This is a genomic window from Paraburkholderia sartisoli, from assembly GCF_900107685.1.
GTDB lineage: Bacteria > Pseudomonadota > Gammaproteobacteria > Burkholderiales > Burkholderiaceae > Paraburkholderia > Paraburkholderia sartisoli.
Map to the genome: position 1 here is coordinate 229,519 of NZ_FNRQ01000002.1, position 111,206 is coordinate 340,724.

A 111,206-nucleotide genomic window follows, 5' to 3' on the forward strand; every position below is an offset into this window, starting at 1 on the left:
CTTGCGGTAAAATTGCGCTCGACACCGGCTGGCGCCCTGCGCGACGGCCGCATTCTTCTCTCACGGACGTCGAACCATGTATCAATCGGATATCACGCAATTCCTGAATCAGATGAAGCAGCAAAAGCCGGGGCTGGAAGCGGAACAGCGCCGCGGCCGGTCGCTGCTGTGGGACAAGCAGCCGATCGATCTGGACGAGCGCGCGAAGCAGCAATCGTCGCGCGTTGAACAGACGCCTTACGTCTATTACCAGAACTTCTGAGCGTGACGACTGCCGACGAGGCCCGCGCCGCATCGAAACGTCCCGACGCAGCGCTCGCCGCGCCCGCGACCGATTCGACGCCTGATACCGTCGACGGCATCGCTTTCGCGCGCCTGTACGGCGAGCCGCTCTTCAAGATGCCGACGGACCTGTACATTCCGCCGGACGCGCTCGAAGTCTTTCTCGAAACGTTCGAAGGCCCGCTGGATCTGCTGCTCTACCTGATCCGCAAGCAGAACTTCAACGTGCTCGACATTCCGATGGCCGACGTCACCACCCAGTATCTGGGCTACGTCGACCAGTTGCGCAAGACGAATCTCGAACTCGCCGCCGAGTACCTGCTGATGGCTGCGATGCTTATCGAGATCAAGTCGCGCATGCTGCTGCCGGTGAAGAAGGCCGACACCGGCGACGAAGTCGAGGATCCCCGCGCCGAACTCGTGCGGCGTCTGCTGGAATACGAGCAGATGAAGCTCGCCGCGCAGCGTCTCGACCAGTTGCCGCAGCTCGGGCGCGACTTTCTGCGCGCCGAGGTGTACATCGAGCAGAGCATCACGCCGCGCTTTCCCGACGTCAATTCCGACGACCTGCGCGCCGCGTGGGCCGACGTGATCAAGCGCGCGCGGCTCGTGCAGCATCACCGCATTTCGCGCGAGGAACTCTCGGTGCGCGAGCACATGAGCGTGATCCTGCGGCGCCTGCAGAACGCCCGGTTCATGGAGTTTTCCGACCTGTTCGACACCACGCGCGGCGTGCCGGTCGTCGTGGTGAACTTCATCGCGATGCTCGAACTCTCGCGCGAATCTCTGATCGAGATCACGCAGGCCGAGCCGTTCGCGCCGATCTACGTGCGCCTCGCCTACCTGCCGGCATGAGGCTCGCCTCGTGAACCTCCGGCGCTTCGCCGGCGGCGCCCCCTCTTCCGCTTGAAAATCCGCAAGGAACCCGCGACCGATCATGAAAGTCATCAGCTCGATCCACGAATTGCGCGACCAGTTGCGCGGCCAGAACCGCACTGCCTTCGTGCCGACGATGGGCAATCTGCACGAAGGCCATCTCTCGCTGATGCGCCTCGCGCGCCAGCACGGCGATCCGGTGGTCGCGAGCATCTTCGTGAACCGCCTGCAGTTCGGCCCGAACGAGGATTTCGACAAATACCCGCGCACGCTCGAAGCCGACATCGAGAAATTGCAGAAGGAAAACGTCTACGTGCTGTTCGCGCCGACGGAACGGGACCTGTATCCGCAGCCGCAGGAATATCGCGTGCATCCGCCGCACGATCTCGGCGACATCCTCGAGGGCGAATTCCGGCCGGGCTTCTTCCAGGGCGTGTGTACCGTCGTGATGAAGCTGATGTCGTGCGTGCAGCCGCGCGTCGCGGTGTTCGGCAAGAAGGACTACCAGCAGTTGATGATCGTGCGGCAGATGTGCAACCAGTTCGCGCTGCCGACCGACATCATCGCCGCGGAAACCGTGCGCGACACGGACGGCCTCGCGCTCAGCTCGCGCAACCGCTTCCTGCAGGCCGCCGAGCGCGCCGAGGCGCCGCGCCTTGCCGCCGAACTGAACCGCGTGCGTGACGCCGTGCTGGCGGGCAACCGCGATTACGCGGCCATCGAGCGCGATGCGATGGCCGCGCTCGCCGCGCGCGGCTGGCAACCGGACTACGTCGCGGTGCGCAAGCGCGTGAACCTGCTGCCGCCGGCCGCGCAGGATGGCGACGCACCGCTCGTCGTGCTCGCGGCCGCGAAACTCGGCACGACGCGCCTGATCGACAACCTCGAAATCTGACGCCGACGACGGTGACCGGACGCATCGCGTCACCCGTTCAGCGCACATTCCACGCACATCCAGGGCACTTAAGGAAGAAACGGTCATGCAACGCCACATGCTGAAGTCGAAGATCCACCGCGCGGCGGTCACGCACTGCGAACTGCATTACGAGGGTTCGTGCGCGATCGACGAAAACCTGCTCGAAGCGGCGAACATCGTCGAGAACGAGCGGATCGACATCTGGAACGTCAACAATGGCGAGCGTTTCTCGACCTACGCGATCAAGGGCGAGCGCGGCAGCGGCATGATCTCGCTGAACGGGTCGGCGGCGCGGCGCGCGCAGCTGGGCGACCTCGTCATCATCGCGGCGTTCGCGACAGTCGACGAAGCCGAGCTGAAGGCAGGCTGGAAGCCGGATCTGGTCTTCGTTGACGAAAACAACCGGATCAAGGGCAGCCGCGATCACGTGCCGACGCAGAACTGGACCTGAACCGCGCGCAATCCGCCGCGCCGCTCATCCGGCCCGGCCCCGAAGGCAAAAAAGCGCAACGTACACCGGGCACGTTACGCTTTTCTGTTTCCGGCCGGAGAAAGAACCGGCTCAAGGCCGCGTCAGTACGTCAGTACAACACCATCTGCGTGCAGCGGAACAGCGCCATCACCTTTCCACTGGGCGCGAAGACCTTCGCGTCCCAGATCTGCGTGCTGCGGCCCAGATGCACGCCGGTTGCCTCGGCTCTAACGACCCCTTCCACTGCGGTGCCCAGAAAGTTGCTCTTCAGCTCGATCGTCGTGAAATTCACCGCCGTGTCGGGCAGATGGGCGAGACACGCATAACCGCACGCCGTGTCGGCCAGCGCGATCACCGAAGCCGCGTGCAGGAAGCCGTTCGGCGCGAGCAGGTCGCTGCGCACCGGGAGTTCGGCCACGAGCGACCCCTGCTCGAACGAGATGACGCGAAACCCGAGCAGGTCGGGCAGCGTCCCTTTCTGGCGTTCGCGCAGGCGTTCAATCGTGTATTCCGGGCGCAGTGTACTCATAAGGTTCGAACCTCAGCTGAAAAGACAAAAAGACGGAACGGCCGGTCAAAGACTTCGACGCGGCCGGATTTGCCGATATTATCAACGCCTGAATCCGATCGGCTGCAAAACGAAAGGCAGGCATTCAGGTACGGCAAACCGGCTGGCGCGCCCAGCCTTCTTCCCGGGAGCATTCATGACGGTCATCGTAGTGGCGAACCCGAAGGGCGGCGTCGGCAAAAGCACGCTCTCGACCAATCTGGCAGGTTTTTTTGCGGCATCCGGCGAGTGGGTCGCGCTCGCGGACCTGGACAAACAGCATTCCTCGCACGCGTGGCTCGACTTGCGGCCCGGCACGCTGCCCGCCATCGAGCGGTGGGAAATCGATCACGACGCCCCGGTGAAACCGCCGAAAGGCCTCGAACACGCGATCATCGACACCCCGGCCGGCCTGCACGGCACTCGCATGACCGCCGCGCTGGAACTGGCGGACAAGATCATCGTGCCGCTCCAGCCGTCCATCTTCGATATTCTCGCGACGCAGGAATTTCTGGAGCGGCTCGCCAAAGAGAAGGCCGTCCGCAAAGGCAGCGTCGAAGTGGGCGTCGTCGGCATGCGGGTCGACGCGCGCACGCGCTCGGCCGACCAGCTGCATCGCTTCGTCGAGGGCCTGAAGCTGCCGGTGCTGGGCTATCTGCGCGATACGCAGAACTACGTCCAGCTGGCCGCGCACGGGCTGACGCTGTGGGATGTCGCCAAAAGCCGCGTCGAGAAAGACCTCGAGCAGTGGCAACCCATCATCGAATGGACCAACGGCAAGGGTTGAACACCATGGGCCCGACGCGCAGCCGGCCCGTCGTCACGCCCGAAAAAACCGCCGCCCCGCGAGACGGGGCGGCACGACCGGGCCGATCATCCGGCGCAACAGCGGCAACGGCCTGTCGCACTGGACATCGCGGCCAGACACCTCACACGCTGGCAGCCCGCCGCTCCACACGCGCCGCGCCAACGGCGTAGAGCCCGCCGCCCAGCAAGCCCTGCACGACCAGCACGACCGCCCAGAACGCCGGATATTCCCAGCCGCCGTTCGGCGACGTAAAGCTCCATCCGTTGTGCAGATGAACTGACATCGCGCCCAGCATGAACGGCAGCAGCACGAGCGCGACCCAGCGGACCTGGAAGCCCAGCAACAGCGCGATGCCGCCGGCGAGTTCGACGAACGCCGTCACGTACGCGAGCCATCCCGGCAGGCCGACGGACACGAAAAACCCGGCTGCGCCAGGCAACGTGAAGACGAAAATCTTTTGCAAACTATGGGCGAGATACAGCACGCCCAGGGCCAGCCGCAGGATCGTGGCGGCTGCATCGGCGTTACGGGTCGAATTCATGTCCGGCTCCTCAAGGGTTGAACAGACGGCGCGAGGCGCGCCATCGATGGAGCAGACTGTATTCGAACCCATGAGGATGAAAAACCACCAGAAAGGCTTAGATTATTTCCTCTCAGGTGTTAATCCGTTTTTTCAGCGGATCGCGCCGAACAGCTTCGGCAGATCGAGATGCGCCGCCAGGGTGTCGGCAAGGCGGTCGAGCGACGCCTCGCGCAGCGCGGGATAGGCCAGATGCCGCGCGTCGGCGAGACCGGCCCACGCGAGCATCGCGCTGCACGCCTCCGGCGTATCGAAGAGCCCGTGCAGGTAGGTGGCGAAAATCTGTCCATCGGCGGAAATCGCGCCGTCGGGGCGCGTCGCCGTCGTTTCAGTTCTATCGACGTTTAGCTGCAACGCCGGCCGCGCGAGCGCCGGTCCTTCCGTCTCGCCCATGTGGATCTCGTATCCCTTCACCGGAACCGGATCGCCCAGCGCGAGGCGGCCCGTCACGTTCTTCAGCGTCTTGGCCTGTGTGAGTGTCGTCGAATAATCGAGCCAGCCGAGGCCGGCGACGCTCCCCGGCGCGCCTTCGACGCCCTGCGGGTCCGCCACTTCGTGCCCGAGCATCTGCATGCCGCCGCAGATGCCAATCACGTGCCCCCCGTAACGCAGATGGCGACGCAACGCGTCCTCCCAGCCCTGGCTGCGCAGCCAGGCGAGATCGGCCTGCACGTTCTTCGAGCCAGGCAGAATCACGAGGTCCGCCGGTGGCGGCGCCGTGCCGGTGCGCACGTAGCTGAATTCCACTTGCGGATGGGCGCGCAGCGCGTCGAAATCGGTGTGGTTGCTGATATGCGGCAACGCCGGCACGACCACCCGCAACACAGCCGCGCCATCGGCCGCATGGGCGGCGTGCGGGTCACGCGGCAGCATGTCCTCGGCGTCGAGCGTGAGGCCGTGCAGATACGGCACGACGCCGAGCACCGGCTTGCCAGTCCTGGCTTCGAGCCAGTCGAGCCCGGGCTTCAGCAGGCCGATGTCGCCGCGAAACCGGTTGATGATGAAACCGCGCACCCGCGCCTGCTCGCCTGGCGAGAGGCAAGCGAGCGTGCCCGTCAGATGCGCGAACACGCCGCCGCGATCGATATCCGCGACCAGCACGACCGGGCAGTCCACGGCCTCGGCGAAGCCCATGTTCGCGATGTCGCGATCGCGCAGGTTCACTTCGGCCGGACTGCCCGCGCCTTCGACGAAGATCGTGTCGTACGCCGCCTGCAGGCGCGCATACGATGCCAGCACGGCTTCGAACGCGACCGGCTTGTAGTCGTGATACGCTCGCGCGTCGAGATTCATGCGCGCCTTGCCGTGGATGATCACCTGCGCGCCGCGGTCGCTCGTCGGCTTGAGCAGCACGGGGTTCAGGTCGGTGTGCGCGTCGATGCCGGCGGCCACCGCCTGCAGCGCCTGCGCGCGTCCGATCTCGCCGCCATCGACCGTCACCGCGCTGTTGAGCGCCATGTTCTGCGGCTTGAACGGCGCGACCTTCACGCCCGCGCGACGCGCCAGCCGGCACAGCCCCGCGACGAGCGTACTCTTGCCCGCGTCGGATGTCGTGCCCTGGATCATCAGCGTGCCGCGCGGCACGCGGACGTTTTCATGCGCGTTTTCATGCGCGTGCCGATCGGGCAAAGATGCGGAAAGGTTCGAGGAAGACGGGGGCAATGAAGAAGTCGTCACGAAAGAGTCGCAGGGCGGCGGCAGGAGGAACCCGCATTATCGCCCGCGAGGGAACACGCCGGTACAATCACGCGATGATTCCACGCGACCTCACCTTCGTCCTCGGCGGCGCCCGTTCGGGCAAGAGCCTCCATGCCGAACGGCTCGCCAGCGAAAGCGGCTTTCCGGTCACCTATATCGCCACCGCGCGCATCGCGGACGACGAATTCGCTGAACGCGTCGCGCATCATCGCGAACAGCGTCCGTCGCACTGGAAGCTGCACGAGGCGCCGGTCGATCTCGCGGGCGCAGTCGCCGCAATCGATGCGCCCGGCCACTGCATCCTGATCGACTGCCTGACGCTGTGGCTCGCCAATCTCCTCTGCCCGCCCGACGACACACCGCCTGCCGGCGAACTGCACACGCTGCTGCCCGCGTTCGAGGCGGCGCTGGTTTCGGCGCGCGGCAAGATCATCGTCGTCAGCAATGAAATCGGGCTGGGCGTCGTGCCGCTGGGCGCGGCGACGCGCCTTTACGTCGACGAACTCGGCCGCCTGAACCAGCGCGTCGCCGCGTTGTGTCCGCAGGTCACGATGATGGTCGCGGGCCTGCCGCTCGTGCTCAAGACACCGGCCACCGCATGACGCTCACGATGCCGCTCATCGCCACGCTCGCGACGGCCTCGGTGATCGTCGACCGCTGGATTGGCGAGCCGCGGACCGCGCATCCGCTCGTCGCGTTCGGCAAGCTCGCCGCCGCGATCGAAACGCGCCTGAACACGGGCGTGCGCGCGCGGCTGATGGGCATCGTCGCGTGGCTCCTCGTGGTGGCGCCGCCGGTTGTGATTGCAGCGTGGCTCGTCGCCATACTGCCGTTCCTGTATGCGTGTGCGCTGCACGTCGCGCTGCTGTGGTTCGCGCTCGGCGCGCGCAGCCTGCACGATCACATCGCACCGATCGCGCGCGCGCTCGTCAGGCGCGACCTGGCGCAGGCGCGCGTGCTGACCTCGCGCATCGTGTCGCGCGAAACTGCCCATGCCGACGAAGCCGCGCTCTCGCGGGCCGCCGTCGAATCGGCGCTCGAAAACGGCAACGATGCGATCTTCGGCGCGCTCTTCTGGTTCGCGCTATTGGGCGGCCCGGGCGCACTGACGTTTCGTCTTGCCAACACGCTCGATGCGATGTGGGGTTACCGCACGCCGCGCTATCTGCGTTTCGGCTGGGCCGCCGCCCGCTTCGACGACGTGCTCAACTGGATTCCCGCGCGTCTCACCGCCGCGAGTTATGCGCTGCTCGGCGATACGCGCAACGCGCTGCGCTGCTGGCGCGAACAGGCGCCGCGCTGGGACAGTCCGAACGCCGGGCCGGTCATGGCGTCGGGTGCGGGCAGCCTGAACGTGCAGCTTGGCGGACCAGCGGTGTATCACGGCGCGATCGAGCAACGTCCGACGCTCGGCATGGGCCACACCGCGACCGCGCAGCATGTGATGGCGGCGCTGACGCTCGTCGAGCGCAGCGTGTTCCTGTGGCTCGCCGTGCTGATCGTGCTGGCGCTTCTGGGTCTGCCGTTCGATGTCTGACGCCATCGTTCACGGCGGCAACCTGCACGAAGCGGCGCGCCGCCACGGTATCCCGTACGAAGACTGGCTCGATCTGTCGACCGGCATCAATCCGCATGGTTATCCGGTGCCGCCGGTACCCGCCGATGCATGGCGACGTCTGCCCGACGAAGGCGACGGCTACGCCGCGTGCGCCGCGCGCTACTACGGCGCGCCGGATGCCGCGCACGTGCTGCCGGTCGCGGGCAGTCAGGCCGCGATCCGCGCGCTGCCGGCGCTGTTGCCGCAGGGCGCGGTCGGCATCGCGCCGCTGACGTATGGCGAATACGCGCCGGCGTTCGAACGCGCCGGCCATCGCGTGATGCCGCTCGACGTGGCCGCTGCCACGCTGCCCGACGCAATGACGCATGCCGTGGTCGTCAATCCGAACAATCCGACTGCGCAACACGTGAGCGCCGCGACGCTGTATCGATGGCACGCGCAACTGTCGGCGCGCGGCGGCACGTTGATCGTCGACGAGGCGTTTGCCGACACGATGCCGTCCGGCTCGCTTGCCGGGGCGACGGATCGCGCGGGTCTTGTCGTGTTCCGTTCGCCCGGCAAGTTCTTTGGACTGGCCGGCGTGCGCGCGGGCTTCGTGCTGGCCGTGCCCGCAGTGCTCGCGCCACTGCGCGAAGTGCTTGGCGCGTGGACCGTGAGCGGCCCCGCGCGCCACGCCGTCACGGCGGCATTCAACGACACCGGATGGCAACACGCGATGCGCGCGCGACTCGATGAGGATAGCGCGCGCCTCGCCGCGCTCCTCGACGCGTACCAGCTGCCGCTTAGCCGCACGCCGCTCTTCGCGTGGACACCGGACGCGCGCGCCGCGGCGCTGCATCGCGCGCTCGCGCAGCGCGGAATCTGGACGCGCTTTTTTCCCGCACCGGCGAGCGTGCGCTTCGGTCTGCCCGCAACGGATGCGCAATGGTCGCGTCTCGAACAGGGCTTGAAGGACAGCATGCACGCGATCGATACCACGCCCCTCTCCACCTCCCACGATCGATGAAGCAGCGCCTCGTTCTGGTTATCCTTGCCGCCCTGGCGGCCTGCGCGTTTTCAGCAAGCGCGTTCGCGATCACCGTCACCGACGATTCCGGCGCCCCCGTCACGCTCGCCGCGCCCGCGCAACGCGTGATCAGCCTCGCGCCTCACGTCACCGAGTTGCTGTATGCGGCGGGTGGCGGCGCGAAAGTCGTCGGCGCGGTGACGTACAGCGACTATCCGCCCGAGGCGAAACTGCTGCCGCGCGTCGGCGACAACAAGGCGCTCGATCTCGAACGTATCGTCGCGCTGAAGCCGGATCTGATCGTCGTGTGGCGCCATGGCAATGCGCAGCGTCAGCTGGACCGTCTGCGCGACCTGCACATTCCGCTCTACTTCAGCGAGCCGCATCATCTCGACGACATCGCCGTCACGCTGACGAAGCTCGGCGCGCTGCTCGGCACGTCGCCGGTCGCGGATGCCGCCGCGAGCGCGTATCGCGACAGCATCGCGCGACTGCGCGCGCGTTACGCGGCGAGGCCGCCCGTGAGCGTGTTCTATCAGGTCTGGGATCAGCCGTTGATGACGCTCAACGGCACGCATCTGATCAGCGAAATGATCGCGCTATGCGGCGGGCGCAATGTGTTCGCGAAACTCGAACCGCTCGTGCCGACCGTGTCGACCGAAGCCGTGCTCGCCGCCAATCCGGAAGCGATCGTGACCGCATCGCCCGGCGCGACGGCGCCCGACCGGCCGTTGCCCCAGCTCGACACATGGCGCGCGTGGCCGGCGCTCGATGCCGTCGCGCACGACAACCTCTTTGCCATCGATGGCGACCTGATCAACCGTCCCGCGCCGCGCATCGCGCAAGGCGCGGCGCTGCTCTGCCAGGATCTGGAGACGGCGCGTTTGCATCGGGCGGGAAAGGGGCGTTAATGCGCGCCTTCTGCCAGCTTTTTGCCAGCAGCGTGGATGCGCTCACGCGTTCCAGCGCACGAGCGTCCACGCGACACCTGGCTCGCGCCGCCGCAGCCACACCACGCCGGCAAAATCGATCGACCACAAGAGCGTCTGTTCAAGCGGCACGCGAAGTGCGAGCGAAGCCAGCACACGTATCACGCCCGCGTGCGTGACGACGTGCGCGCACCCATCGCCGGCTTCGGTCTGCCGCTCATCGAACCATGTCGCCACGCGCGCGCCGAACTGCGCGACGCTTTCGCCGCCGTGTGCGCGTGCGTGATGCAGATCGGCGGCCCAGTCGTCGAGTAACGCGCGATCGATGTCGTCCCACCGCTGCTGCTCCCAGGCGCCGAAGTCCATCTCCTGCAAGCGGGGATCGACGGAAACCTGGCGGGCCCATTGCGCGGCCCACGGTTCTGCAATCGAGCGACATCGCGTCAGCGGGCTCGACCACACGACATCCGGCGCGGGTAGTTTCAGCTTCCCTTCAAGCGCGGCCACGCTTGCGAGGGGCGCGTCGGCAAGCGCCACATCGCTGCGCCCATAACAGACGCCCGCATCGATCGCGACCGCCGGATGACGGATCAGTACGAGATCCACGCAAGCCCCGTCAGATAGATCGCGATTTCGAAGACCTGCTGCGCGAACCCGAGACAATCGCCGGTATATCCGCCGATGCGTCGCACGAAGTAACGGCCGAGCGCGAAGCGCAGCACGAGCAGCACGACGACCGCGACACACCCGGCGCGCCAGTCCGGCCAGAAGAGCCAGGGCACGCCGAACACACCCGCCAGCATCAGCGCGAACGCGCCGATGCGCTGCGCGACCGGCTTCGCCTTGCCTTCGGCGCGCACGTAATCGAGCGTCGCGAGGTAGCTGATCGCGCACGCGCGGCTTGCCGCGTGCGCCGCGATCATCAGCCACGCGGCGCGCAGCGGCGGCAACGCGGCGAGCGTCTGCCATTTGAGCGCGAGCGCGACCACCAGCGCGATCGCGCCGAATGCACCGATGCGCGAGTCGTGCATGATCCGCAGCACGTCGTCGCGCGTATAGCCGCCACCGAACGCGTCGATGCAATCCGCGAGACCGTCTTCATGGAACGCGCCGGTGACGAGGAGCGTCGCCGCCATCGAAAGCAGCACGGCCACGCCCACGGGAAACACGCGCAGCGCCGCCAGATACACCACCGCGCCGAGCGCGCCGACGAGCGCGCCCACCAGCGGAAAATAGCGGGCCGCCGCGTTCAGATAGTGCGGCTCGTAGCCGACCCAGCGCGGCACCGGCACGCGCGTGAAATAGCCAAGCGCGGTGAAGAAGTAACGCAGTTCGGCAAGCGGATTCATGTTGGCGCGGTTCTGTGCGTCGGGTTCAGGCGTCGCGGTTCGCGACGCCTGCTGATTCGAAGCTCGCCATCTCGTTGACGAACGCGACCGCGGCGCGCAACAGCGGCAACGCGAGCGCGGCGCCCGTGCCTTCGCCGAGCCGCAGGTCGAGCGCGAGCAGTGGCTGCGCATCGAACAGATCGAGCATGCGCCGATGACCGATTTCGTTCGACGCATGCGCGAACACGCAGTAATCGACGACAGCCGGCGCCAGTGCCCGCGCCACCAGCAACGCCGACGTCGCGATGAAGCCGTCGACGAGGATCGTCATGCGCACCTGCGCCGCGGCCATGAACGCACCGGCCATCATCGCGATTTCGAAACCGCCGAAGGTTGCAAGCACATCGATCGCGGTTTCGGTATCCGGATGCGCGGCGAGCGCGGCAGTCAGGATGTCGCGCTTTTTCGCGAGGCCGGCGTCGTCGAGTCCCGTGCCACGCCCGACGCAATCCGCGACCGGCACGCCGCCCAGACGGCTCATGATGCACGCCGCCGCGGAAGTATTCGCGATCCCCATCTCGCCAAAGCCGATCACGTTGGTGCCGAGCGCCGCATGCGCGTACACGCGTTCGGCGCCCGCGTGCAGCGCGGCGAACGCCTGGTCATGGGTCATCGCGGGTTCATGCGCGAAGTTGCGTGTGCCACGCGCCACCGGAATATCGACGAGCAGGTCAGAGGACGGCAACGGCGTCGCCACCCCCGCGTTGACGATTTCGAGCGTGAGACCCGCGACGCGGCTCAGCGCATTGATCGCCGCGCCGCCCGCGAGGAAATTCGCCACCATCTGCGCCGTCACCGCCTGCGGGTACGGGCTCACGCCTTCGTGCGCGATACCGTGATCGCCCGCGAAGACAATCATCACGGGGCGCTCGATCACAGGACGCGTCGTGCGCTGGATCATGCCCATCTGACGCGCGAGGCTTTCGAGGCGACCGAGGCTGCCGGGCGGCTTCGTCTTCGTATCGATGATGCGCTGCAGTTCCGCGCGCAACGTCTGTTCGAGCGGTTCGACAACGGGAAGCGCGGGTGTGGATGAAATCATGGTTGTCTGTTTGAAGAATGAGAGAGGTCGCGTTGCGTCGACGGGATCAGCGCTTCGTGTTCACCGTCGCGGATCAGGACAAGCGGATAACCAAACGCGCGGCTCGCGAGCGTCGGCGTGAGCACGTCGCGGACCGGGCCCGCGTGGGCCGTGCCGTTTCCGTCGAGCAGCAACGCATGCGTGGCAAAGCGGCGCGCCAGGTTGAGGTCGTGACACGAGAAAATCACGCTGCGTGGCGAATGCGCCGATGGCTGCACCCACTTCGTCAGCGCTTCGAGACAGTCGATCTGATGATGCAGGTCGAGATGTGAAAGCGGTTCGTCGAGCAGCAACAGCGGCGCGTCCTGACACAGCACCGCCGCGAGCGCCACGCGCTGGCGCTCGCCGCCCGACAGCGACAGCACGTCGCGCGCCTTGAGCGACGCGAGGCCGAGCGTGTCGAGCGCGGCATGCGCCGCCGCGCGATCTTCAGCACGCTCCCAGCCCCAGCCATCGAGATGCGGGAAACGGTTGAGCATCACGATCTCGAGGACACTCGCGCTGAACGCGTCGCGCTCGCCTTGCGGCATCAGCGCACGACGCCGCGCGAGCTTCGCGGGCGACCATGTCGTGACATGCAGGCCATCGAGTTCGACGTGACCGCTCGCGGGTTCGAGCAAACCGGCGAGCGCGGAAATCAGCGTGGTCTTTCCGGCGCCGTTCGGACCCGCGATGCACCACACCTCGCCCGGATGAAACGTGTGCGTGAAATCGTCGAGTAACGTGCGTGTACCGGCGCGCAGCGTGACGCGTTGCGCGGCCAGTGTCGAAGCGGCGAAAGCGTGTGCGTTCATCCTCGCCGCCTGTGTAACAGCATCCAGAGGAACACCGGCACGCCCGCGAGCGCGGTGATCACGCCGACCGGCAACTGCGCGGGCGCGATGACCGTCCGCGCGACGAGATCGGCGGCCATCACGGCGAGACCGCCCGCAAGCGCGGCGGCGGGCAGCAGCATGCGCTGGTCGTTGCCGAATGCGAGCCGCAGCATATGCGGCACGACGAGGCCGACAAAGCCAATCGTGCCGCCCGTCGTCACTGCGGCAGCCGCCGCGAGCGACGCGACGAGATACACGCGCAGCCGCAGGCGCATGACCGGCACGCCGAGTGCCTGGGCGGCTGCATCGCCGCGCAGCAGCACGTTCAGCTGCGCGGCGGCCGGCACGATCGCCGTCAGCGCGACGACGAGCGCGCAGAGCGCGACCCACGGCATGCCGCCGCCGTTGAGGTCACCGGTCAGCCAGAACAGCATGCCGCGCAGACGGCTCTCGGGCGCGACGCTCAGCAGCAACGTGATGACCGCGCCCCAGCCCGCCGCGATCACCGCGCCCGTCAGCAGGAGACGCGGCGACGCATCCTGCGGCTCGCCACGCCACAACTCGCGTCGCGCGAGACCGAGCACCAGCAGGATCGACGCGAACGCGCCGGCAAACGCGCTGGCGTCTACGATCCACCACGCGTATCCGATGATCATCGCGACGAGCGCGAAGCTCGCGGCGCCACCCGAGACGCCGAGCACATACGGCTCGGCGAGCGGATTGCGCAGCAACACCTGAAGCAGCGCGCCCGCGACCGCGAGCAGCGCGCCGCACGCGAAGCCGGCCAGCGCGCGGGGCAGACGCAGCGTGCGCACGATCTCGATGGCCAGGTCCGGCGACGACGAACCCAGCGAAGCAGCCGTGCCCGGATGCCAGGGCATCAACGCGCCAACGACGCGCAACGGCCCAAGCGCGACGCTGCCCAACGCGAGCGACGCCACGAACACGAGCAACGCGAGCACGGCGAGCCCGCACCAGATCGCGAGGGCGCGTCGCGCGCTCATGCTGGTGGCGGGACGCATCGCCGCGCGGTTCATCGCGACGCGCTCAGACGGCATGCCGGCTCACCCCGCGAACCGCTCGTGCAAGACGTCTCACTGCTGCTGCCAGCCGAGCGTGAGATACGCGCCGCGTCGCGGCGTGTTGTACGTGTAGGCCAGTTCATAGTCCTTGTCGAAGAGATTCTGGATCTGCGCGGCCACGTACCACGACTTCGTGATCGCGTAGCGCGCCGAGAGGTTCACGACGCCATAGCCGCCGAGCGTCGCACCGCTGTCGTCACGCTCGCCGCTCACGAGCCACTCGCCGCCCACGCGCCAGCCGCCGATGTCGCGATTCGCGGAAAACGAAGCGAAGTGTCGCGCGCGACGGTTCAGGTCGGTGTTCGTGTCTTCGTCGACGGGATTCTGGAACGTGAGCGCCGCGCGCACGTCCGTCCTGCCGACATGACCGCTCCATGATCCCTCGACGCCCTGCACTTTCGCGCGCCCCACGTTCTGCGCGACGAACACACCCGGGCTCATCTGCTGATATTCGATCAGGTTCGTGTAGCGCGTCTCGAACGCCGTGAGCTTCAGCACGCCCAGCGCGCTCGACGCGTACTGCAACGCCGCCTCGACCGAGTGGCTGTGTTCCGGCTTGATCGACGGATTGCCGCTAAACGGGTAGTACAGGTCGTTGAAAGTCGGCGCACGGAACGCGTCCGACCAGCTTGCAGTCACCTTCCAGTGCTCCGTGACATCGTATCCGTAGCCGAGATAGTAACTGTTCGCGCCGCCGAAATCGGAGTACTGGTCGCGCCGCACGTGTACCTGGAACTGGCTGCCGCCAAAGCGTCCCGTATAACCCGCAAAGCCCGAATTCACATGACGGTCGGGCGCGCCGTAGTCGTTCGAATCGAGGCGCTGGTCGAGATGTTCGTAGCCCAGCTGGAGCTTTTGCCGCGGCGCGAACGTGAAATCGTTCTGCCACGTGTACTGGCGGTTGTCGGTGTCGAAGTGATCCGTGTAGACGCCGTTCAGCGCAGTGTTGCTGCGGTCGTTGCCGGCGGCGACGATCACGTGCGTCGTCCACCAGTCGGTCACGCGTCCGTTGGCGAACGCCGAAGCGAGCTGGACCTTGCTGTACATGTTGTTGAGATCGGTCGGCGCGCCGTACGGATTGTCGAAGCTGTCGTTGCCGTTCGACTGGAGGTAACGCACGCCCACGTCCCATTTATCGTTGAAGCGATGGCGCAAGGACGCCGAGACACTTTCGTTCAGATAGCCGTTCGCGTTCGGATTGACCGGCGCAAGCGCGGGGTTGATCGACGAAAAGCCGTCGTCCTTCGCGCGCGCGATCGAAACGCTGAAGGTCGTCTTGCCCTCGCTGTCGAGCGCGCCGTCGACGCCCGCCTGCTGCCGTTGCGTGTGATAGCTGCCGTATTCGACGGAAAAATTGAAGCGCGGCGGATGGTTGCCGCCACTCTTCGTAAACACCTGCACGACGCCGCCGACCGCGCCCGATCCGTACAGCGCCGACACGTTGCCGTTCACCACCTCGACGTGATCGATCTGGTCGAGCGGAAGCTGCTCGATCTGCGCGTTGCCGAGGCTCACGGAATCGACGCGCACGCCGTCGATCAGCACGAGCGACTGCTGCGCCGAGGCGCCCCGCAAAAAGAGGCTCGCCGGCGAGCCCGGACCGCCGTTGCGCACGACCTGCGCGCCCGGCGCGAGCTGCAGCAGGCCTGGCAGATCGCGTGCGGTCGTATCGGCGATGTCCTGCTGGTCAAATTGGGTCGTCTGCGGAATGGCGTCCGCGAGCGATTGCGGTCCGCGCGCGGCGGTGACCACGATGGGCGCGAGCGTCGCCTTCGCCGGTTCCGGCGCGGATGGGGCTGCGGGCGTGGACGCCGTGGCGTCCTGTGCCGACGTCTGCGCGACCGGGTGCGTGGATGCGGGTGTGTCGTCCGTCTGGGCGGACTGGGCCAGTGCGGCAAGCGGCAGGCCGGTCAGGGCGAGCAGCGCCGCGCGGGCGATGTGCGTGGACATCCGGTGAATTCCTGTAGCTGGGGTACGCGGCCTGCTTCCCCGCAGGTCATTGCGTGACAGGACGACCGCGCGTCGCGAGACAGACAGCTGCCGCGCGCGAACGACGCCCTTCCCTCTGGCCGGTATCCGGGCTGGCGACGCGTCGATCCGCCTTCCCACGCATGAATGCGCAGTGGCACAGCGCGCTTTTGACGGCGCGTATCGGATCGACTTGCGGGAAATAACGCGGTCGCTTACCGTTGCGGGGGCAGCACAGGTTGGCGCGATCGCAATGCCGCGCGCCCTGTTTCCCGTTTAACCGCGCGACATGAAAATGCGCGCGGGCACCAAAGTGCCGCAAGTGTAGGAGCGGCCCGCTTTAGCGTCAAGAAAGCGGCGCTCACTGCAATTCGCGTGCGCGCCGATTTGTGCGATTCCCGCGTTTTGCAGGCATAAAACTCGCATAAAGCGAGGTTGTTACGTCTGGAAACGAGACAATTGTCGGAACCTGCGACATTCCGCGCTAGAATGCCGTGTCTTTAGAGGACGCAGCACATGCTCAACGAACTCGAAACACTTTCACAGAATATTGGCCGGCTGATCGAAATCAGCCAGCGTCATCACGAGGCGCGCCGCGCGCTCGAAGAGCAACTCGCCCAGGCGCGCGCGGAATGCGAGGCCACGCGCGTTGAACTCGAGCAGATCCGCGAAGCGCGCAACGCGCTGCAGGCGGAACGCGACACGCTCTCGTCGAAGATCGACGACGCACAGGTCCGCCTGAACGCCATCCTCGAAAAACTCCCGCGCGCGCGATCGCATGCCGAGCCGGACAACCAGCTCGACCTGCTCGCTCCCCCTCAGAACGATCGCGAGGATCACGAGGAGGAAGCCGGGGAAGCCGGCCGCGAAGTCACCCGCCACGGAGAAAATGCATGACCACGAAGCAGATCGAAGTCTCGATTCTCGGCCAGCCGTATCGTCTCGCCTGTTCGCCGGAAACCGAAGGCGCGCTGCTCGAAGCCGTGGCACGCGTCGATGCCGAAATGTCGAAGATCCGTTCGGGCAGCAACGTGCGCGGCCAGGACCGTATTGCAGTGATGGCCGCGCTGTCGCTGGCATCGGAACTGCTTAAGCTGCAGGCTAGCGTGCGGCACGGAGAATCTTTTCCCGCTGAGGAAATCCGGCGTACAATGCATTCAATGAACGAGCAGCTGGGCGCAGTCATCCAGCAGTACGGCGTGCATTGAAATTGCAGTGCCGGCGCGGTACACATTTTGTAGTCAATGTTTTTAAAGTCCGGTCATGTGACCGCTCTTCGAGTTCGGCGCAATGTACTCATGAGGTCGTGGCGCGTCTGGATTCACCTCGTTTTACCTTCCCTGCCTGGTTTGCCAAGGTCATATATTCCTTGAACCAATGCCATGTGCACGGTTGTGGAAATTTGCAGCACGGGCGTGCGCGTCACTCTGTCTGATGTACCCGAAGTGCGGCTAACTGCGACCAATTCTGAACCCCCGGTTCAGGATGCCGGCCTAGCGGCTATGGCGGGGACCTATTCAACGGCATCGGACACTCGTCCGGTGCCGTTTTCATTTGTGCCCCTGCTTTCCTCTCTCTACTTCAACGTTCATATCGACTCATGCGCTACTGGCTGATGAAGTCCGAACCGGACGAAGCAAGCATCGATCACCTCGCAGAGGCGCCGCATCACACGTTACCGTGGACAGGCGTGCGCAACTATCAGGCGCGCAACTTCATGCGCGACACGATGCAGGTCGGCGACGGGGTGCTCTTCTACCATTCGAGCTGCCCGGAGCCTGGCATTGCGGGCATCGCGGCGGTCGCATCGACGCCCTACCCCGATCCCACGCAGTTCGACAGGAAAAGCCCGTACTACGATCCGAAATCGGATCACGAAACGCCGCGCTGGACGCTCGTCGATGTCGTCTTCAAGCAGAAGATCGCGTTGATTCCGCTCGCGACGCTGCGCGAGCATCCCGAACTCGCGGACATGCGCGTGCTGGCGAAAGGCAACCGGCTGTCGATCACACCCGTCACCGAAGCCGAATGGCGCTTCATCACGAAGCATCTGGCGTGAGCGTGCCCGCACGATTTGTGTAATCGGATATTGCCCGCGGGAACCGTATCGCCTGACAGACGCCTAACAGTTCCGCAAGCGTCGTGCCCGTTCGCGGCATGACGCGGCCGTGAAGGCACTGGATGGCGCACCGGCGCCGAACCCTTCGCGTGCAACCCGCTCAAGAAGGAACTCATCAAAATGACCCGAAAAACCGCACTCGCTGTCGCCTTCGCGCTGGCGTCCGCCACGCCGCTCGCACTCTCGCTCGCGCCCGCCACCGCCCTGGCCCAGACGGTCGTGCAGAATCCGCCGTCGGGCGTGCTGTCGCTGTCCGCACAGGCCAGCGCCGACGTGCCGCAGGATGTCGTCAACATCACGCTCTTCTACGAGCAGGAAGCGGCCGATCCCGGCTCGCTCACCAGCACGCTGAACCAGCGCGCCGATTCGGCGCTGCAAAAGGCGAAAGGCGTCGCGGGCGTGACGGCGCGCACCGGTTCGTTCTCGATCTATCCTTCCACCGATCGTGACGGGCGCATTTCCGCGTGGCGTGGCCGCACGGAGGTGCAGCTCGAATCGCACGACTTCGCCGCTGCATCGAAGCTCGCGGGGCAACTGTCTTCGGTGATGCAGGTCGGCAACGTGTCGTTCTCGCTGTCGCCGGAAGCGCAGCGCGCCGCCGAACAGAAGCTGACCGGCCAGGCGATCGCATCGTTCCGGCAGCAGGCGAAATCGTCGGCTGAAGCGTTCGGCTACAGCAGCTATACGATTCGCGAAGTCAACGTCGGGCGCACCGGCGTGATGCCGCGTCCGATGATGATGATGAGCGCCCGCGCCGATGCGAAGGCCGCCGCGCCGATGCCGCTCGAAGGCGGGACGTCGACCGTGACCGTCAACGTGTCGGGCTCCGTGCAGATGAAGTAACGCGGCGCGCACACCCACCATGTGAAACGCCCCGGCATGCCGGGGCGTTTCCATTTCAAGCTTCAGGGTCAGGCAGAAGCGTGCCGGTCAGTTCGCGCCCACCGCCGGCTGGCGGCGACCGCGGCGGTACGCCCACAGCAGCATGAGCACGCCCGCGATCACCATCGGCAGCGACAGCCACTGCCCCATCGAAAGCCCGAGCGCCAGCAATCCGAGGAAATCGTCCGGCTCGCGCGCGAACTCGACGGTGAAGCGCGCGAGGCCATAACCGATCAGGAACACCGCGGACGCCGCACCCACCGGCCGCGGCTTGCGCGTGAAGAACCACAGCACGAGGAAGAGCGCGACGCCTTCCAGCGCGATCTCGTACAGCTGCGACGGATGACGCGGCAGCATGTGATAGTGCGCGTACACATCGGCGAGATGCCAGCGCGACGTGAGATCCGGATGCGCCGCCATCCAGCCCGCATCTTCGTTGGCCGCGCTGGGAAACAACATGGCCCACGGCGACGTCGGGTCCGTCACGCGCCCCCACAGTTCGCCGTTGATGAAGTTGCCAAGACGCCCGGCGGCGAGCCCCGTCGGCACCATCGGCGCGACGAAGTCGGTCACCTGCAGCCACGTGCGCTTGCGCTGCCACGCGAAGAGCGCCATCGCGAGCGTCACGCCGAGAAAGCCGCCGTGAAACGACATGCCGCCTTCCCAGACCTTGAAGACGTCGAGCGGATGCGCGAAATACCAGCTTGCCTTGTAGAACAGCACGTAGCCGATCCGGCCGCCGAGAATCGTACCGAGCACGCCGTAGAACAGCATGTCGTCGATGTCCTTCGCGGTCCAGCCCTGCGCCGCCACGTGCGGCAGCCGCAACCGCAGGCGGCCGACGACGATGGCCGCAATGAACGCCACGAGGTACATCAGGCCGTACCAGCGCACCGCGAGCGGTCCCAGATGGATGGCAACGGGATCGAGATTGGGGTGAATGAGCATGTGTTTTTATGGGTGGTTCAACTGCGGGTTCTGGATCAGCGCCTGCGCGCACGGGTTGACACCGGCTTCGCCGATGACGTTGACGCGGGCTGCGCCTGTGGTTTCGGTTTCGGCTTCGATTGTGGTTTCGATTTCGGTCCCGTCCGCTCAGACGCCCCGGACGCCGCAAGGTTCGCCACATAGGCGCGCACGATGTCGATAAAGCCCGCGAGCACCGGGCTCACCTCGCCCGTGCGCCAGACGAGGCCGGTCTCGATGGCGGGCACCGATTCGCGCAACGGACGGTAGACGACGCCGGTGCGCCGCAGGTTACGCAGCGATTGCGGCACCAGTGCGACGCCCATGCCAGCCGACACGAGGCTTACGATCGTCTGCATCTGGATGGCTTCCTGGCCGATGCGCGGCGTGAGGCCCGCGACGCCGTAGCAATCCATAATGATGTCATAAAAGCCTGGCGCGAAACGCCTTGGGAAGATCACGAGCGGCACATCGGCGACGTCGCGCAGGCTGACAGGCGTGTCGCGCCAGTCTTCGCCGGAATGTGTGTCGACCCGCGCCGCGACCTCCGACGACATCGCGATCACCAGCGACTCGCGCGCGATCGGCAGCCACGACAGCTGCGCGAGGTGGCGCGGCGGCAGCGGCGCGATCACGAGCCCCGCATCCACGCGGCCCGCGACGAGTTCGTCGATCTGCACGTCGCTCGTCGCTTCGGCGAGTTGCAGGCGCACGCGCGGGTGCCGTGCGCCGAAATCGCGCAGCAGGTGCGGCAACAGGCCGTAATCCGCCGTCGAAACAAACGCGAGCGACAGCACGCCCGCCTCGCCGCGCGCGAGGCCCTGCGCGAGCGGGCGCAGCCCCTCGGCGCTCGCCAGCAGGCGGCGCACCTCCGGCAGCAGGTCGGCGCCCACCTGCGTGAGCTCGACGGACCGTTTGGTGCGCGCGAACAGCTCGACGCCGAGGGTGTCTTCCAGCGCGCGGATGGCCTGCGAGAGCGGCGGCTGCGTCATCGACAGGCGCGCGGCCGCGCGCCCAAAGTGCTTCTCTTCGGCGACGGCGATAAAGTAGCGCAACTGGCGCAGATCCGGGGTGACGGCTTGCATCGACTGATACTTTTTCCGACCTGATCAAGCCCGAATAGTATATTGGACACGTGCCTCGATACACTGCATTCTTGCACGACGTGCTGAAAACCCCCGCCCTGCACCTCCCGGACAGCGGCGTTCCCCAACAACACACAGCACTCCGGGCGCGATTCACGGACAGGACAACACGGAGCTCCCCATGGCGTACAACCGTCGTTCGAAGAACATCACAGAGGGCGTCGCACGCGCGCCAAACCGGTCGATGTATTACGCGCTCGGCTACGAGAAAGCCGATTTCGACAAGCCGATGATCGGCATCGCAAACGGCCACTCGACCATCACGCCGTGCAATTCCGGCCTGCAGCGTCTCGCCGACGCTGCGGTGAAGGCCGTCAGGCTGTCCGACGCGAACCCTCAGATTTTCGGCACGCCGACCATTTCGGACGGCATGTCGATGGGCACCGAGGGCATGAAGTACTCGCTCGTGTCGCGCGAAGTGATCTCGGACTGCATCGAAACCTGCGTGCAGGGCCAGTGGATGGACGGCGTGGTCGTGATCGGCGGCTGCGACAAGAACATGCCGGGCGGCATGATCGCGCTGGCGCGCGTCAACGTGCCGGGCATCTACGTCTACGGCGGCACGATCCGCCCGGGCAACTGGAAGGGCAAGGATCTGACGATCGTGTCGTCGTTCGAGGCCGTCGGCGAATTCACGGCCGGGCGCATGTCGCAGGACGATTTCGAGGGCATCGAAAAGAACGCGTGCCCGTCGTCGGGTTCGTGCGGCGGCATGTACACCGCCAACACGATGAGCTCGTCGTTCGAGGCGCTCGGCATGTCGCTGCTGTATTCGTCGACGATGGCTAACCCCGACGACGAAAAGGTCGGTTCGGCCGCCGAATCCGCACGCGTGCTGGTCGAAGCGGTAAAGAAGGACCTGAAGCCGCGCGACATCATCACGAAGAAATCGATCGAAAACGCCGTGGCCGTGATCATGGCGACCGGCGGTTCGACGAACGCCGTGCTGCACTTCCTCGCGATCGCGCACGCCGCCGAAGTGGAATGGACCATCGACGACTTCGAGCGCATGCGCAAGAAAGTGCCGGTGATCTGCGACCTGAAGCCGTCGGGCCAGTACGTGGCGACGGACCTGCACAAGGCGGGCGGCATTCCGCAGGTCATGAAGATCCTGCTGGACGCGGGTCTGCTGCACGGCGACTGCATGACGATCACGGGCAAGACGATGGCGGAAGAACTGAAGGACGTGCCGTCGAAGCCGCGCGCCGACCAGAAGGTGATCTTTCCGATCGACAAGGCGCTGTACAGGGAAGGCCATCTCGCGATCCTGAAGGGCAACCTCGCACCGGAAGGCGCGGTCGCGAAGATCACCGGGCTGAAGAACCCGGTGATCACGGGCCCGGCGCGCGTGTTCGACGACGAGCAGAGCGCGATGGAAGCCATCCTCGCCGACAGGATCAAGCCGGGCGACGTGCTGGTGCTGCGTTATCTCGGGCCGAAGGGCGGCCCTGGCATGCCGGAAATGCTCGCGCCCACTTCCGCGCTGATCGGCAAGGGCCTCGGCGAATCCGTCGGCCTGATCACGGACGGCCGCTTCTCGGGCGGCACGTGGGGCATGGTGGTCGGCCACGTCGCACCGGAAGCGTTCGCGGGCGGCACGATCGGTCTCGTGCAGGAAGGCGATTCGATCACGATCGATGCGCACCGGCTGCTGCTCGAGCTGAACGTCGGGGCGGCCGAACTGGAGCGCCGCCGCGCGGCATGGCGGCAACCGAAGCCGCGTTACACGCGCGGCGTGCTGGCGAAGTATGCCGCGCTCGCGCTGCCGGCCAACAAGGGCGCGATTACGGGCTGATGCGGGAACGCGAAGGCTGATGCCGCGAGGCCCAGCCGGGAAAGGCTTCACGCAGCACAAAGGGGCACACGACGAGTCGTGTGCCCCTTTGCTTTTATAATGCGTCGACAAGAAGTCAATCTAAAGTCCGGCACACGCACCGGCGGAGACCAGAATGAATCGGAAGTCGTATGCAGCAATGGCGTTTGCGGGCGCACTGGCAGTCGGCGCGACGGCACATGCACAGGAACCGCCTGGCGGCGGCCTCGCCCTCGCGAGGGCGCAGAACTGCATGAGCTGCCACTCGGTGAACCGGCCGCTCATGGGGCCGGCGCTGCACGACGTGGCGACCCGCTACGCGACGCGCAGCAATGCGGTGACCTATCTGTCGCACAAGATCATCGACGGGAGCACGGGCGTCTGGGGGCCGGTGTCGATGCCCGCCAATACGCAGCTTTCACCCGATCAGGCCGTGGCGCTCGCCACCTGGATCCTTTCGCTGAAGTAAGCCAGTTGCGCCTCGCGTCCAGCGGCGTTTTCAATGGCCGCGCAGCAGGTCACGTTCAGGACTGACGTCTGCGCTCTTCTTCCACCGCTTCGCGCACCCAGTTGCTCATCTGCGCTTCGAGCACCGCGCCCACCTCCTTCGCGATCTGGCCGACGAGCCACGTCGCGTGGACCTGCATCGCCGCGCGACAGCGTTCCTCGATCACTTCCTGTCCCGGTCCGCGAAGGTAAGCCGTGAACTTCCCGCGCAGGTGCTCCGCGAGCGCATCGGCGTTGGGGGCGGCTGCGCGGGGTGCTTCGGGCGCTTCGGGCGTATGGAGCGAGGCAGCCGGTTGCGCTGGCACCGCCGAGGCGGCAGCGGCCATCGTGGGCGGGGCGGCAACGGCTTCGGGCGGCGTAACGGGCTCCGCGGCCGGAACAACCGGTGCAGCCGGCGCGGCAGTCACTGCTTCAGGTGCGTGCGCGGGCGCCGGGGCCTTCGGCGTGGGGGCCTCGAATACGTCTTCCAGCACCGGCACGTCCTCGGCCGTATCGACCGGCGCGGCCGGTGCCGGCACGTGATGGCTCCGCGTGGGACTGCCGGTGACGAGCACGTCGGTCAGAAGCGGAATCGCCTCGTCGGGGCTGTCTTTGCTGTCGCTGGAATGGGACACGAATACACTCCGTCGATGGATCGGGCGAGCCGATATGGGTCGAAGCCGGGGCGCCGCGTACCTGCGTCGAACGCAGAACTCAGCCGCCCTGCTTGTAGTTGTTCAGAGGATAGCCGCGATCGCGGTAAAAGCGATAGCGTTCCCGACCGGCCGCCAGTTCATCGGGCGCGTTGCCGACCACTTCGAGCAGCCGTTCGAACCGCGCGAACTGTGCCGGCACGCCGGCACCCAGGTTCAGCAGCACCTGATGGTGCGGCGCATCGTCGAGATCCGTCGTGAGCACGATCGGCGTGGTGGCGGCGAGCGCGCTGCCGGCCATGCAGTGCGGCACGAAATCGAGCGGCGAGAACGTCCACAGCTGTTCGTCGAGGACGCGCAGCCGCGCGGCGTCGGCCAGTACGACCGTCGGCTGGCCCGCCTGATACGCCTTGCGCAGCAGGCGGCACGCGTACTGCAGCGCGTCGCCGACGTTCGAGTGGAAGTCGATCCGCGTCATGCCCCGCTCCGCACTGCCACACGTGTACCCACGCTCGTGCCGCGAAGCGTCATTGCGCCGCGCGGTCGATCAGGAACTGCGCGAGGAGCGGCACTGGACGGCCTGTCGCGCCCTTCGCCGCGCCGCTCTTCCATGCCGTGCCGGCGATGTCGAGGTGGGCCCACGGATAGCCCTCGGTGAAGCGCGACAGGAAGCACGCTGCCGTCACGCTGCCCGCCGGACGGCCGCCGATGTTCGCGATGTCCGCGAAATTCGATTTCAGCTGATCCTGGTACTCGTCGTCGAGCGGCAGACGCCACGCCGGGTCGGATGCTTCCTTCGATGCGTCCAGCAGCTCGCCCGCGAGCGCGTCGTCCTTCGAGAAGAGACCGCTGTTGTGATGGCCGAGCGCGATGATGCAGGCGCCCGTCAGCGTGGCGATATCGATCACGGCTGCCGGCTTGAAGCGCTTCGCGTACGTGAGCGCGTCGCACAGGATGAGGCGGCCCTCGGCGTCCGTGTTCAGCACTTCGATCGTGAGACCCGACATGCTGGTGACGATGTCGCCCGGCTTCGTCGCCGTCGCCGACGGCATGTTTTCAACGGCCGGAATGATGCCGACGACGTTGATCTTCAGGCCCATTTCCGCGACCGCGCGCAACGTGCCGAGCACCGAACCCGCGCCGCACATGTCGTACTTCATTTCGTCCATGCTTTCGCCGGGCTTGAGCGAAATGCCGCCCGTGTCGAACGTCACGCCCTTGCCGACCAGCACGACCGGCGCGGCTTTCGCGGCACCGCCCTGGTACTGCAGCACGATGAACTGGGCCGGCTCGACCGAGCCGCGCGTGACCGACAGGAACGAGCCCATCTTGAGCGCCTCGGCCTGTTTCTCGCCCAGCACCTCGACCTTCAGCTTCCAGTCTTTCGCGAGCTTTTTCGCGGTGTTCGCGAGGTAGCCCGGCGTGCAGACGTTGCCCGGCAGATTGCCGAGGTCGCGCGTGAGGTCCATGCCGTTGGCGAGCGCGGCGCCCTGCTTCGCGGCGAGCTTCGCGGCTTTTTCGTCGACGGTGTCGACGCTGAAGACGATGCGCCTGAGCGCCCGCACGCTGTTATCGGGTTTGCTCTTCATCTGCGTGAAACGGTAGGTCTGTTCGCGCAGCGCGAGGATGGCGGCGCGCACGTTCCAGTCGCTCGTGCGTTCCTGCACCGGCAGTTGCGCGAGCGTGAACGTGACCTGCACGACCTTCGTGGTGAGGAGCGCGCGCCATGCGGCGCGCACGGCGTCGCCGTAGGCTTTCTGCGTGAACACATCCTGTTTGCCGAGACCGACGAGCAGCACGCGGGAAGCGCCGATGCCTGAAACTTCGTGCAGGAACAGCGTGGCGCCGCTCTTGCCGTCCATGTCGCCCGCCTTGATGATGCGGGTGAGGAGACCTTTGGTTGCCACGTCGATTTCGAGAGCGGCACCTGAAAGCGTCTGCGACTCGAACACGCCGATCACGATGCAATCGGATTTTCCGGTCAGGAACCCGTTTGACGAGCCTTTGCTCCAATCACAGGCTTTTATGCTAAAGTCCATCGCGCTTGTCCTCGGATAAAATCTGGGCTTAGGATGAAAGCCGCAATTATCCGCTATTTTTCCTGCGGCGGCTGCAAGGAAGGCGTTACGGCAATCAACCCGGGCGACTTCCCGGGCACGCCCTCTCTTCATCAACAATGATCTTCGAACGCTCCCTCCAGCGCGAACTCGCGTATACGGCTGGTGCCGTGTTCATGGTTCTGCTGACGCTAGTGCTGACGACGATGATGATCCGCATCGTCGGCTTTGCCGCGTCGGGCGAGATCGATCCGCGCGACGTCCTGGTCCTGATCGGTCTCACCGTGATCGGCTACCTGGCGATCATGCTCGTCGCGACGCTTTTCGTGTCGATCCTGTTCGTCCTCACGCGCTGGTACAAAGATTCCGAAATGGTGGTGTGGCACGCGTCGGGCGTGAGCCTCACGCGCCTCATCAAGCCGATCGCCGTGTTTTCGACGCCGATCGTCATTCTCATCATGTTCTTCGTGTTCGTCGGCTGGCCGTGGTCGAACCAGCAGAGCAAGCTGATCCGCGCGCGTTTCCAGCAGCGCGATGAAGTGTCGATGCTGGCGCCGGGCCAGTTCCGCGAATCGCCGGCGAGCCACCGCGTGTTCTTCATCGAGAAGATGTCACCCGACCAGGGCCACGTCGAGAACGTCTTTGTGACGAGCACCGAAAACGGCAAGGTCAGCGTGATCGTGTCGAAGAACGGCCATACCGAAACGCAGAAGAACGGCGACCGCTTTGTCGTGCTGGAAAACGGCCGGCGTTACGACGGCGAGCCGGGTCATCCGGATTTCCGCATCATGGAATTCGAGCGTTACGGCGTGAAGATCCAGAGCCAGCCCGTGGTGAGCACACCCACGACAACCGGCACGCCGACGCTCGACCTGTTGCGCAATCCGACGAACGATAACCTGGCGGAATTCGCGTGGCGCGCCGGGCTGCCGCTGATCGCGATCAACCTGATGTTGCTGGCGATTCCGCTTGCGCACCAGAATCCGCGACGCAGCCGCACGATCAATCTGGTGATGGCGGTGCTGATTTATCTGACGTATTCGAATCTGCTGAACGTGGTGCAATCCTGGATCGAGCAGGGCAAGCTTTCGTTTGGTGTCGGGATCATCGGGCTGCACGTCGTCGTGGCGGCGATTGTCGTCTTCCTGTTCTGGCTGCGCGTGCGCAACCGTCCGCTGTTCACGCGGGCGATGTTCCAACGTCCGTCGCAGGGGGCCTGACCGATGCGTATTTATGAGCGGTATTTCGCACGGCAGATCTACCTCACGTTCATTTTCATTCTGTTCGCGTTTTCGGGTCTGTTCTTCTTTTTCGACCTGATCAACGAACTGAATTCCGTCGGCCACGGCAACTACAAGTTCAGCTATGCCGTGCTGCGCGTCGCGCTGCAGACGCCCTCGCGCTTCTACGAAATCATTCCGGTTGCCGCGTTGATCAGCGCGATCTACGTGTTTGCGCAGATGGCGGCGAATTCCGAGTACACGATTTTCCGGGTATCCGGCCTCGCGACGAATCAGGCGTTGCGCTCGCTGATGAAGATCGGCATTCCGCTGGTGTTTTTGACCTACCTGATCGGCGAAGTCGTCGGCCCGTACACGGATCAGCTGTCGGAGCGCGTGCGCCTGGAGGCGTTGGGCTCCGCGGTGTCGACCAATTTCGAATCGGGCGTATGGGTGAAGGACACGTTGACGGCGCGCGCGGATGGCGAGCAGGTGACGCGTTTTGTGAACGTTGGCGAACTGCGGCCGGACGCGACGATCAGCAACGTGCGCATTTACGAGTTCGATTCGCAGTTTCGTCTGGCCAATGTGCGGATTGCGAAGACGGGCAGATACACGCCGCCGGGGCACTGGGAGCTGACCGACGTCACCGACACGCAGCTGATCGACGTCGTGCCGTCGGGCGCGAAACCCACCGATGCGTTGAACCCTGTGTATCGCGCGAAGCAGGTGACGCTACCTGAGTATTCGTTGCGTTCCGAGCTGACGCCGCAGATTCTTTCGGTGCTGCTGGTTTCGCCCGAGCGGATGTCGATGTTCAATCTTTTCCGCTACATCCAGCATTTGACGGAGAATCACCAGGACACGCAGCGTTACCAGATCGCGTTGTGGCGCAAGCTGCTGTATCCGTTTGCGGTGTTCGTGATGCTGGTGCTGTCGTTGCCGTTTGCGTATCTGCATACGCGTGCGGGCGTGGTGGGGGTGAAGGTATTTGGCGGGATCATGCTTGGGATGAGTTTCCAGCTCGTCAACACGCTTTTTTCGCACATTGGCACGTTGAATACGTGGCCGGCGCCGTTGACGGCGGCGACACCCGGGTTGATTTATCTGGTGCTTGGGTTGGTCGGACTGAAATGGGTTGATCGACACTAGCGCGGTGGTTTTTTGCTGGAATCCGCATGATGGCACTGCACGGTATTGTTCTCTTCGGGCATGGTGCGCGCGACGCGCGGTGGGCTGAGCCTTTTGAACGCCTCATGGCGAAGTTGTCCGCTGCGCGCGGAGATTCTGGGCCTGTTTCGCTGGCTTTTCTTGAGTTGATGTCGCCGGATTTGTCTTCTGCTATTGCTTCGCAGGTTGCTGCAGGGTGTTCGGTAATTACTGTCGTGCCGGTGTTTTTTGGGCAAGGTGGGCATGTCAGGCGGGATTTGCCTCTTCTTGTGGACCGCTGTCGCGGTGAGTTTCCTGATGTTGTTGTTCGCTGTTCCACAGCCGTTGGCGAGGACGATGCTGTCCTCGATGCTGTTGTTGGGTTTTGCCTTCGGCAGGTTTTTTAGGTTTTCTTCGTTTTTCTGTTTTTCTGTTTTTCTTTTGGCCTTTTCCTGGTCGATGCTTTTTTCTTTGGCCTTTCCTTGAATTCATGTCGGTCTATTAGCGTTGCCCCTGTGCGGGGCGGCACCTACTTTTCTTTGTCTTCCAAAGAAAAGTAGGCAAAAGAAAGGCGCTTCGAAAACTCATTTCTTCAAGGCGCATCTTCAGCGGGGAATGGCAACCCGTGAGGTGTCGCCCTCGCGCTTCACGCCACACTGGTCCGCGCACGATCTGATCCCCCGCACAGCACCGCCCGTGACACAGGGCTCATTCATCCCACTCCGCACTGCGTGCGTCGCGGATCGGTCAGGCTCGGCCGCGCGCTGGCGGTAGCTCAACCTGTTAGCAACAATGCTCTCCGGTCTACTCGGTTAAAGCGCTACGCGATTTACCGCGGCAAGGCTTAGGCTGACGCAATGAAAACCGCCTGGCGGCGGTTATACCAAAGGGGAAAGCCCGGTGATGTGGGACAGCGCAATGAAACCGCCTGGTGAGGTTATGCCAGAAGGCGAAGCCTGGGGGTGCGGGAACGGCACGACGAGAACCGCGCTGCGGAGGTTATGCCGGACGGCGACGCACGCAGTGCGGAGTGGGGTGGATGACGGCTTTGTCACGGGCGGTGCTGTGCGGGAGATCAGATCGTGCGCGGACCCGTGTGGCCTGGAGCGCGGGGGCGACATCTCACGGGGTGCCATTCCCCAAAGATGACGCACCTGGAAAAGGTGAGTTTTCGAAGCGCCTTTCTTTTGCCTACTTTTCTTTGGAAGACAAAGAAAAGTAGGTGCCGCCCCGCACAGGGGCGACGCTAATAGACCGACATGAATTCAAGGAACGGTCAAAACAAAAAAACAAAAACCTAAGCCGCATGCAATGCAGAAGAAGAAACAGAAGAAGAATCCAGAACCTCATCGCGCGGCAACAAGCGCCGATCCCCAAAAGCTTCACCGATCATCAAAAGACTAGGCTGCGCCTCATCAAGCCATAGCTGTGCATCCCCGGCAGCCAGCCCTTCAAGCGTCAAAGTCAACGACCGTTCCCGAGCCGTGCTGCAAGCTTCAACAATCGCAACAGGCGTAGATCCGACGCGCCCAGCGTCAATCAACCGTTGGGCAATTTCAGGCGCGCTATCCCGCCCCATGTAGAACACCAGCGAATCCGCCTTCACCTGCTCGCGGATCTCGTCGGTATCCGCAGCCCGGCTATACGTAGCCAGCGCGACACTGCGCGACACCCCACGCAACGTCAACGAACGCTTCAACGTGGATGCCCCGGCAAGCGCCGCCGTAATCCCCGGCACCACCTCGTATTCAATACCCGCCGCCTCGAGCGCCCGCATTTCCTCATCGGCACGCCCAAACAGCATCGGATCCCCACCCTTCAGACGCACCACCACATCGTGCTCCAGCGCCGCATCCACAATCTGCTTGTTGATGAAGTGCTGCGCCGTCGAACGCTGCCCACAACGCTTGCCCACGGCAATCCGGCGCGCCTGCGAAGGCGCGTAATCGAGCATCGACGGCTCAACCAGCGCGTCGTGCAGCACGACATCCGCCATGCCCAGCAAACGGGCACCGCGCACCGTGATAAGGTCCGCTGCGCCCGGCCCCGCACCAATTAGATACACCTTGCCCATTCGCTTCAATCCCAATCGTTCAGTTCGTGCCAGTATGACCGCGCTCAAGCGCGTTCACTCAGGCACTAAACGCACGAATCATGCCGGCCGCGACCGTGTGATGCGTCGCCTCGTCGATCAGCACGAACGCGCCCGTTCCAGGGTGCGAATCGTATGCGTCCGCAACGATCGGCTTTTGCAGCGTCAGCGACACGCGACCAATATCGTTCATGGTCAGGTCATGCCGGTCGGTAGCCTGCGACAACGTATGCACGTCCAGCACTTCCCTGATCGCGCCAATGCGCGCGAACACCGTATTGGTGGTCTGCTTCAGCAGATACTTGCGCTGCGTCGACAGCGGCGTCTCGTCAAACCAGCACAGGTCGGCTTCCACTTTCTTTGCCGGCGCAGGCGCGGCTTCGCGAAGCACGAACGTGTCGCCACGCGATACGTCGACGTCTTCCGCGAGGCGGATCGTTACCGTCTGACCCGCGAACGCGCGGTCAACCTGCGCGGTGCCACCCGGCACCGGCGCGATGATCTCCGCGACCGTCGCCTCACGGTTCGCCGGCAGCACGACAATCGTGTCGCCCAGCTTCACTTCGCCCGCTTCGACGCGACCCATATAGCCGCGGAAATCGTCGGCCTGGCTGCCGTCCTGGCGCGCCACCCATTGCACCGGAAAACGCAGCGCCTGACCTGTCGGAATCTCGACCGGCAACGCCTCCAGCACGTCCAGCAGCGGTTCGCCCGCATACCACGGCATGCGCTCGCTCGCGGTCACGATGTTATCGCCTTTCAGCGCCGAGACCGGCACGAAGCGCACGTCGCTCAAACCCAGTTGGCGTGCCAGTTCGACGTACGCATCGCGAATCTCGTTGAAGCGCGTTTCGCTATAGTCGACGAGATCCATCTTGTTGATCGCGACGATCACGTGCTGCAAGCCCAGCAGCTTCACGATCGCGCTGTGACGCTTGGTCTGCGGCAGCAGTTGCGCCGCGCCATCCACGAACGTGACACGCGTCGCGTCGACGAGAATGATCGCGGCATGCGCGGTCGATGCACCCGTCACCATGTTGCGCGTGTACTGCTCGTGACCCGGCGTATCGGCGATGATGAACTTGCGCTTCGCGGTCGCGAAGTAACGGTACGCGACGTCGATCGTGATGCCCTGCTCGCGCTCGGCTTCAAGGCCGTCGGTCAGGAGCGACAGGTCGATTTCGTCGCCCACGGTGCGCTTGTTCTTCGCGCGCGACAGCGCGGAAAGCTGGTCCGACAGCACAGCCTTGCTGTCGTACAGCAGGCGTCCGATCAGCGTGCTCTTGCCGTCGTCGACACTGCCTGCAGTAATGAAACGCAGCACGCCGAGGTCTTCTGGTTGATGAATACTCATGATTGCATTGCCCTCGTGTGCCTTAGAAATAACCCTGCTTCTTGCGTGTTTCCATCGCGGCTTCGGATGCCTGATCGTCCATCCGCGTGGCACCGCGCTCCGTGATTTCGGTCACGGCCGTCTCGGCGATGATCTTCTCCAGATCGTCGGCGTCGCTTTCCACCGGGCACGTGCAGCTGATGTCGCCCACGGTACGGAAACGCACGAGCGCCGTTTCGCTGGTCTCGCCTTCGCGCATCGGCGTAAGCGGCGTCACCGGCACGAGCAGCCCGTTACGGCGCACGATTTCGCGGTGATGCGCGTAATAGATCGACGGCAGTTCGAGCTTCTCGCGCGCGATGTATTGCCATATGTCGAGCTCGGTCCAGTTCGAGATCGGGAACACGCGCAGATGTTCGCCCTTATGGAGACGCGCGTTGAAGAGGCTCCACAGTTCCGGACGCTGCGCCTTCGGATCCCACTGGCCGAATTCGTCACGGAACGAGAAGATGCGCTCTTTCGCACGGGCCTTTTCCTCGTCGCGACGCGCGCCACCAATCATCGCGGTGTAGCCGTATTGCTCGATCGTTTCGAGCAGCGTCACCGCCTGCGCCGCGTTGCGCGAATCGAGCTCGCGACGCAGGCGCACCGTGCCGCGCCTGATCGAATCCTCGACGTGACCCACCACGAGTTGCGCGCCAATCTCTTTGGCGCGGCGGTCGCGGAAGTCGATCACTTCGTCGTAGTTGTGGCCGGTGTCGATATGCACGAGCGGGAACGGCAGCACCGTCTGGCGGCTGGCGCCGAGGCCGAATGCCTTCAGTGCCAGATGCAGCACGACGACCGAATCCTTGCCGCCCGAAAACAGCAGCGCGGGGTTGCTGCATTCGGCAACCAGTTCGCGCAGGATGTGAATCGACTCGGCTTCGAGCCAGTCGAGGTGATCCATCCGGTTCGCGGTGTTGGCGAGCGGAGCGTTCAGTGCGGGATCGAGCGTCGTGCTCATGGTGTGTCCTTCCTTGGTTCACGTCACAAGTGGTGACTTGCGCGCGGTATTCAATCGTTCAATCGTTCTGTTTTCGGCTTGCCGGGTGCGCTCAGATTGCGGAGCTGGGCGCGCTGATCACGGAAACCGGAATCGTCGTGATGTGCAGGCCGCATTCCTTCGTATCGCGCGACTCCCACCACCAGCGCCCTGCCCGACTGTCTTCACCAGGACGGATCGCGCGCGTGCAGGGTTCGCAGCCGATGCTCGGATAACCGCGCGCATGCAGCGGGTTGACCGGTACGTCGAACGCCTTGAGGTACGCCCACACATCGGCTTCGGTCCAGTCCGCGAGCGGATTGAACTTGGCGATGTCGCGCGCGCCGTCGTGTTCTTCCTCGTGCAGTTCCGCACGCGTCACCGACTGCTCGCGACGCTGGCCCGTCACCCATGCGCTCACGTCCGACAGCGCACGATTGAGCGGCTCGACCTTGCGGATTTCGCAGCAGCGCTTGCGCAGATCGATGCTTTCGTAAAACGCGTTCAGGCCATGCTGCGCGACGTATTCATCGACGGCATCCGTCTGCGGATGAAACTGTTCGATGTCGTAGCCATAGCGCTCTTTCACGCGATCGAGCATGCCCAGCGTTTCGGCATGCAGGCGTCCGGTGTTGAGCGAGAAGATACCGATCTTCACGTTGCGCGAAAGGATCGCGTGCGTGAGCAGCATGTCTTCCGCGGCGAGACTGCTGGCGAGCTTGACGTTCGCATGACGCGCGGCGATCGAATCGAGCAGCGTGTCCAGCCGCTCAATCTTCGCTGCGAGCCCGGGCGTCACTGAAGGCGTGGCGTCGCTCATGCCGATGCCTTCGCCGCAGCAGCCGCGGCTTCGCGGCGACGGAACAGCGGCACCGGATCGTCGAACGCACCCTGATACTGCACGGTGAAATCATCGAACGCCTTGAGCGCGTCGTGGATGTCCTTGTCTTCACGCACCGCGAACGCATCGAATCCGCAGCGGTACATGAGGCGCACCTGGTCGCGCAGCACGTCGCCGATCGCGCGAATCTCACCCTTGTAGCCATGGCGTTCGCGCAGAAGGCGGGCAATGCTGTAGCCGCGGCCGTCGCGGAACACCGGGAAGTCGATCGCGATCAGCGCGAGCCGGTCGAAGTCGGCGGCCACGTCGGCCGGTTCGCTGTCCGGCTCGAGCCATACGGCGATTTCACCCGCGTCACGCGATGCGATCAGTGCATCGCGCGCGGCGGTCCACAATGCGAACGGCACGATCACCTTGCCGGCCGGCAGTGCTTCCACTGCGGGCAAGGTGCCGTCTTCCGCCGCACGCACGACCGTCCAGTCATCGCCAACGATCGCGCGGTTCTTGATAATCGAAGCCATCTGCAGAATCCTTTAAGCCTTTAAGCCTGTGCCGCGGGTTAAGCGTGAGCCGGCTGGCGCGATGCGTACACGCGTTCCTTGAACGGCGTGATGCCGATGCGGCCGTACGTGTCGATGAAACGTTCGCCGTCGATGCGGTTTTCCACGAACGTGTCGATCACCTTCGACACCACGTCCGGCATTTCCTCCGCCGAGAACGACGGGCCGATCACGCGGCCGAGATGCGCGCCGGTGGCGCCCGTGCTCTGCTCGCCGCCGAGCGTCACCTGGTACCACTCCGCGCCGTCCTTGTCGACGCCAAGCACGCCGATGTTGCCGACGTGATGGTGACCGCACGCGTTGATACAACCCGAGATGTTCAGCGACACGTCGCCGAGATCGTAGACAAAATCGAGGTCGTTGAAGCGCTCCTGGATCGCCATCGCGATCGGAATCGACTTCGCGTTCGCGAGCGAGCAGAAATCGCCGCCCGGGCACGCGATGATGTCGGTCAGCAAGCCGATGTTCGGCGTGGCGAACCCCTGTGCCTTAGCCAGTTCCCACAATTCGAACAGGTCGTGCTTCTTCACGTTCGCCAGAATCAGGTTCTGCTCGTGCGACACGCGAATCTCGCCGAACGAGTACTGGTCGGCCCAGTCGGCGACGGCTTCCATCTGCGCATCCGTGGCGTCGCCCGGTGCGATCGTGGCCGGCTTCAGCGAAAGCGTGACCGACGCATAACCCGCCACCTTGTGCGGACGCACGTTGCGCTCGACCCAGCGCGCGAACGCGCGGTTTTCGAGCAGATGGTTTTCGAACGCGGTGTCGGTGTCCGCCAGCTTTTCATAAACCGGCGGCACGAAGTATTGCGACACGCGATCGAGTTCGGCTTGCGTGAGCGTCGAAGGACCGTCCTTCAGGTGTTGCCATTCTTCCTCGACCTGCTTCGAGAACTTCTCCGGGCTCAGGGCCTTCACGAGAATCTTGATGCGCGCCTTGTACATGTTGTCGCGACGGCCGTAGCGGTTATACACGCGCAGAACAGCTTCGCAGTAAGTCAGCAGGTGCTGCCACGGCAGGTCTTCGCGGATAATCGCGCCGACGATCGGCGTGCGCCCCAGGCCACCACCGGCCAGGATGCTCGCGACCACTTCGCCCTGCTCGTTTTTCTTCAGGTAGACACCGAGGTCATGCACCTGCACGGCGGCGCGATCTTCCTTCGAACCCGAGACGGCGATCTTGAACTTGCGCGGCAGCCACGCGAATTCCGGGTGGAACGTCGACCACTGGCGCAGGATTTCAGCCCACGGACGCGGATCGATGATCTCGTCCGGTGCGACACCGGCGAACTGGTCCGCGGTGATGTTGCGGATACAGTTACCCGAGGTCTGGATGGCGTGCATCTGGACAGACGCGAGTTTCGCGAGAATTTCCGGCGTGTCCTCGAGCTTGATCCAGTTGTACTGGATGTTCGAGCGCGTCGAAAAGTGGCCGTAGCCGCGGTCGTGCTCGCGCGCGATACGCGCCAGCATGCGCAGCTGGTCGCTGCGCAGATTGCCGTAAGGAATCGCGATGCGGTGCATGTAGGCGTGGCGCTGCATGTAGAGACCGTTCTGCAGACGCAGGGGACGGAACTCTTCTTCGCTCAATTCGCCCGACAGCCGGCGACGAACCTGGTCGGCGTATTGCGCGACGCGTTCGTCAACGATGGTCTGGTCGTACTGATCGTATTGGTACATTCGGGGACCCCATTTTTTCGTAACCGCACGGCGTTCCGGTGGCCGGCACACCGTCGATCCGGTTGCGCCACGCCCTGTCTACCCGTCTCTGTCAGCGCCAGCAGAAGAAGGTTTTAGACGCATCCTTCATTTGCTTATGACAAATACAGATATCCATATTGGAAAAGTTGGAGAAATCGTAATAAACTCCCCTTATATTTCAAACGACTTAAAAATTGTTTTCATATGCTAAGAGGTTATAAATGAACCTGCACCAGTTTCGCTTCGTGCGCGAGGCGGTCCGGCAGAACTTCAACCTCACGGAAGCCGCCAAGGCGCTGTTTACAAGCCAGCCAGGCGTCTCGAAGGCAATCATCGAGCTCGAAGACGAGCTGGGCGTCGAAATCTTCACACGGCACGGCAAACGCGTGCGTTCGCTGACCGAGCCGGGCCGGATCATTCTTCAGTCGGTTGAGAAGATCCTGCAGGAAGTGGAAAGCCTGAAGCGGGTCGGTAAAGATTACGCGGCGCAGGATCAGGGCAATCTCGTCATCGCCGCGACGCACACGCAGGCGCGCTACTCGCTGCCGGCCGCCATCGCCGAATTCAAGAAGCGCTTTCCCAAGGTTCACCTTTCGATTCTGCAAGGCAGCCCGACGCAGGTGGCCGAAATGGTCATCCACGACCAGGCGGACCTCGCGATCGCCACCGAGGCGATCTCCACCTATAAGGAACTGGTCTCGCTGCCGTGCTTTTCGTGGCATCACATCGCCGTCATGCAGCCGGATCATCCGTTGCTGGAGCGCAAGCAGCTTTCCCTCGACGACCTGACCCAGTTTCCGCTGATTACCTATGACAACGCGTTCGCGGGACGCACGAAGATCAACGAGGCGTTCCGTCTGCGCGGCCTGCATCCGGACATCGTGCTCGAGGCGATCGACGCCGACGTGATCAAGACCTACGTCGAGCTGGGCCTTGGCGTCGGCATCATGGCGGATATCGCATTCAACGCGGAGCGCGACCGCCATCTGCGTGCGATGCCGGTCGGCCATCTGTTCGGCAGCAACGTGACGCGCGTGGCGCTCAAGCACGGCGCGTATCTGCGCAGCTATGTGTATACGCTGGTCGAGCTGCTCTCGCCGAGCCTGAACCGCCGGCTGATCGAGCAGGCGCTCAAGGGCGAGCACGAATCCTACGAGCTTTGAAGCATCCTCTGTCCGGTTTTATAACAATCGCTGTTTCGATTCCGCCATGGAGACCCAACCGATGAGCCTCACGTCGTACAAAAAGAACCTGCGCCGCGCCGCCGCTGTCGCGGCGCTCGTGGTCAGCACGGTCGCCCACGCCGACATCAAGGTTGGCATCGATCTGTCCAGCACGGGCCCCGCCGCCGCCATCGGCATCACCAGCAAGAACGCGATGCTGATGTGGCCGAAGACGATCGCCGGCCAGAAAGCCGAATACATCATCCTCGACGACGGCTCCGATCCGGGCGCCGCGGTGCGCAACATCCGCAAGCTCATCAGCGAAGACCATGTCGACGTGATCGTCGGCCCGAACGTGACGCCGGCGGCGCTGGCGGCGCTCGACCCGGTCGCGGAAAGCCAGACGCCGATGATCACGCTGATCGGTTCGGCAAGCGTGGTCGAGCCGCAGGAAGGCAAGCGCGTGTGGGCGTTCAAGATGGCGCAGACCGACAGCGCGATGGCCGACGTGATGACGCGCTACATGTCGAATCACAACGTGAGGACGGTGGGCTTCATCGGCTTCGCGGACAGTTATGGCGACAGCTGGCTCAACGAGTTCACGAAGTTCGCGACGCTGCGGCACATTCAGGTGGTGGAGACGGAGCGCTTCAACCGGACGGATGCGAGCGTCACGGGCCAGGTGCTGAAGCTGATGGCGGCGAAGCCCGATGCGATTCTCGTCGCGGGCGCGGGCACACCGAGCGTGCTGCCGCAGCGCACACTCGTCGAACGCGGCTTCAAGGGGCCGATCTACCAGACGCACGGCATCGCCACGCCGGAATTCATCAAGCTCGGCGGCAAGGACGTCGAGGGCACGCTGTTCCCGACGCAGCCGGTCGTCGTCGCGCGCACGCTGCCGGCGGATCATCCCGCGAAAAAGGCCGCGATGGCGTTCGTCACCGCGTATGAAGCGCAATACGGTCCGAACAGCGTCACGCAGTTCGCGGGCGACGCGGCGGGCGTCTATCCGCGTCTCGTCGACGCGGTGACGCGCGCGCTGAAAACGGCGCAGCCAGGCACGCCGGCGTTTCGCGCCGCGTTGCGCAGCGAACTCGAACACGCGCATGAACTCGTCGTGCCAAACGGCGTGGTCAACACGAGCGCGAAGGACCACGTGGGCCTCGATCAGCGCGCGAGCGTGATGGGCATCATCAGGAATGGCAGGTTTACGTATCTGAGCCAGTAAGGGCCGATGGCGGGCGGTGCGCGCTTTACCGGGTTGCTGATACAGTGTCCGTCTTCACACCGTAGCTGAAATCATGCGCACCACCCGAGCCATCCATGCCGTCGAGCGGCTGAAAACCCGCACCGGCAATCCGCGATTCGCGGCGATCAGCCTTTCCGGCGGCCTCTTCTATCTCGTCGACAGATCGTCGGGCAGCGACAAGAAAGTCTCCGATCCGCTGACGCTCGACGACTTCGTCAAGTTCGTCGACGCATTCGGCCCACAAAAGCCACGCAAGGCAAGCAAGTTCGATCTCGCGCTCGAAGCGCAGATCAAGAACAGCAAGCGTTAAACGTTAAAGCGCACCGGCGCCGCGATGCAGCGCGTCGTTTTCGATGATCGTCACGCCTTGCGTATCGCCTGACGCAGCCGCGACCAGAGCGCGCGCGACATCGTCGGCGGCAATCGAGCGCCACTTGAGCGGCAGGATCACGCCGAAGCGGCGCGCGATGCTTTCCAGCGGCCGGCTTTCCAGACGCTCGCCCATCAGGAACGACGGCCGCACGATCGTGACGGCCGGAAAGCCGAGACCCAGCACACCGGCTTCGACCTCGCCCTTCACCCGGCTATAGAACGTGCGTGCCTGCGGACTCGCGCCGATGGCGCTGACGAGCGCATAGCGCGACGCACCGTGCCGGCGCGCAAGTACACCGACGCGCAACGGATACTCGTAATCGACCTTGCGAAACGCGGCCTGCGTGCCCGCGGTCCGTATCGTCGTGCCCAATGCGCAGATCACGGCATCGACGGCGAAGAGATCATCGCTGCCGGGCAGGCTGTCGAGCCGGTCGAAATCGACGACCTGCTCGATCACACGATTCGCGTGCCCGGCGATGCCCGCGATACCCGCCCCCGACGAGCGCCGCACGAGCGAGCGCACTTCGCCGATGCGCGGATCGCGCGCGAGCAGCTTCAGGCACGCGCTGCCGACCAGTCCCGTTGCGCCGACCAGCAGCACGGTGCGCTTGCGCGAGGCGGAACCCGCGACAGGATCGACGGAGGCAATATTGGCCGGCATGCACGAACCCGTGGAGAGATGAGGTGCTGCATCTTACCGTGCGCGCATGGGATGGGTGCGAAGGCTTCAACCGTTGCCGACTTCCCGGAACTGCGCGTTCATCGCGCTGCTCTTGAGCACGGCCTCGATAAAACGCATGCCGTCGACGCCGTCATCGACTGTCGTCAGCAAACGGCTCTCCGGTGGCACGGGTTTGCCCGCGTCGAGCGCCTCGATCTGCAGCGCCGCATCGAGATACAACTGCGCGAACGCTTCCAGATAACCTTCCGGGTGCCCCGGCGGCACGCGCGTTGCGTGCGCGGCAATCGCGCTCTGGACGCGCCCGCGCGTCAGCCGGCGAGCCGCGCCGCCCAGCGGCGTGAACCACAGGTCGTTCGGATATTCCTGATCGAACGCGAGCCCCGCCCTCGTGCCGTACACGCGCAGGCGCAACGCGTTCTCGGCGCCGCTCGCCACCTGGCTCGCCCACAGCATGCCGCGCGCGCCGCTAGCGTAACGCAGCATCACCTGCACGTGGTCGTCGAGCTTTCTGCCCGGCACGAACGTGTGGACTTCCGCCGACAGTTCCTTCGGCACCATGCCCGTCACGAACGCGGCGAGGTGATATGCATGCGTGCCGATATCGCCCAGGCATCCAGCGGGCCCCGATTGCGCCGGGTCCGTGCGCCATCCCGCCTGCTTGTTCGTGCCAGCGTTTTCGATCGGCTCGGCGAGCCAGTCCTGCGCATACTCGACCTGCACGACGCGGATGTCGCCCAGTTCGCCCGCGTCGACGAGCTCGCGCGCGTGCCGCACCATCGGATAACCCGAATACGTGTGCGTCAGCGCGAACAGCTTTTTCTTCTCGCGCGCGAGCTTCGCGAGCGCCTCGGCTTCCGCCAGCGAAATCGCGAGCGGCTTGTCGCAGATCACATGAATGCCAGCTTCGAGAAATGCCGTTGCAACCGGCGCATGCAAGTGATTCGGCGTGACGATCGCGACGGCGTCGATACCGTCGTCGCGGGCCGCTTCGGCCTTTGCCATCTCGCGCCAGTCCGGATAGCTGCGCGCGATGCCCACTTCCGCGGCGCTTGCCCGCGCGCGCGCCGCGTCGGACGAAAGCGCGCCCGCCACGAGTTCGAACCGGTCGTCGAGGCGCGCGGCGATCCGGTGTACCGCGCCGATAAAAGCGCCCTGCCCGCCGCCCACCATGCCCAACCGCAATTTACGTGTCATCGGATGCTCCTTGACGCGTGACGGGCGCCGCGCTCACAGCCCCAGCACTTTTTTGATCTGCGCCTGATCGACGCCGCTGTCCGCGAAATCGTCGAACGACTTTTCGGCGACGCGGATGATGTGCCGGCGAATGAACTCCGCGCCTTCGCGCGCGCCGTCTTCCGGATGCTTCAGCGCGCATTCCCATTCGAGCACTGCCCAGCCCGGATAGTCGTACTGCGCCATCTTCGAGAAGATCGCGCCGAAGTCGATCTGTCCGTCGCCGGGCGAGCGAAAGCGCCCAGGCCGCTCGGTCCAGCCGCTATAGCTGCCATACACGCCTGCCCTGCCCGTCGGACGAAACTCCGCATCCTTCACGTGAAAGGCCTTGATGCGCGCGTGATAGATGTCGATGAACGACAGGTAATCGAGCTGCTGCAACACGTAGTGGCTCGGATCGAACAGGATGTTCGCGCGACGATGCCCGTTCACGCGCTCCAGAAAGCGCTCGAACGTCACGCCGTCGTGGAGGTCTTCGCCCGGATGCAGCTCGTACGCGAGGTCGACACCGACCTCGTCGAACGCATCGAGAATCGGCTGCCAGCGGCGCGCGAGTTCGTCGAACGCGGCCTCGACGAGACCGGCCGGCCGCTGCGGCCACGGGTACACGTACGGCCACGCGAGTGCGCCCGAGAACGACACGTGCGTGTCGAGCCCGAGACGGCGCGACGCCTGCGCCGCGAGTTTCAGCTGCTGGATCGCCCATTCGGTCCGCGCCGCCGGATTGCCGCGCACGTGCGGCGCGGCGAAGCCGTCGAACAGCTGGTCGTAGGCGGGATGCACGGCCACCAGTTGCCCTTGCAGGTGCGTCGCGAGTTCGGTGATTTCGACACCGGCGTCCGCCACGATGCCGAGCAGTTCGTCGCAGTACGTCTGGCTCGAGGCGGCCTTTTCGAGGTCGATCACGCGCGAATCCGCGGGCACCTGGATGCCCTTGTAGCCGAGCTTCGCGGCCCACGTCGCGAGATTGTCGAGGTTGTCGAAGGGCGCCTTGTCGCCCAGGAACTGGGCCAGATAGATCGCCGGCCCTTTGATGGTCTTCATCGTGCGGCTCCTCGGGAAATGAATAGTGCGTTCGACATTCCGGGCGTCGCGCGGCTGCGATGCGCCTCAAGCCCATCGCAGCCGCGCGGTAACGCGGAAGCCGTCAGAACGGCGAGTCCGGGAAGTAGTAGTCTTTCGCGTTGTCCTTCGTGACGAGCACCGAAGGCACGATCGTCGTGGTCGGCAGCTTTTCGCCCTTCAGGCGCGCTTCGGCGGTGAGCTTGATCGCGTCGTAGATGAACTTCGGCGAGTAGGTCACGTCGGCGTTGATCAGCTTGTCGCCATCCATCACGCGCTTGATCATGTCCTTCGACCCCGCGCCGCCGAGCACTTCCTTGATGTCGGTGCGCTTTGCCTGATCGATGGCCTTCAGCACGCCGACGGACATGTCGTCGTCGGCGGACCACACCGCGTCGATGTGCCTGAAGCGCGTCAGATAGTCCTGCATCACCTTGAACGCGTCGTCGCGATTCCAGTTCGCGTACTTCGCCTCCAGCACCTTCACACCGGGACACGCCGACAACGCCTTCGTGAACGCGTTGTAGCGTTCGTTATCGAGCGTGGTCGGAATGCCGCGCAGCGCGACGATGTCGCCCTTGCCGTTCAGCGACTTGCAGAAGTACTCGCCCGCGAGCCGGCCAAACGCGGTGTTGTCGCCCGCGACGTAGGCGTCCTGCGCGCTCGTGTCGGTCAGGCCGCGATCGACGACCGTCACGTAGACACCCTTCTTCTTCACCTGCGCGACCGGCTGCGTGAGCGACGCGGATTCATGCGGGAAAATCACGAGCGCGTTGATATGGTTGACGGTCACCAGGTCCTGCAACTGGTTCGCCTGCTCCGGCGCGCTCGCCGACGACTTCAGGATCACCTTCAGATCCGGATGCGCCTTCTCCATGTCCGTCTTCGCCTTGTTCGCCCACCAGACGATGCCGCCCGTGAAGCCGTGATCGGCCGTCGGAATCGCGACGCCCAATATGACCTTGTCGTCCGCCCGTGCCGCGCCCGCCGTACCCAGCATGCCCAACGCCAGCACGCCGGCACTGATCGCCCGAATGACCTGCTTCATGTTGTGTCTCCTGTCGTGGGGCGCGTCGTGCGCCCGGTTTTCGAGGTGCCGGCAATGCGCCGGGTACTGCGGTTCAAGCTGCCTGCTGTCTGCTCTCTGCGGTCTGCTTTTGAAATTGCACAGTCGATCAGCGCCGTCCGCGCTGCAGGCACGCGACGATGATGATGACGACGCCCTGCACCGCCGCGTTCAGATACACGCTGATGATGCTCGTGAGGTTGAGAATGTTGGCGATCACCGAAAGCAGCACCGCGCCGATCACCGTGCCAAGCACCCGGCCTTCGCCGCCCTTGAGCGCGGTACCGCCGACGACCACCGAGGCAATCGCCTCCAGTTCCCACAGGAGGCCCGTCGTCGGCGTGGCGGAACCGAGCCGCGGCACGTACAGCACCGTCGCCACGCCCACGCACATGCCGAGCAGCATGTACGTGACGATCTTCACGCGATCCACGCGAATGGCCGCATAGCGCGCGACCTGTTCGTTCGAGCCGATCGCCTGCACGTGCCGTCCGAACGCGGTGCGGTTCAGGATCAGCGCGCCGCCCGCCGCGACGATCAGGAACACCCAGATCGGTATCGGCACGCCGAACACGCTTGCGTAATACACGGGGCCGTACAGGTCGGAAAGCGAGTTGTCGAGCGTGAGCGCGCCGCCGTCCGCAAGCCAGGTCAGCACCGCGCGAAAGATGCCGAACGTGCCGAGCGTCACGATGAACGGCTCGATCCGGCCTTTGGTGATCAGGAGGCCGTGCGCGATGCCGAACGCGCCGCCCAGCACGAGCGCCAGCACCATGCCGGCCATCACGATCACGAGCGGCGCGATCGCGTGGCCGCCGATCCCGCTGGCGAGCACGTTCATCGTGTAGATCATGCTGCCCGCGATCAGCGCGGCCATCGATCCGACGGACAGGTCGATGCCGCCCGAGATGATCACGAACGTCATGCCGACCGCGATGATGCCGATGAACGACGTGCGCGTGAGCACGTTCATGAGATTGTCGATGGTCGCGAAGTCGTGGTTGAGCATCTCGCCGCCCACGCACAGGACGATCAGGCCAAGCAGCGGACCGAGCCCGTGCAGCCGGCGCGCGAGGCGCATCGCACGGCCCGGTTGCCCTGGTTCAGTGTGTGCCGGTTGCATGGGCAATCAACTCCTCTTCGGTTAGCTGGTCGAGCGCGAGCGTCGTTTGAAGCCGGCCCGTGCGCATCACGGCGACGCGATGGCACAGGCCGATCAGCTCGATCAGCTCGGACGAGATCACGATCACCGCCCGCCCCTGCGCGGCGAGCCGGTGAACCAGAAAATAGATGTCGCGCTTCGCGCCGACGTCGACGCCGCGCGTCGGTTCGTCGAGCACGACCACGTTCGGGTCGGGATGCAGGAACTTCGCGAGCGCGAGTTTCTGCTGGTTGCCGCCGGACAGCATGCGCGCGCGGATCGACGGGTCGCCCGTGCGAATGCCGAATTCGGCGATGCCGGCTTTCAGCGCGGCGCGCTCCGCTTTCACGTCGAGGAACGGATGCGCGTAGCGATCGAGCGTCATCAGCGTCAGGTTGTCCTGCAGGTTCAGGTTGACGTGCAGCGCCTTGTTCTTGCGGTCCTCGCTCAGATACGTGAGACCGTGCCGCATCGCCGCGAGCGGAGTGTGAATCTCGACTGCGCGCCCCGCGAGTTCGATGCGTCCCGCCGTGCGTCTGCGCAGGCCGAGCATCGCCTCGAACGCTTCGGTGCGGCCCGCGCCGACCAGACCCGCGAAGCCGAGTATCTCGCCCGCGCGAACTTCGAACGAAAGCAACTCGACCCAGCCCGGCACGACGAGCCCGTCGACGCGCATCGCGACCGGTGCATCGGGCGCGGGCGGCGTTTTGTCGGGGAACATGTCGGAGACGTCGCGCCCCACCATCAGGTTCGCCATCTGCTGCCGCGCGAGACTCGACGTTTCGCCGCGCGCGACGAAGCGGCCGTCGCGCATCACGATCACCTCGTCGGTGATGTGTTCGACTTCGTCGAGCTTGTGCGAGATGTAGACGATCGTCACACCGTCGGCCTTCAGCCTCAGCATCAGCGTGAAGAGCCGCTCGGTTTCCGAGGGCGTGAGCGTCGCGGTCGGTTCGTCCATGATGAGAAAGCGCGCGCGACGCGACAGCGCCTTGGCGATCTCCACCATCTGTTTTTCCGCGACGATCAGGTTGCGCACCTGCGTGTCGGGCGATCTGTTCATGCCGACCTGTTCGAGATAACGCGCTGCCTCTTTTTTCATCGCGCCTTCGTCGAGCAGCCAGCCGCGCTTTTTCTCGTGCCCGAGGTACATGTTCTCGACGATCGACAGATGATCGGCAAGGTTGAATTCCTGGTGAATCAGCACGATGCCCGCGGCTTCCGCATCGCGCGAACTGGTGAAGTGCCGCGTCACGCCATCGACGGACAGCGTGCCTTCGGTCGCGCTTTCGTAGCCCGCGAGAATCTTCATCAACGTCGACTTGCCGGCGCCGTTCTCGCCGAGCAGGCCATAGATGCGCCCGGGCGCGAGATCGAACGACACGCCGTGCAGGACGCGCACCGGGCCGAAATCCTTGCGGATGTCGTCGAAGCGGATCGAGAGACTCATCGCGCGCTTTGCTCCTTCATGGGGCCATCGTCACGCGCTCAGGCGCACGACGAGCCGGTGCGGCAACAGCACGCCCGGCACGCTGGCCGCCGGGTCCGCGAGACGCTTGAGCAACAGCCGCGCGGCCGTCTCGCCGAGTTCGCGCATCGGCTGCGCGATCGTGGTGAGCGGCGGATCGATCTGCGCGGCCACCGAGATATCGTCGAAGCCGACCACCGCGACATCGGCCGGCGTGCGCTTGCCGACGCTGCGCAGGCCGTTGATCGCGCCGATTGCGAGCGTGTCCGACACGGCGAAGATCGCGTCGGGCGCGTTTTCGCCCGCTTGCTGCGCGAGTTCCGCGGCGGCGGCAGCGGCGGCTTCGTAGTCGAGGCTGTAGACGTTGCGGCGCCATGCGGGCAGCGGGTGTACGCCGGCCTCGCGTAACGCGTCGAGATAGCCTTCCTGACGCTGGCGCGCGTAGAGATAACCGTCATCCGAATTGATGAGCGCGATGCGACGGCGTCCGCGCGACAGCAGATGCCGCACCGCGTCACCGGCGGCGCGATAGTTGTCGATGCCGACCCACGGCACGCCCATGTCGGTGTCGAACTCGCAGCACGCGACCCACGGCAGCGTGCCCGCGTCCTCGGCGAGCGCGTGTTGAACCGTGTCGGGATCGAGGCAGATCGCGCCGTCGGCGCGATGGCGCCGCAGCATTTCGAAGTAGCTGCGCTCGCGCCCGGGATCGGCGCCGGTGTCGCAAAGCAGCATGAAATAGCCATGCTGACGCGCGACGGCGTCGATGCCGCGCACCACTTCCGCGTAAAAGGGATTGCCGAAGTCCGGCACCATCGTGAGCAGCAGGCGGCTTTCGGCGGTGCGCAGGTTGCGCGCGAGGTCGTTGACGCGATAACCGCTCGTCTGCACGGCGGCGAGCACGCGGTCGCGCGTTTCGGGCCGGACGTTCGAGTGCCCGTTGAGCACGCGCGAGACGGTGGCGACCGAGACGCCAGCCTGCTCGGCCACGCCGGCAATCGACATGTCCTCCGGCGATCGAAGCGATGCGACGTCACGCTGGCGCGGTCTCGACACGGGTGTTCGCCCCCGAAAATGTAATCGATTACATTTTTGATCGAGAGCGAGTGGAATCTCAAGGTCGAATGTGTAGGGATTTATACGGAGGGTGGCGCCGCCGCTCCCTGCCCGCTCCAACACGGAACCCGCCCCCGGTTTGGTACAATCCCGCAGTTCCCCACCCCCTTCCGGCTGCATTTCAACCCGTCGAAAACAATCATGAATATCGAGCAAGCGCGTTTCAACATGATCGAACAGCAGATTCGCCCCTGGGAAGTGCTGGACCAGGACGTGCTGAACCTGCTCTCGATCGTCAAGCGTGAGAACTTCGTCCCCCGGGCCTACGCGAACATGGCGTTCGTCGACTTCGAAGTGCCGCTGCCCGCCGGCCAGCACATGCTGGCGCCGCGCATCGAGGCACGCGTGCTGCAGGAACTGGCTGTCAGGAAGCACGAAAGCGTGCTGGAAATCGGCGCGGGCGCAGGTTACATGGCCGCGCTGCTCGCGCACCGCGCGCATCACGTGCTGACGGTGGACATCGAACCCGAACTCGCCGAACTCGCCCGCATGAATCTCGCGAACAACGGCGTGCTGAACGCCGAAGTCGCCACCGGCGACGCCTCGCGCGGCTGGGCGGGCGCCGCGCCTTACGACGTGATCTGCGTATCGGGCGGCCTGCCGGTTCTGCCGCAGGAAATCCTCGACCAGCTGAAAGTGGGCGGCCGTCTGGCTGCGTTCGTCGGCACCGCGCCGGTCATGAAGGCGCAGATCATCACGCGCATCGACGAGAAGCAGTACCGTATCGCCGACGTGTTCGAAACGTATGTCGAGCCGCTGATCAACGCCGTGCAGCCGCCGCGGTTCAAGTTCTGAACGCTACCTGCCCCATCGACGTAACGGATTATTCCCCTGATGCAAAACCTGACTGCTCCCGCTCTCGCCGAATGGCTCGCTGACACGTCGCGCGCCGCCCCCGTCCTGCTCGACGTGCGCGAGCCCTGGGAAATCGAAACCGCGAAGATCGCCGGCAGCACGTCGATCCCGATGCGCGAAATCCCGGCCCGCAGCGAAGAACTCGAAGACGACGCGGAAATCGTCTGCGTGTGCCACCACGGCGCACGCAGCGCGCAGGTCGCGATGTTCCTCGAATCGCGCGGCCACACGAAGGTGTTCAACCTGCAAGGCGGCATCGACGCCTGGTCGCGTCAGGTCGATCCATCGGTTCCGGTTTACTGAGCCTTCTCCGCCGCACATGAAAAAGCGGGCGTCTCCGATTACGGAGACGCCCGTTTTTCATTGCAGCCACGCAAACGCAAAGCCCCGCTAGTCAGTCTCGCGCAGCACTTGCGCCACCGTCGTGAAGATCTCGTCGATCTGCGCTTCGTCGATGATGAGCGGCGGCATGCACAACGGCGCTGCGCCGATGCACCGTCGCCGCCCCCGCATCGGGCGATGCGCGCGGTTGCAGCGCGGCACGCACCGTCGCGATGCGCAACCGCTGGTCGCGCACCACTTTCGCGCCCAGACCGCATAACGCCTCGCAACGCCCGGGCGCATCGCGGCGGGCTTGCGGGGTCATCAGGAAGGATTGACCGCTTGGCACATGCCTTGCAGTAGAAGCTGGGCACGAGGCATTTAAAACCGTCGGAGCGATACCGACGCCCATATCAGTCACCATCCAGTTGGCAAGGGGAAGCACAGATGAAACGTCGCAGTCTGCTGAAATTCGGCTCGATGTCGGGCGCGCTCGCGCTCGCGGGCCAGAGTCCTTTCGCAAACGCCCAGGATAGCGGTCCGATAAAGGTCGGCATCCTGCACTCGCTGTCGGGCACGATGGCGATCTCGGAGACCTCGCTGAAAGACACCGCGCTGATGACCATCGCGGATATCAACAGGAATGGTGGCGTGATGGGCCGGCAGATCCAGCCGGTCATCGTCGACCCGGCGTCGAACTGGCCGCTCTTTGCCGAAAAGGCGCGCCAGCTGCTCACGCAGGACAAATGCGCGGTGGTGTTCGGCTGCTGGACGTCTGTGTCGCGCAAGTCGGTGCTGCCGGTGTTCGAGGAGCTGAACGGCCTGCTCTTCTACCCGGTGCAGTACGAAGGCGAGGAAATGTCGCGCAACGTGTTCTATACGGGCGCGGCGCCGAACCAGCAGGCCATTCCGGCCACCGAATACCTGATGAGCGCCGAAGGCGGCGGTGCGAGACGCTTCTTCCTGCTCGGCACCGACTACGTGTATCCGCGCACGACGAACAAGATCCTGCGCGCGTTCCTGAAGTCGAAGGGCGTGCAGGATGCCGACATCCAGGAGGTCTACACGCCGTTCGGCCACAGCGACTATCAGACCATCGTCGCGAACATCAAGACGTTCTCGCAGGGCGGCAAGACGGCCGTGATCTCGACCGTCAACGGCGACTCGAACGTGCCGTTCTACAAGGAACTCGGCAACCAGGGCCTGAAGGCGACGGACGTGCCGGTCGTCGCGTTCTCGGTGGGCGAAGAGGAGTTGCGCGGTATCGACACGAAACCGCTCGTCGGCAATCTGGCTGCGTGGAACTACTTCATGTCGGTGAAGAACCCGGCCAACACGAAGTTCAAGGAACAGTGGGCCGGGTGGGTCAAGTCGCAGAACCTGCCGGGCGGCGCGAAGCGCGTGACCAACGACCCGATGGAAGCCACGTTCGTCGGTATCCATATGTGGAAGCAGGCCGTCGAAAAAGCGAAGAGCACGGATGTCGACAAGGTGCGCGTTGCGATGATCGGCCAGAAGATGGCGGCACCCTCGGGCTTCACGCTCGAAATGGACGGCAATCATCATCTGCACAAGCCGGTGATGATCGGCGAAGTACGCGCCGACGGCCAGTTCAACGTCGTGTGGAAGACGAAAACCGTCGTGCGCGCGCAGCCGTGGAGCCCGTATATCGCGGGCAACGCCGGCAAGCCGGACATCGTCTCGTCGATCCCCGCGTTCCTGCGCCGCTCGCGCGTGGCGTGACCGGCGGGCTGGTTTCGGGGTAGCACTGCAGTAGCGCTGTAACGACGGCGCGGCACCGTTTCCCGTTCGATGCCGCGCCGCCCTGCCGCTTCATCTTCAAAGGTCATCATGGCGTTTCTTACTTTCAGGTCAGCAGGGCGTGCATGCGTCGGCCTCGCGCTCCTCGCCCTCGTCATGCTGATGCCGGTGGGCGCCCATGCGCTGAGCGCGGCGGATGTCGCGCCGCTCGCCGGCGACGACTTCGATGCGAAATCCGCCGCCATCGACAAACTGATTGCCAGCCACGACGCGCCCTCCCTGGCGCTGCTCAAGGCGCTGTCCGAAGACAACGCGCTCGCGACCGATTCCGGCGAGATGCTGATCCAGGATAACGACGTGGCCCGCGACGCCGTGACCGGCAAGACCGTGGCCGCCGATGGCGCGCAGCCGGTGACGCTGAACAATCTTCTGCGCTCGAAGGTATCGGGCGCCGTGTCGGGCCTTGCGCTCGACGCCACCGATCCGGCCGCGCGCGCTGCCGCGATCGATGCATTGCTGAAAAACCCGGACGCCGCGATGAAGCCGCTGATCGACCGGGCGCGCGCGAAGGAGACCGACCCTGCCCTCAAGAAGCGTCTCGATACGCTCTGGGCGATGACCGCGCTGCACGACAGCGACGCGGCGAAGCGCCTCGAAGCCGTGCAGCTCGTTGCCGCGCGGCACGATCTCGACATGAACGAACTGCTGCGGCCGCTCGTCGCGAAGAAGCCCGACGGCACGTTCATCGAAGGCGACGAACGCGTGCGCACGGCCGCCCAGGCCGGCATCGACGAACTCGACTCGATCCAGCGACGCAGCCAGATCGCGGGCACGCTGTTCGCCGGCCTCTCGCTTGGCAGCGTGCTGCTGCTCGCGGCGCTGGGGCTTGCGATCACGTACGGCCTGATCGGCGTGATCAACATGGCGCACGGCGAATTCCTGATGATCGGCGCCTATGCCACGTACGTGGTGCAAAACCTCGTGCAGCGCTTCGCACCCGGTGCGTTCGACTGGTATCCGCTCTTTGCGATTCCCGCTTCGTTCGCCGCCGCCGCGCTGGTCGGCATCGTGCTCGAGCGGCTCGTGTTGAAGCATCTGTATGGACGTCCACTCGAGACGCTGCTCACCACCTTCGGTATCAGCCTGATCCTGATTCAGGCCACGCGCATGCTGTTCGGCGCGCAGAACGTGCAGGTCGAGAATCCTTCGTGGATGAGCGGCGGCGTCACCGTCCTGCCGGGTTTGATCCTGCCGTATAACCGGCTGGCGATTCTGGTGTTCTCGATGATCGTCGTCGGCATTGCATGGGCCGTGCTGACGAAAACCCGTCTGGGTCTCTTCGTGCGCGCCGTCACGCAGAACCGCCGCATGGCCGCGTGCGTCGGCGTGAAGACCGCGCGTGTCGACTCGTATGCGTTCGCGTTCGGCGCCGGCATCGCGGGCCTCGGCGGCTGCGCGCTTTCGCAGATCGGCAACGTCGGCCCCGACCTCGGGCAGAGCTACATCATCGATTCGTTCATGGCGGTGGTGCTGGGTGGCGTCGGGCAACTGGCCGGGACCGTCATTGGCGGCTTTGGACTTGGGCTCGTCAGCAAGGCGATCGAGCCGTTCTGGGGCGCCGTGCTCGCGAAGATCGCCGTGCTCGTGCTGATCGTGCTGTTTATCCAGAAGCGTCCGCAGGGCATGTTTGCCTTGAAGGGCCGCAGCGCGGAGGCATGAGATGACATCCGCGACCTCTTCCGCTTCCGCTCCGGTTTCGCCGGCGGGCCTGGATGCACCGGACGAACGCGCTGCGCTGTCGGGCTTCGCACTTGGCTTGCCGCCGCGCCCCGCACTGCTGTCGCGCCGCGCGTGGCAGGCGCTGATCGCGCTCATCATCGCGATCGGGCTGGGCGTGCCGTTCACCGCGCTCGTGCTGCCCGAGTCGAGCGCGTTCCACCTGTCCGCGTATGCGATGACGCTGGCCGGCAAATTCATGTGTTACGCGATCGCGGCGCTGGCGCTCGATCTCGTGTGGGGCTATTGCGGCATTCTGAGCCTGGGGCACGCGCTCTTCTTCGCGCTGGGTGGCTACGCGATCGGCATGTATCTGATGCGCTCGATCGGCCACGAGGGCAAATACGGCAGCGACCTGCCCGACTTCATGGTGTTTCTCGACTGGCACGCGCTGCCCTGGTACTGGGCGGGCACGCAGCACTTCTGGTACGCGTTGCTGCTGGTCGTGCTCGTGCCGGCGATGATTGCATGGGTGTTTGGCTTTTTCACGTTCCGCTCGCGGGTCAAGGGCGTGTATCTGTCGATCATCACGCAGGCGATGACGTTTGCCGCGATGCTGCTGTTTTACCGCAATGAAACCGGCTTCGGCGGCAACAACGGCTTTACCGATTTCAAGCGCATCGCGGGGTTTCCGATCACGCATCCCGGCACGCGCACGGCCCTCCTGCTGATCACGTTCGCGGTGCTCGTGCTGTCGTTCATCGGCGCGCGGGCGATCGTGACGTCGAAGCTCGGACGCGTCGTCACGGCCATGCGCGACGGCGAGACGCGGCTGATGTTCCTTGGTTACAGCCCGCTCGCTTACAAGCTTTTCGTGTGGACCCTGTCGGCCGTGCTGTGCGGGATCGCGGGTACGCTGTATGTGCCACAGGTCGGCATCATCAATCCGGGCGAGATGTCGCCGGGCAATTCGATCGAGATGGCGATCTGGGTGGCGGTGGGCGGACGCGGCACGTTGATTGGACCGATTATTGGTGCGTTTGCGGTGAATGGCGCGAAGAGTTTTTTCACGGCGAATTTCGCCGAATACTGGCTGTTCTTTCTGGGAGCGATTTTCGTGCTCGTGCCGCTCTTTTTGCCGAACGGGATCATGGGGCTGATCGAGCTCGCCACGCGGCGGAGGAAGCCTTGATGAACGAAAACCCGATGGTGCCCGACCTTGCCGTGCCTGACGGGTTCGATGGCGGTCGAACCTTGAGCGGGGTTGCTTCGACGGGGCGGGTCGTCACGCCTGGCGAGATTGACGTGTCGCACGGCCCGATTCTTTATCTGGAAGACGTCACCGTGAGTTTCGATGGTTTTCGCGCGTTGAATGCGTTGTCGCTGTCGATCGACGTGGGCGAGCTGCGTTGCATTATCGGGCCGAACGGTGCCGGCAAGACGACGATGATGGACGTCATCACGGGCAAGACCGCGCCTGATTCGGGCAAGGTGTTTCTGGGTCAGACGATCGACCTGACGCGGATGAACGAGCCATCGATTGCGCGCGCCGGGATTGGGCGCAAGTTCCAGAAGCCGACTGTGTTCGAGCAGCATCCCGTGTGGGAGAACCTTGAGCTGGCGATGAAGGCGGACAAGGGCTGGTGGGCATCGTTGCGGGCACGGCTGGATCGCGAGGCACAGGCACGGATCGAGGAAACGCTGGCGCTGATCCGGCTGGAGAGCGAGGCGCGGCGGCTGGCTGGCGAGTTGTCGCATGGGCAGAAGCAGCGGCTTGAGATCGGGATGTTGTTGATGCAGCAGCCTGCTTTGCTTTTGCTCGATGAGCCTGCTGCCGGGATGACGGATGACGAGACCATGGAACTCGCGGTTTTGCTTAATAAACTGCGGGGGACGTGTTCGATGATGGTGGTCGAGCATGATATGGAGTTTGTTGCAGCGCTTGCTGGTGACGCCGGGCGGGTCACCGTTATGGCTGAAGGGCATGTTCTCGCTCATGGGGCGCTTGATGAGGTCAAGCGGGATGAGCGTGTTGTTGAGTCTTATCTTGGCAGATAGGGGTTTTTTGTTTTTCTGGATTTTTGGCCTTTCCTTGCATTCATGTCGGTCTATTAGCGTCGCCCCTGTGCGGGGCGGCACCTACTTTTCTTTGTCTTCCAAAGAAAAGTAGGCAAAAGAAAGGCGCTTCGAAAACTCACCTTTTCCAGGTGCGTCATTTTTGGGGAATGGCAACCCATGAAGTGTCTCCCCCACACTTCACCCGGCATTGGTCCCCGCGCGATTTCGTCCCGCGCGCGGTCCATCTCCGTGACAAGGCCGTCATCCACCCCGCTCCGCACTTCGTGCGTCACGGTTCGGTCGAACCAGCAGAAAACGGGTGGCAGCACGCGGCGGGTAGCGGGTAGCGGGTAGCGGGTAGCGGGTAGCGGGTAGCGGGTAGCGGGTAGCGGGTAGCGGGTAGCGGGTAGCGGGTAGCGGGTAGCGGGGGCAGGTAGTGGACGGCGGGTGTTTTGTTATGTCGGGCGGCGACGCACGCAGTGCGGAGTCGGATGTATGAGCCCTGTGTCACGGGCGGGACTGTGCGGGGGATCAGATCGTGCGCGGACCAGAGTGGCATCGAGCGCGAGGGCGACACCTCATGGGGTGCCATTCTCCGGGGATGATGCACTTTGAGCAAATGAGTTTTCGAAGCGCCTTTCTTTTGCCTACTTTTCTTTGGAAGACAAAGAAAAGTAGGTGCCGCCCCGCACAGGGGCAACGCTAATAGACCGACATGAATGCAAGGAAAGGCCAAAGGAAAAACAAACCAGCGCCGCGGCAAAAAAGAAACCACTAGAGGCAAAACCCAAATGCTAGAAGTAAAAAACCTGAACCAGTACTACGGCGGCAGCCACATCCTCCGTGATATCAACCTCACCGTGCCGGACGGCAAACTCACCGTACTACTCGGCCGTAATGGCGTCGGCAAAACGACGCTCCTTCGCTGTTTGATGGGCACCGTCCAGCCAAAGAGCGGCTCGGTCGCCTGGCGTGACACGCCCCTCACGAAACTCCCCACACACGCACGCGTCGCCCACGGCCTCGCCTACGTACCCCAGGGCCGCGACATCTTCCCGCGCCTCACCGTCGAAGAAAACCTCCTCGTCGGCGCAGCCAGCAAAAAAGCCCCGTCGAAAATCCCCGACAAGATCCATGAACTCTTCCCGGTCCTCAAAGACATGCGCGCCCGCCGCGGCGGCGACCTCTCCGGCGGTCAGCAGCAACAACTCGCCATCGGCCGCGCCCTCATGAGCAACCCCCAACTCCTCATCCTCGATGAACCCACCGAAGGCATCCAGCCCTCCATCATCCAGGATATCGGCCGGACGCTGCGCCAGCTCGTCGAGGAAATGAGCCTCACCGTCCTCCTCGTCGAACAGTATTACGACTTCGCCAAAGCCATCGCCGACCATTACTGGGTCATGAGCCGAGGTGAAATCGTCGCCGGCGGCAAAGGCGCCAATATGGACGCAGACGGCGTGCGCACACTCATCGCAGTCTGATCATTCACCTCATCGCCAACCCGCGATCAACGCGCCCGCCATTCGACACCCCGATACTTCGATTCGTCTTGTGTCGCCGCACGGCCCCAAACCAGCTGCGCAGCAACCGGCGTCCGGTGACGCGACCGGCCCGGCAGTACAATCCATCCACAAGCCCTCGCCCCGCGCGATCACGCCGCCGCCCCATTTCGAACGCCCACTCGATGTCGCTTCACGAAAATCACGTCGCGCTCGCCAGCGCGCAACCCGTCGCTCATCGCGAGTGGCGCGCGCGTCTCGAACTCGGCTTCACGCAGCAAGGCGAGCGCACCACGCTCTCGCATCGTCTTCATGACGGTCCGTTGCGCGTGCAACGTCCTCTCTATCCGGAAGGTCACGCGATCTGTCACGCGGTGATCGTCCATCCCCCCGGCGGCGTCGCGGGCGGCGACCGGCTCGATATCGACGTCTCGCTCGCGTCCGGCACGCACGCCGTCCTCACGACGCCCGGCGCCACCAAGTGGTACAAATCGAACGGCCGCACGGCGCAGCAACGCATCGATATCCGCGTCGGCGAAAACGCAAGACTCGACTGGCTCCCGCAAAACAACATCGTCTTCGATCACGCACACGCAGAGCTGGATTTCTCGCTGACGCTGGCAAAAGGCGCAACCGCCCTCGGCTGGGACGCGACGCAGCTCGGGCGCCAGGCAGCCGGAGAACGCTGGTCGGCCGGCACGCTTCGCGCGGTGTCGCGCATCGTCGGCAGCGACGGAAAACTGTTGTGGCTCGAGCGCGCGCAAATCACGGCAACCGATCCGCTGCGCGATTCGCCGCAAGGCCTCGCCGGCTTCCCCGCCTGCGGCACGCTATGGGCCGCGGGCCCGGCATGCAGCGACACGCTCGCCGAAACGCTCACCGCGCAACTCCCCTTCGACGACACCCTGCGCGCCGCCGCTTCGTGCGTCAGCGAAAACGTGCTGCTGGTGCGCGCGGTGTCGCGATCGATGGAAACGCTGCAACGCGCATTGACCCAATGCTGGCTCCACCTGCGCCCGGTGGTTCACGATGTCGAAGCCGTGCCGCTGCGAATCTGGACGACGTAACCTCCGGCAGTCACGCGCGCTCAAGGCGACCCTGCCGGCCCAAAACTTCACGCACCAAAGCGGCGCGGCAAACACGCGCCGCACGCCCAGATGTGGTGCCACCCTGCGCGCACCGTGCCGCGCGCCCTTGTTGCGTCGTCATGGCACACGGCTTGCTGCGGTTGGCGCCTCGACACTGCCGCCTCTTCGACGGCAGTCACCCGGTTCGCCGGACCACACGCCCATGAAAACAACATGACCCAACCGATCGTCCGCCGTTCACGCCGCGCATGGCTCGCCGCGCTGCTGGTTTCGCCCGCCCTCGCCTGCTTCGCCGGCACCGCTCACGCCGATGCGCTCGACAACATCACGAAGTCCGGCACGCTCAAGGTCGCGGTGCCGGAGGACTATCCGCCGTTCGGTTCGGTCGGCCCGGACATGAAGCCGCAAGGCTATGACATCGACACCGCCGCGCTGCTCGCGAAATCGATGCACGTAAAGCTCGAACTCGTGCCGGTGAACAGCGCGAACCGCATCCCCTATCTGCAGACGAACAAGGTCGATCTCGTGATCTCGTCGCTCGGCAAGACGCCGGATCGCGAGAAGGTCATCGATTTCTCGACGGCCTACGCGCCGTACTATCAGGGCGTGTTCGGCCCGGCGGACATCAAGGTCAACGGTCCGGCCGACCTCACCGGCAAGACGGTTGGCGCGACCCGCGGCGCGCTCGAGGAAGTCGCCCTCACGCAGATGGCGCCGAACGCCACGATCAAGCGCTTCGAGGACAACAACGCGACGATCGCCGCGTTCCTGTCAGGCCAGGTGCAGCTGATCGCCGCGGGCAACATCGTCGCGGCGGCGATCCTCGCGAAAAATCCGCCGCGCCGTCCGGAACCGAAATTCGTCATCAAGAATTCGTCGTGCTTCGTGGGGCTGAACAAGGGTGAAGCGCCGCTCCTGCAGAAGGTCGATGCCGCCATCGCCACCGCGAAACAGGACGGCACGCTCAACGCGATGTCGAAAAAGTGGTTCGGCGCCGCGCTGCCTTCCAGTCTGTAAGCCGCGCACGGATCGACCTGTTATAGACTGACCGGCCATCGGGTCCGCGCCGCCGCGCGGGCCCAATCACGTATCCACGTACGCACGCACCCAAGCACCCATCCGATGAAGCTGACACCTCGCGAAAAGGACAAGCTCCTGATCTTCACCGCCGCGCTGCTCGCCGAGCGGCGTCGCGCACGCGGCCTGAAACTGAACTATCCGGAAGCCGTCGCGTTCATCTCGGCCGCGCTGATGGAAGCGGCGCGCGACGGCAAGACCGTCTCCGAAGTGATGCATTACGGCACCACGCTCCTCACGCGCGAAGACGTCATGGAAGGCGTGCCGGAGATGATTCCCGATATCCAGGTCGAGGCGACCTTCCCCGACGGCACGAAACTCGTGACCGTCCATCATCCGATCCCGTGAAGGAGCCCGCATGATCCCCGGCGAACTGCTCATCGACGAAGGTGAGCACGAACTGAACGCGGGCCGCACGACGGTGACGGTCACGGTTTCGAATACCGGCGACCGTCCGGTGCAGATCGGCTCGCACTATCATTTTTACGAGGTCAACGCGGCGCTCGCGTTCGACCGCGAAGCGGCACGCGGCTTCCGGCTGAACATCGCGGCCGGCACCGCCGTGCGCTTCGAGCCCGGCCAGGAACGCACCGTCGAACTGGTCGAACTGGCGGGCGAGCGCATCGTCCATGGTTTCAACGGCAAGGTGATGGGCAAGCTTTAAGCGCCGCATCTCGCGCTATCGAAACGCCACCCCATCGCGCCGCTCATTTCCGGACTCACACTCATGACACTACGCATTGGCCGCCGCGCATACGCGGAGATGTTCGGCCCCACGACCGGCGACCGCGTCCGCCTCGCCGACACCGAACTGCTGATCGAAGTCGAACGCGACTTCACGACCTACGGCGAAGAAGTGAAATTCGGCGGCGGCAAGGTGATCCGCGACGGCATGGGCCAGTCGCAACGCGTGCATGCGGACGTTGTCGACACGGTCGTCACGAACGCCGTGATCCTCGATCATTGGGGCATCGTGAAGGCCGATATCGGCATCAAGGATGGCCGCATCGCGGCGATCGGCAAGGCGGGCAATCCGGACATCCAGCCAGGCGTGACGATCGCGATCGGCGCGGCCACCGAAGTGATCGCCGGCGAAGGCCTGATCGTGACGGCCGGCGGCATCGACACGCACATCCACTTCATCAGCCCGCAGCAGATCGACGAAGCGCTCGCGAGCGGCGTCACCACGATGCTCGGCGGCGGCACGGGCCCGGCGACGGGCACCAACGCGACGACGTGTACGCCAGGCCCCTGGCATCTCGAACGCATGCTGCAGGCCGCCGACGGCTATCCGATGAATCTCGGCTTTCTCGGCAAGGGCAACGTGAGCCAGCCGGCACCCGCACTCGAACAGATCGCGGCCGGCGCGATCGGCCTGAAGCTCCACGAAGACTGGGGCACGACGCCCGCCGCGATCGACAACTGTCTTTCCGTCGCCGACGACACCGACACGCAGGTCGCGATCCACACGGATACGCTGAACGAAGCGGGTTTTGTGGAAGCGACCGTGGCAGCGTTCAAGGGCCGCACGATCCACACCTATCACACCGAAGGCGCGGGCGGCGGCCACGCACCCGACATCATCAAGGTGTGCGGCGAAGCGAACGTGCTGCCTTCATCGACGAATCCGACGCGCCCGTACACCGTGAACACGCTCGAAGAGCATCTCGACATGCTGATGGTGTGCCATCACCTGGACCCGTCGATCGCGGAAGACATCGCGTTCGCCGAATCGCGCATCCGTCGCGAGACGATCGCGGCCGAGGATATCCTGCACGATCTCGGCGCGCTGTCGATGCTGTCGTCGGATTCGCAGGCGATGGGGCGCGTGGGCGAAGTGATCATCCGCACGTGGCAAACGGCGCACAAGATGAAGGTGCAACGCGGCGCGCTCGCTGAAGACACCGCGCGCCACGACAACTTTCGCGCCAGGCGCTATGTCGCGAAGTACACGATCAATCCGGCGATCACGCACGGCATCGCGCACGAAGTCGGTTCGGTCGAGCCGGGCAAGTGGGCCGATCTGGTGTTCTGGGAGCCGGCGTTTTTCGGCATCAAGCCTTCGCTGATTCTCAAGGGCGGCATGATCGCGATGGCGCAGATGGGCGATCCGAACGCGTCGATTCCGACGCCGCAACCGGTGCATTACCGCGACATGTTCGCGACGCGCGGCGGCGCACTCGGGCGCACGTCGCTCACGTTCGTCTCGCAGATGGCGGCCGATGCCGGCGTCGCGCAACGTTACGGCCTGAACAAGCGGGTCGTCGCGGTCCGGAACTGCCGCAACATCACGAAGGCCGACATGATCCACAATGCGTGGAGGCCGGCGATCACGGTCGACCCGGAAACCTATGAAGTCATCGCGGACGGCCAGTTGCTGACCTGCGAGCCGGCTACCGTACTGCCGATGGCACAACGCTATTTCCTGTTCTAAAACTCCCATGCGCACGATCGACAAACGCATCGAACCGCACATCAAGCTCGCCGCCGTGCTGGTGAAGCGCGCGCCGACCCTGACGCTCGCGTTCGACGCCCGCTGTAAAAGCCGCCTCGCGGCGACGCTCGACAACGGCGAAGAGGTCGCGCTGCTGCTGCCGCGCGGCACGGTGCTGCGCGACGGCGACGTGCTCGTCGCGCAGGACGGCGCGCTGGTGCGCGTCGTCGCGGCCGCCGAAGCCGTGCTTCACGTGCGCGCGCCCGATCGCATCACGCTCACACGCGCCGCGTATCACCTCGGCAACCGTCACACGCCGGTCGAAATCGGCGACGATTACCTGAAGCTCGAATTCGACCCGGTGCTCGCCGACATGCTCAAGCGTCTCGGCGCGACGGTCGAGCAGGTTTCGATGCCGTTCCAGCCGGAAACAGGCGCGTACGGCGGCGGCCACAAGCACGGTCACGACGAAACCTTCGCCGAAGACTACGCGATCGCCCAGCAGGTGTTCGACGAGCATCATCCGCACGATCACACGCATGACGACGATCACGACCACAGCCATTGCGGCCACGCGCATCATCACCATGCGCATCGCTGAACTCACCGCGCTGCTGCATCTCGCGTCGCCTGCATTGCCGATTGGCGCGTTCAGCTATTCACAAGGGCTTGAAGCGGCGATCGAAGCGCAGCTCGTGACCGACGCCGACAGCGCGCGCGACTGGATCGCAAGCGGCCTCACGACCGTGCTCGCGCGCGGCGAGCTGCCGTTTCTCGCGCACCAGATCGAGCGCTGGCGCTCGCACGACGCCGCCGCGCTAATCGAAGCGAACGAAGCATTCCTCGCGAGCCGCGAATCGGCGGAGTTGCGTCGCGAAACGGAACAGATGGGCTGGTCGCTGCGGCAACTGTGCGCGTCGCTCGAATGGGGCGACGCCGCGCGCCGCGCGACGCTCGCCGCGATGACGCCCGTCGCGCAACCCACGGCATTCGCGTACGCCGCCTGGGCGCACGACGCCGCCAGCGACGCCGCCCTCGCCGCCTGGGCCTTCAGCTGGGTCGAGAACCAGGCGGCCGCGGCGTTGAAGGTGGTGCCGCTCGGACAGCTCGCGGGCCAGCGCATCATCGTGGCGCTGCGCGAACGCATCGAGGAAGCCGTCGCCCACGCGCTCGCCACGGCGCCTCACGACATCAACACCTTCGCGCCGCAACTCGGCATTCTGTCGGCGCGCCACGAGTCGCAGTATTCGCGGCTTTTCCGCTCATAGGCTCACCGATCATGAACGCACCTCATCCTGCCCACCGTACGAAGACACTGCCCGCGCTGCGCGTGGGCGTCGGCGGCCCGGTCGGCTCCGGCAAGACCACGCTGCTCGAAATGCTCTGCAAGGCGATGCGCGGGCGCTACGACCTCGTCGCGATCACGAACGACATCTACACGAAGGAAGACCAGCGTCTCCTGACCGTCGCGGGCGCGCTGCCGGCCGAGCGCATCATGGGCGTCGAAACGGGCGGCTGCCCGCACACGGCGATCCGCGAGGACGCGTCGATCAACCTCGAAGCCGTCGACCGGATGCTCACGCGCTTCCCTGACGCCGACATCGTGTTCATCGAATCCGGCGGCGACAACCTCGCCGCGACCTTCAGCCCGGAACTGTCGGACCTGACGATCTACGTGATCGACGTGGCGGGCGGCGAGAAGATTCCGCGCAAGGGCGGCCCCGGCATCACGAAATCCGACCTGCTCGTGATCAACAAGACCGATCTCGCGCCGATGGTCGGCGCGAATCTGGACGTGATGGCGTCCGATGCGAAGAAGATGCGCGGCGAACGGCCGTTCGTGATGTGCAACCTGAAGGCGCTCGACGGACTGCCCGAGGTGATCGCGTTTATTGAGAAGAAGGGGTTGCTGACGGCGTAAAGGTCGCGCGGATTGCGTGGAAAAGCAGGGTTGTCGCAAATGTTAGAATGCGGCCTGGCTTTCGTTCGCCACGGGGCAACTGGCGGATTGTGTTCGCGAGCCTGACGCCTGATAACATTGCCGCCTTTCCCCAAAGACAAAGATGATCCCTCGGAGTCCGGGCGCGAAAGACCTGATTTCGCTCGTCGTGCCCTTTTATAACGAGTCGGAGGTCATCGACGCATTTTTTCGTGAAGTAAATCCGGTTTTGCGCAATATTGCGAATGCCGACTACGAAATCGTCTGCGTCAACGATGGCAGTACCGATTCGACACTCGATCACCTGCTCACGGCATGTGCTGCCGACCCGCGCATCAAGGTCATCGACCTGTCCCGCAATTTCGGCAAGGAAGCGGCCATGACGGCCGGGATCGACGCCGCGACGGGCGAGGCCGTCATCCCATTCGATGCCGACCTGCAGGATCCGCCGGAGGCGATTCCCGCGATGGTCGAGAAGTGGCGCGAAGGCTTTGACGTCGTCCTCGCGAAGCGCGCCGAACGGCAGACCGACACCTACGCGAAACGCAGCAGCGCCGCGCTCTTCTACCGCGTACACAACGCGATCTCCGACATCAAGATTCCCGCGAACGCGGGCGACTTCCGGCTGATGTCGCGGCCCGCCGTCGACGCCCTCAAGCAGTTGCCGGAAAACCGGCGCTTCATGAAGGGCCTCTTCGCGTGGATCGGTTTCCGGACCGCGGAGATCGAATATTCGCGCCGGCCGCGCGCGGCCGGCAAGACGAAGTTCTCCGGCTGGAAGCTCTGGAATTTCGCGCTCGAGGGCATGACGAGCTTCAGCACGCTGCCGCTGCGCATCTGGACATATATCGGCGGCCTGACGGCGGCTTTCGCGATGCTCTATTCGGCGTATCTGATGCTGCGTACGCTGATTCGCGGCGTGGACATTCCGGGCTACGCGTCGATCATTACCGCCGTGCTGTTTCTGGGCGGCGTGCAGCTGATCGGCATCGGCGTGATCGGCGAATACATCGGCCGGATGTACGTGGAGACGAAGCGTCGTCCCATATACATCATCCGGAAGATCTATCAGCAGGGCGATTCGTGACGCAGCGCAGATGGCTCAGGTTCTGCGCGTATGTGGGTGTCGGCGCGGCCGGCACCGGCGTGCAGTATGTCGTGCTGTTCGCGCTCGTCTCGACGAAGCTGCTGGGCGCGGTCGCCGCGTCGTGCATCGGCGCGGTGTTCGGCGCGATCGTGAACTACGTCCTCAACTACCACCTGACGTTCAGAAGCACCGGCCGGCACGCGCATGTCGCGCCCCGGTTTTTCGCGGTGGCCGCGGCGGGTCTCGCGGTCAACAGCGTGTGCATGTTCCTGCTCGTCAATGACATTCACCTGCCCTATCTGATCGCGCAATGCGCGGCAACCGCCTGCGTCCTCGCGACCACGTACGTCGCGAATTCGATATGGGCGTTCAAAACACATACAGCGTGACGTAAAACGCGCCGCTTTTATCCGGGACTTCGCATGGCCGACCTGTTCGCTTCTTCCGACGACACCTCCGCTCGCTCTCACCTCACCGCGGCGCAATCCAGCCACGTCCGTGTCCTGTCGCTGCTGTTCGTGCATGCGCTCGTCTGGACCTTCGCCGCGTGGCTGTCGCGCGGCAACCTCGACTTCCAGGGCGACATGGTCGAGAACTACGCATGGGGAATCGAATGGCAGGCAGGTTACTCGAAGCATCCGCCGCTGTTCGGATGGATCACGGCTGCGTGGTTCAGCATCGCGCCCCACACGGATCTCGCGTACTTCGGCCTGTCGGCGCTCAACGCGCTGATCGGGCTGCTCGGGATCGTCGCGCTGGCACGGCGGTTCCTGCCGTGGCGGCTCGCGATCGTCGCGGGTCTCGCGATGGCCGTCTCGCCGCTCTACACGAACCTCGCGATCAAGTTCAACGCGAACGCGGTGCTGCTGTCGGTGTGGCCGTGGACGGCGTATTGCTTCGTGCGCTTCATGCAGTCGGGCGCGCGACGCTGGGCGTTCGCGCTCGGCGTGTTCGCGGGGCTCGCGGTGCTCGGCAAGTACTTCTCGATCGTGCTGCTCGTGGCGCTCCTCGGCGCCGCGCTCGCGCGGCCGGCGTGGCGTGTACGGACGTTCAGCGCAGGCTCGCTGTGGGTCGCCGCGGGCAGCGTGGTCGCGTTGTTCGCGCACGTCCGGTGGCTCGTGGTGAATCACTTCCCGACCTTCGGCTACGCATCGGAGCGCACCGGCGGAATGCTGCTCGACGCGGTCAGCCGCTTTGGCATCTATACGCTCGCGCAGATCGGCTACCTCGCACTGAGCTTCGGGTTCGTGCTGCTGCTGGTTCCGGTTGAGCACCGGCGCGCGGCGAAACTGATGGCGCAGGCGGTCGTCAGGCCGTCGCTGCATCCGGAACTGTGGGCGCTTGCGATGGGCCCGTGGATCGTCGTCGGTGCGATGGCGGTGCTCGCGAAAACCCAGATGGCTTCGGTGTGGGGCATGGCACAGTGGTTTGCGATCGTTCCGCTGTGGCTCGCGGTTCTGGATCACGCGGGCATTCAACTCAAGCCGGTGCGCGCGGTGCGTGCGTTCTGTGTCTACTGGGTGCTGGTGCTGGTCGCAGCGGGGACTGTCGGTTATCTCAACGCCAGAAAACACGGCGACAACGCAACCGATCCGCGCGCCGAACTGGCACAGGTCGTTCATGACGCATGGCGCGAGCGCACCGGCCACGATCTGCCAATCGTCGGCGGATCGGTGCAGGAAGCCCAGTCGATTGCGTTCTACAGCAACGGCCATACGCGGTTCTGGAACGTCGACGAACCGCGCACCACGCCCTGGTTGAAACCGGCCGATCTGGAGAGTCAGGGTGCGGTGCTGGTGTGCAAGGAGGACGACACCGCGTGCCAGCAGGCGTCAGGCGCGCTGAGCGGCGTGCAGCCGCTCGTCGTACGGGTGCGCAAGCACACGTGGGGCATGTCGATGCCCGAGCATACCTATCAGGTGTTCATGATGCTGCCGCGCTAGCGGTAACTCAGCTGCGCGGGCGCTCGTGCGGCAGCAGCGTGGTCAGTACATCAACGGTTCTTGCCGTCGCGCCGCGATGGCGCGCGGCAAACGCCGACGCCGCGCCGCCCATCGCGATGCGTCGCGAGCGGTCTTCGAAGAGTTCGCGCAACGCGCGTGCGAGCCCGGCCGGATCCTGCACCTGCACCGCCGCGCCGGCGGCGACCGCATCGGCCGTTGCCTGCGTGAAGTTGAACACGTGCGGACCGATCAGCACCGGCACGCCCACCGCGCACGCCTCGATCAGATTCTGTCCGCCCAGCGGCAACAGGCTGCCGCCGATAAACGCCAGATCGGACGCGGCGTAGTAAGCGCCCAGTTCACCCATCGAATCGCCGAGCAGCACCGTCACGTCCTGGGGCAACGCCGCGATCGCCGGCGCGGCGGCCACCGGGCTCGACGCCGCGCCGGCGGGCGCCCACGTCGAACGGCGCTCGAGACGCAGGCCAGTTTTCTCGACGAACGCCGCCACTTCATCGAAGCGCTGCGGATGGCGCGGCACGAGAATCAGCAGCGCATCTTCGACGCCGAGCGCCGCGAACGCCTGCAGCACCAGCGCCTCTTCGCCTTCGCGCGTGCTCGCCGCGACCCACACCGCCCGCGTGCCGATTGCCGCGCGCCACGCGTGGCCGCGCGCCGCGAGTTCGGGCGGCGTCGCCATATCGAACTTGAGGTTGCCGAGCACGGCGACGTTGCGCGCACCGAGCGCGGTCAGCCGTTCCGCGTCCGATGGGCTTTGCGCGAGCACGCGCGCAAAGCCGCCGAACACCTCGCGCGTCGCCTTGCCGAACTTCGCCGCGCGTTTGTACGAGCGCGCCGACATCCGCGCATTGGTCAGCACGAGCGGCACATCCGCGCGACGGCATTCGTCGATGAGCGTCGGCCACACTTCGGTTTCCATCACCACGCCCATCGTGGGCCGCCACGCGCGCAGGAAACGGCGCACGGCATGCGGCATGTCATACGGCAGATAGGCGCGCAGCACGCGGTCGCCGAAAATCTGCTCGCCGGTCGCGCGGCCGCTCGGCGTCATGTGCGTAAGCAGGATGCGCGCATCAGGACGCGCCTTGATCAGCGCTTCGATGAGCGGCTGCGCGGCGCGCGTCTCGCCCACCGATACCGCATGCACCCAGATCAGCGGCGCGTCGTCGTCGAGGCGACGTTCACGCGCATGTCCAAAACGCTCGGCGATATGCTCGCGATACCCGCGCTCACGCCGCGAGCGCACATAGAGCCGGATCACGGCAACGGGCGCGACGATCCACCAGAGCGCGTTATAGATGGCCCTTAGCATCGCGCCTCCGCAAGCGCGGAAACGCAACCGGCGCCCGCGACGCGGCAAAGCCCGCCCGGCAAGTGAGGACGGGCGCCAGGCCGGACACAGCGGCGCAACCCCGGACGCAAAACCGGCCGCAACGCGCGAAGAGCCGCGCTCAAACCAGCGCCCTGCCCTTCAGGCGTTCGAGGATGCCAAGCGGCGCGCATTCCGGCTGCGCCATGGCCTTGACGGGCAGGAAGAACGTCTGCTCGAGCATGAACTGGCCGGACATCACCGCGTGCGACGTCTGGTCCGAAAAGCACACCCAGACGCTACCGGGCGGAAACGGCATGGTCTCCTGCGGGCTGGCCTTCTGATAGTCGAGATCGGCCTTCATGCCGTCGTGCAGGTTCAGCATCAGATGGTCGTATTCGCTGCGCTTCGATTTCGTGACATGCAGCAGATGCTGCAACCAGGCCGAACCCGGCACCTGCGGCTTGATCTTCGGCAGGAAGCGTTGTGCCATGTCCTCGAACGGCTCGCCCACGCGCCATACGCGCGGTGCGCCATGCGGATTGACGTTCGTGAAGACGCGCAGGATCCGCTCGCCATAATTGGGCCGCGACGGGAACGCATCGACGTGCAGGCGGCTGTCGTCCTTGCGCCATGACGTCTGGCGCGTTTCGACCTGATGCAGGCGCAGGCTCGTCGGCGCGACGCGCAGCTTGCCGTCGTATTCGGGGAAGAGGCCGTCGACCAGCGAGCGAGCGTTCGCCTGATACCGCGCGATCAGCGCGCGCACGGCCGACTGCGTGACCGCGTCGCCAAGTACGCCGTGGAGCGCGCCGCCGTTCGGTTCGAGGCTGATGTTCTTACGCTTCGGGTCGGCGAGCGCCGGGTCGAGCAGCGCCTGCTCGCCGCCTTCGATCGCAAAACGCAGGTTCGGGAAATACAGCACCTTGCCGCGCTCGACGCCGGCAAGCAGCGTCTCGCGCGCAACGGACAGGTTCAGTCCCTGCCAGTCGGCGGATGCGACTTCGATGATCTGGGATTCGTTCATGGTCGCCCTTTTTGCCCTTTTTGAAGCGGATGGAGCGTATAGCGTGTTTGCCGCCGGTTACAGCGCGGCGCGGCGAGGCCGGTTGCCGTCAGCGTGCGCATGCATCGAGGCGTTCGCGTTTCCCCGAAGCAGAGCGCCGCGCCCTCACAGCAACCCGAAGCCGGCCAGCGCGGCCTTCACCTGTTGCAGCGTCGGCGGCTGGCCGGCCGTGCTGAGGTTGACGACGTTCGGCGACCAGTAGCCGCCCGTGCGCCACGCGGTGGCGAAATTGTACAACTCGACTGTCGGCCGTTTCAGGGCCGCCGCGATGTGAACAAGACCTGTGTCAACCCCAACGGTCGCCGCCGCGCCGTCAATGAGGCCCACCACCGCCGGCAGCGAGAGCTTCGGCGGCACGACCGCCGCCGCGCCGAATTCGCGTGCGAGCCGCTCGCTCGTCTCGCGTTCGGCGTCGCTACCCCACGGCAGCACGAGCGAGACGCCGCGCCGCACGAGCGCCTGGCCCAGCTCGATCCACGCGGCGTCGGGCCATTGCTTGTCGGCGCGCGAGGTCGCATGCACGAACACGACGTACGGCACCGGCAGGTTCAGCCCGAGCGCGGATATCGCCAGCGCGGCTTGCCGCGTGTCGAGGCCGAAGTCGATGTGGTCGGTCGGTTGCGGCGCGGGTTCGCCGAGCGCGGCCGCCACCAGCTGGCGCGTGCGCTCGACCACGTGCGTGCGCGGCGCGATCGGCACGCGCCGGTCGTAAAAGAAGCGCACCGGCCATTCGAAGCCGGCGCCGTCGGTACGGTTCGCGAGGCCCGTGAGCGGCCCGCGTGCCCAGCTCGCGACCCACGCGGTCTTGATGAGCCCCTGGCAGTCGATCACGAGATCGTATTTCTCCGCGGCCAGCGCGCGGCGAAACGCGCCGATCTCGCGCCAGTTGTCGAGCGAAAACAGGCGCTTGCGCCAGCGACGCAGCGAAAACGGAATTGCACGGCGCACGCCGTGGACGAGTTGCACCAGCTCGATAAAACTCTCTTCGACGAGCCAGTCGATCTGCGCCTCGGGATACCGGCGAAGAATATCGGCAATCACCGGCATGTTGTGGACGACGTCGCCCAGCGACGACACCCGCACGATCAGTATCTTGTGTACGCTCAAGTGGCAATTGCCGGCAAACCGGCTCGAAGATGCGTGAATGGGACGGCAATTCTATCGCGACCGGCACTATTTCCGGGATAAGTCGCGTGCGAACGTCCGGATGGGCGCGCGGACCCGCGCTGGCAGACCATATAAAAACGCGGCGCAATGGCTCCCGCCACGCGCCGCGTCCGACGGCGGTGTCATCGCGGAAGGGGTGCAACCCAACCGCGATGCCGCCCGTCTGACCGTTAAAACGGCAATTTTGCGTCCGGCTTCGCCGCGAGAATCACGCGGCGGAAGTCTTCCTGAATCCGCTTCAATGCCGCGTCGTTATCCGCCTCGAAGCGCATCACGACGACCGGCGTCGTGTTCGACGAGCGCGCGAGACCGAAGCCGTCCGGATACTCGACGCGCAGGCCGTCGATCTTCACGACGTCGTCGGCGCCGGTGAACCGCGCGTTTTCCTGCAGACGCGCGATGAGTTCGAAGTTCTCGCCCTCTTCGAGCTTCAGTTGCAGCTCCGGCGTGGAGTGCGAATTCGGCAGGCTGTTGAGGAGCTTGCTCGGGTCCTTCACGCGCGAGAGGATTTCGAGCAGACGCGCGCCGGTGTACAGGCCGTCGTCGAAACCATACCAGCGGTCCTTGAAGAACACGTGGCCACTCATTTCGCCCGCGAGTGGCGCGCCGGTTTCACGCAGCTTCGCCTTCACGAGCGAGTGGCCCGTCTTCCACATCAGCGGCTCGCCGCCCTTCTCGCGCACCCACTTCGCGAGATTGCGCGTGCATTTCACGTCGTAGATGATCTGCGCGCCCTTGTTGCGCGACAGGACTTCTTCAGCGAACAGCATCAGCTGGCGGTCCGGATAGATGATCTCGCCGTCTTTCGTGACGACGCCCAGACGGTCGCCGTCGCCGTCGAACGCGAAGCCGATTTCCGCGTCCGTTTCCTTCAGCGCGCGGATCACGTCCTGCAGGTTTTCCGGGTGCGCCGGGTCCGGGTGATGGTTCGGGAAGTTGCCGTCGATCTCCGTGAACAACTCCACGAGTTCGCAGCCGAGCTTCTTGAAGAGCTTCGGCGCGAGGTCGCCCGCCACGCCGTTGCCCGTGTCGACGACGATCTTCAGCGGACGCGCGAGCTTGATGTCGCTGACGATACGCTCGAGGTACGCGTCGGCGATGTCGTATTCGGTATAGGTGCCGCTGCCTTCGGCGAAGTTTTCGTCGACGATGCGCTGATGCAGCGCGAGAATCTGCTCGCCATAGATGGCCGCGCCGCGCAGCACCATCTTGAAGCCGTTGTAATCGGGCGGATTGTGGCTGCCGGTCACGACGATGCACGAATCGACGCGACGCTCGCCGCCGGCGAGCTCGAGCGGCACGCTGGCCGCGAAATAGCCGACGGGCGTCGGCACCATGCCGACGTTCACGACGTCGACGCCGGCCGCGCGCAGGCCGTCCGAGAGTGCCGCGACGAGATCCGGACCGGACAGGCGTCCGTCACGCGCGACCACGACGGCGTCGCCGCCCTGCGCACGCACTTCGCTGCCGAACGCGCGGCCGATCGAGCGGGCCGCGTCGGTGTCGAGCGTCTTGCCGATCACGCCGCGAATGTCATAGGCCTTGAAAATCGATTTGGAGATCATGAATGGCTCACTTGCGTGCAATGGAGAAATTTGACTGGCGCGATCCGCTCACCACGACGACCTTCATGATGAAGCTCGTGATGAGCGGATCGCGCCCTTGCCGGAAGCGGTCCGGTTCCAACTTATAATTGCGGTTTTTCAAACACGCCTTCTGGCGCCTATTCTAATGCTTAGACGCGTCTCCCTCATAAAGTTGCCACGGCGTGCGACGAGGCGGGCATGCGCTCACGGACCCGTTCCTGTTTCCGTCGGAGCAGGCACGGCGCGTGCTGAAGGGGCTGCCCGGACCGCGTCACAGTCAGCATCCGGGGTAACCTCGCAGGCACCCTCGGGCGGCGGATGCTGACGCTCAGGCGCTTCGCGAGCCCGGACGTCACCCGGGCGTTCGCCAATATCGTCTGGCTGGGTCTCGAACGGCTGACGCAGATCGCCGTCGCGATTGCGATCAGCGGCGTGCTGGCGCGTTATTTCGGCCCCGACACGTTCGGCAAATGGCAGTACGCCAACACGCTGCTGCTCGTGCTTTCGCCTGTCACATGGGTGTGCGGCGCGGAAATTCTCGTGCCGACCATCGTCCATCGTCCGCCCGAACAGCTCGGCACCGTGCTCGGCAGCGCGTTCGTGCTGCGCATCGCGGTTTCCGCCGTCGCGTTGCTGCTGACGTGGGCCGGTATCGCCGCGGGCCTGACCGATCCGCTCGTCGGCGCGATGCTCGCCGGGCTCGCGGTCACGATGCTGTTTCGCGAGCCGTTCGTCGGCGTGATCAACGCGTGGCTGCAAAGCATGACGTACAGCAAGCCACAGTTGCTCACCAGCATGACGACGGCCATCTTCAAGGCCGCGCTCGTCTGGATGCTGGTGCGCGCGGCCACGGCGCCCGCGCGTTTCGGCTGGCTGTGGGCGCTGGAATCGGCCGCGATCGGCGCCGTGCTGCTGGTGTATTACATACGCCGGCATGGGGGCCGGCTCGGCTGGCATCTCGACCGCTCGCTCTTTCGTCACTTCGCGACGGCGGGCACGGTGTTCTGGCTCGGCCTCATCTGCATGTACCTGTTTCTGAAGCTCGACCGGCTGATGCTCGAACGGACGATCTCGTTTGCCGATCTTGGGCGCTATTCCGCCGCGCAGCAGTTGAACGAAAACTGGATCACGCTCGCGTTGATGCTCGCGCAGACGCTTGCGCCCGCCTTCGTCTACCGCGTGCAGGACGCCGCCCGCCTGCGCCGCAACATGGTCCGCCTGATGGCGATGACCGCGCTCCTGATGGTGGGCGGCGCGCTCGTGCTCGACCTGCTGGCCGGTTTCATCATCGGACATGTGTTCGGGCCTTCATATGAAGGCGCGACCGGCATCTTTCGCTGGGCCGTGTGGCTCTCCGTGCCGGCGGGCATCGAGGCGATCGGCAACCTCGTCGTGCTGAAATATCAGGCGAAATTCGTCTTGCTGTCGAAGTGGCTGCTCGCGCTGGCGGTGGCTTTCATCGTCAATCTGCTGATGATTCCACGGCTGGGCGCGTATGGCGCGCTCGTCGGCCTCGCGGCCGGCTATCTGGCCGCTGCCGCGGTCAACTTCTACTACATCGGTTTCAAGCTGCGTTCATGAGTTCATCCGTGCCGTTATCCGCTGACCCGACCGCCGGCGCGCCGCGCGTGGGCGCGCTTCGCGACGTCGCGATCCTGATGCCCGCGTACAACGGCCAGGCCGACGTGGACCGCACGCTCGCCTCGTTCAACGAGGACGCACCCGTCCATGCGCTCATCGTCGACGACGGCAGCACGCCGCCGATCGTCGCGCCGACGATCGCGAACATGTCGATCGAAGTGCTGCGCATGCCGGAGAACGGCGGCATCGAACGTGCGTTGCAGACGGGCATCGACGCGCTCGCCGAACGCGGCTTTCGCTACGCCGCGCGCATCGACGCGGGCGATCTCACGGTGCCGCACCGGCTCGCGAAACAGCGCGCGCATCTCGAAGCGCATCCACGGGTTGCCGGCCTCGGCATGTGGGCGCAGGTGGTCACGCGCAAAGGCACGCCGGTCTTCATGCTGAGGCCGCCCGCCGAGCCGCGGGCGATCCGCCGCATCCGTTTTCTGCGCGGCTGCTTCGTGCATCCTTCGATGATGCTGCGCATCGACGCCGTGCGCGCCGTCGGCAACTATCGCGCACTCTATCGTTCGGCGGAAGACCTCGACCTGTTCCTGCGCCTGATGGACCGCTACGAGTGCGCGAATCTCGCCGAACTGGGCCTCTATTACGAACTGAACGAAGGCGGCATCAGCGCGACGAAACGTCACCAGCAGATCGCCTCGACGCTCAGGCTGCAACTGCATTATTTCAACGCGGCGAACGTGTACGACTGGCTCGGTCTTGCCAAGAACCTGCTGCATTTCGTGACACCCTATAGCGTTTTGCAGCGGATCAAACGCACGCTGTTCGCCCCGCGCGCGCAACGCTGAACCGCACGGAAAGCAGTTTCCCTTTAACGACATTCCACGCCCTATCGCGAACCCCGCATGAAGCCTTTCCTGGAGTCAGGTAACACGTTGCGCATCAGCCTTGTCTGCAACACGGCGTGGGCGATCTATACGTATCGTCAGGGGTTGATCCGCATGCTCGTCGAGAAGGGCGTCGACGTGACCGTGATCGCGCCGCGCGACCGCACGTTCGACCTCCTCACGCAGATGGGCTGCCGCTGCATCGACCTGCCGGTGGCATCGAAAGGCACGAGCCCGCGCGACGACCTGCGCACGCTGTGGGCGCTCTATCGTCACTACCGGACGATTCGCCCGGACGTCGTGTTTCACTATACGATCAAGCCGAATATCTACGGATCGGTCGCGGCGAAACTGGCGGGCGTGGCGTCGGTTGCGGTCACAACGGGGCTTGGCTACGTTTTCATCCAGCAAAGCCGCGCGGCGCAAGTTGCGAAAAAACTGTACCGTTTCGCTTTCCGCTTCCCGCGCGAGATCTGGTTTCTCAATCGCGACGACGAAGCCGCGTTCCTCGACCAGAAGCTGCTGGTACACCCTGAGCGCGCGCGTCTGCTGCACGGCGAAGGTGTCGATCTCGACCAGTTTGCGTTCACGCCGCTCGCGGAGCGGGCGCATTTCACGTTCGTGCTGATCGGGCGCCTGCTGTGGGACAAGGGCGTCGGCGAATATGTCGAAGCCGCGCGCCAGTTGCGCGCGCGTTACCCGCATGCGCGCTTTTTGCTGCTCGGGCCGGTTGGCGTGGATAATCCCAGCGCGATCACGCGGGCGGAAGTCGACGCATGGCAGCGCGAAGGCGTGGTGACCTACGCGGGCGAGGCGCACGATGTGCGGCCTTTTATCGCCGATGCCGACTGCGTCGTTCTGCCGTCGTATCGCGAGGGCGTGCCGCGCACGCTGATGGAAGCGTCGGCGATGGGCCGGCCGATCGTCGCCACCGACGTGCCGGGTTGCCGCGAAGTGGTCGCCGACGGCGTGAACGGATTGCTGTGCGAGGTGAAGAGCGCGGAGAGTCTCACCGCGAAACTCGCACGGATGCTCGACATGAGCGGCGAGGAACGCCGCGCGATGGGCGAACGCGGCCGCAAGAAAGTCGCGGCGGAATTCGACGAGCGGGTTGTCGTCGAACGATATAAAGACCTGTTGCACACCTTGACGGGCGTTTCACTTTAACGGAGCAAAGCATGTCTGCAACAAACGCGAAAGGCACGATCCTGGTGACAGGCGGAGCGGGTTTCATCGGCTCACATACGTGCGTCGAATTGTTGAACGGCGGCTATGACGTGGTCGTCATCGACAACCTCGTGAACAGCCGTCCCGAGTCGCTGAAGCGCGTGGAGCGAATCACCGGCAGGACGCTCGCGTTCCATGAAGCGGACGCGCGCGACGAAGCGGCGCTCAAGCGCATTTTCGACGCACATCCGGTTACGGCGGCGATCCACTTCGCGGCGCTCAAGGCGGTGGGCGAATCGGTGGCAAAGCCGATCGAGTACTACCGCAACAACGTCGACAGCCTGCTCGTGCTGCTCGACGTGATGCGTCAGCGCGACGTGAAGCAATTCGTGTTCAGTTCGTCCGCGACCGTGTATGGCGTGCCGGAAAGCTCGCCGATCGACGAATCGTTTCCGCTTTCCGCGACGAATCCGTATGGGCAATCGAAGCTCATCGCGGAACAGGTGCTGCGCGATCTCGAAGTCTCCGATCCTTCCTGGCGCATCGCGACGCTGCGCTATTTCAATCCGGTCGGCGCACATGAGAGCGGCCTGATCGGCGAAGATCCCGCCGGCGTTCCGAACAACCTGATGCCGTACGTCGCGCAGGTCGCGGTCGGCAAGCTCGAAAAGCTGCGCGTGTTCGGCGGCGATTACGACACGCCCGATGGCACCGGCGTACGCGACTACATTCACGTGGTCGATCTCGCGCGCGGGCACCTTGCGGCGCTCGACGCGCTGGTGAAGCACGATGCGAGCTTCGTCGTGAACCTCGGTACGGGCCAGGGGTATAGCGTGCTGGATGTGGTGCATGCGTTTGAAAAGGCGTCGGGCAAGCCTGTGCCTTATGAAATCGTCGCGCGCCGGCCTGGCGACGTCGCGCAGTGTTTCGCCAATCCGGTTGCCGCGGAAAAGCTGCTCAGATGGCGCGCGCAGTTCGGCATCGAGCGGATGTGTGCGGACCACTGGCGCTGGCAGTCGACGAATCCGAAGGGGTTTGACGCGGCGTAGGTGCGCGCGACGGCACTGTCGGGTTGTTATACGTGACGCACGTGTTTGTCAAAGCGGCTGCCCGGCTGAACCACCGCGCCGGGCACAGTCATCAACCGGCCGGGGAGCGCGAGCGTCGCATGCGCGGCTTTCGCGCTCCGAAACGCGCCCCGAAACGCGCCCGGCAATTGCTCTCCTGCTTCGGGCCCATCCGCCGACATTTCACGCTCAAGCGGCATCTGCTGCGCGCTTCACTTTATCTTTATCGCAAACACCTCGCGACGCGATTCGTCTCGTGGCACAACATCACTGAAGTCACCCGGAATCCGTCCGATGCGGTCTGAAGGCTGCGGCTCCCTGCCGTCTTTGCGCCTCAGTCTCGACAAGTTGAAGCCGGATTGACTGCTGCGCTGCCCAGACCGCAAAGGCCTCGATGACCGCCTGCCGCGGATGATGGCTCATCGAGACAACGTAAAAGCCGTATCCTGGCAGCGACAACGGATGCGCCTTGACGAGCGTTCCACACTTCAACTCCTGGCTCACCACGACGTCGCTGCAGATTGCGATCCCCTGCCCCGCGACCACGGCGTCGATGGCGTGCAGTTCCTCCCGAAAGCTAAGTGCCCACGCCTTTTCGGTTACCGTCAGACCCGGGTCGATCATGCCCGCGGTCGCGAGCCATTGTTGCCAGGTCGGAGCCTGCGGATCGCGGTTCATCCAGTCGAAATGAATCAGGGGAAATCGCAGCAGATCCGATGCACGCTCGATCGCGCGGCCGTCCTTCGCAAGCAACGCCGGACTGCAGACCGGGAAAAACGCGTCGCGACAAATCTCCTGTGCGACAAACCCGGCTGGCATGGTTCGCGCATACCGGATCGCCACGTCGGCATCGCCCGATCGCAGGTCAACGATCGCATCGGTGCCGATGATTTCCAGCGGGATGTCGGGGTATCGATCCCGCCATTCTGGCAGGCGCGGAACCAGCCATCGGCTCGCAAACGCGTTGGGGCTCGTCACACGCAGCGGCGGCTGGGCGACCAGGGCTACCGCGCTCACGAGCGCATCGAAACCATTGCGCAACGCTGGGTACAACCTGGCCCCCGCGCTCGTGAGTACCAGAGGCCGCGGATGCCGCTGAAACAGGCCGTGACCGCACGTTTCCTCCAGCAACCGGATCTGATGGCTGATGGCCGTGGGCGTCACGTTGAGTTCCACGGCGGCAGCCTTGAAACTGCCAAGCCGGGCAGCAGCCTCAAAGGCCTGGAGAGATCGCAGGGGCGGCAGCTTTCTCATTGAGGTAGATGAGCTTTCCTCATCTGGCAGCTGAATTCTTTGATTTTGCCATGCGACAGGCGCGTGTGACACGATATTCCCAAAGGGACGGGGCTGACCGCTCCCCTGTCGGAATAAGTGGAGGCAAGTCGATGTAGACGCATCAATCCGGCAATGGCCCCAGCGGTGAACGCGCCCGGCCGATATCAGGTGTCGACCTGCTTCGGCGCAAACTGCGCGGCGATGTCGTCCTCCCGGGCGATCCTGGATACGACGCGGCACGCAAGGTCTGGAACGGCGCCATTGACCGGCGGCCAGCGATGATCGTCTTTTGTGCCGATGCAGACGATGTCATCGAGGCCGTGACATTCGCCCGATCCGCGAACCATCTTGTGGCAGTCCGTAGTGGCGGCCACAACGTAGCAGGTCTGTCGGTTTGCGACGACGCGATCGTGATCGACCTGTCGCGCATGAAGCGCATTGCCGTGGACCCGGTGCGTCGCGTTGCCCGCGCCGAGGCCGGTCTGAGCCTGGGCGAGTTCGATGCCGCCACGCAGGCCCATGGACTGGCTACGACGATGGGGGTCAACAGCGACACCGGCATCGCCGGGCTGACGCTGGGCGGCGGCTTCGGCAAGCTCGGGCGAAAACATGGTCTGGCCTGTGACAACCTCCTTGCCGCGGAGATCGTGCTGGCGGACGGCCGCTTGCTCAGGGCGAGCGCTGACGAAAATGCCGACCTGTTCTGGGGATTGCGGGGCGGTGGCGGCAACTTCGGCATTGTTACCGCATTCGAATACCGGCTTCACCCGGTGGGACCGATGATTCGGGTGTGCTCGGTGCTTCACCCCTATGAACGCGCACGCGACGCGATGCGGTTCTATTACCGCTTTTCCGCCAACGCACCGGATGAACTGAGCGTAGACGCGGCGTTCGTAACGGCGCCGTCCGGCGAACGCATGTTCAGCATCTCGGCTTGCTACTGCGGTGAGGTCGAGGCGGGTGAGCGCGCCGTCCAGCCACTGCTGGAACATGGCACACCGGTAGAGCGCGAGCTGGCAATGGTTCCTTACCTTCAGCTCCAGTCACGTGGTGACAGCCTCTTCCCGCGGGGACGCCGGTATTACTGGAAGGCCCAGTTTCTCCGGGACCTCGGCGACGCCGCAATCGACACCCTGCTCGGCGCCTATGCGCATACGCCGACCATTGCGTCACTCCTCGTGTTGCAGCATGTCGGAGGTGCCATCGCACGTGTTCCTGCGTCCGCCACGCCCTATGCCAACCGCGATGCGAACTATGACTGCTTTCCCATTTCGATCTGGGACGATCCCTCTGACGACGACGCCGCGATCCAGTGGGCACGCGAAGTGTGGAATGCGATCAAGCCCTTCTCGACCGGAGGTGTCTACGTGAACAACCTCGGCGACGAGGGTGAGGACCGTGTCCGGGCAGCCTACGGCGAAAACCACCTTCGCCTGACCGCACTCAAGAACACATATGACCCGACCAATCTGTTCCGGCTGAACCAGAATATCCGACCTGATGCCACTGTCTAGCGCCGCGCTTGCCCGCACGCATCGCGGCGAAGCGCCACACGCATCATGCGACCGGACACTTCCCCTTCCTTCGCTGTCTGATTCTGGGGTCAATATCTGATCGAGCCCGGCCCCGACCGGCCCGATCCGACGCTCCGCGCATTCGCTGAACACGTGCCGTCATCGGAGGCGCGCGAGGGCCGGCCTTCGGCAGCGGTCGCGCCAAAGGCCGGACAATCTCACGCTCATTGTTAACGAGATCGGAGAGGGCTGAACCCAGGCCGAACAGAAGTACCAGCGTCAGGAAGATCAACAACACCCAATAATAACTGTCGTCCATGTCGCCCTCCGTTGGCCGAAACACGCCGACTCACGCTACTTGTGAGGACACCCGTTTGTCGATATCCGGTGACGACCAGTTTGAGCTTCGATGAACTGGCGAGTCTCAGGATGTGATCTGCCCAGGAACTGCATCACACGATTCCCGGCGCTGCGCACGGCGTGAGTCACTCATTGCCGCCCACCCAACGTCGTCCCCACTCTGCCGCGTACAACACGGCCTGACCTGCGTCGTGGAAATAGTCCAGCGCGTGGAAAACACGGGCGTGGCTGCCGGGCCGTTCAGCGAGAAGACTGGCCGGGTAAAGACCCGTATCTGTTCTCTCCGCGCTTGCGGTCAGGCAATAACCGCGAAAGTACTCGACGCGGACTATCTGACTCCTGGAACGAACTGCTGGACAAAACGCTGCCTCCGTCCTCGCAAGCAGGTGAGCAAGAAAGCGATCCCTATCGTCCTCGAAGACCATGGGCAGGTAGTGTGTGTGCGTTTTCATGACGTAATTGAACCAGCCATATGTAGCCCGCCACGCGCGCTGCAAACGCGGCAGAACGCCGTGCCTCAGAACAGCGTATCGGGCTCGTGTCGAGATTGACCCCCAACCGGTGATCACGCACAAGCGCGATCACACAGCGATTTCCTCACGGATTCGCTGCTGCTTACTGGTCGTGGGGCGCCTGGAAGGCCTGGCCCGGCTTCCGCCTGACTACCGTTGGGTACTCAGGCGGAGCGCCGGGCAGAAAGAAGTGCGGATTTGTCCGCAGGACAGATGCGGCTCCGGATGCGTTTTGCCATTTCCGTATTCCCGCGCGCAGCCGTCCACTCCACGGCGGCGCCGGAGAAGGAAACTTGCCTGAAGGAACACGACAAAACGAAAAACACGGCGATGGTCCCCGAAAGAAGGACGGCTCCGGGAGGAGCCAGGAAAGCTTACAGTTTCATTAAAACCTGGTTATCCGAATAAGGCAAGCGCACACCCGACTCCCTACGCTCACGTCGGGGCGTTCGCCCGGGATGTCTTCAGGCGTGAGAGCGCTTCGCGCTGTCAGACCGTGGCGCAAAGCGTTCAATGACATGCGCCGTCATGCCTCTCGCCAGCTCTTCCTCCTCAAGGAACACGGTCCCGATACCCTCTTTGCGTAGCATCTGCGACTCGTCCTCGCTGTACGTGCGCAGGACAACCTCGATGTCGGGATTGAGCGCGCGCGCCGTTCCGGCCATCTGGGGGACATTGCGCGAGTCGGGCATTGCGATCACCAGCATGGCTGCATCGGCGATGTGCGCCTGAATCAGCACAGTGGAATCTGCCGCGTCCCCGGACACGGCGGCAATGCCCTTTTTGCGCAGGGTCTCGACCATCTCGCGGTTCTGTTCGGCCACCACATAGGGAATTCCGTGCATATCGAGTGCAGTGGCGATGCGACGACCCACGCTGCCATACCCGACCAGCACGACCTGTCCTTCCAGATACTTGCGCTCGGTGCTCATCGGCAGCTCGGCATAGGGGTCGCCCCGTTGCTCCAGACGGCGGGCCAGCCCGGAACATCGAAGTGTCCAGCGTCTTACTGGCTCGATAATCCCAAACACCAGCGGATTCAGTGCAATTGAGATCAGCGCGCCGGCAAGCACCAGACTCATCCCTTCAGGGGGCAGCAACCCGAGTGCAAGCCCAAGGCCCGCCAGGATGAACGAGAACTCGCCGATCTGGGCCAGGCTGGCCGATACCGTCAATGCCGTGTTGAGCGGGTATCGAAAAGCCAGGACGAGCGCGAATGCGGCAACAGACTTGCCGAGGATGATGATGGCGACGACGCCAAGGACGTGCAGCGGCTGTTCCACCAGGATGGCGGGCACGAACAGCATGCCCACCGACACAAAGAACAGAACCGAGAACGCATCGCGCAACGGCAAGGATTCCTGGGCAGCACGGTGGCTGAACTCCGACCCGCGCATGACCATGCCGGCGAAGAATGCGCCGAGGGCAAATGACACCCCGAACAGTTCGGACGCGCCGTAGGCAATTCCGATGGCACACGCGACGACCGACAGGGTGAACAGTTCTCGCGAGCCGGTGCGCGATACGTGCCACAACAGCCAGGGCAGCATACGGCGACCTGCGATCAGCATCAGGGCAATGAAGGCCCCCACCTGCAGCAGCGTTTTGCCGATCGTCACCCACAGGGGTTTTGCCGCCGGTTCGGCAACGGAGCCGCCCAGCACATCAGCGAGCGGTGGCAGCAGGACCAGAACCAGCACGGTGGCCAGATCCTCGACGACGAGCCAGCCCACCGCGATTCGCCCGTTCATGGTGTCGAGTACGCCCCGGGTCTCCATCGCCTTGAGCAAAACCACGGTACTGGCGCAGGACAGCGACAGCCCGAAGATCAGTCCACTGGCCCAGTTCCATCCCCACCACATGGACACCAGCATCCCCAGCACGGTCGCCATGGCCATCTGCACCACTGCGCCGGGTACCGCGATGCGTCTGACCGCCAGAAGATCATTGATCGAGAAATGCAGACCCACGCCAAACATCAGGAGCATGACGCCGATTTCCGACAACTGGGAGGCGATATGGGCATCAGCCACGAAACCCGGTGTGGCCGGACCGATGATGATGCCGGCAACCAGATAGCCGACCAGCGCCGGTATTTTGATTCGCTCGGCAATAAATCCAAGGATCAACGCGACAGAGAAGCCGGAGGCAATCGTCGTGATCACAGAGATGTTATGGTCCATTCGGCTTTCCTTGGAGGGTCATCGGTAGAACGGCGGGAGATCCGGGACCGCTCGCATGAGAACCAGCGCTATTGACGCCAGCAGCCTCAGTCCGGCAGTGGCCGCAATCACGCTGTGAAACACGGTGTATGTAGAAACAGGGCGGTCATTGCCCAGAGACAGCGGCAGCACCTCGACGAGAACCTGCTGATGCAGCTTGCGCCGCGCGGATGAAACCCTCTCAACCCGATCTGCGATGACGTCTGGCACGCCAACCGACATTCAGTCGTGAAATGCCCGACACCCAAACCTTACAACAATGTAAAAAAGTACAGCAAGTTCGTTGCATGCGGGAGCCTTGTCAAGCACCGTTTCAGCCCGTGCTGTATGGGATCCAGCTTGATCAGGGAGGCCGCAATCCCCCTTTCACGGATTCGTTTAATCTTTCAATAAGCTTGCAATTTTATAACAAACCGGCTTTAATGGGGCTGTCTGCATTCCTGATCGTTCAGGCACCCAATCCCTTTGAAACCATAGCCGTGTCCTTCATCCCGAACCCTTTCCTCGCGTCCTTTCCTCTTCCTGGCCAGACCGGAAGGGGCATCTGCTCGCGCGGGAAAACGGCGACGGCGAGACGCACCCGGAGCCGCAGTGGTCCTGCGGGCAAGCCGGCACTTCTTTTTGCCCGGCTCTTCGCATAACACCGCACGGGACAGCGAAGACCGGGCTTCCAACCTCAGCTGGCCGCCCACGACCCTCCACGGTCGCGCCTCAAGGACGCCCGTGACCGGACGTGCTGCACGCACATGCGTGGGTGTATGACGCATTCCACTGCATCTCCTTCGCGCTGCGGATGCGCGGCTGTTTGCCGCGTGTCGGAAACGCCACGAGGGGCTATGCGAGTAACAGGGGAAAACCATGGGAACGCAAACGAATCGTTCAAACGAGCCGCTGCAACCTGGCGCGACGCCTGCTATTCCTGTCACGGGTCGGTCTGCTGATGGACAGGTCATCATTTTGCGGACGGGACGCACTGACCTGCTGAACTGGTGTGCCGATCACGAAGGCTATCGTCTGGATGCCTGTGCCAGGCCGACGAATAGCGAGCTGTATGCGGCTGATCTGGTGATCGGGCGGCCAGGATTTCCATCACGTCATTTTCGCGCGCTGGACTACTTCTACGACGCGAGGCAGGCCCTGCGTTATGCGACCCGATGGGGAAAGATCTGGGTCGATCATCAGCTGAAAAACGCTGCACGCAGCGCCAGTCGTCTGGACGGTCGCACGCGGCAGTCCTGATGCCGTATCTGATAACAGAGTAATTTCGTTATGCCGACGATATCAGGATGCCGGCGTGATGGACCGCCTCATCTTTTTCGATGATCCGTGGCTGGACACATGGAATGACAGCCATTACGCGGACATCTGTAACCCGTATTCCTGTTGGAGACACACATGTCGTTTGCCAGAATCTCTTCACCCATGACGGTGAAAGCACATATCGAAGTCCCGCCGATCCTGTCGGAATCCGACATGGATCGCCTCAGGGCATATGCGCTCCTGCCAACGGTGTCGGCTCAGCAACGCGCGTGGGTGGAAGCACTTGAATCATCAGCCGTGGTCGTCGACTCCGCCGAGATTCCACCGGACGTCGTCACGATGAACACGACTGTCGAATGCACAACGGTCGACGGTGCGGATGCACATCAGTGGACGCTGGTCTATCCGGATGAAGCGGACTACCTGCGAGGACGTCTGTCCGTGCTGTCGCCCGCGGGGATCGTGCTGCTCGGTGCGCGGCGCGGCCAGACCGTGGTATGCCGGCCGCCGAGCGGTGTGCCGATCCACTACGTCGTCGGTGAAATCCTGCTGCAGCCGGAGAGCCAGCGCATGACGGGAAGTAGCAAGCCAGATTCGGATCCTGCACCTTCAGACTGAGGACGTGCCGGTATGTGCGGTGCGACCGCGATATTTTTCCGACGAAGATGATCCAGATAACCGGAGAGACCGAGATGTTGAGTCCCCATGAATTTGCCACCCTGATGCTGGTCAAGGCCGCGCCGGACCAGATCGATCTCGCCCGCGCAGAACTCAATACCCTGCTGGAACGCGAGCTGGTCGCCCCCGGGCAGCTCGCTCCCGGTTACCGGCTCACCCGCGATGGCGATGCCGTGCTGCAGGCCGTCGCGCAACGACGCTGAACCGCGCCCCCTTTTCTTGCCCGCTGGTGATGCGATTACCCCATGCAATTCGCGTCGCCGGTCCGTTCACGCGATCACACCGCATGACACGCCACGCCGATCGATGACGCGGCGTCCATGCCGGATTGCACCTCTACAGGAGTGTCATCATGCAATTCCCGGAACAGCTTGCTGCGGCCCGAAAATCCAACGTCGACATGTTCTTTGGCGTGACCCGCACGATCGTCGAGGGTGTCGAAAAACTGGCTGCCCTGAACATGCAGGCTGCGCGATCGCAGCTGGCCGATATCCACGACGCGGCACAGAAAGCGGTTTCCGTGAGCGAGCCGCAGCAATGGATCGCCCTGAAAGACGGCCTGGCTGCACCCACCGCAGAGAAAGTGCAGGCCTGGAGCCAGCAGGTGTTCGATATCGTCGCTGTCACCCAGGCCAACCTGGTGCGGTGCGCGCACGCAGAGTGGGATGCACAGCTCCGGCAGGCACGGGCGCTGGCCGAGGACGTCGCGAAAAGCGCACTGGCCGGAACCGGGCCCGCGGCGGCGGCCCTGAATCAGGCGATCACCGCCACCAATGCGCTGTATGAAACGCTGCAGAAAAGCGGCGAGCACGCGGTCGAGTTCACACGAAGCAACCTCGAAGCGGCCGCCGCCATGGCATCGAGCGCCACACAGCGCGCGACCGCGCAGCAGAACCGGGCCACAAAGCGCTAGTCACGGCACCTGATATCCCACCGGATGGATGGCGGTCATTTATGCAGGAATCCTTTCCATGAAACCAGCCTGCCGGTGCATATCAGGTCGGGCGAGGCACCCGGTGACGCAACCGGTATCCGGCATGGAAGGCCGGTCTTTTCTGCTTGAAGGAGGCGATGATGAACGAAAGCTGGGTCACCATGGTGATGGGTTCGGCGGTACTGATCATTGCAGTCATTTTCGTGGCCGGTCACTACCGGCGTGAACACCGGCGTGCACGATTGCTGCGGCAGCTGGATCGTGCCCGCGGGCGGCACAGGTCCCGGTGCTGACGCTCGGCACGGCGAGCACAAACAGCACAGGCACACAACGACAAACCGAATCGGGCTACGGGACCATGAGCACTTACGATCACGCCGAGCAGGAACTGGAGCACATCCGCGCGATGATTGCATTCCTCGATCACGTACTTCAGGACAACCGTAACAGGCAGGTGATGCCTGTTACGTCGCCTGACTACTGGCGCGCACGGGTCGAAGCCCTGCTGGCCGAACGCCTGTCGCCCACTCTGGAGCGACAGGCCCACGCGCTGCTGGAACGACCGGGCGCACTGGGTACGCCACGCAGACGCGACCGGCTCGTCACGCAACATCCGCAAGGGAACAACCTGCATCGTTGAACGAACGCGGGACGCGGTCTCCTGTTCGGGAGGCTGCGTCCCTGGCAGACAGGCGGGTAGCCGGTCGCATGCGCCCGGCCGCCGGGCTTTAACCAATGAACCGATGATCGAGGACGGACAGCATGACAAAACGCATTGCGGTAGTCACGGGCGGCATGGGCGGTCTCGGAGAAGCCATCAGCACAAAACTGCACGACGCGGGGTATGACCTGGTCGTCACCCACTCGCCGGCCAATGCCGGCGTGACGGCGTGGCTGCGCAGCATGCAAACGCATGGGGCGCACTTTTCGTGCGTACGCGGTGGATGCAGCCGACCACGACTCCTGCCAGCAAGGTGCGGCGAAACTCCAGCAGGAGGCCGGCGCGATCGACATCCTTGTGAACAACGCCGGCATCACGCGGGACATGACGCTCAGGAAACCCGACAAGGTCAACACACCTGATGGTCGTCGCCGGTGTCGAGATGGCCGTGCGCGTAAGGATCGATTGGTGAGTACATGGCGTTTCGACTCCGATGCAATTAGGGAAGCGGCCGATCGTGTTTAGAGCGTATAAGCTGCTCCGTGTCGGCGATAGGATCTCAACGCGATCGTACCTGGCGGCGCGAGTCGGCCGTTCGGGGTGTCTCCCATCGTTCAAGCCCGCTTTCGCTTGCATTTCCATTGTGAAAGCCGAGTTGCGGCAAAGACGGTTTTAAATGCCCTTCTCCGGCTGCTTACGTATTTTTCAAAATCCCGACGAAAAGCTGGCAATCGCCCTCGGTAAGGCCTACGATCATCGGTGCGGCTTAGGCCGCAGCGCAAGGGCGTGAAGTTTTTCTGAGGTGCCGTACCCCCACAACCTGACCATGGTGCTGACCGTGCTCAAGCGAATCGTTGGCACTTCCATTCTCGTATCGACGCTGGGATTGCCGTTCGCTGCACACGGCACCGAAGGCGCATCGGGTCGACCCATTTCCGGTACGGGTGTGACGCCCGATGCGGGCGTCGTTCCGCCGGAACCGGGATGGTTCGTGAATCTGGCCGAGATCTACTATGACGGCTCAATCAGCGCGGGACACTCGGTACCCATCGGCGGGAAAACTACGCTTGGACTCGACGGGCAGGTCTCGTTCACGCTGGCAACCTTGCTGAAGGTCTGGGATACCGGCGCCGGGCCTTGGAACTTCGCGTCAAGCGTCACCCTCCCGTATGCCTGGACGAGCGTCAGCGCAGCGCTTGGAATCGGTAATCGGACGGAAAGCGTCAAGCAGGATGCGTCTGGTCTGTTCGACCTAACATTCACGCCGCTGATTGCCGGCTATCATTTCTCAAAGACCGAGCACATATCCTTTAGCGTCAATATCTGGGCTCCGACCGGCAAGTACGATCCGGGCAACATCGCCAACGTCAGCCTGAACAACTGGACGTTCATTCCTACGATTTCCTACACCAAGCTTGTGCCGTCGATCGGGATGGAATTCGACGTCACCGGCGGCGTGCAGTTATACACCCGCAATTCCGCGACTGATTATCAGAATGCCCCGCTGTTCACGCTGGATATGATGGCGCTGAAGCGCTTTGGCAATGGGGTGGGCGTGGGCCTGATCGTCGGCACGGTCCAGCAGATCGGTGATGACAGCGGCCCAACTGCGGACAAGCTCAATGGCTTTCGGGGCTACGACTGGGCGATCGGCCCGATCCTGACCTATGACACCAAGATCAACAAGACGCCGCTCAGCATGAGCTTGCGCTGGGTTCCGACCGTGAGTAGCAAGAACCGGCTTTCGAGCACGTCGACAGTGATGGCAATGGCAACCGTGGCTTTCTGATGTCTTCAGACGCCTCAGCCCGACATGTTGCTGGACGTCTCAAGCCGGAGCTGGCCGGCGCCTTTGCTTAGGCGTACAGTCCAGCCCATCCGAGGCACACCTCATGGTAGTTGCTCAACTCGCAGGCCTCGCCTCGGGAAACTTCCACTTGCCGTTCAGGATTTCCGCTTCCGGGCTTCGCGACGGCCGGCGTTTGCGCTTGTGCCAGGGCCGTGCTCGGCATACTTGCCACAGCCACAGCCGAGGCGATTGCAAGGCTGGCGAACACTCGCCGGGTCAAAGCATAACCGTGCATGCACATTACCTCCACTATTTTGGGGTGTCGTCGCTTTCTGGTCCTGCCGGAGCATTGTTGGAATTTTTCGAAGAAATGGCAAGCTTTGAAAGCTCGACTTGCTGCTGGCAGCGAACGGCCGGTCTTAAGGGCAGCAGCGGTCGTTCACCACGGAATCACTGAAGGTTTGGTAGACGGTCACGGATTGTTCCTGCGAATTGGCAATCGAATCTTCAAGTCTCCCAGTCGATGGGAGCGTCCATGACTTGGCTCCCCATCCGGACTCTTCTACAATTGACGCGTGAACACAAGCTACGTCAACCGGATTACCACGATGAGCCGGCCGCTGGATCTGGATTTGCGTGCCCGCGCGGAACTGCTTGCCTATCTGGTCGCATCGCATCTGCTGACACGCGAGATGACCGGTGAGTGGCTTTCTGTAGAGCACGTCGTTGAATCCACCAAGCTGTGGCTCTCTTCGAACGGGGGCGGCGCCGACCTGATGCAGCGCGTGCACCTGGCGAGTCAGGCGCTGGATATTGCGAAGCGCGTTGCACTCGCGTCCGCAAGCGGGTTTGGTTCCAAAACCGCAGCCGGGATGTTTTGCGAAAACTTACGCCTGGACTTTCGTTCGGATGCAGTGCGGGAAATCTATCAGACTTGCCTGAATCAACTGGTAGGTCAACGATGGCATTAGTCGCAAGCGCGGCAACAACCAGGTGAGCGTCCGAGGAAACGATAACGATGACCGAGAGCGTTGAGGTCGATGTTGTACCGGAAGGTTAATCAGGGGGCTTGCTTGAGGCCGCATGCAATCACGTCCTCCAGGCCACTCATGTGCGGTGCGCTGCGGTCATCGTGCTCGACGGCGATGCGGGCTCCGGTTATTCGGTCATGGGGCCGCTTGGCGCGCAGGTTCCGTTACCCGAAGTTCTGGAGCAGATGGCGCAGTGTCTGCGTCAACAGCTTGCCAAAAATCTGAATTGAGCATGCGTGAGAGTACGTATCTTGAACTGAGGGCGAAACTCGCTGTCCTCGACGAGCGGATTCAGCGTGCCAGGGCCGTCGAACGGGCCGCAGCGATCAGACGGATCTGCGAACTCATGCGCGAATACGACATTTCCGCCCAGGAACTCGTACCCCGACGGCGTGGGCGACCGCCTGCGCCACCGCGCTATAGAAATCCCGCTACCGGACAAACCTGGACGGGATGGGGCAAACGGCCCGCCTGGCTCGCTGGAAAAAATTCACTCGAATTCCTCGTCGCAAGAAGTACCTGACCCACATCATTACCCAGGCCAGGAAGAAGCTGCGTCTCGAACTGTAGAACCGTCGCGTTGCGTGCGGCAACCACGAAGACGACCCAATGTCCGGCCGCAACCCGTCTCCGCCGTTGAATGCTACACGCGATGAATGGCAGCTTTCGATTGTCTACCCTTCATACGTGAATTCGCGGTCGCCCCGAGTCCCGCTCCTGAGGCATATCATGGTTGAAACGCCCCCCGACCGACAGGTCGACTGTGTGACCAACAGGGGAAGCAGCGATGGCCGAATCCGCGGATGTGATCGTGATTGGCTCCGGTGGACTTGGAGCGGCTACAGCCTGTTACCTGGATAAACGGGGCACCCCGCGCTTCTCGAGCGGCACGAACCCGGCTCACAGATATCTATACCACGCCGGGGGCCGGGGGCCGGAGACCATCGACCCTATGGACGGGAAGCTCTGCACATACGAGGTCACGTTCTCTCGGGGTTAGGCGAAACAGGCGCGAGAGCCCCCGCTGTTGGCGACTGTCGAATTTGGATCGTGCAGCTTTCAAGCTTCGGAATGCCCTGCGTGCGTATTTCGTCCTTTCCGACAGGTCAACATCGCGAACACTTTGAGTCTGTGCGGTAGCACACCAGACTGCACCGATGTTCGAGGGAACATTGTCTGGTGCCTTGGTTATCCTCTATGAGGCGACACCCTACTTGACGTTCGTGTGTTGTCCCGGCCAGGAGATGCGCCCATGAAAACCATCATCGTGATGGCATACCTGTCAATGTTTTCGAGGCAGTCTTGCCGCGCCGCAATGCTACTCGGCTTTTTGACGGCGTCCGTCGCAGCGCAAGAACCGACAAGTACGTCGAACACCCCTAGCAGTTCTGCTCCGGTCTACAAGGTCGGGGACAAGTGGACTTTCATATACGGCAGAACCGACTCTAAGCAGGGGACCTCCGTTGTCCAGACGGTAGTTGTATTGACAGAGAAACAGACGACGTTTTCGTCTTCGAGAAACGACGGACCTCCACACGAAGTAGATTTCGACAACCAAGGAAATCTGACGCGAGTTGCTGGCACAACCTATGAGCCAAGCCTCGGATCCCTGAGTTTTCCAATGATGGTCGGGAAAAGTCGGGATTCTCATCATGTCAAGCGATCCACCTCGGGGACGCTAGACATCAGCGCGCACGTGGAGGTAGTCGCGTTCGAGCACGTACAGGTGGCGGCTGGCTCATTCGATGCCTACAAAATCGTCAGTCACGGCGTGAATTCAAAGAACCTCGACCGCTTGCGCCACGCGCCATTCACGGCAACACCTACTGGTATGCGCCCAGTGTAAAAAGAGTCGTGAAATCAGATTACGCGTTGTACCTCGATCGCCAGGCGCTGACAGAATCTTACGAACTATCTGCGTGCTCGCTTGTACCCTAATACGTGCGCCGCGATCTAAGTCGATTTGCTCGTTTAGGCCACATCAGCAAACGCGACAACAGCCGGGCCGAACCGGTAGCTGCATGCATTCGTCGAACGACCGCTGCTGGGGAAGTCCTTGCAAACAGAATCGGCCGAACTCCGCCCGACGCAGACAAAGCGCGAAGAATTTCCGAAAATCACCCGGTGCCCCTGGCCAGTTCAGTGGGACGCGCCACTCGCGCGGCCGGGCGGCGCTCACGAGAACAGCGACAAAGATTCGACAGCGGTTTGGCGCCGACGTCGCGGGGACGTGAATCGACTCGGCCATGCAGCAGTTTTCCCGCCGCTCGAGCCGAGATACGTGCTGGCATCGACGTCACCACCAGTCATCAGACTCCGGCGACATCGGTTTCTTCGTGTTTGCGCCAGGCGCACCGCCGGATACCGCTTCCTTTGGCAACGGTGGCGTCAGCACATCGGGATGGAAAACCGCATTCATGCCGGGCAGACTTATTCATCATTCTCGCGCTTCGGCGCTCCCGGCGATTTTCGGGATAGCGATGCTGCCCACCGGCGCCTCTGCCACCCTGTTCACGCTGCGGCGGCGAGCATCGAGTGACGGCAGTCCGCCGCAGCGCACCGACACGCGTACTGCGCCCGAACGTCTTCATCCAGAGGATCGTCTGTGGCCAGCAAATATTCAATAAACAGCTCTTCACCGGCCTCGACAGGCCGGAGCGTGTGGATGAAGATGCGGCCAGCGTCTTCGATCGTCTCGCAGTTGGGCGCGCATGCGTGATTAAGCCATCGTGCGCTGTTGCCACCGCGGCTGCCGTCGATGACCCGCCCGTCCGACAAACCAAAAAGGAACGTGTGTCCCTCGACGCCTTCACGCCGGTGTCGGCGAACGGCATCGCGCCACGCAGTGATTTCACCCTTGTATTCAAGCACGCGCTCGCCCGCCGCGAGTGGTCGCATCGCAAACACGCCCTTGCCATGAACTGGAGACCGCCGGACGATCACACGCCGCATGCTGTTCTCTTGACGGATATTCGCATCAGTATAGAAGCGGCAAATTTCCACATCCACCGCTTCGTACGTGCGAGTCGTAGCCAGTCTGGCGGCCCGGCTCGCGAGATTGAAGTTGGAGAGGTCGGGCGTCGAGATCACCCGTGACCACCCGGACGATCACTGCTGCCTGCTTTGGTGAGCGACTTCGACAAGACATTTCCCGTCGCAACGACGCCACTTCGGTTTCAGGCCGCCGCGCGAAGGCGGCAGAATCAGAAAAGCCGGGCGCCGAACTCGCACAGGCTGTTCCACTTCACGGTGCTGACAAAAGTCTGGCCCGTGGTGTCAAGCGATTCGATCATCGCGCGCACACGCTTCCCGGCGATTCCGCAATCGTTTCTTTTCCATCCGTCTGTTTATACAGGTGTTCAGCCAGAAGCAGGGGCGCGGTAAATCACGGCACCCCGGCAACGCATGCTACCAGGTCCCGTCCAGGGTCGGTTCGGGAACCGTCGATCCAGCAGCGAGTCCTCTTCTGAGGACGAACTTCGTGCATCTGTTGTCCGCCGGCGCATCTGCGACCGGCGGCTGCCACGCGCCGTTAGGCAGAAAAAGCGCCTTCTTATGGCGGGATTGCTTCGCCAGCCCGGAGGGGCGCGAGTTTCGATTGCCAGGACGATTCATGAATTGCTTTCCTACCGGTTGACCCAATTGTCGATCTTGATGCCCGGGTAGCTTGCAAAATCGCGCTCATTGTTTGTCACCAGAACAACGTCCAACGCAATCGCATGCGCGGCGATCAGCTTGTCAAGCGCATCCTTCTTTCGCTCGCGTGTCGCTTCGCGGACAGGCCCGTAGGCCATTGCCGCAGCGGCATCGAAGACAACGACCGGAATATCCTCAATGAGCGCGGCGAGGTTGCGGCGCTCACGCGCACGGTTCTCGGAAACTGTTACGCCGTATTCAAGTTCGGCGTATGTCACAGCGGACATTACAACGTCACCGACGTAGCATTCAGCAAATCGCTTTGCGACTTGTTCCGGCTGGTTTTTCATCAGGTAGATGCACATGTTTGTATCAAGCATGAAGCGCGGCATCACAATCCCTCACGCTCGGCTTGTTCCTGTTCGCCGCGTCCTTCGGCCATGAAATCCGGCCCGAATTTGGCGAACTTCTTTAATACGCCAACCAGCGGACGCCGCGCTGGGCGAATACGAATCTCATCACCCACGCGCTCGATCTCCAGCTCAACGTCGCTGCGCTCGTAGGCAAGATCGGCGGGGATACGAACGGCCTGCGAGTTGCCATTCTTGAAAACGCGGGTAGTATGCATTGCGGTTCCGGCTTCGTGTGTACGATGGATGTACTTTAAGCCATTTTTTGACGAATGTAAATACGCGTGTGTACATCCATCCCGATTGGCGACGCGCCGCTGGGTGCGGTTCAAAACCGGGGGTTTTGGCGTTATGCGGACGCGCGGAATCCGTCCGCGTTTTGACGGCGGAAGCGGGTTTCCGGGGAGCGTGACGTGACGCGGCGAATGCCGCGTCACGTCAGGTCTGGAGAGGTTGGAGCGGGCCGAATCCGGGCAGCGTCAGCCAGTGTTCATGAGGCTGGTCGCTCATCAGTTCCTTTGGGTTCCTGCCGATTCGTTCAGCACACCGGCTGCGCACGAAGGGCCGGTGATTGAAGACGAATTGCAGCAGGCCGAGCCAGGTGCGCCCGCCGTTCAGATGTCGGCGCTTGGTCAGGCACACGCGGATTATCGAGTTGAGGTTTTCGACCATCGAGCTGCTGCGTGGCGTGCGCTTCATGGCGTCGGACACGGCGGCATAGACAGCGTGAAACTTGCCACCCATGCGGGCAAACAGTTGGTTCCAGCCTTGCCCGAATGCGCCTGACGTGTCGGGTTTGCGATGCAGCAAGCAGGTCGCACGCACGAGTTCGGGCGCGACGTCGTACGTGTGCGCGATCGCATCGAGGTTCTCGTCCAGCACACCGGCGAACGCGAGCAGATCGTCTCGCTGGTTCTGCAGGGCTCGCCGGAATATAGCGGCGTGCTGGATCCTGTGCTTCACGCTGAAGCATTTCGGCAACGACGAAGTCGAACAGTGCTTCGCGTGTCATGAGATCAGGACCGGCGAGCGACAGGATGTCGTGCTCGAGCCACTGAACGAGGGTGCGCAGATCAGTGGTCAGCTCACGCGCCCGCCCCTCATCGTGCCGAAGCGCTTCAAGCGCCGTCGTGAGGAGGCTATCCTCGCAGCGTCGGAGGGGATTGGCCAGACGTGCTTCGGTGGCCCCGCATGCCGTGCGGGTGCCGCTCGCGATGCGACGCCAGATGTTCGCCAGTGTCCTGCCTTGCTGGATGAGGTGAAACACGTCACCGTGGCACGGCGTGTCGGGCCACGCGGTTTTCTGGTTTTCTGGCCCGCGCGCAGACCGGTGCCGGCGTCGGCAATCGTGTAGTCGGGATTCAGTCCCTGCGCCTGCAGATCGAGCGGGTGGGTGGCCCAGGTGTCGCCATCGCGATGCGCTTCGGGGGCGAGCAGGTGCAGTAGGTCGAAGCGACATCGATGCCGGCGAGAACGGGCTGCGAACCCTGGAATAGCTCATCGTGCAGAGCGACCCGCACGGATGAGAGATCGATCTCGGCGTTCAGGGCTATGGCGCTGTCGCGCGGCGCGCTGATGAATATTGTGTACGGTGCCCAGTGAGAGAGGCACGCCCAGCAGGTCGTGGATGAATTCGATGACACCGCGAAACAAGGTGTGCCCGATCAGCATGAGCCCGAGCGCGACCTGTTCGAGCCACGGGCGGGTGACCGGCAGCGTGAACGGGACCTCGTCGTCTGCGGAGGCGGCCGGCGTGAAGAGCGCATCGAGTGCGCCGTTGGCGCGATTCATCTGCCGGTAGACGGTTGGGCGACTCGCGCCGCTGCGCTCGGCGACGACACTGACGGGTTCGGTACCGGCGAGCGCCTGGAGCGCGAGGGTTTTACAGGAGCCCCCCATCAGTTTGCCAGAGGCGAATCGATCGATTGGGGGCATGGCAATCGCGCAGTGAAAAATGGGGCACCATTATCGCCTGACGCATCGCCCCTGCTCAATGTGTAACGCCGCCTTGAACCACGCCAAATGGCCAGTTCTCCACGAGAAACCATATTACTGGGTCCACCCGCCGTATCCTGGATATCGACGTGTCCAGTTTCGAATTCGGCGAAAAGCGCGCGTATGTCGGGATGCTCGTTGAGCGTGATGATCGCCCGTCCCTGCAGGGGCCGGACGATCTCGACTATCTGTTCGTACTGCTCAAGACAAAATGGCACGCCGCAGCCCTCCGTCTTCCAGTAGGACGGGCGAGGAAAAAGAAGGTATGCAGACGGTCGCATCGGCTGATGCACGCCTGCCAGTTGTGGTACCGAACGTGCGTCCCTTGACCCGGCCGCCAAAGCAGTTCTGCTGCAGATAACAGAATCGTGCGGCGCGCTGGATATCGGCCAGCGTGTGCGATGGCATATCACCCAGCCACCTGAAAACCTGCCGGCTGCTCAATGCCCACCTGAATTGCCGGATGAACTCCTCCAGGTGGCGCTGTACCACGCGACAGAGCTCAATGAACCCGTCGTTCACGTCATTCAGGACTTCAACCTCCGCGGGCAGCCGCATGAAGAAAAGCGCTGCGGCACCTGCGAAGACCTCACCGTAGCAGCTATGCGCAGCAAATCGCGGAACCACGATGTCGGCGAGAGGTCGCTTGCCACCAGTCCATGGAGCAACCGGTATCGCCATGATCATCACCCCGCCTGTCAGCGGTCCACTTCCGGACTGCCAGGGTCTGGCTGACCGCCACGATCCGGCACGCTCCGGTCTGGCCTCTCGCGTCGTGACGGCTCCATGGGCGCTACGAATGGCCCATCCTGCTGCACTGGCATCTTCCGTACGAAATCGACGATCTCCATTGCCAGGCGCCGGTCATCGACCTCCCGTGACGCAGCCATCGCCTGCGCCATCTCCCGCCACGCGGCGAACACGCCATAGTGTGCCGCCCAGCCCGCGCGGCGCTGCGCATCCGTCGCCACCGCACGCCAGTACCGGGGCACCTCTCGGCGGTCCAGCAGGTGCATGACGGCCTGTTTCGGATAACGGTGCGTCGCCCCGCGCGTGCGCCGTGACGTTGCATTCGCCTCGACGCCGTGGGCCTGGAGCTGCTGCGCAAATCGCTCCCGCCAGCGCTGCAGGTCACGCTTTCGCGGATCGAGCCGTCGCCCGTCCGGCCCCCTCACCTGCACGCTCAGATGCACATGCGGATGCGCCTCGTCGTCATGCGCGGCAAAAACCCAGGCGCGACCGTCGCCGAATTCGAGCGCCGCAAAATCCCGCGCCGCGTCGCGCACCGCCCGCCGGTCGGTACCTGGCGGCATCGACAGCAGGATATTGAACACCTCGCGACGCACACTGCTCTCCGGTACACCCCAGCCGCCGAACTGCCAGGCGTCGGCCAGATCGCGCAGCGCGGCGGCGCCCGCAATAGTCTGCCCGTCCTGGTCCTCGAGTTCGACCTTGCCGTTGCGGGAGATGTAGCGCAGATGCCGGCGCACCGCGCCCATGCCCTGCGCGCTGGCCGCCTTGTTGGTGATTTTCACCATCACCTCGGGCGTGCGTTTCAGCGTGCGCGCCAGCTGCTCACGCACGCGCGCCGCATGGTTCCCGATCTGCACACGCGAGAGCCGCGGCGCCGCGACGTGCCGCAACGCATCGTGAAACAGCCGGTCGCCCCAGTTCAGGAGCATCGCATCGATGTAAGTTTTCGGGAAAGGCATGCTAACGACTCCAGCGATCAATGTTCGCGCGAACCAGCTCCGACACCGCGCGCAGATGAACATCGATCTGCGCCTTCAGCCCCGTGAGCAGGTGACCGTCATCCGCAACGACAGCCATCCCATCGCGCTCCAACTCGCGAATCACCGATCCCAGTGAGCGGCTGATCGTCGCGAGCACGTGGCTCGAGGCGGCGAGCAGCGCCATCTCCTGCTCGCCAAACTGGGGGACTCGCGTCAACTGCGCGCGGATCAGCGCAACAACCCAGCGATTCGTGGTGAATCCGGATGCCGCTGCCCGTTGCCCCACCGCGCGCAGCTCGGATACGGTCAGTCGGATCTCGATGCGTTCGCGGTGTTCACCAGCGGGCGTCCAGCGCATGACGCCGGTCCCTTCGGCCCGATGCTCCGGCTCATCTGCCGTGATTGCGTCAAGGATCAGTTGCCGCACACCTTCGGCTGGTGTCACGTCGTGCACGGCACACCAGTCGTCCCAACCCGGCTTCATCTTGCCGAGCTCAATACACAGGCGTGAACGGGCCTTCACGGGCGCTCCTGGAGCAACGGCTGCTCAGGTCCGGACGGCGCGCGCTCGACCTCATACCCGACCTCACGTGCGGCGGTACGCCCGGGCGCCGGCTGCCCTGTACGTGAGCGCGTGGACGGCGCCTTCGGGTCAAACACTCTCGGCGTGGGTACACGCACGCCCTCGGCGCGAAACGTGTCGTATAGCTTCTGCGCGTGCTGTTCCACCCGAGCGATTGACCGGTCGCTGAACCCCTGGGCACGCATGGCCGCGACGATAACCGCCATCTGCATGGCCCGCCGACTATCGGATGAATCCCCGGAACGGCCGCGACGCGGCGTGCGGGCGACCGCAGGGCGACTGCCTCCCGCATCGGCCGGCGATTCGCGCTCCGACCCATGCTCCGGTTCACGCCCCGACCGACGCTCCGACTCACGCCCTGTTGCACCGCGCGAGGAAGGTAACGCCGCGCGCTTGCGCCCCTCGACATCGATCTGCCAGGTATTGCGGTACACCTCCTTTTCCTCGTACCCCGTAATCTCTCCGGTGGCGTCAATCACGGGGACGTCGGCGGTCACCCAGCGTTTGCCAAGATTCTGCAGCGTGACGCGTTCACCGACGCGCGCATCCGATTCGGCGACGGCCCGCGCCAGGTCCACGCCCCATACGGCGTGGTTCGCCCCTGCGTCGTCCCGATAGACGACGTAGTACGAACCACTGCGTGCCGGATTGTGCTGGTAGGGTGCATCGCCATACTCGAGCAGTTCGCCCGTATAGCGATGGACATTTGCTTTGTCCTGGTCGCTTGTGTTGCGCTCTGTGTCGTGCCCCGTGTTGTGCCCCGTGTCGCGTCCGGTTGGGCGACGGGCGGCCGGGGCGAGCGTAGCTTCGCGCGCATCGCCAGGTACCGTCTGCGCTGCGGCGTCGGTCTGCGTGTGCAACGCGGCAGAGTCCGAAGCCGGTGCGGCATCCATCGCCTGCGCAGCGGACGGCGGATCAGCCGCGGGAACTGGCGGGTGCGTGCCATCCGTACGCGGGGGAATCTCGCCGGCATAGGCGACGCGGTTGCTCATGAGCGCGCGCCGTCCCTCGCCAAGCCGCGCGAGATCGGCCGCGATCGGCTCGTAACCACTCACCTGCAGACCGAGCAGCGTCGCCTGCAGCCAGACTTCGCGCCGGAACGCCTCGTGCCCGGACACACGAATCCGCTCCCACGATTTCGCCTTCGCCATGTCCACCATCGACTCGACCACATCGGGCCGGTTGTGCCGGGTCACGAGGTAGGATCCGAGATCCTCGAATGCCATCTGATACGGCGCGTCCTTCAGGAAATACTGGTTGCCCGCGCGCAGATAGCGCTTGCGCACGCGCTCCGGTACCTCGCCAGGCGGTGCCCACGCCCGCGCCTCGTCCGCCGCCCGGCTCAAGGCATCGGTAGCCGACGCGCGTGCCCCCATTCCCGCCCGCGAATCGCCGGGCGGCAACCGACCAGGATCGTCACGCATCGCCTGCTCACGCAGGCGCGCACGCACCGCATCGAATTCGCGACGACGGCGCGCCTCCATTGCCGCTCTCGCAGCCCGGTCCAGACCGTCACCAGTCCCACCCGAACCGCCCGAACCGCCCTCTTCCAGCGATGGTGCCCGCCCGATCACGTTGATCACAGGGTCCTGCGCCGAGCCTTCAGTCAAAGTCGTTTCGCTCATGATCTGCCCTCGAATGATCCGTTCCCGCTTGCCCGACGCCCTGCGCGATTGAAGCCGCGCCCTACCGGTCGGGATTTCCAGCAGGCTCGCGTGCCGCCCTTTCACGTGCCTGCGCGAGCGCTGCGGCACGCGCCTCACGAAAGCGCGCCCACGACACCGACTGCAACTGATCGAGCGTCGGGTCAAGGTCCGCGCCGAAACCGGCTTCGCGCGCCGATTTCTTCAGTGACGCCACCACGCGTTCAAGCTGGTCGCGCGCACGGTCCCACGGATAGACCTTCGGCCGGTCGCCGTCGTAGCCGATCTGCACCTCGGCGCCATTCATCCGCTGGTTCTGGTCCATCCACTTCAGCCGGTCCGAGACGAATTCCATGTGGTCCTTGCGGTGGAACACCACGCTTCGCGTTGCCACCTCCTGGATCACGTAGTGTTCGGTGTTCAGCACCTCGCCGCGATAGGGACCGCCGTTTTCACGCGGCGTCGCCATCCGGATCCGCGCGCCGAACCGGTGCTGTGCGAGCGCGCGGATTTCGCCCGGCACATCTTCAGGTCCGTACAGTTGCGCCCCAATCTCGCGGCGCGGTGCGGCGCGGGGTCCCTCCTCACCCGGGTGGCCCGCTGCCTGTGCGTCCTGCGCGCTCTCTACACTCTGATCGCACGGAGGCCCACTGTCCGTATCTGCACCTGCGCGACCGGCATCGTGCTGCTGCACGCCGGACGTCCCGGTTTCTGGCGACGGCTCCCGCACCGGTGCATCCTGTTTCTGCTGCCGGCGCCTCGCCCTGCGCTCCTTCGTGCCTGCGACGTCATCCGTCATGGCGTCCGTGAGTTCCTCTTTCTTGCGTGCCATGTCTGCGTCCTCCATCCATTCGACCGCTGTGTCATCGACTGCCCTGCCTGCGTCGGCACCGGGTACCGCACCCGCCACCGCAGGGCGGTCCGTATTGATCCTGCCGGCCACATCCCGTAAAAGCTCACCGACGGCATCCAGACCGGATAACACCGCCATGTCGTTGAAATCGGTCGGCGGCATGCCGTCGATGCGCGCATCCGGCGCGAACGACGGCAATACGAGATGCGCCTGTCCCTCCTGCCCTGCCTGGCGTGCAAAGCTTTCTCCCTTGCCAGGTTCTCCAAGGACGAGGAGCGGGGCATGCGCATACCGCTCGCGCAGGTTCGCTGCGACCTGAGGCAGATTGCCGGCGGACAGCGCCGCCACTGCAATCCAGCCAGTCGCCCGATGCGCTGAGAGCGCCGTCGCCACACCCTCCGCGATCAGGATCGGCGTGCTGCCCGCATCGGCCGGCAACGGTCCCGTGACCCAGTAGCCGCCTTTTTTCGCACCACCGGCGAGCGACGATTTGCGTCCTGCCCCGTCGATCAGCTCAAGCGTCGTCATCGTGTCGCGGACCCACGCCGGCACAATCAGCACGCGACCCGCGAGTGGCTCTTCCTCGCTCACCGGTGTATAGCCAAGCAGCGCCTTCAGTTCGAGCGCCTCAAGTTCGCGCAACGTCGTAACGGGTTCGATCTGCTTGCACACAAGGTACGGATGCTCGGGCGCGACCGGCCGCGCCCATTCCCAGATCGACACGGCCGTCTGCGCGACGGCTGCGTGACGCGCACGCACACGGGTCTCCTCACGTGCCGCCTCCCGGGTGCGGCGCGCCAGCGCCTCACGGTCCCGCCCCTGTGAGGCCGCAGCGATCGCACCCGGAACACGCGACGCCTTCAGATCAAAACCGTGCTGCTGCGCGAGCCAGAAGAGCGAGGCCAGGGTCTTGCCGCCCGACGCGCGCGCCGAGCGCCACGTCGTGCGCGCCGCACGTTCGTTGTAGTTGTGCGCGCTGCGACTCCATTCATCCCAGATTTCAAATCCGGCATCGCCCAGTCCCTGCCTGACGGCGAACGCCATGTCCACCCAGGTGGCGTAGTCGTCGGCCGGAATCACCGCGAGTGCGGCCCGCACGCGGCTGGTTTCATCGACACAGGGTGCGTTCATCAACGCTCTCCCCTGATCGGCACAACGTTCAACTCACGCTCCGACCTACGTCTGCGCCCCACCGTGTGATCCGGTCGCGAAGCCGGGCCGGCCTCTTCCTTTGCCCCTTCCTTTGCCCCTTCCTTTGCCCCTTCCTTTGCTCCTTCCTTTGCTCCACCCGCGTTGCCACCCGTGGGCCGTCCCCGGATAGCCGGAGCTGGACGTAATTCCGCCACATCCAGTTCGGACAGTGAAAGCGTGTGGCTCGCAGCGACAATGCGATCGCGCGGCACGCCCAGCAACATGAAATGCCGCTCGACATAGGCGCTCACGTCCTCCTCGCTGAGCCCGGCCAGATGCGCGGGCAGCTCGCGTGGATCCCAGGCCTGCAGCACCTCCAGATCGTCAACCGGCACATTGATGAGCCCGGCTCCGGCAGCATCGACCTCTGACGGATCAAGATCGCGCAGGCGCCGTTCGGTCTGCGCGGCAAAGCGCGCAAGATCCATCGCCGCAACCTTCGGGGGTGCGGCAAGACGCGCGGTAAAGGCAGGATCGCGCCAGTAGCAGATCTTCTCGGCGAGGATGGGCCTGGTGTTCTCCAGCAGGATGATTTCCTTCTCTCGCCCGAGCTCCTTGAGTTCCTGCGGCAGAAGCAGCGCCCGGCGCTGCTCCGAGATGCTCTCGCTCGAGCCGCCGCGACCACCGAAGACGGCGTGGGAACGGGTCACGCTGCGGGACTTGTCCGTGAAGGTGCCGAGCATCTCCGAATACTCGTTCGCATCCTTCTGCTCGCGTGGCGCGTAGAGGATCTGCATCGCGTGATTTGTCACGAACGTGCGCGCATCGGCGCGCCCATACACCGACTCGAGCTGCGAGACTGACTGCACGATCGACAGCATGCGCAGGTTGTATCCGGCCATGTACGCGACGGCGCGCGCGATGATCTGGATCTTCCCGATCGCGGTGAACTCGTCCATCAGCAGCAGACACTGGAACTTCAGCGCGGAATTGGCTTCGGGTAACTCCTTCGTGTTGAAATTGACCAGTTGCGAGAACACGAGATTGACCAGCAGCGCCGCCTCGGTCAGGTGATCCGGCGTGATGCCGATATAGACGGACATGCGGCGCTTTCTCACGTCGCGCAGATCGAAGTCGTTGACACTCGTCGCCGCATCGACGACCGGATTGGCCCAGATCGTGAGCGGCGCGTTGAAGGTCGCGAGAATACTCGCCAGTACCTTGTCGTCGTTCGCGAGAAAGCGGTTCAGCGCATCGACACAGGGGCCGCTCAGGAGGCTGCGCTGCTGCAGCAGCGCCCTCTGAAGGTATGCCTTCACCGGCATGCCGTTGCCCGATGACTGCCGCAGGACCTCACCCATCGTGACCGGATAATCCGGCACATCCACGTTGCCTGCGCGGCGCGCGTCCCGCCACTCGCACAGGAGCAGCACAATCCCGAGAAAGAAATTGCGCGCCTGGTCCTTCCAGAAGTCGTCGTGACCGCCCGCCGGATACAGTGCGTAGCCGATGGCGAGGATATCTCCAACGCGAAATACGCCGTCCGAGATCGCTGACAGCGGGTTGTACCGGTGCGTGCGACCGTCTTCGGCAAACGGGTTGAACAGGTACACTTCCTGACCGCATGCACGCCTGAACCCGGCGGTGATGTTGTAGTTCTCCTGCTTGATGTCGAGTACGACCACCGAGTCGGGGTAACTGAGCAGGTTCGGGATCACGATGCCCACGCCCTTGCCCGAGCGCGCCGGCGCCGCGAGCAGCACGAACTGCCGACCGGCAAAGCGCAGATAGCGTCCTCGCCACACACCGATGACGAGCGCCGGACCCGCGTTGCGTGTCATGGGTGTGCTCACAGCAACCCCGCTGCGCGAATTTCCGCCTCGCTCGCAAAGCGGGCGCTCCCGTACAGATGCCGTCGGCCGGAGGGCCCCCACAGAACGTACGCGGCAGCACCCGGCGCGCCATAAGCCAGCAGCAGTCCAAACAGGGCGGAACCGGCGATCCGGCGGCCTTCTTTCGGCAGGCCACCCGCGTACCAGGCCCGGGCTGCATCAAACCAGCCCCACATCCCCGCATGGAACGGATTCACGCGCAGGCTCGCGTACAGGAAAAACGAGGCGAGCCACATGGCAGCCGCAAGACCGGCGACAAATGCAGCCAGTGCCATCAGCGTGATCGCGCCGCGGCGGGCGTGCTGCGAGAGTTCGTACCTTCCCGCTGGCTGTCCGGCCGCCATCGTTGCAGCCGGTATCGTTGCAGCCGGTATCATCGCCGTTTTGGCAGACGCAGCCCCACCCTGCGCGACGGACTGCACGGCTGACTGTACAGCGGGCTTCGAAACTGACGCGTTCATCGGGATGCCTCCTTCCGGTCCCCGGGTTACCCGAGCGCGGCCCGGCATCTGCGCACCGGATCGAACCAGATTTCGTTCATCGCCCAGCGCTTTCCGGTCTGCGTGCCGGTCTCGTTGAACACCGGCTGTGCCTCCATGTGCGCCACCACATCGATCGTAAGAAACAGCAGGCGCTTGAGTGCCGCGTCGTCATACGCGGCCGCTTCGGGATGTTCCCTGGCCATCAACGCAAACCGCTCGATGGCAACCGCGGCACTGGACGCGTGATAGCTCGTGATCGAACCGGAATGCCCCGTCGTCAGCAGCTTGAGGAAGTCGTATGCCTCCGCTCCGCGTAGCTCGGCGAGCAGCACGCGGTCAGGACGCATGCGCATCGTGCTGGCGATCAGGTCCGCGGACGTCACGCGCGCCTGGCCGTGGCCACCCTTGCTGTAGACGAGATGCACACAGTTCTCGATGTGGCGGATGAACAGCTCCCGGACATCCTCGATGGTCACGATGCGCTCGCCCGCGGGAATGTGCTGGCACAGCGCCTTCATGAAGCTGGTCTTGCCCGATCCCGTGCTGCCGACGATCACGATGTTCATGCGACCGATGACCGCCAGCTGGAAGAAGCCCGCGAAGTCGCGCTCGTCGAGCCAGCGTACGAGATGCCGCTCCGGTGGTCGCAACGATCTGAGGGCGTCGTCATCGAGCCCCGCCGGACGAAGCCACGACGTGTCGTCAAACAGGCCCTCGGCCCGATAGCTGTCGAGCGTCTTCTCTTTTGACGAGGGCCGGCGGATCGTGACCGACACGGTGCGCGGCGGTACCACTGGCGGCACCACGATCTGGATGCGTGCATCGCCCGGCAGGAGTGCCGAGAGCACCGGGTGCTCGGCCGACACCGCCTGGCTGGTAAGCGTGGCGATTGCCACCGCAAACGACATCAGCCGCTCGAAGTCGAGATCGGGATAGTCGTGCGCACGCCAGCCGAGATGCGTCTCGGTCAGCACGCGCTGAGGCCGGTTGATCACCAGTTCGGTCACCTCCGCGTCGTCGAGCAGCGGCGCAAACGGGCGCATCAGTTCCCGCACCGACGCATCGTCGGGCAGACGCACGAGCGGCGCTTCGTCAAGCCGGTCTGGTGTGGATGCGTCCATGTTCATCGGAGCGCCTCCGGCTGCAACGCATAGACCGTGCTGAAATCCAGATCCCTGGCGACAATAATCGTGAATTCTGCACCCTGGCTCTGCGTGAGCGTCGGCGGGATGTTGATCGTGCTGTCGAGTACACGTGTAGCCATGTCGTTGCCCTGCTGCTGCGTGCTCTCGAAGACGACGGATCCATTGCTGTTTCCGCCGCGCGTCGCGAGATATCCGATTGCATCCCGGGTCATGCCGAGCAGCATCGCCGCACCAATCCGCTCACCCCAGTGGTTGTTCACGTACCCACCGACACCTATGCGTCCCAGCGCGTCGGCGGCTGGTGAGTCAATCTCGGCGGTCACGCCATGGGGCGTCCTGATCCTGGCTGAGAGGACAAATACACGGGTCTGTCCCGGCGACAGCCTGGAGCGGTATTCGCTGTTGATCTGCGAGCCACGCTCGATGAGCACCACCCGCCCGTCATCCGAATACACGTTCCGGGTGACCGTGCAGGTGGAGATACCGGCTTCGGTCGAATCGAAGGCGGTGTCACCCACACAGTCGATCTTCGCGCCCTGGGCGAGGATCAGGCTGCGATTGCCGAGGAGCCCCGCCGTGACCCGGGGTGTCAATGTGGGCGTCAGTGCCTGGCCCAGCGGACTGCCGGCCTGTCCGCGGTCAGCATTGGGTGTAGCCACGCTGCCCGATGCGAACGCCGGCGCAGGCGTACCGGCACCGCCCTGCGGCGCGCCTGCCATCGCGCCGTCCTGTGTCCCGGAACTGCCGGGGCCGCCCGTCGCCAGTAACGGCGCGTCGTAATAGCTGCGCACGGCTGGGACGCGCGCGGAATTCACCGGCGAACGCGTGGGCGCCGCGGCGGACGCGGGTGTGCCCTGGCCCACCGGTGCGCTCGCGGGGTGCGCAACCGATACGGGCATGCCGGCGGCCAACGCCGGCTCGTCGCCAAAGATCCTTCCCTGCACCGGCTGGTCAAGCGCGGCGTCGCGCCGCGCGCGGGCTGCTGCATCGTGCCGTGCCAGAAAACCGTGAACGGTCCAGACTGCACCGACGACGACAAGCGCCACGATCGCGAGCGGCGTCAGCCACCATGCGCGCGGACGCCCCCCGCCGTGTTGCCCCAGCTCCGGCATGTCGCGCCCGGGCAGCGCGCGGTCCGGACCCTCGGCATTGTCGGGATTGTCCGGAATCCGGTCGCGACCGGGGGGGCCGTCCGGTCCGATCAGGTTGCGCGGGGTATCGTCACTCATGGCCGTCGCTCCGCAGCACGCGCTTCACACCGTCGACCGTCGTACCATCCTTTGGTGGGACGCCGTCCATGTCGTATGCGTCGTTCCAGATGCCCACCACCTCGTCGGCCAGACGCAGCACGAAGCGCTGTGCAACTTCATGGATGACGATCACGTCGCCTTCCATATGCCGGTCCACCACGCTCTCGCTGCCATCTTCCGCCACCCGGAAGATCGCGGGAATGCGGCGGTTGTTGGGGATGCGCAGGTACGTGAATCGCCCGTCGTCCCACGCGGCAACCGGTGCAATGTCGTCCGAGCGCGGCATGACCTGCATCGAGTAGCGGGCATTGCGCACAACCGGCGGCTGTGCGAAGCGCTGCTGCACAAGTGCCCGGTCCGCATCGGTACGGGCTTTTTCCTGCATCCCGTCCGCATAGCTGAAGGTGACGCGGTACACCTGCCTGTCATTGCCGAACTTCGCCTTCAGGGGCAGCACCACGAGATCGAAGCTGTAGCTGCGCCGGTCGGTGCGGATTTCGAGGTTCGTATCGTGTGCCGCAAGCCGCGGCTTGAGCCACACGTCGTGGTCTCCGCGATTCGCCACGACCTGCCAGCCGTCGCGGTCTCCGGGGGCGACAAGCAGAATCTGTTCATGCGGATCAAGCGCGATATGGGTGGCAAAGCCGCGCTGTGCGTCGATGCGCACCACCTCATCGGCGCGGTACAGCACCTGGCGCACACGCGAATCGCGTGACCAGCCCGGCACGTCCCAGGCGTGTGCAGGCTGGGCCCCAAGCGACGCGAACATGGCCACAATCAGGAAGCGCGGATTCATCGGGCCCCTCCCGCTGCAGATGACGAGGCCGGTGGCGTGGGTGGTGTGTATTCGGGATCGCGGCTGTAGGCGCTCACCGTGAAGCCAAACGGGTTTTCGACGGCGGTGCTTTCCCGCGTGAACACCGGTGGCCGGTAGGTGTAGGCGAGCGTCACCACGAACCGCTGTGGCGGCTCGGCGTTGTCCTCGCCGTTTTTGCGCATGGTGCGTTCGATGTGCACCACCGCACGACCCGGCTCATCGTGAGGCAGCGTGGTCGACAGGATCCGGATGCGGCACTCCGTGCCCGGACCAAGCTGCCGGTCGAGCGCATCGGGGCCGCTGTAGATCTGGCGGTAATCCCGCGCGACCGTGTCCGCGCTCATGCCGAGCACCCGGTCGTAGTCCATCTGCAGCAGGCCCCAGTCGTAGCGCTCGCGGGCACGCACATAGACTTCAACCCAGTGCTTGTCCTGGATCTCGCCCGTATGCACGTGCTTCGCATCGAGCACATCGATCACCTGGGACTCGCCCGTCAGCCGGTCGACCTCGATGGGTAGCGGCACCACCCGGTAGAACGGCACCATCACCGCGAGCACCACTGCGCTGAGTGCGGCCACGCCCACTGCCGCGTAGGCCACGTGCCATGCCCGTCGCTCGGAACGCGCCTGCATATCCGTGAGCGAGGCCTCGATGTCCAGCACGCGCCGGTAGTCATGGCTCGCTTTCATGAGCGGGCCCCGTCCGTCGATGTCACCGGTGACACCAGTGGCACCGGAGGCACACGATTCACCGGCACGCGATGCGATCCGTCAGGCAATATCGGTTCAGGCGGGTTTCCGCTGCACGATTCAGCAAGCATGACCAGGCAGACAGCCAGCACGGTCACGGTCAGTTTCTTCATGCCGTGCTCCTTCAGTTACCGAACGTGGCCGGGACCATCTGGTCCTGCAACCGCGCCGTGTTGCCAGCCCGGCTCATCACGAGCTCGCCCTGCTGCCCGGCGATCAGCCGGTCCTCGGTATCCGAGAGCATCCTGAAAAGCTGCAGCTTCGTCATCTCGCTGCCCACCGCGGTGCTCTCCGACTGGATGCGTGCCTGCAGCTCGGCGACACCTTTGGGATCCTGCGTGACATCGATCTGCTGCATCAGGCGCTGGATCCGGTTCAGTTCCTGAAGCTCAGTCTGGTACGCCTGCATGCCGAACGCCTTGTCCTGGAAGGGCTTGTTCAGCGCCCGCTGGCAGACCCGCTGGTCGACCCCGCTCTGGTCCTCGCAGTTATAGAGCTCGCCTGCCGAGCGCAGCGCCTGCGCGCTACCGGTGAGGCCCGCATACCCGCCGTTCTGGATTGCCGTATAGGCGCTCATCCAGTTGGACGGCAGGGAATTCGCCAGCACCGGATTGCTGAGCAGCGCGCCGAATCCACGTGACCCGTTCATCGACTGGTAGAGCTGGATCTCCTGCTGCACTTCCTGTTCGAGTTGGACCAGCATCGAGACTGCCTGCGCGACGTTCTGCGCGTCGAAAACCGGAATGCCCTGCGCATGAACCGGCCCCACGAAGGCAACCAGGACCACCGCTGCGGCAACACGCACCAGTCCATATGGTTTGCTCATGACAATCGCCCTCCGCTCAGTCACCCTGGCCACCCAGATGTTCACGGGCCGCACGTTGATACGCCGGCACCTCACCATTGCCGCCCGGGGCGCCACCGGTGCTACCGCCGGCTCCACCACCGGAGCCGCCACGGTTGTCAATCGCACCGCCTGCGCGCCGCGCGCCATGCCCCCACTGCAGCGCGGACATGAAGCCTCTGACCACCTGGCGCGAAGCGAGACCGGCGACGAACGCGCCAAAGCCCGAAAGGGTCGCTCCACCGGCAAGTCCCGAGGCAACAGCGGGCAGTTGCCAGCCCACCATCGCGAGGAACACGCCGGTCACGAACAGACCCAGCGCCGAGGCGAGCGAAGCCACGCCACCGAGACTGCTCTGCGTACTGGCAAGAAGGCTGGCCGCATTCGCGCCAGGCGCCGATGCGGTCACACGGAACGTGTTGAGGTCGCTCGAAAACGCCGTCAACGCCATGCCCAGAAAGGCGGCGACCAGTATCTGGAGCAACGCATAGTTGGCGACTTTCGCGGTCCACGCCTCGAAAAAACGTGCGGTCGGGCCGAACGCGCCGCAGGCGATAAACGCCGGCCCGAGCCCAAGCACGAGATCAAGCAGCATCCTCGCCATCACCACCTCGAACGCGAGCACCATCAGGAAGATGGAACCGCCCAGCGCGGCCACGAGCCCGCACAGGAAGTCGCCCACGCCGGCCACGATGCCGCTCACACTGAAACCCTCGTGTGTCGCCTGGTCGAAGTAGGCGTCCATCACAAGATCGATCTGCTGGTCGTAGCAGTCGAGCGTCTGGTAGATGCCTGTCGCGCTCGCGCCCGTCACGCTGCTGCCGCTGACCGAACCACATCCGGGGTTGCCGGCTCCGGTATTTGCGGCCGCGCTCTGGATCGTCTGCGCGAGTCCCGCCGTGACATCATTGACGGCGGTGACCACCTGCGCCTGGTAGATCCCCGAACCGAGTGCGAGCGCGAGGATGATGGCCAGCTTCAGGCCACGCCACGCAAACGCGGGCACCGACTCATGCGCCTCACCCCGTACCACTGCGAGACCGTAGGCGAGAACCCAGATCGTGAGCGCCGTGGTGACCGCCGGCACGAGCGCACTGGCGAGCGCCGACGAGACATTCGTCACATAGGTGCTCATGCCGTTTTCCAGCGTACCGCCGACCGCGGTAAAGAGCCCGCTCATCGCACACCTTCCTTGCGCGGCGACAGACCGGAGGACACCTCCACGTCTGCGGCCCGACGCTTCGCAAGCTGCTCGTGAAAAACGGGGAGCCAGTCGTGCGGAACGTCACCGACTTCGGCGCGGATGGTGTCGAGCAGTTCGACGTTATCGGTCGTGCCCGACAGCACGTCGAGCACGTCGCCAAGACCGGCGAGATCCAGCCGCCCGATCGCCGAGCCGTGGCCCTGTTTAACGAGAAAGAGCCGGCTGTTTTCGCCGAGGTTGCGCACGATGTTGAACTCGGCTTCGCTCAGCTTGAAGCCGCGCACATAATCGTCATAGTCGGCGCGCGGGTTGGGCAGGAAGAAGAACGTCGCGGTCTGCTCGATGAGCGCGCGCGCAATATCGCTGCGCAGCACGTCCGCTGGTGACTGCGTATCGAAAATACCCAGTCCGTTCTGCTTGCGGATCGTCTTCTGCTTGTTGTTCGCGAAGTCCGTGAAGACAGGGTCACCAAGCCGCTTCCAGAATTCTGTCATCACATACACGAAGCGCCGCCCGTCGATGAGGCTCTCCGTCACGTGCAGCAGGTACATCGTCAGCGGTGTCGATACCTCGGGATCATCGAGCAGTTCGGTGTCGTCGAACCCGAAGAGACGTCCCCGGGTAAAGTCGAGACGATCGGAAGGATTGTCGAGCAGCCACCCGAGCCGCCCGCCCGCACACCATTTCGCGAGCCGCGCATGCAGGCTGTTCTCCCCGACATTGGGCAGCAACTGACGCACCACCGACAGGCGCCGCAGCGACTTCGCCATGCGGGCCACCTCACGCACGGCCCGCGAAATATCCATCTCGTCCTTCGCCGGCAACCGCGCGCCGTTATCGACCAGCTTGCGTACGAGCCGCTCCCAGAAGTCGATCACGAAGCCGTCAGGTTCGAGCTGGAACGGATTAAGCCCCGTTGGCTCCCCCCGGCGGAACACCGTATAGACGCCGCCCATCGCGCGGATCGCGATCTCGGTGCCGCGGTCCTTGTCGTAGAGCACCGCGGTAATGCCGAACTTCATCGCCATCGCGAGCAGCATCAACTCCAGCACGGTCTTGCCGGCACCCGCCTGGCCGATGATCTGGGTGTTCGCGAGCGCCTTCTCGTCGAGCGAGTCTTTCTTTTCCGGTGTCGCGTGGAAGTTCAGATAGAGCGGCTGGCCACTGGGCGTCTGGACGATCGTGATCGCCTCACCCCACGGATTGCCGTCGCGCTTGCCCGTTGCGAAGTTATGCAGGCTCGCCAGCGCGCAGAAGTTGCGCGAGGTCAGCTTCGCCTCGCGCGGGCGGTAGCGCCAGTTACCCGGCAGTTGCGCGAACCACGCGGCGTCCGCCACGAGGTCGACCCGCGCGGCCTGGAAGCCGGCGTCGGCCAGTTGCGTGCGAGCCTTCGCCACGTGCTTTGCCACGTCATGCGACGTCTCGCCCAGCACCGCGAGCGAATAGTGATATTCACCCAGCACGAAATCGCCGTTGATCAGCTCGTCGAGCGCCCGGTCCATCGCGGCCACCTGCGACACTGCTACGTCCTCGCCCGCCATGAGCTGGTTGCGCTGCCGCTCGAGCGCCTCCCTGGCGGAAGGCCGGTCGAGTATGGTGAAACTCTGCGTCTCGATATACTCGAAGTCCCCATACAGCATGCCGTTGAGCATGCCGGGCTCGGTTTCCTGAGGATAATCCTTCAGGTCCAGCAACGCGGCGTAGCGCGTCGCCGATGGCATGCGGATTTCGACTTTCTCGGTACGGAAGAACAGGCGCGAGGTCGGCAACGCCTCGCGGATCATGCCGGACGGTACCGGCACGGGCTCCCACACGGCATTGACCAGATAGCCCAGGAATTCCAGCGCTGCGGAAAAATGGCGCGCTCGCCGGGTGTATTGCATCTGTTTCGTATAGACCCCGAGCGCCACCGGGCCGTACGGTTTGAGGCCCGCTTCAACCTGTGCGGCGATTTCAGCCGTCACCTTGAGGGCCTCGTGCTGGTCGCGCCGGATGTCGTCCAGCGTGCGCCGGGCGGCCTGACTGAAGAGGCGCCCAAGTCGTGTCCGGTTCGGCCGGTAGACGACGCTCAGGTACAGCTCGTTGGCCATCATCCGGTAACCGGCAAAGCTCGCGTAATAGCGTGTCGCAAGTTCGTGGCAGAACCGGTTAGCATATGGCGTCGCGAAGTGATCCGTGACGCGCCGGCGCAGCCGGTGCGCCCACAGGCCCACGTGTCCGCCAGGCAGCCCCCGCACCAGCTGGTTGAATCCCTCATGGCGCACGAGGATGTCGGCCGGGTCGGCCGTCTCGAACGCGATACCGGCGATCTTCCAGACACACAGGTAGTCCCCCTCACGCGTGCGGATGACCTGATCGGTCACATGGGTCGAATACGGGACGAAGTCAGCGAGCACCACTTCCCGGTTCGCCACGGCCACGAACTTCGGATCGGCATGCATCTCACGCCCTCCTCTTCAGGCGCACCGGCACATAGGCGTGCGCCCCCCAGAGCCGGCGGTTGCGCTGCCGCAGACTCATGCGCAGACGCAGGGCCAGCTGCGCAAGCCGCTGGTCGTCGTTGCGCGTGATCACCCGCATCGCGACGAATACCGGGATCATCAGCAGGAGAATGCCCACGCCGAGCTCGGGACTCGCCAGCAGCGCCCAGATGGCCGGGACCAGCATGCCGCCTCCGACCATCAGGGCAGACACCAGCGGCACGCCCCAGAGCATCGCGGGGCGGGTGCAGCCCTTGAATACGGGATCCCTGAGCAGATTCATGGTTCGGCTCCGTCTCTCGGGGATCAGGAAGCCGGGATCAGCATCGAGGCGATCACCGTCGCGCAGCCGACGAAGAGACCGCCGATGAAAACACTTGCGATGTCGCCGAACCGGGCGTGCTGGAACATCATCTTGAAACCGGCCCAGATGATCGAGATCGAGCACACCACGCCACCCACGCCGAGCAGCGTCGTCTGGATCGTGGTCAACAGCGTGTTGACCTGGGAGAGCTGTGCGTAGGCCGGGGAGACCAGCGCCGCCGCGAAGACGGCACCGGCAAGAAGCTTTCCCGTCCAGCGGGCGAAGTCCCGGATCCTGAAGATGCGTTTTCCAGATTGATTTCCAATCAGGATGACTAAATTCATGACAGACTCCTGAACACCGATAACCAGATCCTTGCCTTCACCTGCGATTCAGAACACCACCGCGCTGCTGTCCGCAGGTTCGTCCTGCGGGTGTCCCGGTGGACTGCCCCGGGGCGTGTGCGGCACCTGTGTACCCGGACCGCCCGCAGACGCCGGTTGCGCTGTAAGCTGGCGCGGCACCCGATCCGGAAAACTGCCGCGACCCAGCGGGATAACCGGGATCGCCGGGATCGGGTTCACCACCGGGTCAATCGCCGGTACGGCCGGGACCGGATGCACGGACCCACGATCAACCACGTTCTGGACCACGCGCTGCACATATCCCGTCCCGTATCCCGTCGCGAAGTCGCCACTCGCGTAACAGGACAGGCTCGCCCGCAGTGCGTCCTGAACGTCGGGGCGAGACTTGCGCGCCTGCGCGTAACAGTCCTGCAGGATTGCCGCACCGGCAGCCAGGTTGAGGCAGGGATCAAACGCGTTGCGCACGCTCATGCCAGCCCGCGACCAGTTCGTCCGGTTCACCTGTGCAAGGCCCACGCTGTAATCCCATCCGCCCGCGTCGAGTGCCCGCACGGTGGCCTGCGCTTCCTCGAGGCTGGCTGGCTGGCGCAGCAGCCGGCCATGCACCACGCCGACGGCGTAGGGGTTGAACGAGGACTCGGTGCGCACAATCGCCGCCATCGTTGCCAATGAAACCTCGGGCGCGCACTGCTGCGCGAGCGTCATGAAATCGAGCGCCATCATCAGCCTCCGCCTCCCGCATCGTCCTCCCCGTCCTCCCCGCCCTCTTCGCGTTGCATGCGCTCCAGAAACAGGGGCGCGGACTGCGTCGGGTCGTAAGATGCCCCGGTACTTCCGGCACCGTAGAATCCGGTGATCGTCCAGTCCTCGCCACCCGCGTCCCGCCAGGCCCGCGTATAAGCCTGGCCGTTGATGTCGGTGTTAATCGCGCCACGCGCCCCACAGGGCCGCTCGCGCTCCTCCGGCCCACGCCGGTCAAGCAGATCCTCGCGGCAATACGCAGCACGGGCGAAGGTGTTCGACGCGGAGGTACCCTGCGAGCCGCCCGCACCGAAGTCGCACGTCGGGAACGGATCGCCATGCCGCAACGCGCGCCAGAGTTTCTCGATTGGTGGCACGCATGGAGCGTACTGTTCCGGGTCGCCAGGATTGGACAGGCAGAGGATCACCTGGCAGCCCCAGTCGTCGGCATGGGTGAGGCCGGGGGTGATCACC

Annotated in this window: 112 protein-coding genes, 1 other RNA gene, 3 pseudogenes and 1 riboswitch (1 of these 117 running past the window's edge); of the genes and pseudogenes, 58 read left to right on the forward strand and 58 right to left on the reverse strand. The window is 64.3% G+C overall.

Features of this window, described 5'->3' with window-relative positions; all coding sequences use genetic code 11:
• Nucleotides 1-76: 76 nt before the first annotated feature.
• The 4 genes from BLV45_RS08190 (at nt 77) to panD (ending at nt 2,525) form a co-directional block, all read left to right on the forward strand.
• Nucleotides 77-262: a DUF3460 family protein gene (locus BLV45_RS08190; protein WP_090531651.1), complete on the forward strand. Its 186-nt coding sequence runs from the start codon at nt 77-79 to the stop codon at nt 260-262.
• 2 nt (nt 263-264) lie between these two features.
• On the forward strand, nt 265-1,137 hold the full coding sequence (locus BLV45_RS08195) for a segregation and condensation protein A (protein WP_090531653.1): 873 nt from the start codon (nt 265-267) through the stop codon (nt 1,135-1,137).
• An 82-nt stretch (nt 1,138-1,219) separates the two neighbouring features.
• Entirely contained in the window at nt 1,220-2,053 is an 834-nt protein-coding gene (gene panC / locus BLV45_RS08200; protein WP_090531654.1) for a pantoate--beta-alanine ligase, read from the forward strand.
• A gap of 85 nt (nt 2,054-2,138) precedes the next feature.
• Nucleotides 2,139-2,525, forward strand: a complete 387-nt coding sequence (gene panD / locus BLV45_RS08205; protein ID WP_090531656.1) for an aspartate 1-decarboxylase — start codon at nt 2,139-2,141, stop codon at nt 2,523-2,525.
• A gap of 130 nt (nt 2,526-2,655) precedes the next feature.
• Here the strand turns inward: panD and BLV45_RS08210 are convergent, their stop codons facing one another.
• Entirely contained in the window at nt 2,656-3,075 is a 420-nt protein-coding gene (locus BLV45_RS08210; RefSeq protein WP_090531658.1) for a PaaI family thioesterase, read from the reverse strand.
• Between the two features lie 175 nt (nt 3,076-3,250).
• On the opposite strand from BLV45_RS08210, the gene BLV45_RS08215 reads away from it, so the two are divergent.
• Nucleotides 3,251-3,880: a ParA family protein gene (locus BLV45_RS08215; RefSeq protein WP_090531659.1), complete on the forward strand. Its 630-nt coding sequence runs from the start codon at nt 3,251-3,253 to the stop codon at nt 3,878-3,880.
• Between the two features lie 142 nt (nt 3,881-4,022).
• On the opposite strand, the gene BLV45_RS08220 is transcribed toward BLV45_RS08215, so the two are convergent.
• Nucleotides 4,023-4,442, reverse strand: a complete 420-nt coding sequence (locus tag BLV45_RS08220) for a DoxX family protein (RefSeq protein WP_090531662.1) — start codon at nt 4,440-4,442, stop codon at nt 4,023-4,025.
• 132 nt (nt 4,443-4,574) lie between these two features.
• Complete coding sequence (locus tag BLV45_RS08225; RefSeq protein WP_176954127.1) at nt 4,575-6,047, reverse strand: cobyric acid synthase; 1,473 nt, start codon at nt 6,045-6,047, stop codon at nt 4,575-4,577.
• A 185-nt stretch (nt 6,048-6,232) separates the two neighbouring features.
• Between BLV45_RS08225 and cobU the strand changes: the two genes are divergently transcribed.
• Genes cobU through BLV45_RS08245 form a run of 4 tightly spaced genes read left to right on the forward strand, consistent with a single transcriptional unit; the run spans nt 6,233 to nt 9,654 of the window.
• Nucleotides 6,233-6,781: a bifunctional adenosylcobinamide kinase/adenosylcobinamide-phosphate guanylyltransferase gene (gene cobU / locus BLV45_RS08230; protein WP_090531664.1), complete on the forward strand. Its 549-nt coding sequence runs from the start codon at nt 6,233-6,235 to the stop codon at nt 6,779-6,781.
• Nucleotides 6,778-7,716 carry an adenosylcobinamide-phosphate synthase CbiB gene (gene cbiB, locus BLV45_RS08235; protein ID WP_090531666.1) on the forward strand — a complete coding sequence of 313 codons (939 nt, stop codon included), beginning with the start codon at nt 6,778-6,780 and terminating at the stop codon, nt 7,714-7,716. Before cobU ends, cbiB begins: the two co-directional genes overlap by 4 nt.
• Nucleotides 7,709-8,743 carry a threonine-phosphate decarboxylase CobD gene (cobD, locus tag BLV45_RS08240; protein ID WP_090531668.1) on the forward strand — a complete coding sequence of 345 codons (1,035 nt, stop codon included), beginning with the start codon at nt 7,709-7,711 and terminating at the stop codon, nt 8,741-8,743. The genes cbiB and cobD overlap by 8 nt, the downstream gene beginning before the upstream one ends.
• Complete coding sequence (locus BLV45_RS08245) at nt 8,740-9,654, forward strand: cobalamin-binding protein (RefSeq protein WP_090531669.1); 915 nt, start codon at nt 8,740-8,742, stop codon at nt 9,652-9,654. Before cobD ends, BLV45_RS08245 begins: the two co-directional genes overlap by 4 nt.
• A 42-nt stretch (nt 9,655-9,696) precedes the next feature.
• Here the strand turns inward: BLV45_RS08245 and cobC are convergent, their stop codons facing one another.
• The 6 genes from cobC to BLV45_RS08275 are packed head-to-tail and all read right to left on the reverse strand — an operon-like array spanning nt 9,697 to nt 15,988.
• Nucleotides 9,697-10,278 (reverse strand): alpha-ribazole phosphatase, encoded by a 582-nt coding sequence (gene cobC / locus BLV45_RS08250; protein WP_090531671.1) that lies wholly within the window; start codon nt 10,276-10,278, stop codon nt 9,697-9,699.
• The gene (locus tag BLV45_RS08255; protein WP_090531673.1) at nt 10,263-11,021 is read right to left on the reverse strand and encodes an adenosylcobinamide-GDP ribazoletransferase; all 759 of its coding nucleotides are present in this window, start codon (nt 11,019-11,021) and stop codon (nt 10,263-10,265) included. Before BLV45_RS08255 ends, cobC begins: the two co-directional genes overlap by 16 nt.
• A 25-nt stretch (nt 11,022-11,046) precedes the next feature.
• Nucleotides 11,047-12,102 (reverse strand): nicotinate-nucleotide--dimethylbenzimidazole phosphoribosyltransferase, encoded by a 1,056-nt coding sequence (gene cobT, locus BLV45_RS08260; RefSeq protein WP_090531675.1) that lies wholly within the window; start codon nt 12,100-12,102, stop codon nt 11,047-11,049.
• Nucleotides 12,099-12,935, reverse strand: coding sequence for an ABC transporter ATP-binding protein (locus BLV45_RS08265; RefSeq protein WP_090531677.1), 837 nt, complete (start codon nt 12,933-12,935; stop codon nt 12,099-12,101). The genes cobT and BLV45_RS08265 overlap by 4 nt, the downstream gene beginning before the upstream one ends.
• Nucleotides 12,932-14,014 carry a FecCD family ABC transporter permease gene (locus BLV45_RS08270; RefSeq protein WP_407670985.1) on the reverse strand — a complete coding sequence of 361 codons (1,083 nt, stop codon included), beginning with the start codon at nt 14,012-14,014 and terminating at the stop codon, nt 12,932-12,934. The genes BLV45_RS08265 and BLV45_RS08270 overlap by 4 nt, the downstream gene beginning before the upstream one ends.
• A gap of 36 nt (nt 14,015-14,050) precedes the next feature.
• The gene (locus tag BLV45_RS08275) at nt 14,051-15,988 is read right to left on the reverse strand and encodes a TonB-dependent receptor domain-containing protein (RefSeq protein ID WP_090531679.1); all 1,938 of its coding nucleotides are present in this window, start codon (nt 15,986-15,988) and stop codon (nt 14,051-14,053) included.
• Between the two features lie 100 nt (nt 15,989-16,088).
• Nucleotides 16,089-16,334: riboswitch (cobalamin riboswitch) on the reverse strand.
• Nucleotides 16,335-16,522: 188 nt separating this feature from the next.
• On the opposite strand from BLV45_RS08275, the gene BLV45_RS08280 reads away from it, so the two are divergent.
• From BLV45_RS08280 to BLV45_RS08300, 5 genes are all read left to right on the forward strand, one after another.
• Complete coding sequence (locus tag BLV45_RS08280; RefSeq protein WP_090531682.1) at nt 16,523-16,903, forward strand: ATPase; 381 nt, start codon at nt 16,523-16,525, stop codon at nt 16,901-16,903.
• Nucleotides 16,900-17,214 carry a cell division protein ZapA gene (locus BLV45_RS08285; RefSeq protein ID WP_090531685.1) on the forward strand — a complete coding sequence of 105 codons (315 nt, stop codon included), beginning with the start codon at nt 16,900-16,902 and terminating at the stop codon, nt 17,212-17,214. The genes BLV45_RS08280 and BLV45_RS08285 overlap by 4 nt, the downstream gene beginning before the upstream one ends.
• Before the next feature lie 126 nt (nt 17,215-17,340).
• Nucleotides 17,341-17,522: non-coding RNA, 6S RNA (gene ssrS, locus BLV45_RS28310), on the forward strand.
• Nucleotides 17,523-17,606: 84 nt separating this feature from the next.
• The gene (locus BLV45_RS08295; protein WP_090531689.1) at nt 17,607-18,065 is read left to right on the forward strand and encodes an EVE domain-containing protein; all 459 of its coding nucleotides are present in this window, start codon (nt 17,607-17,609) and stop codon (nt 18,063-18,065) included.
• 180 nt (nt 18,066-18,245) lie between these two features.
• Nucleotides 18,246-18,968, forward strand: a complete 723-nt coding sequence (locus BLV45_RS08300) for an SIMPL domain-containing protein (protein ID WP_090531691.1) — start codon at nt 18,246-18,248, stop codon at nt 18,966-18,968.
• Nucleotides 18,969-19,055: 87 nt separating this feature from the next.
• Here the strand turns inward: BLV45_RS08300 and lgt are convergent, their stop codons facing one another.
• Together lgt and BLV45_RS08310 are read right to left on the reverse strand one after the other, a co-directional pair.
• Nucleotides 19,056-19,955, reverse strand: coding sequence for a prolipoprotein diacylglyceryl transferase (gene lgt, locus BLV45_RS08305; protein ID WP_090531693.1), 900 nt, complete (start codon nt 19,953-19,955; stop codon nt 19,056-19,058).
• A 35-nt stretch (nt 19,956-19,990) separates the two neighbouring features.
• Complete coding sequence (locus BLV45_RS08310; protein ID WP_090531695.1) at nt 19,991-21,058, reverse strand: LysR family transcriptional regulator; 1,068 nt, start codon at nt 21,056-21,058, stop codon at nt 19,991-19,993.
• Nucleotides 21,059-21,239: 181 nt separating this feature from the next.
• Here BLV45_RS08310 and ilvD point away from each other — a divergent pair, with 181 nt between their 5' ends.
• Nucleotides 21,240-22,913, forward strand: coding sequence for a dihydroxy-acid dehydratase (ilvD, locus tag BLV45_RS08315; protein ID WP_090531698.1), 1,674 nt, complete (start codon nt 21,240-21,242; stop codon nt 22,911-22,913).
• 154 nt (nt 22,914-23,067) lie between these two features.
• Nucleotides 23,068-23,400, forward strand: a complete 333-nt coding sequence (locus BLV45_RS08320; RefSeq protein WP_090531701.1) for a c-type cytochrome — start codon at nt 23,068-23,070, stop codon at nt 23,398-23,400.
• Nucleotides 23,401-23,455: 55 nt separating this feature from the next.
• Here BLV45_RS08320 and BLV45_RS08325 read toward each other — a convergent pair whose 3' ends face one another.
• From BLV45_RS08325 to BLV45_RS08335, 3 genes are all read right to left on the reverse strand, one after another.
• A complete protein-coding gene (locus tag BLV45_RS08325) occupies nt 23,456-24,052 on the reverse strand; it encodes a DUF2486 family protein (RefSeq protein ID WP_090531704.1) in 597 nt (198 codons plus the stop codon).
• Nucleotides 24,053-24,131: 79 nt separating this feature from the next.
• Nucleotides 24,132-24,548 (reverse strand): DNA polymerase III subunit chi, encoded by a 417-nt coding sequence (locus BLV45_RS08330; RefSeq protein ID WP_090531706.1) that lies wholly within the window; start codon nt 24,546-24,548, stop codon nt 24,132-24,134.
• A gap of 49 nt (nt 24,549-24,597) precedes the next feature.
• On the reverse strand, nt 24,598-26,109 hold the full coding sequence (locus BLV45_RS08335; RefSeq protein WP_090531708.1) for a leucyl aminopeptidase: 1,512 nt from the start codon (nt 26,107-26,109) through the stop codon (nt 24,598-24,600).
• Nucleotides 26,110-26,246: 137 nt separating this feature from the next.
• On the opposite strand from BLV45_RS08335, the gene lptF reads away from it, so the two are divergent.
• Genes lptF through BLV45_RS08350 form a run of 3 tightly spaced genes read left to right on the forward strand, consistent with a single transcriptional unit; the run spans nt 26,247 to nt 28,903 of the window.
• Entirely contained in the window at nt 26,247-27,347 is a 1,101-nt protein-coding gene (gene lptF, locus BLV45_RS08340) for an LPS export ABC transporter permease LptF (protein WP_090531710.1), read from the forward strand.
• Between the two features lie 3 nt (nt 27,348-27,350).
• Nucleotides 27,351-28,499 carry an LPS export ABC transporter permease LptG gene (gene lptG, locus BLV45_RS08345; RefSeq protein WP_090531712.1) on the forward strand — a complete coding sequence of 383 codons (1,149 nt, stop codon included), beginning with the start codon at nt 27,351-27,353 and terminating at the stop codon, nt 28,497-28,499.
• A 29-nt stretch (nt 28,500-28,528) separates the two neighbouring features.
• The gene (locus BLV45_RS08350) at nt 28,529-28,903 is read left to right on the forward strand and encodes a sirohydrochlorin chelatase (protein WP_090532809.1); all 375 of its coding nucleotides are present in this window, start codon (nt 28,529-28,531) and stop codon (nt 28,901-28,903) included.
• Between the two features lie 890 nt (nt 28,904-29,793).
• Here the strand turns inward: BLV45_RS08350 and cobA are convergent.
• From cobA to BLV45_RS08380, 6 genes are all read right to left on the reverse strand, one after another.
• Entirely contained in the window at nt 29,794-30,570 is a 777-nt protein-coding gene (gene cobA, locus BLV45_RS08355) for a uroporphyrinogen-III C-methyltransferase (RefSeq protein ID WP_090531714.1), read from the reverse strand.
• A gap of 58 nt (nt 30,571-30,628) precedes the next feature.
• Nucleotides 30,629-31,942, reverse strand: coding sequence for a sulfate adenylyltransferase subunit 1 (locus BLV45_RS08360; protein ID WP_090531716.1), 1,314 nt, complete (start codon nt 31,940-31,942; stop codon nt 30,629-30,631).
• Between the two features lie 22 nt (nt 31,943-31,964).
• Nucleotides 31,965-32,927 carry a sulfate adenylyltransferase subunit CysD gene (gene cysD / locus BLV45_RS08365; protein ID WP_090531718.1) on the reverse strand — a complete coding sequence of 321 codons (963 nt, stop codon included), beginning with the start codon at nt 32,925-32,927 and terminating at the stop codon, nt 31,965-31,967.
• Between the two features lie 91 nt (nt 32,928-33,018).
• Entirely contained in the window at nt 33,019-33,765 is a 747-nt protein-coding gene (locus BLV45_RS08370; RefSeq protein WP_090531720.1) for a phosphoadenylyl-sulfate reductase, read from the reverse strand.
• The gene (locus BLV45_RS08375) at nt 33,762-34,307 is read right to left on the reverse strand and encodes a DUF934 domain-containing protein (protein WP_090531723.1); all 546 of its coding nucleotides are present in this window, start codon (nt 34,305-34,307) and stop codon (nt 33,762-33,764) included. The genes BLV45_RS08370 and BLV45_RS08375 overlap by 4 nt, the downstream gene beginning before the upstream one ends.
• A gap of 38 nt (nt 34,308-34,345) precedes the next feature.
• A complete protein-coding gene (locus BLV45_RS08380) occupies nt 34,346-36,025 on the reverse strand; it encodes a nitrite/sulfite reductase (protein ID WP_090531724.1) in 1,680 nt (559 codons plus the stop codon).
• Nucleotides 36,026-36,267: 242 nt separating this feature from the next.
• On the opposite strand from BLV45_RS08380, the gene BLV45_RS08385 reads away from it, so the two are divergent.
• The 3 genes from BLV45_RS08385 to BLV45_RS08395 all read left to right on the forward strand — a co-directional run bounded on the left by BLV45_RS08385 (nt 36,268) and on the right by BLV45_RS08395 (nt 38,768).
• The gene (locus tag BLV45_RS08385) at nt 36,268-37,209 is read left to right on the forward strand and encodes a CysB family HTH-type transcriptional regulator (protein WP_090531725.1); all 942 of its coding nucleotides are present in this window, start codon (nt 36,268-36,270) and stop codon (nt 37,207-37,209) included.
• 61 nt (nt 37,210-37,270) lie between these two features.
• Nucleotides 37,271-38,437, forward strand: coding sequence for an ABC transporter substrate-binding protein (locus BLV45_RS08390; protein ID WP_090531727.1), 1,167 nt, complete (start codon nt 37,271-37,273; stop codon nt 38,435-38,437).
• Nucleotides 38,438-38,510: 73 nt separating this feature from the next.
• Nucleotides 38,511-38,768, forward strand: a complete 258-nt coding sequence (locus BLV45_RS08395; RefSeq protein WP_090531729.1) for a hypothetical protein — start codon at nt 38,511-38,513, stop codon at nt 38,766-38,768.
• A 3-nt stretch (nt 38,769-38,771) separates the two neighbouring features.
• Here BLV45_RS08395 and BLV45_RS08400 read toward each other — a convergent pair whose 3' ends face one another.
• The 7 genes from BLV45_RS08400 to BLV45_RS08430 form a co-directional block, all read right to left on the reverse strand.
• Nucleotides 38,772-39,494: an NAD(P)H-binding protein gene (locus tag BLV45_RS08400; protein ID WP_090531731.1), complete on the reverse strand. Its 723-nt coding sequence runs from the start codon at nt 39,492-39,494 to the stop codon at nt 38,772-38,774.
• A gap of 66 nt (nt 39,495-39,560) precedes the next feature.
• The gene (locus tag BLV45_RS08405) at nt 39,561-40,709 is read right to left on the reverse strand and encodes a Gfo/Idh/MocA family protein (protein WP_245753164.1); all 1,149 of its coding nucleotides are present in this window, start codon (nt 40,707-40,709) and stop codon (nt 39,561-39,563) included.
• 33 nt (nt 40,710-40,742) lie between these two features.
• Entirely contained in the window at nt 40,743-41,792 is a 1,050-nt protein-coding gene (locus BLV45_RS08410) for a sugar phosphate isomerase/epimerase family protein (protein WP_090531736.1), read from the reverse strand.
• Between the two features lie 103 nt (nt 41,793-41,895).
• The gene (locus tag BLV45_RS08415) at nt 41,896-42,858 is read right to left on the reverse strand and encodes a substrate-binding domain-containing protein (RefSeq protein WP_090531738.1); all 963 of its coding nucleotides are present in this window, start codon (nt 42,856-42,858) and stop codon (nt 41,896-41,898) included.
• Nucleotides 42,859-42,985: 127 nt separating this feature from the next.
• On the reverse strand, nt 42,986-43,999 hold the full coding sequence (locus tag BLV45_RS08420) for an ABC transporter permease (RefSeq protein ID WP_090531740.1): 1,014 nt from the start codon (nt 43,997-43,999) through the stop codon (nt 42,986-42,988).
• Nucleotides 43,980-45,467, reverse strand: a complete 1,488-nt coding sequence (locus tag BLV45_RS08425; RefSeq protein WP_090531742.1) for a sugar ABC transporter ATP-binding protein — start codon at nt 45,465-45,467, stop codon at nt 43,980-43,982. The genes BLV45_RS08420 and BLV45_RS08425 overlap by 20 nt, the downstream gene beginning before the upstream one ends.
• Nucleotides 45,468-45,497: 30 nt before the next feature.
• Nucleotides 45,498-46,490 carry a LacI family DNA-binding transcriptional regulator gene (locus BLV45_RS08430; RefSeq protein ID WP_090531744.1) on the reverse strand — a complete coding sequence of 331 codons (993 nt, stop codon included), beginning with the start codon at nt 46,488-46,490 and terminating at the stop codon, nt 45,498-45,500.
• 252 nt (nt 46,491-46,742) lie between these two features.
• On the opposite strand from BLV45_RS08430, the gene BLV45_RS08435 reads away from it, so the two are divergent.
• The 18 genes from BLV45_RS08435 to BLV45_RS08525 all read left to right on the forward strand — a co-directional run bounded on the left by BLV45_RS08435 (nt 46,743) and on the right by BLV45_RS08525 (nt 64,382).
• Complete coding sequence (locus tag BLV45_RS08435) at nt 46,743-47,396, forward strand: protein-L-isoaspartate O-methyltransferase family protein (RefSeq protein ID WP_090531746.1); 654 nt, start codon at nt 46,743-46,745, stop codon at nt 47,394-47,396.
• A gap of 39 nt (nt 47,397-47,435) precedes the next feature.
• Nucleotides 47,436-47,759 (forward strand): rhodanese-like domain-containing protein, encoded by a 324-nt coding sequence (locus tag BLV45_RS08440; RefSeq protein WP_090531748.1) that lies wholly within the window; start codon nt 47,436-47,438, stop codon nt 47,757-47,759.
• A gap of 465 nt (nt 47,760-48,224) precedes the next feature.
• Nucleotides 48,225-49,520: an urea ABC transporter substrate-binding protein gene (urtA, locus tag BLV45_RS08445; protein WP_090531750.1), complete on the forward strand. Its 1,296-nt coding sequence runs from the start codon at nt 48,225-48,227 to the stop codon at nt 49,518-49,520.
• 108 nt (nt 49,521-49,628) lie between these two features.
• A complete protein-coding gene (gene urtB / locus BLV45_RS08450) occupies nt 49,629-51,257 on the forward strand; it encodes an urea ABC transporter permease subunit UrtB (RefSeq protein ID WP_407670987.1) in 1,629 nt (542 codons plus the stop codon).
• Between the two features lies 1 nt (nt 51,258).
• Nucleotides 51,259-52,446: an urea ABC transporter permease subunit UrtC gene (urtC, locus tag BLV45_RS08455; protein ID WP_090531754.1), complete on the forward strand. Its 1,188-nt coding sequence runs from the start codon at nt 51,259-51,261 to the stop codon at nt 52,444-52,446.
• Nucleotides 52,446-53,312 carry an urea ABC transporter ATP-binding protein UrtD gene (gene urtD, locus BLV45_RS08460; RefSeq protein WP_090531756.1) on the forward strand — a complete coding sequence of 289 codons (867 nt, stop codon included), beginning with the start codon at nt 52,446-52,448 and terminating at the stop codon, nt 53,310-53,312. The genes urtC and urtD overlap by 1 nt, the downstream gene beginning before the upstream one ends.
• 791 nt (nt 53,313-54,103) lie before the next feature.
• A complete protein-coding gene (gene urtE / locus BLV45_RS08470; protein ID WP_090531760.1) occupies nt 54,104-54,796 on the forward strand; it encodes an urea ABC transporter ATP-binding subunit UrtE in 693 nt (230 codons plus the stop codon).
• A 203-nt stretch (nt 54,797-54,999) separates the two neighbouring features.
• Nucleotides 55,000-55,881, forward strand: a complete 882-nt coding sequence (locus BLV45_RS08475; protein ID WP_090531762.1) for an urease accessory protein UreD — start codon at nt 55,000-55,002, stop codon at nt 55,879-55,881.
• Nucleotides 55,882-56,115: 234 nt separating this feature from the next.
• Nucleotides 56,116-56,919, forward strand: coding sequence for a transporter substrate-binding domain-containing protein (locus BLV45_RS08480; RefSeq protein ID WP_090531764.1), 804 nt, complete (start codon nt 56,116-56,118; stop codon nt 56,917-56,919).
• Nucleotides 56,920-57,024: 105 nt separating this feature from the next.
• Entirely contained in the window at nt 57,025-57,327 is a 303-nt protein-coding gene (locus BLV45_RS08485; protein ID WP_090531766.1) for an urease subunit gamma, read from the forward strand.
• Between the two features lie 10 nt (nt 57,328-57,337).
• Nucleotides 57,338-57,643 carry an urease subunit beta gene (locus BLV45_RS08490; protein ID WP_090531768.1) on the forward strand — a complete coding sequence of 102 codons (306 nt, stop codon included), beginning with the start codon at nt 57,338-57,340 and terminating at the stop codon, nt 57,641-57,643.
• A 63-nt stretch (nt 57,644-57,706) separates the two neighbouring features.
• Nucleotides 57,707-59,413, forward strand: coding sequence for an urease subunit alpha (ureC, locus tag BLV45_RS08495; RefSeq protein ID WP_090531771.1), 1,707 nt, complete (start codon nt 57,707-57,709; stop codon nt 59,411-59,413).
• Between the two features lie 7 nt (nt 59,414-59,420).
• Entirely contained in the window at nt 59,421-60,014 is a 594-nt protein-coding gene (gene ureE / locus BLV45_RS08500) for an urease accessory protein UreE (RefSeq protein ID WP_090531773.1), read from the forward strand.
• On the forward strand, nt 60,001-60,681 hold the full coding sequence (locus BLV45_RS08505) for an urease accessory protein UreF (protein ID WP_090532811.1): 681 nt from the start codon (nt 60,001-60,003) through the stop codon (nt 60,679-60,681). Before ureE ends, BLV45_RS08505 begins: the two co-directional genes overlap by 14 nt.
• A gap of 11 nt (nt 60,682-60,692) precedes the next feature.
• A complete protein-coding gene (ureG, locus tag BLV45_RS08510) occupies nt 60,693-61,334 on the forward strand; it encodes an urease accessory protein UreG (RefSeq protein WP_090531775.1) in 642 nt (213 codons plus the stop codon).
• A gap of 142 nt (nt 61,335-61,476) precedes the next feature.
• Nucleotides 61,477-62,439: a glycosyltransferase family 2 protein gene (locus BLV45_RS08515; RefSeq protein ID WP_090531777.1), complete on the forward strand. Its 963-nt coding sequence runs from the start codon at nt 61,477-61,479 to the stop codon at nt 62,437-62,439.
• Nucleotides 62,436-62,828, forward strand: coding sequence for a GtrA family protein (locus BLV45_RS08520; RefSeq protein ID WP_176954105.1), 393 nt, complete (start codon nt 62,436-62,438; stop codon nt 62,826-62,828). Before BLV45_RS08515 ends, BLV45_RS08520 begins: the two co-directional genes overlap by 4 nt.
• Before the next feature lie 33 nt (nt 62,829-62,861).
• The gene (locus BLV45_RS08525; RefSeq protein ID WP_090531779.1) at nt 62,862-64,382 is read left to right on the forward strand and encodes a glycosyltransferase family 39 protein; all 1,521 of its coding nucleotides are present in this window, start codon (nt 62,862-62,864) and stop codon (nt 64,380-64,382) included.
• A 7-nt stretch (nt 64,383-64,389) separates the two neighbouring features.
• Here the strand turns inward: BLV45_RS08525 and waaA are convergent, their stop codons facing one another.
• The 4 genes from waaA to BLV45_RS08545 all read right to left on the reverse strand — a co-directional run bounded on the left by waaA (nt 64,390) and on the right by BLV45_RS08545 (nt 69,510).
• The gene (waaA, locus tag BLV45_RS08530) at nt 64,390-65,715 is read right to left on the reverse strand and encodes a lipid IV(A) 3-deoxy-D-manno-octulosonic acid transferase (protein ID WP_090531780.1); all 1,326 of its coding nucleotides are present in this window, start codon (nt 65,713-65,715) and stop codon (nt 64,390-64,392) included.
• A gap of 139 nt (nt 65,716-65,854) precedes the next feature.
• Nucleotides 65,855-66,739 carry a Kdo hydroxylase family protein gene (locus tag BLV45_RS08535; RefSeq protein ID WP_090531782.1) on the reverse strand — a complete coding sequence of 295 codons (885 nt, stop codon included), beginning with the start codon at nt 66,737-66,739 and terminating at the stop codon, nt 65,855-65,857.
• Between the two features lie 144 nt (nt 66,740-66,883).
• A complete protein-coding gene (gene waaC, locus BLV45_RS08540; protein WP_090531784.1) occupies nt 66,884-67,885 on the reverse strand; it encodes a lipopolysaccharide heptosyltransferase I in 1,002 nt (333 codons plus the stop codon).
• A gap of 230 nt (nt 67,886-68,115) precedes the next feature.
• Nucleotides 68,116-69,510: a phosphomannomutase/phosphoglucomutase gene (locus BLV45_RS08545; protein WP_090531787.1), complete on the reverse strand. Its 1,395-nt coding sequence runs from the start codon at nt 69,508-69,510 to the stop codon at nt 68,116-68,118.
• A 339-nt stretch (nt 69,511-69,849) separates the two neighbouring features.
• On the opposite strand from BLV45_RS08545, the gene BLV45_RS08550 reads away from it, so the two are divergent.
• The 5 genes and pseudogenes from BLV45_RS08550 to BLV45_RS08570 all read left to right on the forward strand — a co-directional run.
• Nucleotides 69,850-71,112, forward strand: coding sequence for an oligosaccharide flippase family protein (locus BLV45_RS08550; protein WP_090531789.1), 1,263 nt, complete (start codon nt 69,850-69,852; stop codon nt 71,110-71,112).
• Complete coding sequence (locus BLV45_RS08555) at nt 71,109-71,966, forward strand: glycosyltransferase (RefSeq protein WP_090531791.1); 858 nt, start codon at nt 71,109-71,111, stop codon at nt 71,964-71,966. The genes BLV45_RS08550 and BLV45_RS08555 overlap by 4 nt, the downstream gene beginning before the upstream one ends.
• A 57-nt stretch (nt 71,967-72,023) precedes the next feature.
• Nucleotides 72,024-73,172 carry a glycosyltransferase family 4 protein gene (locus BLV45_RS08560; protein WP_090531793.1) on the forward strand — a complete coding sequence of 383 codons (1,149 nt, stop codon included), beginning with the start codon at nt 72,024-72,026 and terminating at the stop codon, nt 73,170-73,172.
• A gap of 11 nt (nt 73,173-73,183) precedes the next feature.
• Nucleotides 73,184-74,221 (forward strand): UDP-glucose 4-epimerase GalE, encoded by a 1,038-nt coding sequence (galE, locus tag BLV45_RS08565; protein ID WP_090531795.1) that lies wholly within the window; start codon nt 73,184-73,186, stop codon nt 74,219-74,221.
• Between the two features lie 23 nt (nt 74,222-74,244).
• Nucleotides 74,245-74,544, forward strand: a pseudogene (locus BLV45_RS08570) (IS6 family transposase); the annotation flags it as partial.
• Here the strand turns inward: BLV45_RS08570 and BLV45_RS08575 are convergent.
• Nucleotides 74,516-75,493 carry a LysR substrate-binding domain-containing protein gene (locus tag BLV45_RS08575; protein ID WP_090531796.1) on the reverse strand — a complete coding sequence of 326 codons (978 nt, stop codon included), beginning with the start codon at nt 75,491-75,493 and terminating at the stop codon, nt 74,516-74,518. The pseudogene BLV45_RS08570 and the gene BLV45_RS08575 sit on opposite strands and share 29 nt — an antisense overlap.
• Nucleotides 75,494-75,792: 299 nt before the next feature.
• On the opposite strand from BLV45_RS08575, the gene BLV45_RS08580 reads away from it, so the two are divergent.
• Nucleotides 75,793-77,028, forward strand: coding sequence for an FAD-binding oxidoreductase (locus tag BLV45_RS08580; protein ID WP_245753165.1), 1,236 nt, complete (start codon nt 75,793-75,795; stop codon nt 77,026-77,028).
• A 1,336-nt stretch (nt 77,029-78,364) separates the two neighbouring features.
• Here BLV45_RS08580 and ybaL read toward each other — a convergent pair.
• Entirely contained in the window at nt 78,365-80,083 is a 1,719-nt protein-coding gene (gene ybaL, locus BLV45_RS08590) for a YbaL family putative K(+) efflux transporter (RefSeq protein WP_090531800.1), read from the reverse strand.
• Nucleotides 80,084-80,355: 272 nt separating this feature from the next.
• Between ybaL and BLV45_RS26970 the strand changes: the two genes are divergently transcribed.
• The 5 genes from BLV45_RS26970 to phaP all read left to right on the forward strand — a co-directional run bounded on the left by BLV45_RS26970 (nt 80,356) and on the right by phaP (nt 82,973).
• Nucleotides 80,356-80,763, forward strand: coding sequence for a hypothetical protein (locus tag BLV45_RS26970; RefSeq protein WP_143130397.1), 408 nt, complete (start codon nt 80,356-80,358; stop codon nt 80,761-80,763).
• A 217-nt stretch (nt 80,764-80,980) separates the two neighbouring features.
• Nucleotides 80,981-81,361 carry a hypothetical protein gene (locus tag BLV45_RS08600; RefSeq protein WP_090531804.1) on the forward strand — a complete coding sequence of 127 codons (381 nt, stop codon included), beginning with the start codon at nt 80,981-80,983 and terminating at the stop codon, nt 81,359-81,361.
• Nucleotides 81,362-81,517: 156 nt separating this feature from the next.
• The gene (locus BLV45_RS08605) at nt 81,518-82,000 is read left to right on the forward strand and encodes a GreA/GreB family elongation factor (RefSeq protein ID WP_245753166.1); all 483 of its coding nucleotides are present in this window, start codon (nt 81,518-81,520) and stop codon (nt 81,998-82,000) included.
• A gap of 74 nt (nt 82,001-82,074) precedes the next feature.
• The gene (locus BLV45_RS08610) at nt 82,075-82,263 is read left to right on the forward strand and encodes a hypothetical protein (protein WP_090532820.1); all 189 of its coding nucleotides are present in this window, start codon (nt 82,075-82,077) and stop codon (nt 82,261-82,263) included.
• Nucleotides 82,264-82,412: 149 nt separating this feature from the next.
• A complete protein-coding gene (gene phaP, locus BLV45_RS08615; RefSeq protein WP_090531806.1) occupies nt 82,413-82,973 on the forward strand; it encodes a TIGR01841 family phasin in 561 nt (186 codons plus the stop codon).
• An 82-nt stretch (nt 82,974-83,055) separates the two neighbouring features.
• Here the strand turns inward: phaP and BLV45_RS27455 are convergent, their stop codons facing one another.
• Nucleotides 83,056-83,193, reverse strand: coding sequence for a hypothetical protein (locus tag BLV45_RS27455; protein ID WP_176954106.1), 138 nt, complete (start codon nt 83,191-83,193; stop codon nt 83,056-83,058).
• 159 nt (nt 83,194-83,352) lie between these two features.
• Here BLV45_RS27455 and BLV45_RS08620 point away from each other — a divergent pair, with 159 nt between their 5' ends.
• The 7 genes and pseudogenes from BLV45_RS08620 (at nt 83,353) to BLV45_RS08645 (ending at nt 88,321) form a co-directional block, all read left to right on the forward strand.
• A complete protein-coding gene (locus tag BLV45_RS08620; protein WP_143130398.1) occupies nt 83,353-83,634 on the forward strand; it encodes a hypothetical protein in 282 nt (93 codons plus the stop codon).
• 122 nt (nt 83,635-83,756) lie between these two features.
• Nucleotides 83,757-84,069: pseudogene (locus BLV45_RS08625) on the forward strand (SDR family NAD(P)-dependent oxidoreductase); the annotation flags it as partial.
• 412 nt (nt 84,070-84,481) lie between these two features.
• Nucleotides 84,482-85,444, forward strand: coding sequence for a SphA family protein (locus BLV45_RS08630; RefSeq protein WP_090531809.1), 963 nt, complete (start codon nt 84,482-84,484; stop codon nt 85,442-85,444).
• Between the two features lie 608 nt (nt 85,445-86,052).
• Nucleotides 86,053-86,415 (forward strand): hypothetical protein, encoded by a 363-nt coding sequence (locus BLV45_RS08635; protein ID WP_090531812.1) that lies wholly within the window; start codon nt 86,053-86,055, stop codon nt 86,413-86,415.
• Between the two features lie 161 nt (nt 86,416-86,576).
• On the forward strand, nt 86,577-86,705 hold the full coding sequence (locus BLV45_RS28055; protein WP_281246307.1) for a hypothetical protein: 129 nt from the start codon (nt 86,577-86,579) through the stop codon (nt 86,703-86,705).
• Nucleotides 86,706-86,821: 116 nt separating this feature from the next.
• On the forward strand, nt 86,822-86,998 hold the full coding sequence (locus BLV45_RS28200; RefSeq protein WP_407670997.1) for an H-NS family nucleoid-associated regulatory protein: 177 nt from the start codon (nt 86,822-86,824) through the stop codon (nt 86,996-86,998).
• Between the two features lie 729 nt (nt 86,999-87,727).
• A complete protein-coding gene (locus tag BLV45_RS08645) occupies nt 87,728-88,321 on the forward strand; it encodes a hypothetical protein (protein ID WP_090531816.1) in 594 nt (197 codons plus the stop codon).
• 665 nt (nt 88,322-88,986) lie between these two features.
• Here BLV45_RS08645 and BLV45_RS08650 read toward each other — a convergent pair.
• The 24 genes and pseudogenes from BLV45_RS08650 to BLV45_RS28155 all read right to left on the reverse strand — a co-directional run.
• On the reverse strand, nt 88,987-89,427 hold the full coding sequence (locus tag BLV45_RS08650; RefSeq protein WP_090532821.1) for an SET domain-containing protein: 441 nt from the start codon (nt 89,425-89,427) through the stop codon (nt 88,987-88,989).
• Between the two features lie 674 nt (nt 89,428-90,101).
• On the reverse strand, nt 90,102-90,503 hold the full coding sequence (locus tag BLV45_RS08655; RefSeq protein ID WP_090531818.1) for a type II toxin-antitoxin system VapC family toxin: 402 nt from the start codon (nt 90,501-90,503) through the stop codon (nt 90,102-90,104).
• Nucleotides 90,503-90,739 (reverse strand): type II toxin-antitoxin system VapB family antitoxin, encoded by a 237-nt coding sequence (gene vapB, locus BLV45_RS08660; RefSeq protein ID WP_090531820.1) that lies wholly within the window; start codon nt 90,737-90,739, stop codon nt 90,503-90,505. Before vapB ends, BLV45_RS08655 begins: the two co-directional genes overlap by 1 nt.
• 220 nt (nt 90,740-90,959) lie before the next feature.
• The gene (locus BLV45_RS08665) at nt 90,960-91,403 is read right to left on the reverse strand and encodes a hypothetical protein (RefSeq protein WP_143130399.1); all 444 of its coding nucleotides are present in this window, start codon (nt 91,401-91,403) and stop codon (nt 90,960-90,962) included.
• Nucleotides 91,404-92,018: 615 nt separating this feature from the next.
• Nucleotides 92,019-92,456 carry a hypothetical protein gene (locus BLV45_RS08670; protein ID WP_143130400.1) on the reverse strand — a complete coding sequence of 146 codons (438 nt, stop codon included), beginning with the start codon at nt 92,454-92,456 and terminating at the stop codon, nt 92,019-92,021.
• Nucleotides 92,420-93,197: pseudogene (locus BLV45_RS08675) on the reverse strand (DNA adenine methylase). The gene BLV45_RS08670 and the pseudogene BLV45_RS08675 overlap by 37 nt, the downstream one beginning before the upstream one ends.
• 17 nt (nt 93,198-93,214) lie before the next feature.
• Nucleotides 93,215-94,228, reverse strand: coding sequence for a relaxase/mobilization nuclease domain-containing protein (locus BLV45_RS08680; protein ID WP_090531826.1), 1,014 nt, complete (start codon nt 94,226-94,228; stop codon nt 93,215-93,217).
• 1 nt (nt 94,229) lies between these two features.
• Nucleotides 94,230-94,772, reverse strand: a complete 543-nt coding sequence (locus BLV45_RS08685) for a hypothetical protein (RefSeq protein WP_090531828.1) — start codon at nt 94,770-94,772, stop codon at nt 94,230-94,232.
• Nucleotides 94,769-96,457 carry an LPD7 domain-containing protein gene (locus BLV45_RS08690; RefSeq protein ID WP_090531830.1) on the reverse strand — a complete coding sequence of 563 codons (1,689 nt, stop codon included), beginning with the start codon at nt 96,455-96,457 and terminating at the stop codon, nt 94,769-94,771. Before BLV45_RS08690 ends, BLV45_RS08685 begins: the two co-directional genes overlap by 4 nt.
• Before the next feature lie 61 nt (nt 96,458-96,518).
• Nucleotides 96,519-98,459, reverse strand: a complete 1,941-nt coding sequence (locus tag BLV45_RS08695) for a PriCT-2 domain-containing protein (RefSeq protein ID WP_090531832.1) — start codon at nt 98,457-98,459, stop codon at nt 96,519-96,521.
• Nucleotides 98,459-100,300, reverse strand: coding sequence for a type IV secretory system conjugative DNA transfer family protein (locus BLV45_RS08700; RefSeq protein ID WP_090531835.1), 1,842 nt, complete (start codon nt 100,298-100,300; stop codon nt 98,459-98,461). Before BLV45_RS08700 ends, BLV45_RS08695 begins: the two co-directional genes overlap by 1 nt.
• Nucleotides 100,301-100,308: 8 nt before the next feature.
• Nucleotides 100,309-100,812: a hypothetical protein gene (locus BLV45_RS28150; protein ID WP_322788604.1), complete on the reverse strand. Its 504-nt coding sequence runs from the start codon at nt 100,810-100,812 to the stop codon at nt 100,309-100,311.
• A gap of 26 nt (nt 100,813-100,838) precedes the next feature.
• Nucleotides 100,839-101,954, reverse strand: a complete 1,116-nt coding sequence (gene virB11, locus BLV45_RS08710; protein ID WP_090532826.1) for a P-type DNA transfer ATPase VirB11 — start codon at nt 101,952-101,954, stop codon at nt 100,839-100,841.
• Between the two features lie 2 nt (nt 101,955-101,956).
• Nucleotides 101,957-103,207 carry a type IV secretion system protein VirB10 gene (gene virB10, locus BLV45_RS08715; RefSeq protein ID WP_090531836.1) on the reverse strand — a complete coding sequence of 417 codons (1,251 nt, stop codon included), beginning with the start codon at nt 103,205-103,207 and terminating at the stop codon, nt 101,957-101,959.
• Entirely contained in the window at nt 103,200-104,024 is an 825-nt protein-coding gene (locus BLV45_RS08720; RefSeq protein WP_090531838.1) for a TrbG/VirB9 family P-type conjugative transfer protein, read from the reverse strand. The genes virB10 and BLV45_RS08720 overlap by 8 nt, the downstream gene beginning before the upstream one ends.
• Nucleotides 104,021-104,734, reverse strand: a complete 714-nt coding sequence (locus tag BLV45_RS08725) for a virB8 family protein (protein ID WP_090531840.1) — start codon at nt 104,732-104,734, stop codon at nt 104,021-104,023. The genes BLV45_RS08720 and BLV45_RS08725 overlap by 4 nt, the downstream gene beginning before the upstream one ends.
• Nucleotides 104,731-104,907, reverse strand: a complete 177-nt coding sequence (locus tag BLV45_RS27460) for a hypothetical protein (protein WP_176954107.1) — start codon at nt 104,905-104,907, stop codon at nt 104,731-104,733. Before BLV45_RS27460 ends, BLV45_RS08725 begins: the two co-directional genes overlap by 4 nt.
• Before the next feature lie 11 nt (nt 104,908-104,918).
• Nucleotides 104,919-105,620: a P-type DNA transfer protein VirB5 gene (virB5, locus tag BLV45_RS08730; protein ID WP_090531842.1), complete on the reverse strand. Its 702-nt coding sequence runs from the start codon at nt 105,618-105,620 to the stop codon at nt 104,919-104,921.
• A 16-nt stretch (nt 105,621-105,636) separates the two neighbouring features.
• Entirely contained in the window at nt 105,637-106,818 is a 1,182-nt protein-coding gene (locus tag BLV45_RS08735) for a type IV secretion system protein (RefSeq protein ID WP_090531844.1), read from the reverse strand.
• On the reverse strand, nt 106,815-109,283 hold the full coding sequence (locus BLV45_RS08740; protein ID WP_090531845.1) for a VirB4 family type IV secretion/conjugal transfer ATPase: 2,469 nt from the start codon (nt 109,281-109,283) through the stop codon (nt 106,815-106,817). The genes BLV45_RS08735 and BLV45_RS08740 overlap by 4 nt, the downstream gene beginning before the upstream one ends.
• 1 nt (nt 109,284) lies before the next feature.
• Complete coding sequence (locus BLV45_RS08745) at nt 109,285-109,605, reverse strand: type IV secretion system protein VirB3 (protein ID WP_090531847.1); 321 nt, start codon at nt 109,603-109,605, stop codon at nt 109,285-109,287.
• Between the two features lie 23 nt (nt 109,606-109,628).
• Nucleotides 109,629-109,970 (reverse strand): TrbC/VirB2 family protein, encoded by a 342-nt coding sequence (locus BLV45_RS08750; RefSeq protein WP_245753167.1) that lies wholly within the window; start codon nt 109,968-109,970, stop codon nt 109,629-109,631.
• A 48-nt stretch (nt 109,971-110,018) separates the two neighbouring features.
• Nucleotides 110,019-110,714, reverse strand: coding sequence for a lytic transglycosylase domain-containing protein (locus BLV45_RS08755; RefSeq protein ID WP_090531849.1), 696 nt, complete (start codon nt 110,712-110,714; stop codon nt 110,019-110,021).
• On the reverse strand, nt 110,714-111,206 hold the final stretch of the coding sequence (locus BLV45_RS28155; protein ID WP_143130401.1) for a ParA family protein. It continues 953 nt past the right edge of the window; 493 of the gene's 1,446 nt are visible here — the last part of the coding sequence; its start codon lies beyond the right edge, outside the window — the gene reads right to left on this strand; its stop codon occupies nt 110,714-110,716. Before BLV45_RS28155 ends, BLV45_RS08755 begins: the two co-directional genes overlap by 1 nt.

What these genes read in the sequence shown, in the direction of transcription:
- BLV45_RS08190 (WP_090531651.1), top strand. Translation starts at nt 77, where the DNA reads ATGTATCAATCGGATATCACGCAATTCCTGAATCAGATGAAGCAGCAA.
- panC (WP_090531654.1), top strand. Translation starts at nt 1,220, where the DNA reads ATGAAAGTCATCAGCTCGATCCACGAATTGCGCGACCAGTTGCGCGGC.
- panD (WP_090531656.1), top strand. Translation starts at nt 2,139, where the DNA reads ATGCAACGCCACATGCTGAAGTCGAAGATCCACCGCGCGGCGGTCACG.
- BLV45_RS08210 (WP_090531658.1), bottom strand. Translation starts at nt 3,075, where the DNA reads ATGAGTACACTGCGCCCGGAATACACGATTGAACGCCTGCGCGAACGC.
- BLV45_RS08215 (WP_090531659.1), top strand. Translation starts at nt 3,251, where the DNA reads ATGACGGTCATCGTAGTGGCGAACCCGAAGGGCGGCGTCGGCAAAAGC.
- BLV45_RS08220 (WP_090531662.1), bottom strand. Translation starts at nt 4,442, where the DNA reads ATGAATTCGACCCGTAACGCCGATGCAGCCGCCACGATCCTGCGGCTG.
- BLV45_RS08225 (WP_176954127.1), bottom strand. Translation starts at nt 6,047, where the DNA reads ATGATCCAGGGCACGACATCCGACGCGGGCAAGAGTACGCTCGTCGCG.
- cobU (WP_090531664.1), top strand. Translation starts at nt 6,233, where the DNA reads ATGATTCCACGCGACCTCACCTTCGTCCTCGGCGGCGCCCGTTCGGGC.
- cbiB (WP_090531666.1), top strand. Translation starts at nt 6,778, where the DNA reads ATGACGCTCACGATGCCGCTCATCGCCACGCTCGCGACGGCCTCGGTG.
- cobD (WP_090531668.1), top strand. Translation starts at nt 7,709, where the DNA reads ATGTCTGACGCCATCGTTCACGGCGGCAACCTGCACGAAGCGGCGCGC.
- BLV45_RS08245 (WP_090531669.1), top strand. Translation starts at nt 8,740, where the DNA reads ATGAAGCAGCGCCTCGTTCTGGTTATCCTTGCCGCCCTGGCGGCCTGC.
- BLV45_RS08255 (WP_090531673.1), bottom strand. Translation starts at nt 11,021, where the DNA reads ATGAATCCGCTTGCCGAACTGCGTTACTTCTTCACCGCGCTTGGCTAT.
- cobT (WP_090531675.1), bottom strand. Translation starts at nt 12,102, where the DNA reads ATGATTTCATCCACACCCGCGCTTCCCGTTGTCGAACCGCTCGAACAG.
- BLV45_RS08265 (WP_090531677.1), bottom strand. Translation starts at nt 12,935, where the DNA reads ATGAACGCACACGCTTTCGCCGCTTCGACACTGGCCGCGCAACGCGTC.
- BLV45_RS08270 (WP_407670985.1), bottom strand. Translation starts at nt 14,014, where the DNA reads ATGCCGTCTGAGCGCGTCGCGATGAACCGCGCGGCGATGCGTCCCGCC.
- BLV45_RS08275 (WP_090531679.1), bottom strand. Translation starts at nt 15,988, where the DNA reads ATGTCCACGCACATCGCCCGCGCGGCGCTGCTCGCCCTGACCGGCCTG.
- BLV45_RS08280 (WP_090531682.1), top strand. Translation starts at nt 16,523, where the DNA reads ATGCTCAACGAACTCGAAACACTTTCACAGAATATTGGCCGGCTGATC.
- BLV45_RS08285 (WP_090531685.1), top strand. Translation starts at nt 16,900, where the DNA reads ATGACCACGAAGCAGATCGAAGTCTCGATTCTCGGCCAGCCGTATCGT.
- BLV45_RS08295 (WP_090531689.1), top strand. Translation starts at nt 17,607, where the DNA reads ATGCGCTACTGGCTGATGAAGTCCGAACCGGACGAAGCAAGCATCGAT.
- BLV45_RS08300 (WP_090531691.1), top strand. Translation starts at nt 18,246, where the DNA reads ATGACCCGAAAAACCGCACTCGCTGTCGCCTTCGCGCTGGCGTCCGCC.
- lgt (WP_090531693.1), bottom strand. Translation starts at nt 19,955, where the DNA reads ATGCTCATTCACCCCAATCTCGATCCCGTTGCCATCCATCTGGGACCG.
- BLV45_RS08310 (WP_090531695.1), bottom strand. Translation starts at nt 21,058, where the DNA reads ATGCAAGCCGTCACCCCGGATCTGCGCCAGTTGCGCTACTTTATCGCC.
- ilvD (WP_090531698.1), top strand. Translation starts at nt 21,240, where the DNA reads ATGGCGTACAACCGTCGTTCGAAGAACATCACAGAGGGCGTCGCACGC.
- BLV45_RS08320 (WP_090531701.1), top strand. Translation starts at nt 23,068, where the DNA reads ATGAATCGGAAGTCGTATGCAGCAATGGCGTTTGCGGGCGCACTGGCA.
- BLV45_RS08330 (WP_090531706.1), bottom strand. Translation starts at nt 24,548, where the DNA reads ATGACGCGGATCGACTTCCACTCGAACGTCGGCGACGCGCTGCAGTAC.
- BLV45_RS08335 (WP_090531708.1), bottom strand. Translation starts at nt 26,109, where the DNA reads ATGGACTTTAGCATAAAAGCCTGTGATTGGAGCAAAGGCTCGTCAAAC.
- lptF (WP_090531710.1), top strand. Translation starts at nt 26,247, where the DNA reads ATGATCTTCGAACGCTCCCTCCAGCGCGAACTCGCGTATACGGCTGGT.
- lptG (WP_090531712.1), top strand. Translation starts at nt 27,351, where the DNA reads ATGCGTATTTATGAGCGGTATTTCGCACGGCAGATCTACCTCACGTTC.
- BLV45_RS08350 (WP_090532809.1), top strand. Translation starts at nt 28,529, where the DNA reads ATGGCACTGCACGGTATTGTTCTCTTCGGGCATGGTGCGCGCGACGCG.
- cobA (WP_090531714.1), bottom strand. Translation starts at nt 30,570, where the DNA reads ATGGGCAAGGTGTATCTAATTGGTGCGGGGCCGGGCGCAGCGGACCTT.
- BLV45_RS08360 (WP_090531716.1), bottom strand. Translation starts at nt 31,942, where the DNA reads ATGAGTATTCATCAACCAGAAGACCTCGGCGTGCTGCGTTTCATTACT.
- cysD (WP_090531718.1), bottom strand. Translation starts at nt 32,927, where the DNA reads ATGAGCACGACGCTCGATCCCGCACTGAACGCTCCGCTCGCCAACACC.
- BLV45_RS08370 (WP_090531720.1), bottom strand. Translation starts at nt 33,765, where the DNA reads ATGAGCGACGCCACGCCTTCAGTGACGCCCGGGCTCGCAGCGAAGATT.
- BLV45_RS08375 (WP_090531723.1), bottom strand. Translation starts at nt 34,307, where the DNA reads ATGGCTTCGATTATCAAGAACCGCGCGATCGTTGGCGATGACTGGACG.
- BLV45_RS08380 (WP_090531724.1), bottom strand. Translation starts at nt 36,025, where the DNA reads ATGTACCAATACGATCAGTACGACCAGACCATCGTTGACGAACGCGTC.
- BLV45_RS08385 (WP_090531725.1), top strand. Translation starts at nt 36,268, where the DNA reads ATGAACCTGCACCAGTTTCGCTTCGTGCGCGAGGCGGTCCGGCAGAAC.
- BLV45_RS08390 (WP_090531727.1), top strand. Translation starts at nt 37,271, where the DNA reads ATGAGCCTCACGTCGTACAAAAAGAACCTGCGCCGCGCCGCCGCTGTC.
- BLV45_RS08395 (WP_090531729.1), top strand. Translation starts at nt 38,511, where the DNA reads ATGCGCACCACCCGAGCCATCCATGCCGTCGAGCGGCTGAAAACCCGC.
- BLV45_RS08400 (WP_090531731.1), bottom strand. Translation starts at nt 39,494, where the DNA reads ATGCCGGCCAATATTGCCTCCGTCGATCCTGTCGCGGGTTCCGCCTCG.
- BLV45_RS08405 (WP_245753164.1), bottom strand. Translation starts at nt 40,709, where the DNA reads ATGACACGTAAATTGCGGTTGGGCATGGTGGGCGGCGGGCAGGGCGCT.
- BLV45_RS08410 (WP_090531736.1), bottom strand. Translation starts at nt 41,792, where the DNA reads ATGAAGACCATCAAAGGGCCGGCGATCTATCTGGCCCAGTTCCTGGGC.
- BLV45_RS08415 (WP_090531738.1), bottom strand. Translation starts at nt 42,858, where the DNA reads ATGAAGCAGGTCATTCGGGCGATCAGTGCCGGCGTGCTGGCGTTGGGC.
- BLV45_RS08420 (WP_090531740.1), bottom strand. Translation starts at nt 43,999, where the DNA reads ATGCAACCGGCACACACTGAACCAGGGCAACCGGGCCGTGCGATGCGC.
- BLV45_RS08425 (WP_090531742.1), bottom strand. Translation starts at nt 45,467, where the DNA reads ATGAGTCTCTCGATCCGCTTCGACGACATCCGCAAGGATTTCGGCCCG.
- BLV45_RS08430 (WP_090531744.1), bottom strand. Translation starts at nt 46,490, where the DNA reads ATGTCGATTGCCGGCGTGGCCGAGCAGGCTGGCGTCTCGGTCGCCACC.
- BLV45_RS08435 (WP_090531746.1), top strand. Translation starts at nt 46,743, where the DNA reads ATGAATATCGAGCAAGCGCGTTTCAACATGATCGAACAGCAGATTCGC.
- BLV45_RS08440 (WP_090531748.1), top strand. Translation starts at nt 47,436, where the DNA reads ATGCAAAACCTGACTGCTCCCGCTCTCGCCGAATGGCTCGCTGACACG.
- urtA (WP_090531750.1), top strand. Translation starts at nt 48,225, where the DNA reads ATGAAACGTCGCAGTCTGCTGAAATTCGGCTCGATGTCGGGCGCGCTC.
- urtB (WP_407670987.1), top strand. Translation starts at nt 49,629, where the DNA reads ATGGCGTTTCTTACTTTCAGGTCAGCAGGGCGTGCATGCGTCGGCCTC.
- urtC (WP_090531754.1), top strand. Translation starts at nt 51,259, where the DNA reads ATGACATCCGCGACCTCTTCCGCTTCCGCTCCGGTTTCGCCGGCGGGC.
- urtD (WP_090531756.1), top strand. Translation starts at nt 52,446, where the DNA reads ATGAACGAAAACCCGATGGTGCCCGACCTTGCCGTGCCTGACGGGTTC.
- urtE (WP_090531760.1), top strand. Translation starts at nt 54,104, where the DNA reads ATGCTAGAAGTAAAAAACCTGAACCAGTACTACGGCGGCAGCCACATC.
- BLV45_RS08475 (WP_090531762.1), top strand. Translation starts at nt 55,000, where the DNA reads ATGTCGCTTCACGAAAATCACGTCGCGCTCGCCAGCGCGCAACCCGTC.
- BLV45_RS08480 (WP_090531764.1), top strand. Translation starts at nt 56,116, where the DNA reads ATGACCCAACCGATCGTCCGCCGTTCACGCCGCGCATGGCTCGCCGCG.
- BLV45_RS08485 (WP_090531766.1), top strand. Translation starts at nt 57,025, where the DNA reads ATGAAGCTGACACCTCGCGAAAAGGACAAGCTCCTGATCTTCACCGCC.
- BLV45_RS08490 (WP_090531768.1), top strand. Translation starts at nt 57,338, where the DNA reads ATGATCCCCGGCGAACTGCTCATCGACGAAGGTGAGCACGAACTGAAC.
- ureC (WP_090531771.1), top strand. Translation starts at nt 57,707, where the DNA reads ATGACACTACGCATTGGCCGCCGCGCATACGCGGAGATGTTCGGCCCC.
- ureE (WP_090531773.1), top strand. Translation starts at nt 59,421, where the DNA reads ATGCGCACGATCGACAAACGCATCGAACCGCACATCAAGCTCGCCGCC.
- BLV45_RS08505 (WP_090532811.1), top strand. Translation starts at nt 60,001, where the DNA reads ATGCGCATCGCTGAACTCACCGCGCTGCTGCATCTCGCGTCGCCTGCA.
- ureG (WP_090531775.1), top strand. Translation starts at nt 60,693, where the DNA reads ATGAACGCACCTCATCCTGCCCACCGTACGAAGACACTGCCCGCGCTG.
- BLV45_RS08515 (WP_090531777.1), top strand. Translation starts at nt 61,477, where the DNA reads ATGATCCCTCGGAGTCCGGGCGCGAAAGACCTGATTTCGCTCGTCGTG.
- BLV45_RS08525 (WP_090531779.1), top strand. Translation starts at nt 62,862, where the DNA reads ATGGCCGACCTGTTCGCTTCTTCCGACGACACCTCCGCTCGCTCTCAC.
- waaA (WP_090531780.1), bottom strand. Translation starts at nt 65,715, where the DNA reads ATGCTAAGGGCCATCTATAACGCGCTCTGGTGGATCGTCGCGCCCGTT.
- BLV45_RS08535 (WP_090531782.1), bottom strand. Translation starts at nt 66,739, where the DNA reads ATGAACGAATCCCAGATCATCGAAGTCGCATCCGCCGACTGGCAGGGA.
- BLV45_RS08545 (WP_090531787.1), bottom strand. Translation starts at nt 69,510, where the DNA reads ATGATCTCCAAATCGATTTTCAAGGCCTATGACATTCGCGGCGTGATC.
- BLV45_RS08550 (WP_090531789.1), top strand. Translation starts at nt 69,850, where the DNA reads ATGCTGACGCTCAGGCGCTTCGCGAGCCCGGACGTCACCCGGGCGTTC.
- BLV45_RS08555 (WP_090531791.1), top strand. Translation starts at nt 71,109, where the DNA reads ATGAGTTCATCCGTGCCGTTATCCGCTGACCCGACCGCCGGCGCGCCG.
- BLV45_RS08560 (WP_090531793.1), top strand. Translation starts at nt 72,024, where the DNA reads ATGAAGCCTTTCCTGGAGTCAGGTAACACGTTGCGCATCAGCCTTGTC.
- galE (WP_090531795.1), top strand. Translation starts at nt 73,184, where the DNA reads ATGTCTGCAACAAACGCGAAAGGCACGATCCTGGTGACAGGCGGAGCG.
- BLV45_RS08575 (WP_090531796.1), bottom strand. Translation starts at nt 75,493, where the DNA reads ATGAGAAAGCTGCCGCCCCTGCGATCTCTCCAGGCCTTTGAGGCTGCT.
- BLV45_RS08580 (WP_245753165.1), top strand. Translation starts at nt 75,793, where the DNA reads ATGATCGTCTTTTGTGCCGATGCAGACGATGTCATCGAGGCCGTGACA.
- ybaL (WP_090531800.1), bottom strand. Translation starts at nt 80,083, where the DNA reads ATGGACCATAACATCTCTGTGATCACGACGATTGCCTCCGGCTTCTCT.
- BLV45_RS26970 (WP_143130397.1), top strand. Translation starts at nt 80,356, where the DNA reads ATGCCCGACACCCAAACCTTACAACAATGTAAAAAAGTACAGCAAGTT.
- BLV45_RS08600 (WP_090531804.1), top strand. Translation starts at nt 80,981, where the DNA reads ATGGGAACGCAAACGAATCGTTCAAACGAGCCGCTGCAACCTGGCGCG.
- BLV45_RS08605 (WP_245753166.1), top strand. Translation starts at nt 81,518, where the DNA reads ATGTCGTTTGCCAGAATCTCTTCACCCATGACGGTGAAAGCACATATC.
- BLV45_RS08610 (WP_090532820.1), top strand. Translation starts at nt 82,075, where the DNA reads ATGTTGAGTCCCCATGAATTTGCCACCCTGATGCTGGTCAAGGCCGCG.
- phaP (WP_090531806.1), top strand. Translation starts at nt 82,413, where the DNA reads ATGCAATTCCCGGAACAGCTTGCTGCGGCCCGAAAATCCAACGTCGAC.
- BLV45_RS27455 (WP_176954106.1), bottom strand. Translation starts at nt 83,193, where the DNA reads ATGACTGCAATGATCAGTACCGCCGAACCCATCACCATGGTGACCCAG.
- BLV45_RS08620 (WP_143130398.1), top strand. Translation starts at nt 83,353, where the DNA reads ATGAGCACTTACGATCACGCCGAGCAGGAACTGGAGCACATCCGCGCG.
- BLV45_RS08630 (WP_090531809.1), top strand. Translation starts at nt 84,482, where the DNA reads ATGGTGCTGACCGTGCTCAAGCGAATCGTTGGCACTTCCATTCTCGTA.
- BLV45_RS08635 (WP_090531812.1), top strand. Translation starts at nt 86,053, where the DNA reads ATGAGCCGGCCGCTGGATCTGGATTTGCGTGCCCGCGCGGAACTGCTT.
- BLV45_RS28200 (WP_407670997.1), top strand. Translation starts at nt 86,822, where the DNA reads ATGCGCGAATACGACATTTCCGCCCAGGAACTCGTACCCCGACGGCGT.
- BLV45_RS08645 (WP_090531816.1), top strand. Translation starts at nt 87,728, where the DNA reads ATGAAAACCATCATCGTGATGGCATACCTGTCAATGTTTTCGAGGCAG.
- BLV45_RS08650 (WP_090532821.1), bottom strand. Translation starts at nt 89,427, where the DNA reads ATGCGGCGTGTGATCGTCCGGCGGTCTCCAGTTCATGGCAAGGGCGTG.
- BLV45_RS08655 (WP_090531818.1), bottom strand. Translation starts at nt 90,503, where the DNA reads ATGCCGCGCTTCATGCTTGATACAAACATGTGCATCTACCTGATGAAA.
- vapB (WP_090531820.1), bottom strand. Translation starts at nt 90,739, where the DNA reads ATGCATACTACCCGCGTTTTCAAGAATGGCAACTCGCAGGCCGTTCGT.
- BLV45_RS08670 (WP_143130400.1), bottom strand. Translation starts at nt 92,456, where the DNA reads ATGCCCCCAATCGATCGATTCGCCTCTGGCAAACTGATGGGGGGCTCC.
- BLV45_RS08680 (WP_090531826.1), bottom strand. Translation starts at nt 94,228, where the DNA reads ATGCCTTTCCCGAAAACTTACATCGATGCGATGCTCCTGAACTGGGGC.
- BLV45_RS08690 (WP_090531830.1), bottom strand. Translation starts at nt 96,457, where the DNA reads ATGAGCGAAACGACTTTGACTGAAGGCTCGGCGCAGGACCCTGTGATC.
- BLV45_RS08695 (WP_090531832.1), bottom strand. Translation starts at nt 98,459, where the DNA reads ATGAACGCACCCTGTGTCGATGAAACCAGCCGCGTGCGGGCCGCACTC.
- BLV45_RS08700 (WP_090531835.1), bottom strand. Translation starts at nt 100,300, where the DNA reads ATGACACGCAACGCGGGTCCGGCGCTCGTCATCGGTGTGTGGCGAGGA.
- BLV45_RS28150 (WP_322788604.1), bottom strand. Translation starts at nt 100,812, where the DNA reads ATGAACGCGTCAGTTTCGAAGCCCGCTGTACAGTCAGCCGTGCAGTCC.
- virB11 (WP_090532826.1), bottom strand. Translation starts at nt 101,954, where the DNA reads ATGGACGCATCCACACCAGACCGGCTTGACGAAGCGCCGCTCGTGCGT.
- virB10 (WP_090531836.1), bottom strand. Translation starts at nt 103,207, where the DNA reads ATGAGTGACGATACCCCGCGCAACCTGATCGGACCGGACGGCCCCCCC.
- BLV45_RS08720 (WP_090531838.1), bottom strand. Translation starts at nt 104,024, where the DNA reads ATGAATCCGCGCTTCCTGATTGTGGCCATGTTCGCGTCGCTTGGGGCC.
- BLV45_RS08725 (WP_090531840.1), bottom strand. Translation starts at nt 104,734, where the DNA reads ATGAAAGCGAGCCATGACTACCGGCGCGTGCTGGACATCGAGGCCTCG.
- BLV45_RS27460 (WP_176954107.1), bottom strand. Translation starts at nt 104,907, where the DNA reads ATGAAGAAACTGACCGTGACCGTGCTGGCTGTCTGCCTGGTCATGCTT.
- virB5 (WP_090531842.1), bottom strand. Translation starts at nt 105,620, where the DNA reads ATGAGCAAACCATATGGACTGGTGCGTGTTGCCGCAGCGGTGGTCCTG.
- BLV45_RS08735 (WP_090531844.1), bottom strand. Translation starts at nt 106,818, where the DNA reads ATGAGCGGGCTCTTTACCGCGGTCGGCGGTACGCTGGAAAACGGCATG.
- BLV45_RS08740 (WP_090531845.1), bottom strand. Translation starts at nt 109,283, where the DNA reads ATGCATGCCGATCCGAAGTTCGTGGCCGTGGCGAACCGGGAAGTGGTG.
- BLV45_RS08745 (WP_090531847.1), bottom strand. Translation starts at nt 109,605, where the DNA reads ATGAATCTGCTCAGGGATCCCGTATTCAAGGGCTGCACCCGCCCCGCG.
- BLV45_RS08750 (WP_245753167.1), bottom strand. Translation starts at nt 109,970, where the DNA reads ATGAATTTAGTCATCCTGATTGGAAATCAATCTGGAAAACGCATCTTC.
- BLV45_RS08755 (WP_090531849.1), bottom strand. Translation starts at nt 110,714, where the DNA reads ATGATGGCGCTCGATTTCATGACGCTCGCGCAGCAGTGCGCGCCCGAG.